Source organism: Dietzia sp. PP-33, assembly GCF_033790845.1.
GTDB lineage: Bacteria > Actinomycetota > Actinomycetes > Mycobacteriales > Mycobacteriaceae > Dietzia.
The window spans coordinates 283489-398831 of the sequence record NZ_JAMYEI010000004.1 but is presented as its reverse complement, the minus strand read 5'-3'; the positions used below and the strand labels follow the sequence as shown (position 1 = coordinate 398831).

At 69.3% G+C, this 115343-nt stretch carries 96 protein-coding genes, 2 tRNA genes, 1 other RNA gene and 2 pseudogenes (2 of these 101 only partly in view); 36 read left to right on the top strand and 65 right to left on the bottom strand.

The annotated features are described in order from the left end of the window. Nucleotides 1–473: the 5' portion of a tRNA glutamyl-Q(34) synthetase GluQRS gene (gene gluQRS / locus NJE57_RS09975; RefSeq protein ID WP_319028236.1), read on the bottom strand. Its footprint begins 451 nt before the window's first position; only the first 473 of its 924 coding nucleotides appear in the window; its start codon is at nucleotides 471–473; its stop codon lies off the left edge, out of view. A gap of 83 nt (nucleotides 474–556) precedes the next feature. Between gluQRS and NJE57_RS09970 the strand changes: the two genes are divergently transcribed. Continuing rightward, nucleotides 557–919: a 4a-hydroxytetrahydrobiopterin dehydratase gene (locus tag NJE57_RS09970; RefSeq protein WP_319028235.1), complete on the top strand. Its 363-nt coding sequence runs from the start codon at nucleotides 557–559 to the stop codon at nucleotides 917–919. Between the two features lie 211 nt (nucleotides 920–1130). Here the strand turns inward: NJE57_RS09970 and nuoN are convergent, their stop codons facing one another. The 16 genes from nuoN to NJE57_RS09890 form a co-directional block, all read right to left on the bottom strand. After that, on the bottom strand, nucleotides 1131–2777 hold the full coding sequence (nuoN, locus tag NJE57_RS09965) for an NADH-quinone oxidoreductase subunit NuoN (RefSeq protein ID WP_319028234.1): 1647 nt from the start codon (nucleotides 2775–2777) through the stop codon (nucleotides 1131–1133). Beyond that, on the bottom strand, nucleotides 2774–4384 hold the full coding sequence (locus NJE57_RS09960; RefSeq protein ID WP_319028233.1) for an NADH-quinone oxidoreductase subunit M: 1611 nt from the start codon (nucleotides 4382–4384) through the stop codon (nucleotides 2774–2776). Before NJE57_RS09960 ends, nuoN begins: the two co-directional genes overlap by 4 nt. Beyond that, nucleotides 4381–6339 (bottom strand): NADH-quinone oxidoreductase subunit L, encoded by a 1959-nt coding sequence (gene nuoL / locus NJE57_RS09955; protein WP_319028232.1) that lies wholly within the window; start codon nucleotides 6337–6339, stop codon nucleotides 4381–4383. The genes NJE57_RS09960 and nuoL overlap by 4 nt, the downstream gene beginning before the upstream one ends. 13 nt (nucleotides 6340–6352) lie before the next feature. Continuing rightward, nucleotides 6353–6652, bottom strand: a complete 300-nt coding sequence (gene nuoK / locus NJE57_RS09950; RefSeq protein WP_096906211.1) for an NADH-quinone oxidoreductase subunit NuoK — start codon at nucleotides 6650–6652, stop codon at nucleotides 6353–6355. After that, complete coding sequence (locus tag NJE57_RS09945; protein WP_319028231.1) at nucleotides 6649–7431, bottom strand: NADH-quinone oxidoreductase subunit J; 783 nt, start codon at nucleotides 7429–7431, stop codon at nucleotides 6649–6651. Before NJE57_RS09945 ends, nuoK begins: the two co-directional genes overlap by 4 nt. Further along, nucleotides 7428–7973, bottom strand: coding sequence for an NADH-quinone oxidoreductase subunit NuoI (gene nuoI, locus NJE57_RS09940; RefSeq protein ID WP_319028256.1), 546 nt, complete (start codon nucleotides 7971–7973; stop codon nucleotides 7428–7430). The genes NJE57_RS09945 and nuoI overlap by 4 nt, the downstream gene beginning before the upstream one ends. 1 nt (nucleotide 7974) lies before the next feature. Next, nucleotides 7975–9372 carry an NADH-quinone oxidoreductase subunit NuoH gene (gene nuoH / locus NJE57_RS09935; RefSeq protein ID WP_319028230.1) on the bottom strand — a complete coding sequence of 466 codons (1398 nt, stop codon included), beginning with the start codon at nucleotides 9370–9372 and terminating at the stop codon, nucleotides 7975–7977. After that, complete coding sequence (locus tag NJE57_RS09930) at nucleotides 9369–11897, bottom strand: NADH-quinone oxidoreductase subunit G (RefSeq protein ID WP_319028229.1); 2529 nt, start codon at nucleotides 11895–11897, stop codon at nucleotides 9369–9371. Before NJE57_RS09930 ends, nuoH begins: the two co-directional genes overlap by 4 nt. Continuing rightward, nucleotides 11894–13231, bottom strand: coding sequence for an NADH-quinone oxidoreductase subunit NuoF (gene nuoF / locus NJE57_RS09925; protein WP_319028228.1), 1338 nt, complete (start codon nucleotides 13229–13231; stop codon nucleotides 11894–11896). The genes NJE57_RS09930 and nuoF overlap by 4 nt, the downstream gene beginning before the upstream one ends. A gap of 1 nt (nucleotide 13232) precedes the next feature. Further along, nucleotides 13233–14021: an NADH-quinone oxidoreductase subunit NuoE gene (nuoE, locus tag NJE57_RS09920; protein ID WP_319028227.1), complete on the bottom strand. Its 789-nt coding sequence runs from the start codon at nucleotides 14019–14021 to the stop codon at nucleotides 13233–13235. Next, complete coding sequence (nuoD, locus tag NJE57_RS09915; RefSeq protein ID WP_319028226.1) at nucleotides 14018–15340, bottom strand: NADH dehydrogenase (quinone) subunit D; 1323 nt, start codon at nucleotides 15338–15340, stop codon at nucleotides 14018–14020. Before nuoD ends, nuoE begins: the two co-directional genes overlap by 4 nt. After that, nucleotides 15340–16140, bottom strand: coding sequence for an NADH-quinone oxidoreductase subunit C (locus NJE57_RS09910; RefSeq protein WP_319028225.1), 801 nt, complete (start codon nucleotides 16138–16140; stop codon nucleotides 15340–15342). The genes nuoD and NJE57_RS09910 overlap by 1 nt, the downstream gene beginning before the upstream one ends. Continuing rightward, nucleotides 16137–16691, bottom strand: coding sequence for an NADH-quinone oxidoreductase subunit B family protein (locus tag NJE57_RS09905; protein WP_319028224.1), 555 nt, complete (start codon nucleotides 16689–16691; stop codon nucleotides 16137–16139). The genes NJE57_RS09910 and NJE57_RS09905 overlap by 4 nt, the downstream gene beginning before the upstream one ends. 25 nt (nucleotides 16692–16716) lie before the next feature. Further along, nucleotides 16717–17076: an NADH-quinone oxidoreductase subunit A gene (locus tag NJE57_RS09900; protein ID WP_319028223.1), complete on the bottom strand. Its 360-nt coding sequence runs from the start codon at nucleotides 17074–17076 to the stop codon at nucleotides 16717–16719. Between the two features lie 205 nt (nucleotides 17077–17281). Continuing rightward, complete coding sequence (locus NJE57_RS09895; protein ID WP_319028255.1) at nucleotides 17282–17608, bottom strand: hypothetical protein; 327 nt, start codon at nucleotides 17606–17608, stop codon at nucleotides 17282–17284. 431 nt (nucleotides 17609–18039) lie between these two features. Further along, nucleotides 18040–18127 (bottom strand) — tRNA-Ser (locus NJE57_RS09890). A 106-nt stretch (nucleotides 18128–18233) separates the two neighbouring features. Here NJE57_RS09890 and ffs point away from each other — a divergent pair. The 5 genes and pseudogenes from ffs to recR all read left to right on the top strand — a co-directional run. After that, an RNA gene (ffs, locus tag NJE57_RS09885) (signal recognition particle sRNA small type) lies at nucleotides 18234–18330 on the top strand. A gap of 46 nt (nucleotides 18331–18376) precedes the next feature. Then, nucleotides 18377–19654: an aminotransferase class I/II-fold pyridoxal phosphate-dependent enzyme gene (locus tag NJE57_RS09880; protein WP_319028222.1), complete on the top strand. Its 1278-nt coding sequence runs from the start codon at nucleotides 18377–18379 to the stop codon at nucleotides 19652–19654. A 477-nt stretch (nucleotides 19655–20131) separates the two neighbouring features. Then, nucleotides 20132–22642 carry a DNA polymerase III subunit gamma and tau gene (locus NJE57_RS09875; RefSeq protein WP_319028221.1) on the top strand — a complete coding sequence of 837 codons (2511 nt, stop codon included), beginning with the start codon at nucleotides 20132–20134 and terminating at the stop codon, nucleotides 22640–22642. A 112-nt stretch (nucleotides 22643–22754) separates the two neighbouring features. Then, nucleotides 22755–23090, top strand: a complete 336-nt coding sequence (locus tag NJE57_RS09870) for a YbaB/EbfC family nucleoid-associated protein (RefSeq protein WP_319028220.1) — start codon at nucleotides 22755–22757, stop codon at nucleotides 23088–23090. Between the two features lie 118 nt (nucleotides 23091–23208). Then, a pseudogene (gene recR / locus NJE57_RS09865) lies at nucleotides 23209–23814 on the top strand (recombination mediator RecR); the annotation flags it as partial. 150 nt (nucleotides 23815–23964) lie between these two features. On the opposite strand, the gene NJE57_RS09860 reads toward recR, so the two are convergent. The 4 genes from NJE57_RS09860 to NJE57_RS09845 all read right to left on the bottom strand — a co-directional run bounded on the left by NJE57_RS09860 (nucleotide 23965) and on the right by NJE57_RS09845 (nucleotide 28440). Next, nucleotides 23965–24894: an amidohydrolase family protein gene (locus NJE57_RS09860; protein ID WP_319028219.1), complete on the bottom strand. Its 930-nt coding sequence runs from the start codon at nucleotides 24892–24894 to the stop codon at nucleotides 23965–23967. A 248-nt stretch (nucleotides 24895–25142) separates the two neighbouring features. Beyond that, the gene (locus NJE57_RS09855) at nucleotides 25143–25997 is read right to left on the bottom strand and encodes a glutamine amidotransferase (protein WP_319028218.1); all 855 of its coding nucleotides are present in this window, start codon (nucleotides 25995–25997) and stop codon (nucleotides 25143–25145) included. Continuing rightward, complete coding sequence (locus NJE57_RS09850) at nucleotides 25994–27358, bottom strand: MurT ligase domain-containing protein (RefSeq protein ID WP_319028216.1); 1365 nt, start codon at nucleotides 27356–27358, stop codon at nucleotides 25994–25996. The genes NJE57_RS09855 and NJE57_RS09850 overlap by 4 nt, the downstream gene beginning before the upstream one ends. Before the next feature lie 26 nt (nucleotides 27359–27384). Further along, nucleotides 27385–28440, bottom strand: a complete 1056-nt coding sequence (locus tag NJE57_RS09845) for a serine hydrolase (protein WP_319028215.1) — start codon at nucleotides 28438–28440, stop codon at nucleotides 27385–27387. Nucleotides 28441–28609: 169 nt separating this feature from the next. Here NJE57_RS09845 and NJE57_RS09840 point away from each other — a divergent pair, with 169 nt between their 5' ends. From NJE57_RS09840 to NJE57_RS09830, 3 genes are read left to right on the top strand one after another with little or no spacing between them, the layout of a single operon-like run. Beyond that, nucleotides 28610–29569, top strand: a complete 960-nt coding sequence (locus tag NJE57_RS09840) for an exonuclease domain-containing protein (RefSeq protein WP_319028214.1) — start codon at nucleotides 28610–28612, stop codon at nucleotides 29567–29569. Nucleotides 29570–29626: 57 nt separating this feature from the next. After that, nucleotides 29627–31030, top strand: coding sequence for an aspartate aminotransferase family protein (locus NJE57_RS09835; protein WP_413464394.1), 1404 nt, complete (start codon nucleotides 29627–29629; stop codon nucleotides 31028–31030). Nucleotides 31031–31036: 6 nt separating this feature from the next. After that, nucleotides 31037–31468, top strand: a complete 432-nt coding sequence (locus tag NJE57_RS09830) for a phage holin family protein (protein ID WP_319028212.1) — start codon at nucleotides 31037–31039, stop codon at nucleotides 31466–31468. A 67-nt stretch (nucleotides 31469–31535) separates the two neighbouring features. On the opposite strand, the gene NJE57_RS09825 is transcribed toward NJE57_RS09830, so the two are convergent. The 6 genes from NJE57_RS09825 to NJE57_RS09800 form a co-directional block, all read right to left on the bottom strand. Continuing rightward, nucleotides 31536–32663: a glycerophosphodiester phosphodiesterase family protein gene (locus tag NJE57_RS09825; RefSeq protein WP_319028211.1), complete on the bottom strand. Its 1128-nt coding sequence runs from the start codon at nucleotides 32661–32663 to the stop codon at nucleotides 31536–31538. A gap of 272 nt (nucleotides 32664–32935) precedes the next feature. Further along, nucleotides 32936–34036 carry a peptidoglycan recognition family protein gene (locus tag NJE57_RS09820; protein WP_319028210.1) on the bottom strand — a complete coding sequence of 367 codons (1101 nt, stop codon included), beginning with the start codon at nucleotides 34034–34036 and terminating at the stop codon, nucleotides 32936–32938. Nucleotides 34037–34319: 283 nt separating this feature from the next. After that, nucleotides 34320–36182: a 2-isopropylmalate synthase gene (leuA, locus tag NJE57_RS09815; protein ID WP_319028209.1), complete on the bottom strand. Its 1863-nt coding sequence runs from the start codon at nucleotides 36180–36182 to the stop codon at nucleotides 34320–34322. Nucleotides 36183–36339: 157 nt separating this feature from the next. After that, nucleotides 36340–36777 carry a GNAT family N-acetyltransferase gene (locus tag NJE57_RS09810; RefSeq protein ID WP_319028207.1) on the bottom strand — a complete coding sequence of 146 codons (438 nt, stop codon included), beginning with the start codon at nucleotides 36775–36777 and terminating at the stop codon, nucleotides 36340–36342. 60 nt (nucleotides 36778–36837) lie between these two features. Beyond that, nucleotides 36838–37686, bottom strand: coding sequence for a S1 family peptidase (locus tag NJE57_RS09805; protein ID WP_319028206.1), 849 nt, complete (start codon nucleotides 37684–37686; stop codon nucleotides 36838–36840). Nucleotides 37687–37737: 51 nt separating this feature from the next. Further along, nucleotides 37738–38685, bottom strand: a complete 948-nt coding sequence (locus NJE57_RS09800; RefSeq protein ID WP_319028205.1) for a DMT family transporter — start codon at nucleotides 38683–38685, stop codon at nucleotides 37738–37740. A 71-nt stretch (nucleotides 38686–38756) separates the two neighbouring features. Between NJE57_RS09800 and NJE57_RS09795 the strand changes: the two genes are divergently transcribed. The 4 genes from NJE57_RS09795 to NJE57_RS09780 all read left to right on the top strand — a co-directional run bounded on the left by NJE57_RS09795 (nucleotide 38757) and on the right by NJE57_RS09780 (nucleotide 43230). Next, complete coding sequence (locus NJE57_RS09795) at nucleotides 38757–40019, top strand: aspartate kinase (RefSeq protein WP_319028204.1); 1263 nt, start codon at nucleotides 38757–38759, stop codon at nucleotides 40017–40019. A gap of 268 nt (nucleotides 40020–40287) precedes the next feature. Continuing rightward, nucleotides 40288–41322, top strand: coding sequence for an aspartate-semialdehyde dehydrogenase (locus tag NJE57_RS09790; RefSeq protein ID WP_319028254.1), 1035 nt, complete (start codon nucleotides 40288–40290; stop codon nucleotides 41320–41322). Between the two features lie 88 nt (nucleotides 41323–41410). Continuing rightward, the gene (locus NJE57_RS09785; RefSeq protein ID WP_319028203.1) at nucleotides 41411–42400 is read left to right on the top strand and encodes an ABC transporter ATP-binding protein; all 990 of its coding nucleotides are present in this window, start codon (nucleotides 41411–41413) and stop codon (nucleotides 42398–42400) included. A gap of 8 nt (nucleotides 42401–42408) precedes the next feature. Further along, nucleotides 42409–43230, top strand: coding sequence for an ABC transporter permease (locus NJE57_RS09780; protein ID WP_319028202.1), 822 nt, complete (start codon nucleotides 42409–42411; stop codon nucleotides 43228–43230). A gap of 28 nt (nucleotides 43231–43258) precedes the next feature. Here NJE57_RS09780 and NJE57_RS09775 read toward each other — a convergent pair whose 3' ends face one another. Continuing rightward, the gene (locus tag NJE57_RS09775; protein ID WP_319028201.1) at nucleotides 43259–44191 is read right to left on the bottom strand and encodes a D-isomer specific 2-hydroxyacid dehydrogenase family protein; all 933 of its coding nucleotides are present in this window, start codon (nucleotides 44189–44191) and stop codon (nucleotides 43259–43261) included. A gap of 319 nt (nucleotides 44192–44510) precedes the next feature. On the opposite strand from NJE57_RS09775, the gene NJE57_RS09770 reads away from it, so the two are divergent. The 7 genes from NJE57_RS09770 (at nucleotide 44511) to NJE57_RS09740 (ending at nucleotide 53188) form a co-directional block, all read left to right on the top strand. Continuing rightward, a complete protein-coding gene (locus NJE57_RS09770; RefSeq protein ID WP_319028200.1) occupies nucleotides 44511–45980 on the top strand; it encodes a class I adenylate-forming enzyme family protein in 1470 nt (489 codons plus the stop codon). 47 nt (nucleotides 45981–46027) lie between these two features. Next, complete coding sequence (locus NJE57_RS09765) at nucleotides 46028–47821, top strand: DUF3556 domain-containing protein (protein WP_319028199.1); 1794 nt, start codon at nucleotides 46028–46030, stop codon at nucleotides 47819–47821. Nucleotides 47822–47890: 69 nt separating this feature from the next. Next, nucleotides 47891–49306 carry an NAD(P)/FAD-dependent oxidoreductase gene (locus NJE57_RS09760; RefSeq protein ID WP_319028198.1) on the top strand — a complete coding sequence of 472 codons (1416 nt, stop codon included), beginning with the start codon at nucleotides 47891–47893 and terminating at the stop codon, nucleotides 49304–49306. A 66-nt stretch (nucleotides 49307–49372) separates the two neighbouring features. Further along, nucleotides 49373–50650, top strand: coding sequence for a PucR family transcriptional regulator (locus NJE57_RS09755; protein ID WP_319028197.1), 1278 nt, complete (start codon nucleotides 49373–49375; stop codon nucleotides 50648–50650). A gap of 148 nt (nucleotides 50651–50798) precedes the next feature. Next, nucleotides 50799–51065: a BatC protein gene (locus NJE57_RS09750; protein WP_319028196.1), complete on the top strand. Its 267-nt coding sequence runs from the start codon at nucleotides 50799–50801 to the stop codon at nucleotides 51063–51065. Next, entirely contained in the window at nucleotides 51066–52295 is a 1230-nt protein-coding gene (locus tag NJE57_RS09745; protein ID WP_319028195.1) for a cupin domain-containing protein, read from the top strand. Between the two features lie 80 nt (nucleotides 52296–52375). Then, entirely contained in the window at nucleotides 52376–53188 is an 813-nt protein-coding gene (locus tag NJE57_RS09740) for a sucrase ferredoxin (protein WP_319028194.1), read from the top strand. A 310-nt stretch (nucleotides 53189–53498) separates the two neighbouring features. Here the strand turns inward: NJE57_RS09740 and NJE57_RS09735 are convergent, their stop codons facing one another. After that, nucleotides 53499–53969 carry a DUF2326 domain-containing protein gene (locus NJE57_RS09735; protein WP_319028193.1) on the bottom strand — a complete coding sequence of 157 codons (471 nt, stop codon included), beginning with the start codon at nucleotides 53967–53969 and terminating at the stop codon, nucleotides 53499–53501. Nucleotides 53970–54048: 79 nt separating this feature from the next. On the opposite strand from NJE57_RS09735, the gene NJE57_RS09730 reads away from it, so the two are divergent. After that, nucleotides 54049–54588 (top strand): recombinase family protein, encoded by a 540-nt coding sequence (locus NJE57_RS09730; RefSeq protein WP_319028192.1) that lies wholly within the window; start codon nucleotides 54049–54051, stop codon nucleotides 54586–54588. On the opposite strand, the gene NJE57_RS09725 is transcribed toward NJE57_RS09730, so the two are convergent. From NJE57_RS09725 to NJE57_RS09710, 3 genes are all read right to left on the bottom strand, one after another. Next, the gene (locus tag NJE57_RS09725) at nucleotides 54541–55854 is read right to left on the bottom strand and encodes an ISL3 family transposase (protein ID WP_319026983.1); all 1314 of its coding nucleotides are present in this window, start codon (nucleotides 55852–55854) and stop codon (nucleotides 54541–54543) included. The two genes, NJE57_RS09730 and NJE57_RS09725, sit on opposite strands and share 48 nt — an antisense overlap. A gap of 241 nt (nucleotides 55855–56095) precedes the next feature. Then, complete coding sequence (locus tag NJE57_RS09715) at nucleotides 56096–58882, bottom strand: DUF4365 domain-containing protein (RefSeq protein WP_319028190.1); 2787 nt, start codon at nucleotides 58880–58882, stop codon at nucleotides 56096–56098. Between the two features lie 1249 nt (nucleotides 58883–60131). After that, a complete protein-coding gene (locus NJE57_RS09710; RefSeq protein WP_319028189.1) occupies nucleotides 60132–60668 on the bottom strand; it encodes a hypothetical protein in 537 nt (178 codons plus the stop codon). A gap of 1203 nt (nucleotides 60669–61871) precedes the next feature. On the opposite strand from NJE57_RS09710, the pseudogene NJE57_RS09705 reads away from it, so the two are divergent. After that, nucleotides 61872–62093 (top strand): annotated as a pseudogene (locus NJE57_RS09705) (FAD-binding dehydrogenase); the annotation flags it as partial. A gap of 329 nt (nucleotides 62094–62422) precedes the next feature. Here the strand turns inward: NJE57_RS09705 and NJE57_RS09700 are convergent. The 7 genes from NJE57_RS09700 to NJE57_RS09670 form a co-directional block, all read right to left on the bottom strand. After that, the gene (locus NJE57_RS09700) at nucleotides 62423–63646 is read right to left on the bottom strand and encodes a calcium/sodium antiporter (protein WP_182641545.1); all 1224 of its coding nucleotides are present in this window, start codon (nucleotides 63644–63646) and stop codon (nucleotides 62423–62425) included. A gap of 119 nt (nucleotides 63647–63765) precedes the next feature. After that, a complete protein-coding gene (locus NJE57_RS09695; protein ID WP_304812863.1) occupies nucleotides 63766–64422 on the bottom strand; it encodes a hypothetical protein in 657 nt (218 codons plus the stop codon). Between the two features lie 135 nt (nucleotides 64423–64557). Next, nucleotides 64558–66027, bottom strand: a complete 1470-nt coding sequence (locus tag NJE57_RS09690; RefSeq protein ID WP_319028188.1) for a hypothetical protein — start codon at nucleotides 66025–66027, stop codon at nucleotides 64558–64560. A gap of 25 nt (nucleotides 66028–66052) precedes the next feature. Continuing rightward, complete coding sequence (locus tag NJE57_RS09685) at nucleotides 66053–66388, bottom strand: helix-turn-helix domain-containing protein (RefSeq protein ID WP_182641547.1); 336 nt, start codon at nucleotides 66386–66388, stop codon at nucleotides 66053–66055. Continuing rightward, nucleotides 66385–67632, bottom strand: coding sequence for a tyrosine-type recombinase/integrase (locus tag NJE57_RS09680; RefSeq protein ID WP_319028187.1), 1248 nt, complete (start codon nucleotides 67630–67632; stop codon nucleotides 66385–66387). Before NJE57_RS09680 ends, NJE57_RS09685 begins: the two co-directional genes overlap by 4 nt. A gap of 277 nt (nucleotides 67633–67909) precedes the next feature. Next, nucleotides 67910–69010 (bottom strand): hypothetical protein, encoded by a 1101-nt coding sequence (locus NJE57_RS09675; RefSeq protein WP_319028186.1) that lies wholly within the window; start codon nucleotides 69008–69010, stop codon nucleotides 67910–67912. Between the two features lie 59 nt (nucleotides 69011–69069). After that, entirely contained in the window at nucleotides 69070–70296 is a 1227-nt protein-coding gene (locus NJE57_RS09670; protein WP_319028185.1) for a phosphotransferase family protein, read from the bottom strand. A gap of 308 nt (nucleotides 70297–70604) precedes the next feature. Between NJE57_RS09670 and NJE57_RS09665 the strand changes: the two genes are divergently transcribed. Further along, a complete protein-coding gene (locus NJE57_RS09665; protein ID WP_319028184.1) occupies nucleotides 70605–71585 on the top strand; it encodes an LLM class flavin-dependent oxidoreductase in 981 nt (326 codons plus the stop codon). Nucleotides 71586–71840: 255 nt separating this feature from the next. On the opposite strand, the gene NJE57_RS09660 is transcribed toward NJE57_RS09665, so the two are convergent. The 3 genes from NJE57_RS09660 to NJE57_RS09650 all read right to left on the bottom strand — a co-directional run bounded on the left by NJE57_RS09660 (nucleotide 71841) and on the right by NJE57_RS09650 (nucleotide 74528). Further along, the gene (locus NJE57_RS09660) at nucleotides 71841–72779 is read right to left on the bottom strand and encodes a hypothetical protein (protein ID WP_319028183.1); all 939 of its coding nucleotides are present in this window, start codon (nucleotides 72777–72779) and stop codon (nucleotides 71841–71843) included. Between the two features lie 504 nt (nucleotides 72780–73283). Beyond that, the gene (locus NJE57_RS09655) at nucleotides 73284–73994 is read right to left on the bottom strand and encodes an ABC transporter ATP-binding protein (protein ID WP_319028182.1); all 711 of its coding nucleotides are present in this window, start codon (nucleotides 73992–73994) and stop codon (nucleotides 73284–73286) included. 42 nt (nucleotides 73995–74036) lie between these two features. Next, nucleotides 74037–74528 carry a hypothetical protein gene (locus tag NJE57_RS09650; protein ID WP_319028181.1) on the bottom strand — a complete coding sequence of 164 codons (492 nt, stop codon included), beginning with the start codon at nucleotides 74526–74528 and terminating at the stop codon, nucleotides 74037–74039. Nucleotides 74529–75090: 562 nt separating this feature from the next. On the opposite strand from NJE57_RS09650, the gene NJE57_RS09645 reads away from it, so the two are divergent. Both NJE57_RS09645 and NJE57_RS09640 read left to right on the top strand, forming a co-directional pair. After that, entirely contained in the window at nucleotides 75091–76563 is a 1473-nt protein-coding gene (locus NJE57_RS09645; RefSeq protein ID WP_319028180.1) for a glutamine synthetase family protein, read from the top strand. A 424-nt stretch (nucleotides 76564–76987) separates the two neighbouring features. After that, nucleotides 76988–77272 carry a ribbon-helix-helix protein, CopG family gene (locus NJE57_RS09640; RefSeq protein WP_319028179.1) on the top strand — a complete coding sequence of 95 codons (285 nt, stop codon included), beginning with the start codon at nucleotides 76988–76990 and terminating at the stop codon, nucleotides 77270–77272. 118 nt (nucleotides 77273–77390) lie between these two features. Here the strand turns inward: NJE57_RS09640 and NJE57_RS09635 are convergent, their stop codons facing one another. Together NJE57_RS09635 and NJE57_RS09630 are read right to left on the bottom strand one after the other, a co-directional pair. Then, nucleotides 77391–78119 carry a Fic/DOC family protein gene (locus tag NJE57_RS09635; protein WP_319028178.1) on the bottom strand — a complete coding sequence of 243 codons (729 nt, stop codon included), beginning with the start codon at nucleotides 78117–78119 and terminating at the stop codon, nucleotides 77391–77393. Nucleotides 78120–78144: 25 nt separating this feature from the next. After that, complete coding sequence (locus NJE57_RS09630) at nucleotides 78145–78333, bottom strand: antitoxin VbhA family protein (RefSeq protein WP_319028177.1); 189 nt, start codon at nucleotides 78331–78333, stop codon at nucleotides 78145–78147. A 172-nt stretch (nucleotides 78334–78505) separates the two neighbouring features. On the opposite strand from NJE57_RS09630, the gene NJE57_RS09625 reads away from it, so the two are divergent. Next, nucleotides 78506–79351, top strand: coding sequence for an SDR family oxidoreductase (locus NJE57_RS09625; protein WP_319028176.1), 846 nt, complete (start codon nucleotides 78506–78508; stop codon nucleotides 79349–79351). A gap of 36 nt (nucleotides 79352–79387) precedes the next feature. Here NJE57_RS09625 and bioD read toward each other — a convergent pair whose 3' ends face one another. The 4 genes from bioD to bioB are packed head-to-tail and all read right to left on the bottom strand — an operon-like array spanning nucleotide 79388 to nucleotide 83792. Beyond that, nucleotides 79388–80107 carry a dethiobiotin synthase gene (gene bioD, locus NJE57_RS09620; RefSeq protein WP_319028175.1) on the bottom strand — a complete coding sequence of 240 codons (720 nt, stop codon included), beginning with the start codon at nucleotides 80105–80107 and terminating at the stop codon, nucleotides 79388–79390. Further along, nucleotides 80104–81297: an 8-amino-7-oxononanoate synthase gene (locus NJE57_RS09615; protein WP_319028173.1), complete on the bottom strand. Its 1194-nt coding sequence runs from the start codon at nucleotides 81295–81297 to the stop codon at nucleotides 80104–80106. Before NJE57_RS09615 ends, bioD begins: the two co-directional genes overlap by 4 nt. Further along, nucleotides 81290–82651 (bottom strand): adenosylmethionine--8-amino-7-oxononanoate transaminase, encoded by a 1362-nt coding sequence (locus NJE57_RS09610; protein WP_319028172.1) that lies wholly within the window; start codon nucleotides 82649–82651, stop codon nucleotides 81290–81292. The genes NJE57_RS09615 and NJE57_RS09610 overlap by 8 nt, the downstream gene beginning before the upstream one ends. Nucleotide 82652: 1 nt before the next feature. After that, on the bottom strand, nucleotides 82653–83792 hold the full coding sequence (bioB, locus tag NJE57_RS09605; protein WP_319028171.1) for a biotin synthase BioB: 1140 nt from the start codon (nucleotides 83790–83792) through the stop codon (nucleotides 82653–82655). Nucleotides 83793–83911: 119 nt separating this feature from the next. Here bioB and NJE57_RS09600 point away from each other — a divergent pair, with 119 nt between their 5' ends. After that, nucleotides 83912–84448: a TetR family transcriptional regulator gene (locus NJE57_RS09600; protein WP_319028170.1), complete on the top strand. Its 537-nt coding sequence runs from the start codon at nucleotides 83912–83914 to the stop codon at nucleotides 84446–84448. A gap of 42 nt (nucleotides 84449–84490) precedes the next feature. Here the strand turns inward: NJE57_RS09600 and NJE57_RS09595 are convergent, their stop codons facing one another. After that, on the bottom strand, nucleotides 84491–85036 hold the full coding sequence (locus NJE57_RS09595) for a CAP domain-containing protein (protein WP_319028169.1): 546 nt from the start codon (nucleotides 85034–85036) through the stop codon (nucleotides 84491–84493). 126 nt (nucleotides 85037–85162) lie between these two features. After that, the gene (locus tag NJE57_RS09590) at nucleotides 85163–85753 is read right to left on the bottom strand and encodes a CAP domain-containing protein (protein WP_319028168.1); all 591 of its coding nucleotides are present in this window, start codon (nucleotides 85751–85753) and stop codon (nucleotides 85163–85165) included. A gap of 203 nt (nucleotides 85754–85956) precedes the next feature. On the opposite strand from NJE57_RS09590, the gene NJE57_RS09585 reads away from it, so the two are divergent. Both NJE57_RS09585 and NJE57_RS09580 read left to right on the top strand, forming a co-directional pair. Further along, nucleotides 85957–88032 carry an NADPH-dependent 2,4-dienoyl-CoA reductase gene (locus NJE57_RS09585; protein ID WP_319028167.1) on the top strand — a complete coding sequence of 692 codons (2076 nt, stop codon included), beginning with the start codon at nucleotides 85957–85959 and terminating at the stop codon, nucleotides 88030–88032. Nucleotides 88033–88224: 192 nt separating this feature from the next. Next, nucleotides 88225–89274, top strand: a complete 1050-nt coding sequence (locus NJE57_RS09580; protein ID WP_319028166.1) for a leucine-rich repeat protein — start codon at nucleotides 88225–88227, stop codon at nucleotides 89272–89274. Between the two features lie 171 nt (nucleotides 89275–89445). Here NJE57_RS09580 and NJE57_RS09575 read toward each other — a convergent pair whose 3' ends face one another. After that, nucleotides 89446–91044: an MFS transporter gene (locus NJE57_RS09575; RefSeq protein WP_319028165.1), complete on the bottom strand. Its 1599-nt coding sequence runs from the start codon at nucleotides 91042–91044 to the stop codon at nucleotides 89446–89448. 136 nt (nucleotides 91045–91180) lie between these two features. On the opposite strand from NJE57_RS09575, the gene NJE57_RS09570 reads away from it, so the two are divergent. The 5 genes from NJE57_RS09570 (at nucleotide 91181) to NJE57_RS09550 (ending at nucleotide 97269) form a co-directional block, all read left to right on the top strand. After that, the gene (locus NJE57_RS09570) at nucleotides 91181–92320 is read left to right on the top strand and encodes a hypothetical protein (protein WP_319028164.1); all 1140 of its coding nucleotides are present in this window, start codon (nucleotides 91181–91183) and stop codon (nucleotides 92318–92320) included. 180 nt (nucleotides 92321–92500) lie between these two features. Then, nucleotides 92501–93283, top strand: a complete 783-nt coding sequence (locus NJE57_RS09565) for a SurA N-terminal domain-containing protein (RefSeq protein ID WP_319028163.1) — start codon at nucleotides 92501–92503, stop codon at nucleotides 93281–93283. Nucleotides 93284–93368: 85 nt separating this feature from the next. Next, complete coding sequence (locus tag NJE57_RS09560; RefSeq protein ID WP_319028162.1) at nucleotides 93369–94922, top strand: hypothetical protein; 1554 nt, start codon at nucleotides 93369–93371, stop codon at nucleotides 94920–94922. A 325-nt stretch (nucleotides 94923–95247) separates the two neighbouring features. After that, on the top strand, nucleotides 95248–95688 hold the full coding sequence (locus NJE57_RS09555) for a Fur family transcriptional regulator (protein ID WP_319028161.1): 441 nt from the start codon (nucleotides 95248–95250) through the stop codon (nucleotides 95686–95688). A 54-nt stretch (nucleotides 95689–95742) separates the two neighbouring features. Beyond that, on the top strand, nucleotides 95743–97269 hold the full coding sequence (locus NJE57_RS09550; RefSeq protein ID WP_319028159.1) for a catalase: 1527 nt from the start codon (nucleotides 95743–95745) through the stop codon (nucleotides 97267–97269). A gap of 190 nt (nucleotides 97270–97459) precedes the next feature. Here the strand turns inward: NJE57_RS09550 and NJE57_RS09545 are convergent, their stop codons facing one another. From NJE57_RS09545 to mbhE, 9 genes are all read right to left on the bottom strand, one after another. Continuing rightward, nucleotides 97460–98521 carry an aminoglycoside phosphotransferase family protein gene (locus NJE57_RS09545; RefSeq protein WP_319028158.1) on the bottom strand — a complete coding sequence of 354 codons (1062 nt, stop codon included), beginning with the start codon at nucleotides 98519–98521 and terminating at the stop codon, nucleotides 97460–97462. Further along, nucleotides 98518–99642, bottom strand: a complete 1125-nt coding sequence (locus NJE57_RS09540) for a TIGR03857 family LLM class F420-dependent oxidoreductase (RefSeq protein WP_319028157.1) — start codon at nucleotides 99640–99642, stop codon at nucleotides 98518–98520. Before NJE57_RS09540 ends, NJE57_RS09545 begins: the two co-directional genes overlap by 4 nt. A 116-nt stretch (nucleotides 99643–99758) precedes the next feature. Beyond that, nucleotides 99759–101156: a magnesium transporter gene (gene mgtE / locus NJE57_RS09535; RefSeq protein WP_319028156.1), complete on the bottom strand. Its 1398-nt coding sequence runs from the start codon at nucleotides 101154–101156 to the stop codon at nucleotides 99759–99761. 1 nt (nucleotide 101157) lies between these two features. Further along, a complete protein-coding gene (locus NJE57_RS09530) occupies nucleotides 101158–101508 on the bottom strand; it encodes a monovalent cation/H(+) antiporter subunit G (RefSeq protein ID WP_319028155.1) in 351 nt (116 codons plus the stop codon). A gap of 4 nt (nucleotides 101509–101512) precedes the next feature. Beyond that, nucleotides 101513–101785: a monovalent cation/H+ antiporter complex subunit F gene (locus NJE57_RS09525; RefSeq protein ID WP_319028154.1), complete on the bottom strand. Its 273-nt coding sequence runs from the start codon at nucleotides 101783–101785 to the stop codon at nucleotides 101513–101515. Continuing rightward, complete coding sequence (locus NJE57_RS09520; RefSeq protein ID WP_319028153.1) at nucleotides 101782–102114, bottom strand: Na+/H+ antiporter subunit E; 333 nt, start codon at nucleotides 102112–102114, stop codon at nucleotides 101782–101784. Before NJE57_RS09520 ends, NJE57_RS09525 begins: the two co-directional genes overlap by 4 nt. Further along, nucleotides 102111–103688, bottom strand: a complete 1578-nt coding sequence (locus NJE57_RS09515; protein ID WP_319028152.1) for a proton-conducting transporter membrane subunit — start codon at nucleotides 103686–103688, stop codon at nucleotides 102111–102113. Before NJE57_RS09515 ends, NJE57_RS09520 begins: the two co-directional genes overlap by 4 nt. Further along, nucleotides 103685–104017: a cation:proton antiporter subunit C gene (locus NJE57_RS09510; RefSeq protein ID WP_319028151.1), complete on the bottom strand. Its 333-nt coding sequence runs from the start codon at nucleotides 104015–104017 to the stop codon at nucleotides 103685–103687. Before NJE57_RS09510 ends, NJE57_RS09515 begins: the two co-directional genes overlap by 4 nt. Further along, nucleotides 104014–107040, bottom strand: coding sequence for a hydrogen gas-evolving membrane-bound hydrogenase subunit E (gene mbhE / locus NJE57_RS09505; protein WP_319028150.1), 3027 nt, complete (start codon nucleotides 107038–107040; stop codon nucleotides 104014–104016). Before mbhE ends, NJE57_RS09510 begins: the two co-directional genes overlap by 4 nt. 136 nt (nucleotides 107041–107176) lie before the next feature. Between mbhE and NJE57_RS09500 the strand changes: the two genes are divergently transcribed. Beyond that, nucleotides 107177–108616, top strand: a complete 1440-nt coding sequence (locus NJE57_RS09500) for a hypothetical protein (RefSeq protein ID WP_319028149.1) — start codon at nucleotides 107177–107179, stop codon at nucleotides 108614–108616. Here the strand turns inward: NJE57_RS09500 and NJE57_RS09495 are convergent, their stop codons facing one another. The 4 genes from NJE57_RS09495 to NJE57_RS09480 all read right to left on the bottom strand — a co-directional run bounded on the left by NJE57_RS09495 (nucleotide 108617) and on the right by NJE57_RS09480 (nucleotide 114367). After that, entirely contained in the window at nucleotides 108617–110695 is a 2079-nt protein-coding gene (locus NJE57_RS09495; RefSeq protein WP_319028148.1) for an acyl-CoA dehydrogenase, read from the bottom strand. 110 nt (nucleotides 110696–110805) lie between these two features. Next, nucleotides 110806–110879 (bottom strand) — tRNA-Pro (locus NJE57_RS09490). Nucleotides 110880–110948: 69 nt separating this feature from the next. Beyond that, the gene (locus tag NJE57_RS09485) at nucleotides 110949–111935 is read right to left on the bottom strand and encodes a metallophosphoesterase (protein WP_319028147.1); all 987 of its coding nucleotides are present in this window, start codon (nucleotides 111933–111935) and stop codon (nucleotides 110949–110951) included. Between the two features lie 47 nt (nucleotides 111936–111982). Continuing rightward, a complete protein-coding gene (locus tag NJE57_RS09480; protein ID WP_319028253.1) occupies nucleotides 111983–114367 on the bottom strand; it encodes a transglycosylase domain-containing protein in 2385 nt (794 codons plus the stop codon). 271 nt (nucleotides 114368–114638) lie between these two features. Between NJE57_RS09480 and NJE57_RS09475 the strand changes: the two genes are divergently transcribed. After that, nucleotides 114639–115016 carry a WhiB family transcriptional regulator gene (locus NJE57_RS09475; RefSeq protein ID WP_319028146.1) on the top strand — a complete coding sequence of 126 codons (378 nt, stop codon included), beginning with the start codon at nucleotides 114639–114641 and terminating at the stop codon, nucleotides 115014–115016. A gap of 74 nt (nucleotides 115017–115090) precedes the next feature. Here the strand turns inward: NJE57_RS09475 and NJE57_RS09470 are convergent, their stop codons facing one another. Continuing rightward, a protein-coding gene (locus tag NJE57_RS09470) for an ArsA family ATPase (RefSeq protein ID WP_319028145.1) crosses the window boundary here: on the bottom strand, nucleotides 115091–115343 show its 3' portion. Its footprint extends 854 nt past the window's final position; only the last 253 of its 1107 coding nucleotides appear in the window; the start codon falls outside the window, past its right edge; its stop codon occupies nucleotides 115091–115093.

The following is a 115343-nucleotide window of genomic DNA, read 5'->3' as shown; positions in this document are numbered from 1 at the left end:
GCACGCAGACGCAGGGCCGGCACCCGACCGGGCCCGAGAGCCTCGCGGCGCAGTGCCCGCTCGGCGTCGGGGAGGTCGCGGCAGGTGCCGGGGTAGGCGCCGGGCGGGGAGTGCGGGGCGCGCGCGGCCTCGGCGATCTCGCGGCGGGAGCAGTAGCACTCGTAGACCAACCCACCGTCGGCCAGGCGATCGGCAGCCGCTGCGTAGGCGTCCGAGCGCGCGGACTCCCACATGATCTCGCCGTCCCAGTCGATCCCGATCGCGGCCAAATCGGCGAGTTGGCGATCGGCCACGCCGGGGCGGGCGCGGGCGGTGTCGAGGTCGTCGACCCGCATACGGAACGCACGGCCGGAGGCGCGGGCCAACACCCACGCCACCACCGCTGTGCGCAGGTTGCCCAGGTGCAGGTCGCCCGAGGGGCTGGGCGCGTACCGGCCGGCGCCGCGGGGTGAGGTGCTGGCGGGGGATTCCACGCCCTCAGGGTAGGCCGCGCGTGCGGGGAGACGGTCGTGGCGGGGAAGTGCCGGGCGCGGCGGGAGGTGCCAGACTGGGCGGCATGAACGCAGACGCCGACAACACCCGCCCCGACGCCGATGACAAGACCCGACTGACCGAGGACCAGATCGCCGAGGGTCTGGCCGACCTGCCCGGCTGGGCGTTCTCCGAGGGCTCGCTGACCTACACCGCGGTGTGCGAGACGCCGCAGGCCGCGATCAACCTGGTCTCGGCGATCGGCCAGGCCGCCAACTCGCAGGACCACCACCCGGACCTGCTGTGGAGCTACGACGAGGTGACCCTGGACCTGCGCAGCCACGACGTCGACGGGGTGACCAGGCGGGACCTGCGACTGGCCCGGTCGGTCTCGGCGCTGTCCGGGGAGTTCGACGCCACCCCGCTGGGCATGGACGCCGACGGCTGACCTACGGCGCAACCCGCCTCGCCGCCTCGCCGCCTCGCCTCCCCGCCGCCCTGCCGCACCTCCCGCCTCGCCGCCCCGCCGCCCTGCCGCCCCGCCGAGTGGGCGCGAATGCGGGAATCGGCGCCGGGTCTCCTGGGGAAACGTGATCGCAAGTGACCGCTCGGCGGCGCTCGGCGCTCGTTCGGCGGCGGTCGGGGGACCTCCCGACCAGCTACCGGGCGAACCCGGCGGCGGCCTCCGAGAGGTCGAGCAGCGGCTGCGGCGCGATCCCCAGCGCCAGCGTGACCACCACAGTCACCGCGACCACCGCCAGCGTGACCGGGCGGCGGGCGAACGCCACTTCGGAAGTACCGGGACCGCCGAGACCGGAGCCGTCCGCGCCAGAGACGCCGGCACCGTCGTCGCGGAAGAACATGATCACGATCACGCGCACGTAGAACGAGGCAGCGATCGCGCTGGTGAGCACACCGATCACCACCAGGGTCACCGCGCCCCCGGCCACGGCGGCGGAGAACACCGCGAACTTGGCGATGAACCCGCTGGTCAGCGGGATGCCCGCCAGCGCGAGCAACAGCAGGGCGAACGCGCCTGCCACGAGCGGCTGGCGGCGGCCGAGCCCGGCCCAGGCCTGCAGGTCGGTGATCTCGGCGCCGTCCGGGTCGCGGACCAGCCCGGCCACGGCGAACACTCCCACGGTGCTCACCGCGTACGCCGCGAGGTAGAACAACACGGCGGAGGTCCCGGCAGCCGGCGGACCGAGCACCCCGGTGAGCAGGAACCCGGCGTGTGCGACGGAGGAGTAGGCCAGTAGGCGCTTGACGTCGTTCTGGGTGACGGCGACCACCGTGCCGACGATCATCGTCAGCGCCGCGATCACCCAGAGCACGGGTGCCCAGTCGGCCTCGAGGCGGGGAACGGCGGTGTGGAAGAAGCGCAGGATCGCGCCGAACGCGGCGAGCTTGGTCCCGGCGGCCATGAACGCGGTGATCGAGGTGGGCGCGCCCTGGTACACGTCCGGGGTCCAGGTGTGGAACGGCACGGCCCCGACCTTGAACAGCAGGCCCACCGACATCATCGCCATACCGATCAGGATCAGCGAGCTGCTGCCCTCGGCCGCGACCACGGCCGCGATGCCGCCGAACTCGACGGTCCCGGCATAGCCGTAGATCAGCGCGGCGCCGTAGGCGAAGATCGCCGAGGAGAACGACCCCAGCAGGAAGTACTTGACCGCGGCCTCCTGAGAGAGCAGCCGCCGCCGACGGGCTATGCCGCACATCACGTACAGCGGCAGGGACAGCACCTCGAGCGCGATGAACAGGGTGATGAGGTCGTTCGCGGCGGGGAACAGCATGAGCCCGCCCGTGGCGAACAGTGCCAGGGGGAACACCTCGGTCTGGGACACGTCCGCGCGCTCGGCCTCGCGTTCGGCGTCGCCGCCCGGGGCAAGGGCGGCCTGGGGCGCGAAGCCCGCGAGCACCGGACGACGTGCCTGCGCCGCTGCGCCCGCCGACGCCCCGGCCACGCCTGTTGACGCCCCCACCGCGGCACCTGCGGACACGCCGGCCCGCGACCGCTCGCCGATGAGCAGACCGGCCCCGATCGCCACGATGACCGTGGCCCCCTGAAGAAACAGCGACGGCCCGTCCACGGCCACCGCGCCACCGGCCGTCACCAGCCGCGTTCCGGCGAGCATCACCACCGTCACCAGCGCCGCGACGAGCCCGCCGAGGTACAGGACCATCTGCACGGCGTAGCGGTGCCGGGCGGGGGCGAACGCCTCGACCAGTACGGACACGATCGCCGCGCCCAGCACGACGAGCAGCGGCAGGAGCGAGGAGTAGGCGATGTCCGGGGTCATCGGGTGGCACCTTCCACGTGGGCGACGGTCGTGGCGACCGCCGGATCGATCACGTCCAGCGCCGGTTGCGGGTAGAAGCCCAGCACGATCAGTGCCACGACCAGCGGCGCCAGCACCACGCGCTCGCGCGTCGACAGGTCGGGCGTGGACCGCAGCCCCGACGCGACGGGCCCGCCCATGACGCGCTGGTAGGTCCAGAGGATGTAGACGGCCGCCAGGACGAACGTGGCCGTCGCCAGCACCGCCGCCACCGGGTACACCTCGAACGTGCCGACGAACACCAGGAACTCGCTGATGAACGGGGCCAGCCCGGGTAGCGAGAGGGTTGCGAGCCCGGCGATGAGGAACACCCCGGCGAGCACGGGCGCCACCTGCTGCACGCCGCCGTAGTAGCCGATCTCGCGGATCCGGTGCCGCCGGACGAGGAACCCGGCCACGAGGAACAGCGCGGCCGTGGCGAGGCCGTGGTTGACCATGTACAGCGTCGACCCGGCCGCCGACTGCTCGGTCGCGGCGAACACGCCCAGCACGATGAACCCGAAGTGGGAGATGGAGGCGTACGCGATGAGCCGCAACAGGTCGGTCTGGGCGATGGCCATGAGTCCGCCGTAGACGATGCTGATCACCGCCAGCGTCACCATCACCGGCGTCGCGGTGGCCGCGGCCTCCGGGAACAGCGGCAGGCTGTAGCGCAACATCGCGAAGGTGCCGACCTTGTCGACCACGGCCATCATGAGCACGGCGGAGGCGGGGGTCGCGGCGACGGCGGCGCCGGGCAGCCACGTGTGGAACGGCCACAGCGGCGCCTTGATCGCGAACGCCAACGTGAACCCGGCGAACAGCAGCAGCATCGCGCCGGGTGGGATCTGCAGGCGCCCGTCGGCGACGGCGTCGGTGATGAGGCGGTAGTCGAACGTGCCGCGGCCGTCGGGCCCGATCCCGGCCCGGTCGGTGTACATGTAGAGCCCGAGGACCGCGGCGAGCATCACGAGCCCACCGAGCAGGTTGTAGATGAGGAACCGGACGGCCGCCTTCGCCCGGTCGGCTCCGTCCGGACCACTGCCGGACTCGCCGGCGCCCAATCCGCCTGTGCCGAAACCCCCTGTGCCGAAACCACCGATGAGGAAGTACAGCGGGATGAGCATCGCCTCGAACGCCACATAGAACAGCAGCACGTCCAGGCTCGTGAAGGCCACCAGCGCGAGCCCCTGCGTGGCGAGCATCAACGCGGGGTACGCCTGCGAGCGCCGACCGTTCGGAACGGGGCCGTCGGCACCGGGCGCGTCGGTGTCGTGCCACCCGGCCAACAGCAGCAACGGCATGAGCGCCGCGGTGAGCAGCACCAGCACCAGAGCGACCCCGTCGAGCCCGAGCGAGTACGTGGCACCGAACGCGGGGATCCACGGCCGCGACTCGACGAACTGGTGGGTCTCGCCCCCCGGATCGAATCCGACCGCCAGCGCGACGGCCAACACCAGGACGATCAGGGATGTGGCCAGGGCGAGGGGCCTGGCCGCGCGGCGCGCGCTCACGGGGAGGACGACGACGACGAGGGCGCCGATCAGGGGCGTGAGCCACAGCGCGGTGAGCAGTCCGGGGCCGGTCACAGCGCACCTCCGCCCAGCATCGCCGCGATCACCAGAGCCGCGCCGATCAGCATGTACAGCGCGTAGGAGCGGGTGAGTCCGGACTGCAGGAGTCTCGTCCGGGCGGACAGCTCCCCGATGGCGGTGCCGACGCCCGTCGCCGCACCGGCGACGACCCGGCGGTCGACCACCTCGGTGCCGGCGACCAACGCTCGGCCGGGCCGCATGAACACCGCCTCGTTGAGGTCGTCGGCGTACAGGTCGCGCCGCGCGGCCCGGGTGAGCGTCGAGCCGGCGGGAGCGATGGTCGGAATGGCGCTACGGGCGTAGCGGCTAACGGCGAGGGCGATCCCGGCGGCCACCACAATGAGCGAGGCGGCGGTGACCAGCCACACCGGCAGCACGTGCTCGGGATGGTGATCGCCGACGACCGGCGCCAGCCAGTCCTGCAGGCGCCCGCCGATCGCCAGCAGGGCGCCGGAGAGCACGGACCCCACCGCGATCGCGATCATCGGTGCCGTCATGGTCGCCGGCGACTCGTGGGGGTGCGCGCCGTCCGCCCAGCGCTCGGGCCCGAAGAAGGTCAGGATCATCACGCGGGTCATGTAGAAGGCGGTCAGGCCGGCGCCGAGCAGGGCCACCGCCCCCAGCAGATAGCCGATCGGCGAGCCCCCGCCCTGATCGAACGCCGCGGAGATGATGCCCTCCTTGGAGTAGAAGCCGGCGAACGGCGGGACGCCGATGATCGCGAGGTACCCGATGCCGAAGGTGAGATAGGTGATGGGCATGACCGCGCGCAGGGCACCGTAGCGCCGCATGTCGACCTCGTCGTTCATCCCGTGCATCACCGATCCCGCGCCGAGGAAGAGGCCGGCCTTGAAGAAACCGTGGGTGAGCAGGTGCATGATCGCCAGCGCGTATCCGGCGGGTCCGAAGCCGGCGGCCATGACCATGTATCCGACCTGGCTCATGGTGGAGGCGGCGAGGACCTTCTTGATGTCGTCCTTGGCGCAGCCGATCACCGCCCCGAACAGCAGCGTCACCGCGCCGACCGCGATCACGGCGGCCCGTGCCGTCGGGGTGGCGTCGAAGATCGGGTTGGAGCGGGTGATGAGGTAGACGCCCGCGGTGACCATGGTCGCGGCGTGGATGAGGGCCGACACCGGGGTGGGGCCCTCCATGGCGTCTCCGAGCCAGGACTGCAGCGGGACCTGCGCGGACTTGGCGCACGCACCCAGCAGCAACAGCAGCCCGAGCGCGGTGACCAGGCCGGAGCTCACCGCCGCGCCGCCGGCTCCTGCGCCACCGCCCCCGCCGCCGATCGCCGAGAACACACCCTCGTAGGACAGCGTGCCCAGCTGGGTGGCCATGACCATCAACGCCACGCCCAGGCCGATGTCACCCACCCGGTTGACGAGGAACGCCTTCTTGGCCGCGGTCGCGGCGGACGGCTTGTGCTGCCAGAACCCGATGAGCAGGTACGAGACCAGGCCGACGCCCTCCCATCCCAGGTAGAGGCCGAGGAAGTTGTCGGCCAGTACCAACAGCAGCATCGCGGCGAGGAACAGGTTGAGGTACGCGAAGAACTTCCGCCGTGCCGGGTCGGCGGCCATGTACCCGATCGAATAGACGTGGATGAGCAGGCCGACGCCCGTGACGAGGAGGACGAACACCATGGACAGCTCGTCCAGGCGTAGGCCGAAGTCCACGGTGAGGTCGCCGACCGAGACCCAGGTGAACAGGGTCTGCCCCGCGGCGCGGTCACCCGCCTCACGGCCGGCCATGGCGACGAACTGCCACGCCGCCACGGCGAACGCGGCCAGGGCCGTGCCGCAGCCCAGCAGGTGGCCCCACGCGTTCGCGCGGCGACCGAGTAGCAGCAGGATCGCCGCGCCGAGCAGCGGTAGTGCGGGGATCAGCCAGAGCGCGGGCGCGGTGACGGCCGGGGCGAGGGCGGCTGCGGTCGTCGTCGTCATCGTCGTCGTCCCCCTAGTACCTGAGCAGGCTGGCGTCGTCGACGGACGCCGATCGGCGGGAGCGGTAGATGGCCATGATGATCGCGAGGCCGATCACGACCTCGGCGGCGGCCACGACCATGATGAAGAACGCGAACAGCTGGCCGGTGACGTCACCGTGCATCCGCGCGAACGCCACCAGCGCGAGGTTGGTGGCGTTGAGCATGAGCTCGATGCACATGAACAGCACGATCGCGTTGCGCCGCAGCAGGAACCCGGCCGCGCCGATGGTGAACAGTACGGCCGAGAGGTACAGGTAGTACTCGGGGTTCACGGCCGCGCACCTCCGTCCGGTCGGCGGGTGTCGCCGGCCCCGAGCTCGTCCCGGGCCGCGGAGTCACGGGCTGCGGTGTCGCGGGCATGGCGCCGCAGCACCTCGCTCACCGAGTCGGGGGCGTCGGAGCCGTCGGGCAGCCGGGCGGGCATGTCGGCGGAGTTGCGGCGCGCGTACACGCCGGAGCTGGGCAGCGGGGTCACGCGGGCGGTGTCGTCGGCCTGCCAGTCGAGGAAGCGCTGCTCGGACATCTCCCGCTGGGTCAGGCGTCCGGTGAAGCGCTCGCGGTGCGCCAGGACCATCGCGCCGAGGGTGGCGATGATGAGCAACACCCCGGTGAGTTCGAACGCCCACACGTGCCGGGAGAACAGCAGCTCGGCCAGCGCGGGGACGTCGGAGTAACCGGGGGCGAAGCCGGCGAACGGTGGCAGCTGCGCCCGCGCCAGGCCGGTGGCCAGGAGGATGCCGAAGCCAAGGCCCGCGACGATCGCCGCCACCCGGTGCCCGCGGATGCGCTCGACCAGCGAGTCCGAGGACTCGACCCCGATGAGCATCACCACGAACAGGAACAGCATCATCACGGCGCCGGTGTAGACCACGATCTGGCCCACGCCCAGGAACACCGCGCCCTGTGCGATGTACAGCACGGCGAGCGAGATCATCGTCGCGGCCAGGCACAGTGCCGAATAGACGGCCTTGGTCGCCGAGACCACGCCGAGTGCCCCGACCACGGCGACGGTGGCCAGCACCCAGAACAGGACGGACTCCCCGGTGGTCACGAGGACCCCTCGTACGGCTGGCCCTGCTCGGGCGCGGATCCGGTGATCTCCCCGCGGTAGTAGTCGAAGTGGTCGGCGCCCGGGTACATCTCGTGCGGTGCGGGGACCATCCCGGCGAGCATCGGCCCGAGCAGGTCGTGCTTCTCGTAGATGAGGTCGGCGCGGTTGTCGTCGACCATCTCGTAGTCGTTGGTCATGGTCAGCGCGCGGGTGGGGCAGGCCTCGATACACAGGCCGCAGCCGATGCAGCGCAGGTAGTTGATCTGGTAGATCCGCCCGTAGCGTTCGCCGGGCGAGAACCGCTCCTCGTCGGTGTTGTCGGCGCCCTCGACGTAGATCGCGTCCGCGGGGCACGCCCACGCGCACAACTCGCAGCCGATGCACTTCTCCAGCCCGTCGGCGTAGCGGTTGAGCTGGTGCTTCCCGTGGTAGCGGGGCGCGGTGGGCACCTTCTCCTCCGGGTACTGCTCGGTGTGGGCCTTGCGGAACATGGTTCCGAACGTCACGCCGAACCCGGCGAGTGGTTCGAGGAACCTGGGCACCCTAGACATGGCGGGCCTCCTGACTCTGGGCGGTGTCGGCAGGCGGGGAGGAGTCGAGCGCCGCGCGCTGGTGGGGGAGGGGTGGGACGGGGAACCCGCCGGCCGTGGGATCGAAGGACGAGGGGTCGACGTGCGTGCCGTGGGTGGGGGACGCAGGCGGGGAGTCGCCGCGGACGGGCGTGGCGCGGGCGCTGTGTGAGCGGGCGCTGTGGGAACGGGATCTGTGGGATCGGGCGCTGTGTGAGCGGGAGCTGTGGGAACGGGATCTGTGGACGACGACGATGAGAGCCACCGCGACCAGGCCCGCGATCACCATGGCGGGCGTGAGCAGCGCGGACTCGGCACCCACGACCACCCGGATGGTGGCCACCGCCATGACCCAGGCCAGCGAGACGGGGATGAGTACCTTCCAGCCGAAGGCCATGAACTGGTCGTAGCGCAGTCGCGGGAGAGTGGCCCGCAGCCACATGAACAGGAACATGAAGGCCCACACCTTGACGACGAACCACAGCAGCGCCCACCAGCCGGAGTCGGCACCGTCGATCAGCGAGAACGGCAGGGGCGCCTGCCAGCCACCGAGGAACAGTGTGGCCGCCAGGGCCGAGACGGTGGTCATGTTGACGTACTCGGCGAGCATGAACATCGCGAACCGCAGCGAGGAGTACTCGGTGTGGAACCCGCCCACGAGCTCGCCCTCGGCCTCGGGCAGGTCGAAGGGGGCGCGGTTGGTCTCGCCCACCATGGAGATCACGTAGATGACGAACGACGGTGCCAGCAGGAAGACGAACCACACCTGGGACTGGGCCGCGACGATCCCCGAGGTCGACATGGTGCCGGCGAAGAGGAACACGCCCACGAAGGACAGCGCCATCGCGATCTCGTAGCTGATCACCTGCGCCGTCGAGCGCAGTCCGCCCAGCAGCGGGTACGTCGACCCGGAGGACCAACCGGCCAGCACGATCCCGTACACGCCGACGGAGGTGACGGCGAGGATGTAGAGCACGCCCACGTGAAGGTCGGTGAGCTGCAGCGGTGTGGAGTGCCCGAAGACCGAGACCACGGGACCGAACGGGATCACCGCGAACGCCATGAACGCCGGGATCACCGCGATGACCGGGGCCAGCAGGAACACGGGCTTGTCGACCCCCGCCGGCATCAGTCCCTCCTTGAGCGCGATCTTGACGCCGTCCGCGAGGCTCTGCAGGATGCCGGCGGGACCGACCCGGTTGGGTCCGATGCGCATCTGCATCCACGCCAGGATCTTGCGCTCCAGGTAGATGGCGGCGAGCACCGTCACCACGAGGAACACGAAGACCGCGAGCACCTTGGCCAGCATCAGCCACCACGGGTCGACGCCGAAGGCGGACAGGTCGGCGTGGGTGCCGGACGGGGTGGTCATGACGCCACCTCCCCGGCGCCGATCCGGACGACATCCCCCGCCGCGGCTGCGAGCGTGGCGTTGACGGTCGTCCCGGGCGAGTTCTGCGGCAGCCACACCACGCGGTCGGGCATCTCGGTGACGGCGCAGGGCAGGGTGATGGCGCCGCGCTCGGTGGAGACGGTCACCGGGTCGCCAGCGGCCACCCCGATCTCGCGGGCGGTGGTCGGTGACAGGCGGACCACGGGGGAGCGGGCCGTCCCGGCCAGGTGCGGCTCCCCGTCCTGCATCCGCCCCGAATCCAGCAACATCCGCCAGGTGGCCAGGATCGCCCGCCCATCCGCTCCCGTCGATGGACGCGCGCCTGCGCTTCGGCGGGGGCGGGAGTGCATCTGCGGGAGCGGATGCGTGCCGGCGGGTGGGCGCAACCCGAGGGCCTCGTCCACGGCCGACATCTCGCGGCGCACGGACTCCACGTCGTTCAGTCCGAACCAGGCGCCGGTCTCCTCGGCGACCGCGTTCAGGACGCGGTGATCAGGCATCGCATCGGTGCCGGTCAGCGCGGCGGCGAAGGGGCGCTCGCGGCCCTCCCAGGTGAGGAAGGTGCCGGCCTTCTCGGCCACGGGGGCGATCGGCAGGACCACATCGGCGCGGTCGGTGATCTCGCTGCGGCGCAGTTCGATGCTCACCACGAACCCGGCGGCCTCGATCGCATCCAGGGCGGCCCGGGGGTCGGGGAGGTCGGCGGCCTCGACCCCGCCCACCAGCAGCGCGGTCAGCTCCCCGGACGCGGCGGCCCGGAGTTGCTCGTCGGTGGAGCGGCCCGGCGCGGTGGGCAGGTCCTCGCACCGCCAGAGTTCAGCGAGCGCGCTGCGGGCGGCGTCGTCGGTGACGGGCGCGCCCCCGGGCAGTAGGCCGGGCAGGCAGCCCGCCTCGAGGGACCCGCGTTCACCCGCGCGGCGCGGGATCCACGCCAGGCGCGCGCCGGTGGCGTCGGCGAGGGCGGCCGCGGCGGTGAGCCCGCCCGGGACCGCGCCGAGTCGCTCGCCGACAAGGATCACCGCCCCGGGCTCGCGGAGCAGCGTGGGCAGGGCGCCGTGGGTGGGGTCGGCGTCGCCCCGGTCCGAGAGGGCGCGGTCTGAGGGGTCACGATCTGAGGGGGCACGGTCTGAGGAGTCTGGGTCGGAGGGGGCGGGGTCGGCAGGGTCGACGGCGAGGGCGTTCAGCACCTCGGGTTCCGCCCCGGGGACGGTGGGCAGCAGGGCGGCGCGCGTCTTGCGGACCGCCGGTGTGGCGAAGGGGGCGATCGAGAAGACCCTCAGCCCGTGGTCGCGCGCGGCCCGGCGCAGACGGAGGAAGACGATGGGCGACTCCTCCTCGGGATCGACACCCACGATTAGCACCGTCGGGGCGGTCTCGAGGTCGGCGTAGGTGACGTCCCGCCGGCCGACGACCCGCTCGGCGAGGAACTCAGCCTCCTCCGACGAGTGGTGGCGGGCCCGGAAGTCGACGTCGTTCGTGCCGAGTACCGCGCGGGCGAACTTGGCGTAGGCGTAGGCGTCCTCGGAGGTGAGGCGGCCTCCGGCCAGGACACCGGCGCGACCGCGTGCGGCGGACAACCCTCGCGCGGCGGTGGCGAGCGCAGTGCTCCACGGGACCGGTACCAGGCCGCCGTCCAGGCCGCGGACCATCGGGGTGGTGATGCGGTCGCGTTGCGTGGCGTAGGTGAACGCCCAGCGGCCCTTGTCGCAGTTCCACTCCTCGTTGACCTGCGGATCGTTCCCGGCCAACCGGCGCAGGACCTTCCCGCGCCGGTGGTCCGTGCGCTGCCCGCAGCCGCTGGCGCAGTGTTCGCAGACCGCGGGACTGGAGACCAGGTCGAACGGGCGCGCGCGGAAGCGGTACGCCGCCCCGGTGAGCGCGCCGACCGGGCAGATCTGCACGGTGTTGCCGGAGAAGTACGACTCGAACGGCTCGCCGCCGTAGACGCCCACCTGTTGCTGGGAACCGCGCTCCATCAGGTCGAGGAACGGGTCGCCCGCGATCTGGTCCGAGAAGCGGGTGCACCGCGCGCACATCACGCAGCGTTCGCGATCGAGCAGGACCTGCGACGAGATCGCGATGGGCTTGGGGAACGTCCGCTTGACCTCGGTGAACCGGGAGTGGCCGTGGCTGCTGGAGAGCGCCTGGTTCTGTAGCGGGCACTCGCCGCCCTTGTCGCAGACCGGGCAGTCCAGCGGGTGGTTGATGAGCAGCAGCTCCATCACCCCGCGCTGGGCCTTGTCCGCGATCTCGGAGGTGAACTGGGTGCGCACCACCATGTCCTCGGTGACCGGGGTGGTGCAGGAGGTCACGGGTTTGGGCGCGCCCTCGACCTCGACGATGCACTGGCGGCAGGCGCCGGCCGGTTCGAGCAGCGGATGGTCGCAGAAGCGCGGGATCTGGACCCCGATGCGCTCGGCGGCACGGATCACCAGGGTCCCCGGGGGCACGGAGATCCGGTGACCGTCGACGGTGAGGGTGACCAGGTCGTCTCTATCGGTCATCGGGCCACCTCCTCGGTCCGGGCGAAGACGGTGGATCTGCCGTGGTCGAAGGGGCAGCCGTCCGGGACGTGGGCCAGGTACTCGTCGCGGAACAGCGCGATGGAGGAGATGATCGGGGCGCCCGCCGCGTCCCCGAGCGCGCAGAACGACTTCCCGACGATGTTGTCCGAGATGTCGAGCAAGCGGTCCAGGTCGTCAGCCGTGGCGCTGCCGTCCTCGAGCCGCCGCATGATCTGCACCAACCAGAAGGTGCCCTCCCGGCACGGGGTGCACTTGCCGCACGACTCGTGGGCGTAGAACTCCGACCAGCGCAGCACGGCCCGCACCACGCAGGTGGTGTCGTCGAAGATCTGCAGCGCCTTGGTGCCGAGCATGCTGCCCTCGGCCGCGCAGCCCTCGTAGTCCAGCGGCATGTCCAGCTGGGCGTCGGTGAGGATCGGGGTGGAGGAGCCGCCGGGGGTCCAGAACTTGAGGGTGTGGCCCGCACGGACGCCGCCCGCGAGGTCCAGGAGCTCGCGCAGCGTGATCCCGAGCGGCGCCTCGTACTGGCCGGGGCGGGCCACGTGGCCGGACAGCGAGTACAGCGTGAACCCGGGGGACTTCTCCGACCCCATCGACCGGAACCACTCGGGGCCGTGCTGCAGGATCGCCGGGACGCTGGCGATGGACTCGACGTTGTTGACCACCGTTGGACAGGCGTAGAGGCCGGCGACCGCCGGGAACGGCGGACGGAGGCGGGGCTGTCCGCGCCGCCCCTCCAGGGAGTCCAGGAGAGCGGTCTCCTCGCCGCAGATGTACGCGCCCGCACCGGCGTGGACGACGAGCTCGAGGTCGACTCCGCTCCCGAGGATGTCGCGGCCGAGGTAGCCGGCCTCGTAGGCCTCGGCGACCGCCACCTGCAGGCGGCGCAGGACAGGCACCACCTCGCCGCGGAGGTAGATGAACGCATGGGAGGCGCGGATGGCGTACGCGGCGATGATGATGCCCTCGATGAGCACGTGCGGCGTGGCGAGCATGAGCGGCATGTCCTTGCAGGTGCCGGGTTCGGACTCGTCGGCGTTGACCACCAGGTAGTGCGGCTTGGCGGCGGGGCCGGATCCGGCCCCGCCCTCCTCGCCGGTCTCCTGCGGGATGAAACCCCACTTGCGGCCGGTGGGAAAACCCGCGCCGCCGCGGCCGCGCAGTCCCGCGTCGAGCACGGTGGAGATGACCTCGTCCGGCCCGGTGGCCAGGGCTTTGCGCAGGCCCACGTACCCGTCGTTCGCCAGGTAGGTCTCGAGGGTCCAGCTCCGCGGGGCGTCCCAGTAGCGGCTGAGGTAGGGGCTGAGAGGCATGTCAGGCCTCCTCGGAGGGGCGTGCGGGGATCGGGGTGTCGTGAGAGTCGGTCTGCGGTCCAGCGGGCGCCCGCATCCCGCGGTCGCGGGCGGTGCGTAGACCGGCCAGCGTGGGCCCTCCCGGCGCGCCGTCGTTCGCGCCGGGACGGGTGTCGGGGAAGCCGGCGAGGATCCGCGCGGTCTCGCGGAAGGTACACATCGGGGCGCCACGGGTGGGGGTCACCGGTCGCCCGGCGCGCAGGTCGTCCACCACCTGCCGGGCCGAGGACGGGGTCTGGTCGTCGAAGAACTCCCAGTTGACCATCACCACCGGGGCGTAGTCACAGGCCGCGTTGCATTCGATGTGCTCCAGGGTCACCCGGCCGTCATCGGTGGTGCCGGTGCCGTCCAGGCCCAGGTGCTCGGCGAGGGATGCCAGGATCTCGTCGCCGCCCATCACCGCGCACAGGGTGTTGGTGCACACCCCCACCAGGTAGTCGCCGGTCGGCGTGCGGCGGTACATCGAGTAGAACGTGGCGACCGCCATCACCTCCGCCCCGGACAGGCCGAGCACCCGGGCGCAGAACTCGATCCCGGCAGGGGTGATGCAGCCGTCCTCGGCCTGGACCAGGTGCAGCAGCGGCAGTAGCGCCGACCGGGCCTGCGGGTAGCGGGCGACGATCTCCCGGGCGTCGTCGGACAGGCGCTGCGCGGTGTCGTCCGGGTACCGCTGCCGGGCGCCGGGGCGGAGGATCGCGCCCGGCTCGTCGGGCTTCTGACCGAATTCCAGGAAGACCGGTTCGCCGCTCATCGGTCCACACCCCCCATCACGGGATCGATACTGGCGACCGAGGCGATGACGTCCGCGAGCATCCCGCCCTCGCACATCGCCGCCACTGCCTGCAGATTGGTGAACGACGGGTCGCGGTAGTGGACCCGGTACGGGCGCGTGCCGCCGTCCGAGACCATGTGCACCCCCAGCTCGCCGCGGGGCGACTCGACCGGCACGTACACCTGTCCCGGGGGCACTCCGAACCCCTCGGTGACCAGCTTGAAGTGATGGATGAGGGCCTCCATGGAGCCGTCCATGATGTGCCGGACGTGCTCGGCGGAGTTGCCCAGTCCGTCGGGTCCCACCTTGAGCTGGGCGGGCCACGCGATCTTGGGATCGTCCACCATGACGGGCCCGGGTTCGAGCCGGTCCAGACACTGCTCGACGATCTTCAGCGACTCCTTCATCTCGTCCACGCGGACGGCGAACCGGTCGTAGCAGTCGCTGCCCGTCCCGGTCACCACGTCGAACTCGTAGGTCTCGTAGCCGCAGTAGGGGTCGGTCCGGCGCACGTCGTGGGGCAGGCCGGTGGCGCGCAGCACCGGGCCGGTCACCCCGAGGGCCATGCACCCGGTCAGGTCGAGGTAGCCCACGTTCTCGAGCCGCATCTTCCAGATCGGGTTCTGTCGCAGCAGCAGTTCCATCTCGCGGATGCGCCCTGGCATCACCTCGAGCAACTCGCGGACCTTGGGCACCGCCTCGTCCGGCAAGTCCTGGACCACCCCGCCGGGCCGGACGTAGGCGTGGTTCATCCGCAGACCGGTGATGACCTCGAAGACGTCCAGGACCAGCTCCCGCTCGCGGAACCCGAACAACATCGGGGTACTGGCGCCGAGCTCCAGGGCGCCGGTAGCCAGGGCGACCATGTGCGAGGAGATCCGGTTGAGCTCCATTAGCATCACCCGGATGACCGACGCCCGCTCCGGTATCCGGTCGGTGATCCCGAGCAGCTTCTCCACCCCGAGGCAGAAGGCGACCTCGTTGAACATCGGCGCGAGGTAGTCCATCCGCGTGACGAACGTGACGCCCTGGGTCCAGTAGCGGTACTCGAGGTTCTTCTCGATGCCGGTGTGCAGGTAACCGATGCCGCAGCTCGCCCGGGTGACGGTCTCCCCCTCGATCTCCAGGATCAGCCGCAGCACCCCGTGGGTGGACGGGTGCTGGGGGCCCATGTTGACCACGATGCGGTCGTCGTCGGCCCTGCGCGCGGCGTCGCTGATGGCATCCCAGTCCTGTCCGGACGCGGTGAGGACGGTGTCGGAGTCTGCGGCGCGGCGGGCGCGGGCGTGATCGGCCATCAGCTGTAGGCCCTCCGCTGGTCCGGGGGCGCGATGGTGGCGCCCTTATACTGCACCGGGATGCCGCCGAGCGGGTAGTCCTTGCGCTGCGGGTGACCCTCCCAGTCGTCCGGCATCTGGATCCGGGTGAGCGAGGGGTGGCCGTCGAAGAGGACGCCGAAGAAGTCGTACGTCTCGCGCTCGTGCCAGTCGGTCGTCGGGTACACCCTGGTCAGGGACGGGATATGCGGGTCGGCGTCCGGGGCGGACGTCTCCAGCAACACCCGGCGGTTGTGGGTGATCGACTGGAGTGGATAGACCACGTGCAGTTCGTGGCCGGTGGAGTCGGGGTAGTGGACCCCGCTCGCGCCCAGCGACATCTCGAAGCGCAACGCGGGGTCGTCCCGCAACGTCAGCGCGACCGTCGGCAGGTGCTCACGCCTGATGTGCAGGATCAGCTGGCCGAGGTGGTGCACGATCGACTCGACCGCGTCGTCGAAGCCCGGCCCGTCCTGCGAGTCCAGTGCGGACCGGAGCGCGGCGACCACCTCGTCGTCGTCCTCCTCTCCCTGGGGTGACCGGGCGTCGCCCGGCATCTCGACGGGGCGCACGAGCCCGCCGAAGCCGGAGGTGTCACCGGAGCCGCGCACCCCGAACATGCCGTGGCGCACGCCGACGGTGGTCGTATCTGTACCGTCCGGGCCCGCGGCGTCGTGGGCATCGGTTGCGGCCGGCCGTCCGGCGTCCGAGCGGTCGGGAGCAGCAGGGGCCCCGTCGCGGTCGGAGGAGGGACCGTCGGAGGACGAGGAGCGGCCGGTCACCGGAACATCCCCTCGACCGGGATGAGCGGGCGTTGGTCCAGGGCCGCCTGCTCCGCGGCGCGGATGGCCTCGGCGCGGTTGGCGCCGAGCGGCATGTGCTGGATCTTGTCGTGCAGGGTGATGATCGCGTGCATGAGCATCTCCGGCCGGGGAGGGCACCCGGGCAGATAGATGTCCACGGGCACCACGTGGTCCACGCCCTGGACCACCGCGTAGTTGTTGAACATCCCGCCCGAGGAGGCGCACACGCCCATCGCCAGCACCCACTTGGGCTCGGCCATCTGGTCGTACACCTGGCGCAGGACCGGGGCCATCTTCTGGCTGACCCGGCCGGCGACGATCATCAGGTCGGCCTGGCGCGGGGAGGCCCGGAAGACCTCGGTGCCGAACCGGGCCAGGTCGTAGCGGCCGCCGCTGGTGGCCATCATCTCGATGGCGCAGCACGCCAGCCCGAAGGTGGCGGGCCAGAGCGAGCCCTTGCGCATGTACCCCGCGAGTTGCTCGACCGTGGTCAGCAGGAACCCGCTCGGTACCTTCTCTTCCAGTCCCATGGCGTGTGCTCCGTCCTGTCCCGGGTCAGTCCCAGCTCAGTCCGCCCCGACGCCACTCGTAGGCGTAGGCGACGGAGACGTTGAATACGAACAGGGCCATCGCGGCGAGCCCGAACAGGCCGAGGTTGTCGAAGTGGACGGCCCACGGGTAGAGGAAGAGGATCTCGATGCCGAAGATGATGAACAGCATCGCGGTGAGGTAGTACTTCACCGGGAACCGTCCGCCCCCGACCGGCTGCGGGGTGGGCTGGATGCCGCACTCGTAGGCCTCGAGCTTGGCCCTGTTGAACCGGCTCGGGCCGGCCAGCGAGGAGACGAAGGAGGAGAAGACGGCAAAGGCGACGGCGACGGCCCCGAGGGCCAGGATCGGCACGTACTCGTTCATCACGTCACTCCTCGCGCGTTCCTCGAGAAGGCACCTGTGGGCGCACCTCTCCTGCAACCGCACGGGAACCGGACGACCGGGTGTGGTGGGTTCTCAGCCGGCCCGGATCCCAGGCGGGCCGGACGGTGTCCGTCCCGCGACTGTGACTTTACTCACAACTCTTTGACGGATGTCTGGAGTTTCGCAGAGTCGGCTTTCCGGCCCGTCAGCCCGCTCCGAGGAGTACGGTCACGGCCTCGCGGAGCCGCAGAGGGTCGATCGGGTGGGGGACCGCCGCGTCCGCGCGGGACCAGTCGGCCAGCCATCTGTCGTCGGGCCGGCCGGTGAGCACGAGGATCGGCGGGCAGGTGTCCAACTCGTCCCGGAGTTGCTTGGCCAGTCCGAGCCCGCCGGTGGGGGCGGCCTCGCCGTCGAGGATCGCCAGACCGACGCTCCCGGCGTCCATGTGTTCGATCACCACCGGGGCCGTGGCGACCTCGGTGAAGTGCAGGCGGGGCAGGTCGGGGTGCGGGCGCGTACCCAGTGCGGACATGACGCGGCTGCGGGTCCCGGCATCGTGGCTGTAGACGAGCACGCGCAGCTCCACGGCCGGACTGGTGATCTCGGTCACCTGCGCGATGCTACCGAGCGGGACGGGGTGCCCGTGGCGTGTGCGGTGGATGGAAGCACTGTTGCCCGATCGAGGGTGCGCAGTGTGGGACGCGGAGCGTGGTCCGGCAGACACGTACGTGTCGGCATGAACCGCACCGGGCGACCCCGCTGGTTGCTGGACGAGGTCGGCAGCGCCGGCCGGGAGGATCTCCCGCTGACGCCGAGGAGCGGTTGGACGCGTGGTGCTCCTCCGCGCCGGAGGTGATCTTCGCGCAGTATGTGCTGCGTCGACCCACCGGCTGACGGCCCGCCCCGAAATGACGAATCCCGCCCGGGGAAGAGTCTGCACTCCCACGGACGGGATCGTCGCGGCGGAGGATAGGGGATTTGAACCCCTGAGGGGCTATAAACCCCAACCCGCGTTCCAGGCGAGCGCCATAGGCCACTAGGCGAATCCTCCGTGGACGACAGTACCCAGCGCGGGCAACCACTGGCAAACCGACCACGGATCTCCGGCCGCATCGCGGGCGGGCGTGCGGCTGCGGACACTGCACGGTTAGACTCGTACCCGGACCCCGCGCGGCGTCCATCCTGTGAACTCCCCCAGGGCCGGAAGGCAGCAAGGGTCAGCGGGCTCTGGCGGGTGCGCGGGGTCCCTTTACGTCTGGGCACCAATGCCACCCACGTTGTCGATCCCCCGGAGGCCATGATGGCGCTGTCCGATCTCTCCGCCGACGAACTCGCCCGACTCGAGTCGGAGCTCGGCTCCGAGTACGACTCCCTCGCCGATCGCGGCCTGTCCCTGGATCTGACCCGTGGAAAGCCCTCGCCCGAGCAGCTGGACCTCTCCGAGCGGCTCCTGTCGTTGCCGGGGGAGGGCGATCACCTGGCCGGCGGGACGGATGTCCGCAACTACGGCGGCGGGGCGGGTCTGCCCGAATTGCGGTCGATCATGGCGGACCTGCTCGGCGTGGACGCCGGCCGGGTGATCGCACAGGACAACGCGAGCCTGTCGATCATGTACGACCTGGTGACGTTCTCCATGATGTTCGGCACCCCCGACTCGGAACGAGCGTGGAAGGACGAGCCGAAATTGCGGTGGCTGTGCCCGGTCCCCGGATACGACAGGCACTTCAACATCACCGAGGCCCTCGGGATCGAGATGATCCCGGTCGCCCTGGACGAGGGCGGACCGGACATGGACCAGGTGGAGTATCTCGTCTCCACCGACCCGTCGATCAAGGGCATGTGGTGCGTGCCGATCTACTCCAACCCGACCGGCACCGTCTACAGCGATCACACGGTGTCCCGGCTGGCGCGGATGGCCACCGCCGCCCCGGATTTCCGGGTGGTCTGGGACAACGCCTACGTGGTGCACACGTTGACCGAGGACTTCCCCAAGGTCCCCGACGTGGACTCGCTCGCCGCCGAGGCCGGACACCCGAACCGCTTCCTGCAGGTGTGCTCGACCTCCAAGATCACCTTCGCCGGGGCGGGCGTGTCGTTCCTGTCCTCCTCGAGGGAGAACCTCGACTGGTACCTGGGGCACACCGGAAACCGGTCGATCGGGCCCAACAAGGTCAACCAGTTGGCCCACGCGCGCTTCTTCGGCGACGCCGACGGGGTGCTCGGCCACATGCAGAAGCACCGCGAGATCGTGGCACCCAAGTTCGAGGCGGCCGCCGCCGCGTTGGAGCGGCGGCTCGACCGGTACGACGTGGCCCACTGGACGCGCCCCGAGGGCGGGTACTTCATCGATCTCGAGGTGCCGGACGGCACCGCCACGGAGACCGTCCGGCTGGCCAAGGAGGTCGGGGTCTCGCTGACGCCGGCGGGGTCGGCCTATCCGTACGGTCAGGATCCCGACGACCGGCACATCCGTCTGGCGCCCACCCTCCCGCCGCTGCGGGAGGTCGAGACGGCCATGGACGTGGTGGGGCTGTGCGCGCTGCTGGCCGCGTGCCGTGCAGCCCTGCTCACGGTGTAACACCCTCGCCCCGGTCGTTATAGCGGCTAACCATCCGGATTCCCCTCGGCGGACCGTCGTGGTGGCACCCGGAACGCCGTGCTCACCTGCGGGGGTGTCCGAAACGTGATCTGTACCACGTTCCCAAATCGTGGACGTGGCGGTCCGCGGTGTGACGAGGCCCCTGACGTGCACGAATGTGGACACGTGTTCTGTTGAGCAATAGTCAACAAATGGTGGACCTTGATAGCCGCAGGTCAGTCTGGTTGTATCTGAGCCGTCCGGGCTGCGAAAGCGTCGGGCGCCGGAGGCAGCTGAGGGGCTGCGAGGGGTCGGTGCCCGGTGTCGGCCCGGAACCGCGCCGCGAGGGTCTGAGGGGGCCCGCACCGCCGCGCGAGGGACGTCAGGAGGGGCTGCGCCAGGCGCGGCCCCTCCGGTCATTTCGGGACGGGACCGCTCGCCTCGTCGTCGTCGTACCCCCTGGGTACCCTCTTGCATGTGGCCCTCTATCGGAAGTACCGCCCCGCCTCCTTCGCCGAGGTCGTGGGCCAGGAGCACGTCACCGACCCGCTCTCGGTGGCGCTGTCCTCCGGTCGTATCAACCACGCCTATCTGTTCTCCGGTCCGCGCGGCTGCGGCAAGACCTCGTCCGCCCGCATCCTCGCCCGGTCCCTCAACTGCGTGCAGGGGCCCACCGCCACACCGTGCGGCGAGTGCGACTCCTGCGTGGCGTTGGCGCCCGGCGGGACGGGGACGCTGGACGTCACCGAACTCGACGCCGCCAGCCACGGCGGTGTGGACGACACCCGCGACCTGCGGGAGCGGGCGTTCTTCGCGCCGGCGTCGTCGCGTTACCGGGTGCTCATCATCGACGAGGCCCACATGGTCACCAACGCGGGTTTCAACGCGTTGCTCAAGATCGTGGAGGAGCCGCCGGAGCACCTGATCTTCATCTTCGCCACCACCGAGCCCGAGAAGGTGCTGCCGACCATCCGGTCGCGCACGCACCACTACCCGTTCCGTCTGCTCACTCCGTCCTCGATGCGAGGGCTGCTCGAGCGGGTCTGCGAACAGGAGGGCGTGAAGGTCGAGCCCACGGTGTTCCCGCTGGTCATCCGTGCCGGTGGGGGATCGCCGCGCGACACGCTCAGCGTGCTGGACCAGCTCATGGCCGGCGCCGGCGAGGAGGGGATCACCTACCCGCGCTCGGTGAGTCTGCTCGGGGCCACCGAGGCCGCGTTGCTCGACGACACGGTGGACGCGCTCGCGGCCTCTGACGGCGCCACGCTCTTCAGGACCGTCGACAAGGTGATCGAGGCCGGTCTCGACCCCCGCCGGTTCGCCGCTGACCTGCTGCAGCGGCTGCGTGATCTGATCATGGTGCAGTCGGTGCCCCAGGCGATCGAGCGCGGCCTGGTCGACGCCCCGGTCGAGCAGGCCGACACCATGCGTCGGCAGGCCGGCTACATCGGGCCCGCCACCCTCGCCCGCTGCGCGGACATGGTGCACGAGGGCATGGGGTCGATGCGCGGGGCCACCTCGCCGCGTCTGCTGCTGGAGATCCTGTGCGCCAAGCTGCTGCTTCCCTCGGCCGACGATTCGATGGTGGCCCTGTTGCAACGTGTCGAATCCCTCGAGTCGGGGACCGCACGGCCGTCCGTCGCTCCGCAGGACGGTGCCGGAACCGCGCCCGCCCAGGGTGTGAGTCCGGGTGGTGTGAGTCCGGCCGGTGTGGGTGCGGCGGGCGCGGCTGCACCGGGTGGCGACGACGACGAGGTGCGCCCGGGCCCGGGCGGCGCCCCCACCACGCAGCCGCCGGCCCAGCAGGAGGGGCGGCCGAAGTTCGTGCGCCGCTCCCAGGTGCCCCCCTCGGAGGCGGTTGACCGACAGGGGCAGCAGAGCGGGCAACCACAGGCGCAGGGGCCCGGGCCGGCACAGGACCCGGCGGCATCCACCCGGCCGCCGGCGCCCAGCGCTCCCACCGCGCAGCCGCAACCTCCCGCGCAGCAACCACAGCCTCCCGCCCCTGAGCCTCCCGCCCCTGAGCCTCCCGCTACAGAACCTCCCACCCCTGAGCCTGCTGCCCCCGAGCCCGAGGCGCCTGCCGCCGCATCCGCTCCGGAACCGGTCGCGCCTCCGGCGCCCGAGCCCGAGGTCCCCGCCGCCACATCCGCTCCGGAATCGGTCGCGCCTCCGGCGCCCGAGCCACAGGCGCCGCCCGCCGGGCCCGCCCCGGAACCGGTCACGCCTCCGGCTCCCTCCTCCGCACCTCCGCCGGCTCCTGCCCCGGACGAGGACCCGTGGCGCGAGGCGGCCACCGCGCCGCCCGCCGCCGAGGCCGTGCCGGAGCCCGAGCCCGAGTCCGCGGCGGCCCCCGGTATGGAGGCCGAGGACATCCGCCGCGCGTGGCCCGCCATCCGTGATGCCGTCCGAAAGCGCACCCGCACCGTCGAGGTCATGCTCGCCGGCGCGACCGTCGCCGGGGTGGACGGCCGGGTCATCCATCTGGTGCACGATTACGCCCCACTGGCCAAACGTCTGTCCCAGCCGCACAACGCCACCGCGATCACCGACTCGGTCACCGAGGTCGTGGGCGGGGACTGGACGATCCGCTGCACCTCGGGCGGTGCGCCGACCGGCACCCCGGCCCCGGCTCCCGCCCGAGGCGCCGGCCCGGGATCGACGGAGGGCACCGCGAACGCCCAGCAGACCGAACCGCAGGGGTGGCAGCGCCGGCTCCGCGGCGGGGACTCCGCCCAGGGCCCGGGCTACGGCCGATCCGGTGAGGGCGGGTCACCCGGAGGCGGATACGACGACATCCCGCCACCCCCCGAGGAGCCCGAGCCGGAACCGGGGGAGCGCGGCGGCCCGCCCGGGCCACCGGTGAGCGAGGAGGAGATGGTCGACGAGGCCCGCAGCGGCCCACAGAACCTGGACCACCGGACCGGCGAGGACATCGCGCTCCAGCTGCTCAAGGAGCATCTCGGGGCCCGTCCGCTCGAGCGCTGACCGGCTCCGCCCGCCGCGCGGCGGGGCACGGTGTCCGATGGTGCGGTTACCCTGGGTTCCGACCGACCGGGGCCGCCCCGGCCCAGAACGGCACCAGCCGAAAGGACCCGCCATGCAGCCCGGACCCGATATGAACGCCCTCCTCGAGCAGGCACAGCAGATGCAGGCCCAGCTCGCCCAGGCGCAGCAGGAGATCGCCGCGACCACGGTCGACGGACAGGCAGGCGGAGGCCTCGTGACCGTCTCGATGCGCGGCACCGGTGAGGTCACCGGGGTCACTGTCGACCCGAAGGTCGTGGACCCCGAGGACATCGAGACGCTGCAGGATCTGCTCGTCGGTGCGTTCGGTGACGCGCACACCAAGGTCCAGGAGCTCGCGGAGTCCCGGCTCGGCCCGCTGGCCTCGGGCGGCGGCCTCGGCGACATGATGGGCGGCCTGGGCATGTGAGACCGGCGGGATCCGGCCCGGACCGGAACCCGCCACCCGGTGACGCAGTCGTCACCGGGAACGACAGATCAGCCGGGAACGGCGGAGCAGCCGGGAACGGCAGAGCACAGGAACGGCGATGTACGAGGGACCAGTCCAGAACCTGATCGACGAGTTCGGCAAGCTGCCGGGCGTCGGTCCGAAGTCCGCGCAGCGGCTGGCCTTCCATCTCCTGCAGACCGAGCCCGAGGCGGTGGAGCGGCTCCGGTCCGCGCTGCAGGCGGTGGTCGACGGCGTCACCTACTGCGAGGTGTGCGGAACGGTCGCGGCGGGCGAGCGCTGCAGGATCTGTTCCGATCCGCGGCGCGATCCCACGCTCATCTGTGTGGTCGAGGAGCCCAAGGACATCGAGGCCATCGAGCGCACCCGCGAGTTCCGCGGGCTCTACCACGTGCTCGGCGGTGCGCTCGACCCGATCAACGGCATCGGACCCAACGAGCTGCGCATCGCCGGCCTGATGCGTCGGGTCGGGGAGGAGATCGACGGCGAGGAGATCGCGGAGATCATCATCGCGACCGATCCCAACACCACCGGCGAGGCCACCTCCACGTACCTGGCCCGGTTGCTGCGACCGTTCCCCGAACTCGTGGTGAGCCGGCTCGCCTCGGGCCTGCCCATGGGTGCGGACCTGGAGTTCGCCGACGAGCTGACCCTGGGAAGCGCACTCTCCGGCCGCCGCGTCCTCTCCGGTGGCACCCCGCAGCCCGCGCGGTCGGGCGGCGTACTGCGGCCGGAGCAGATCGAGACCCCGCCGCCTCCGGAAGCACCAGGGACCCCCGAGTCGACTGAGACGCCTGAGACGACTTCGGCGGCGGGACCGTCGTCCCGCGAGTGGTCAGAGGCCGAAGAGCCTCGCGGCGTTTCCGTGCCACACCGCCCGTAGCCAGTCATCGCCCATCCCCAGCTCCGCCAGGGCGTCGAGTTGATGGGCGAATGGGTACGGGATGTTCGGGAAGTCGGTCCCCAACAGGATCTTCGCACCCAGGTCCGCCAGCCGACCGCGTTCGGAGACCGGGAACGGGCTGATCTCCTCGACGAAATCGGTGAACGCCATGGTCGTGTCCAGATAGACGCCGTCGTATCGTTCGGCCAGGTCCAGAAACTCGGAGTATTCGCTCATTCCCATGTGGGCGATGATCAGCGGCAGGTCCGGGAACCTCTCGAGCACGGCCGCGACCGGCTCCGGCCCGGTGAACCCGCCGGCGACGGGACCACTGCCGCAGTGGATCACGGTGGGCACCCGCGCCTCCGACAGCAGACCCCACACCGGGTCGAGCAGCGGGTCCCCCGGGTCGTACTCGCCCACCTGGATATGTGACTTGAACACCTGCGCACCCGCCTCGAGCGCGTCCCGCACGTAGTCGCCCGCGGTCGGCTCGGGGAAGAACGTCGCGGTGTGCAGGCAATCGGGGTGCCGAGACGCGAAATCGGCCGACCAGGCGTTGAGCCACGCGCCCATCTCCGGCTTGTGCGGGTACAGCATCGAAGAGAACGCCAGCACACCGTAGGAGCGCAGTCGCTCGACGCGCTCGTCCTCGGCCTCCCGATAGGTGATGGGCCAGGTGCGGCCGATCTTGGGGCCGGCGGCGTCGAAGTAGTCCCACACCTTCGCCATCACCCTTGCGGGCATGAAGTGCGTGTGCACGTCGATGATCCCGGGCAGTCCCAGCGGCTCCCACAGCGCGCGGACCCGGGCCGCCTCGACGGCGGGGTCGGGAGGGGTCACGGACCCGGTGAGAGTGGCGGTGCCGTGGTGTTCACACATGCGACCGAGGGTATGTCAGAGGCAGGGCCCCGATGCGCTATCGCGTCCCCTATAAACGCGACCACCCCCGGGCAGGACAGATCCACCCATCGGAATGCGATCCACCTACGGAGGCCCATGGGTGGATCGCATTCCGATAGGTGGATCGCGGACGGCTGGGCCGCATGACGCCGCGGCGGTGGCCGGCCGGGCCGCATGACCCGGCGGCGGTGGCCGGGGCCGGGCGGCGGGTCGGTCGCGGTGGTGGTTCAGCGGCGGGCGGCGGCGATCCGCTCGCGACGCAGCTGCTCGACCGCGGGCACCTCGACCGACGGCAGCGAGTTCACACCCAGCGCCCGTCTCAGCAGCAGGTCCGCCAACTCGGGGTTCCGCGCGAGCACAGGGCCGTGCGCGTAGGTCGCGATCATCGACCCCTGGACCACTCCCTCGACGGGCCCGCCTGAGCGCGCGGGCTCCCCGGCCGGGACCCCGTTGCCGACGCCCGACGTGACGCGCCCCAGCGGCACGGCATCGGTGCCGAGGACGGTGGCGCCCATGTGGTTCTCGAAGCCGGTGAGGGGCTTGGCGAGTCCCGCGAGTTGCGGGGTGAACACCAGCTCGCCGATCGAGCGCGTTGCCTGCGGCGAGGTGGTCACGTCGAGCAGGCCGAGTCCGGGTGCGCGGGTTCCGTCGGAGACCATGAACCACTCGCCGAACACCTGCATGCCGGCGCAGATCGCCAGCACCGGCACTCCGCGTGCGACGGCCCGCTGCAGCCCGGGTGAGCCGGACAGGTGACGGGACGCCAGCTTCTGCGCGGCGTCCTCACCACCACCGACCGTGTAGATGTCGCACGAGTCGGGGACCGCGTCGTCCAGGGTGATCCGGACGATCTCGGCGTCGTACCCGAGCCAGCGCAACCGCTGCCGCAGGACCAGCGAGTTGCCGTCGTCGCCGTAGGTTCCCATGACGTCCGGGAGCACCAGGCCGATGCGCACGGTCGACTCCGAGGTCCGCGGTGACTCGGGGGAGACGGTGTCCAGTGGGGAGGTGGAGGCCCCGGCGTCACCGGCGTCACCGGCGGAGTCCGGGGTCCCGGCGTCGGCGCTGTGCTGTTCGGTCATCGCTGTTGCTCCTTCCGGGCGGCGATCGCACGCCCGAGGTCACGGAACGCCGTGTAGTTGGCCAGCACCTCGACCCTGCCGGGCGGGCACCGCCGGATCGCGGCCAGCGGCTCGGTCTCGAGTTGGTGCTCGACCCCGGCGTAGGTCAGGCGCACCGACAGATCGGCGGCCCGCTCGCCGGCGGCGTACACGGACACGCCCTCGAAGCTCTCGAAGCGCACGTCCCACAGCCACGACAGGTCCACACCGTCGGCGACCTGGCCGTTCACGGCGATCACCAGGCCCTCGGCGGAGGTGTCGATCATCCCGAGCGCCTCCTGCCAGCCGGCGGGGTTCTTGGCCAGCAGCAGATGCGCGGCGCGGCCGTCGATGTCGACGGTCGAGTACCGGCCCGCCACGTCCTCGACGCCCTCGACCGCCCGGACCGCGGCCGCGGGGTCGGCGCCCATCGCCACGGCGGCGGCCACGGCCTGGGCGGCGTTGCCACGATTGGCCCGCCCCGGGATGGCCAACGTCATGGGTGCGGTGAAACCGTCGGGGCCGAAGATCGCCTCCTCGGTGACCCACCAGTCGGGCTCGGGCCGGGCGAACTGCCGACCGTCGGGCAGGGTGCCCTGGGTCCGCCAGTGCACGGCTCCCGTGGAGTCGACCGTGCGGCTGATCGGCTCACCCGTGCGGGGGCAACTCACCGAGTCGCCCGCCCACGCGCTCCCGGCGGCGACCCACACCACCGACGGGTTGTCGTAGGCCACCGAGGTGATCATCACGTCGTCGCAGTTGGCCACCACCGTGGCCTGTGGCTGCGCCGCCACCCCGGCCCGCAGCCTTCGCTCGATGGAGTTGATCTCCCCGACCCGGTCCAGCTGGTCGCGGCTCAGGTTGAGCAACACGATCGCCTCGGGGGAGGTGTTCTCCGCAACCGCCGGGGTGTGCAGCTCGTCCACCTCGATCGCGGCCAGCGGGGCCGTCCGATCAGCGCTGAGTGCGGAGACGATCCCGGCGTCCATGTTGTCGCCGCCGCTGTTCGACGCCACCGGAGCGACCGTCGACAGGGCGGAGGCGACCATCCTCGTCGTCGTCGACTTGCCGTTTGTCCCGGTGACCAGCACGGACCGCCGCCCCGCGGCGAGCTGGGGCATCAGGCCGGGGTCCAGCTTGAGCGCGACCAGGCCGCCGATCATCCCGCCCGACCCGCGGCCGGACACCCGCGAGGCCCAGGTGGCCAGTCGGGAGACCGCCACGGCTGCGCGGCCCCGGGGGGTGAGGGCCGTGGGCCGGGATCCGGACCGGGACCCCGACCGGGACCCGGACGGGGGGCCGGATGCGGGGGAGGCCGGGCCGGTGTGCGCGCGGGAACTCATACGACGAGTCTAGGCAGGCGCCGGCATCAGAACCGCGCCGCACCGCCGAGGGCGGTTGCGACGTCGCGACCCAGTCCGGCGGTCACCTCGTCCGGGGTGTCCTCCGGGCCCGCCGCGGTGGCGATGACCGCGATCGCGTACCGGCCGGAGGTGGTGTTGACCACGGCGATGTCGTGGGACACGGTGTCGGTCTCGCCGGTCTTGTTGGCGACCGAGCCCTCGGGCAGGTGGGCCGGCAGCTTCCACGTCCGCTCCTGATCGGCCATGGCAGCGAGCACGATCCGCGCCACCGCCGGTGAGGTCAGCGCGCGACCATGGGGCGGGCGGCCGTCGGCGGTGCGGACCAGCTCCGCGAGGTAGTTCACGCTGCCGCGGGCGCTCACCCGGCTCCAGTCGCCGGTCCACTGCTGGCGGAAGGCGCCTCCGGTGTGGAACTCCTCGGCCAGCCCCACCCGGTCCGTCACAATATTGATCGCCTCGACCGGGTCATCGGTTCCCGGCGCCGCGGGGCCCTCGACGGACAGGTCGTAGAGCAGGTTGGCGGCCTCGTTGTCCGAGACCGTGACGGCCGCCTCCAGCAGGTCGCCGAGCGGCCCGTAGGGGGTCACGGCGTCGGTGTCGACCTCCCACGCCTCGAGCGCGGCCACCGCGTAGGCCACCTTGATCACCGAGGCGGCGTAGCGGGGCTCGTCGTCGCCCGCACACACCACGCGCTCGTCGGGGGCGTCGATCGCCAGGACGCACGCCGCCAGCTGGTGCCCGGTCGACCCGGCGTCGGTGACCGCGCCGGCCAGCAGCGGGCCCACCTCGCCCCAGCCCGACGGGATCGGCCGCGCGAGGTGGGAGATGTCCTCGACCCGCCCGTCGGGCAGCGGGGTCGCGGGCTCGGCCGACCCCAGGTGGGAGCTGGCCGAGGCGGTGTCCGGTTCCGCCAGCTTCGTTCCGGGAGCGGTGATCGCCAGGCCCACCAGTGCGACCAGGCACAGCGCGGCCGGCCGTGGTGATCGACGGCCGCGACGCCTGTCGTGGGCTGCGGCGTCCCGTAGGCGTGCCGCGGGGGTGTCCGACCGGTACCGCGCCACTGACTCTCCTGGACTGGACTGGACGGGCCGGGAGCGGCCGGTGCGCTGAGCTGACGGCGACGACAGTAGCTCTGCGGCGTGTCCGGGTGGGATCGGGTGGGTGGCCGGCGGGCGTCCGGAAATCGGCGAGTCATCGGGGATGTCGGGGCGGTCTGCCACGATGGACGGCATGGGAGACGCCGGTGACATGAGCGGCTGGGTGGTGGTGGACGTCGAGACGTCCGGGATGAGGCCGTCGGTCGACCGGGTGCTGTCGGTGGCGGCGGTGGTGATCGACGACGACGGCGAGGTGGTCGAGGAGTTCGCGACCCTGCTGAACCCGGGGGTCGACCCGGGGCCCGTCCACGTGCACGGGCTCACCCCGGCCCTGCTCGCGGGCAAACCACGCTTCGCCGATGTGGCCGCGGAGCTGGCCCGGGTGCTCGACGGCCGGACGGTGGTGGCGCACAACGCCACGTTCGACGCCTCCTTCCTGGCCTCCGAGGCCCGGCGGGCAGGGCTGGCCGCGCCGCTGGAGCGGTTCCTGTGCACGCTGGACTTCGCGGGCCGGCTGCACCTGTCCACTGCCGATCTCAAGCTGGTCACCCTCGCCGCGCACTTCGGGGTGGAGCAGCGGGCCGCGCACGACGCCCACGACGACGCCCTGGTGCTGGCCGGGGTGTTCGCGGGGATGCTGCGGGTGGCCGCGGCCAAGGACGTCCGGCCCACCGTGCGCGAGCTCGACGGGATGCTGCCCGACCCCGAGACCGGATTCCTGGTCTCCCGCGTCTGGGCGGACGCCCTGGCCGCGCCCAGGCTCTGGCGGCCGGCCGGGAGGCTGAAACGCGGTGGACCGCTGGTGCAGGGCATGGAGGTGGTCTTCACGCAGGACGTCGACCGCGACCCGGAGGAGATCGCCGGCGTCGTCGTCGACTCCGGTCTCTACCTGGCCGACCGCATCTCCTCCCGCACCTCACTGGCGGTGTGCGACGCCCCGGGCTCGGTCCGGGGGCGCGCCGCGTTCGCCCGCAGGAAGGGACTCGAACTGGTGCCGTTCGCCCGGTTCGAGGAGATGCTCGCCGACGTCACGCCGGGACGGCCCGTCGCGGGCGCACAGGCGGTGGACAGCGCGCAGGAGGCACTGTTCTGACCCGCGCGTTCCGCATCGTGGGGCGCTGGTCCTGGGGGCCGCCGCGGAACTGACATGATGGGCTGCGGCCCACATCGTCGACCACAGGAGTACCGCCCCGTGCCCGCACCCCAGAACGCCGCCGCCCGCGAGGTCTACGAGAAGGAGCGGGCCCACGTCCTGACCCCGTGGTCCGCCTGGGGCGCCAGCGACCCGATGGTCGTCACCGCCGCCGAGGGCTGCCACCTGACCGACGGCGACGGCAACCGCCTTCTCGATTTCACCTCGCAGCTGGTCAACACCAACATCGGCCACCAGCACCCCGTGGTCGTCAAGGCCATCCAGGACCAGGCCGCCGAACTGTGCACCATCAACCCCGCGCACGCCAACGCCGCCCGCGCCGAGGCCGCCCGGCTCGTCGCCGAGGTCGCTCCCGCCGGGATGAACCGCGTGTTCTTCACCAACGCCGGCACCGAGGCCGTCGAGCACGCCGTCCGCATGGCGCGCCGCCACACCGGTCGGCACAAGACCCTCTCGGCGTTCCGCAGTTACCACGGCGCCACCACCACCTCGATGAACCTCACCGGCGACGCCCGCCGCTGGGCCAACGACCTGGGCAACACCGGCTCCGTGCACTTCCACGCGCCCTACCTGTACCGCTCGCAGTTCTACGCCGAGAACTCCAAGCAGGAGTGCGACCGCGCGCTCGAGCACCTGGACACGCTCATCGGGCTCGAGGGGCCGGACCACTTCGCCGCCCTGATCATCGAGTCCGTCCCGGGCACCGTGGGCATCATGGTGCCGCCGGCGGACTACCTGCGCGGCGTGCGGGAGATCTGCGACAAGTACGGGATCGTCATGATCTGCGACGAGGTCATGTCCGGCTTCGGCCGCACCGGCGCCTGGCTGGCCCTGGACAACTTCCGGTCCGGTGACGACGACTGGGCGCCCGACCTCATCACCTTTGCCAAGGGCTCCAACTCGGGGTACGTCCCGCTGGGCGGGGTGATCCTGCACGACCGGATCGCCGCCTCCTTCGAGACGACGCCCTACACCGGCGGGCTCACCTACGCCGGGCACCCGCTCGCCTGCGCGTCCGTGGTGGCCACGATCAACCTGATGCGCGACGAGAAGATCGTCGAGAACGCGCGCACCATCGGCGAGGACGTGATCGGCCCGCGCCTGCGCGAACTCGCCGAGAAGCACCCGTCGATCGGCGAGGTCCGCGGGTTGGGCGTGTTCTGGGCCGTGGAGATGGTGGCCGACCGCGAGACACGCGAGCCCCTGGCCCCCTACGGTGGGTCCTCAGAGGCCATGGCCAGGACCTTCGGCGCCGCCAAGTCCGGCGGCGTGCTGCTGTTCATGAACTACAACCGTTTCCACATCGTGCCGCCCTGCATCATCACGGCGGACGAGGCCAATGCGGGGCTCGACATCTTCGACCGCGCACTCGATGTGGCCGATTCCTACGTGGGGAGCTGACCGGACATGGCACTGGTACTGGGGCTGATCGTCAACGCCGTCGCCCTGTGGGTGGCGACACTGATCGTGCCGGGGATCTCCCTGTACGAACCCGCCGCGGACGCCGGGATGGCCTCCGGCACGGCGGACAACGACGTGAGTGTGCCGACCATCGCGGCGCTGCTCATCGTGGCCGTGGTGTTCACGCTGGTCAACGCGGTGGTCAAGCCGATCGTGCAGCTGCTCTCACTGCCGCTGACCATCCTCACGCTGGGGCTGTTCCTGCTGGTGGTCAACGCACTGATGCTCATGCTCACCGGCTGGATCACCACCACGTTCCAGCCCTTCGGGGCGCAGTACGTGGTGGGCGGCTTCTGGGCGGCCTTCTTCGGCGCGATCGTCGTGGGTCTGGTCAACTGGCTCCTCGGCATGCTGATCCCCTCGCGCGCCCGCGACTGAGACCCGGCCACCCCATGGGCCCGGCCCCCGGGCCCGGCCCGGTGGGGCGGCGGGCCCGGGGGTCAGCTCACCCCTCGGCGGTGTACTGCCGCGGAAGCGCCCGGCCCCGCTCCGACATGAGGTCCCGCAGCAGGTTCGGGTAGTCGGTGATGATCCCGTCGACGCCGATGTCCATGAGGTACTCCATGGTCGGGACGTTGTTCACCGTCCACGGGATGATCTTCAGGCCGTGCGAGTGGGCGCTGTCGACCATCTCCCGCGTGACGTACGCCCGGCAGTCGCTCTCACCGACCGTGCAGCTCTGGTCGGGGTGGGTGGCGACCGGCGAGTAGGCCACCACACCGTCGATGGACGCCGCGGCGGCGACGCCGTCACCGTCGAAGTCCGCGATGTCGATTCCGCCGAGCCACGGTGAGGGCTCGTGGGAGTCGATGCCGAGGAAATCGTGATTGGTCAGCGCCACGAGTGGCAGCGCCGGGGCGAGCTCGTGCATCGCCATGAGAGCGCCCCAGTCGAACGACTGGATGGTGATCTGCTGCTCGAGACCCGAGTCGGCGATCTCCTCGTGGACCGCCGAGACGAACTCCTCGCGCGGTGCGGTCTGCTCCGGAGCGCCGGCCTCGACCTTCGTCTCGATGTTCATCCGTACTCCGCCCGGCCCGTCTGCTCCGTGAGCCCTGACCAGGTCGAAGAGCTCGGACAGGAGCATCATCTGCTCGCCCGGGTGCGTCTGCTGATCGGGGTATCCGGGGCGCCGGAGCGAACCGCAGTCGAGCGTCCGGACCTGCTCGAGGGTGAGCTCGTGGATGTAGTCGTCCATGTAGGGGAACAAGGGGTCGCCGGCCACCACGGGTGCGGTGTCCTGGCATACGTCCGTCCGGGGCCGTCGGTCGTGCGTGACCATGACCGCGCCGTCGGCGGTGACCTGGGTATCCAGTTCCAGGGTGGTCACGCCCAGCTCGAGCGCATGGGAGAACGCCTGCGGGGTGCTCTCGACATGCAGTCCCACGCCGCCGCGGTGCGCCTGGAGATCGAACTCGCCGGCGCCGAGCGAACCGAGGGCATCGAGTGAGCCCAGCGGTCCGCCGGCACCGAGCGATCCGGTCGCGGCGGTGGCGACGGTGAGGGAGGAGGCGGTCAGGAGGCAGCCGAGTGCGGTGGCTCCTACCGTGGAGAGGGCACGTGTGCTGCGCATGTGGGGAACCTCGTCGGAAGTCGGGTCGGCACTGCCGGGTAGGGCCCCGGGTGCCACTGGACGACGTGACGATATGCGGTGTCGCCTACGGGCGGTTCGACCCGGAATGAACACGGGGTGACGACTGAGACAGCCTTGGGTGCAAGGGGATTGACATGCGTTCTGGTGGGGTCACGGGAGCACGGAATCCGCTACTCCCGTGCCGGGCTCGCCAATCGGATTCGTCCGGATAGCGGAGCCTGCACGGAAGCAGCGGATTCGTCAGACGGAAGTCAGGAGCCGAAGGCGGCCGAGGAGACCGCGTTCGGGGCCCAGCCGCGCGCGGCGGTGTCGCGGATGAACTGCATCTGCGGGTAGAAGGAGTTGCCTGGGCAGGCGGTCCCGCCCCAGTCGCGGTGGCCCGAGACGGCCGGCATGTTGCGCGTGGCCCCGCCCTGCGGATTGCGGTAGGTGATGCCGCCACGCGGGTTGATGCCGGTGGCTGAGCACAGGGCACGCACGCAGTCGATGGTCGCGCCCACGGCGGCGGCGGTCGGCGGCGCTCCGGTGAAGTCGCCCAGCAGACTGATGCCGATATTGCCGTTGTTGACGCCGCCCGTGTGACCTGCGGTGACCACCGGGGGAGCGATACCGGCGACCGGCGGCACCTGGAAGACCGGGGTCCCGCCGACGGTTCCGCCGCGGCCCTGGTAGATCCGGCCCTCGGGGTCGATGAGCAGGTGGTACCCGACGTCGCCCCAGCCCAGCGTGTTGGCGTGGTAGTTGTAGATCGCGCGCACGCTGGCAGCGCGGTCCGGACCGACGGGCGAGGCCGTGTGGTGGATCGTGATCGCCTGCGCCGGGTGGAACTGCGACGCCCAGCGATTGCCCGACACGTCGCCAGCACCCCACGCCGCGCGCGGGATGATCGGCAGGCCGAGCGTTCCGACGCTGCCCAGGCTGTAGTTGCGCGGTGCGCCCCGGCCGTCGTCGAACGCGGTGGCACGGGCGCCCGCGGGTGCGTCGACCTCGTAGCCCACGGATCCGTCCGGAGCGGAGACGAGTTCAGAGGCGGGGGTGCTTCCGGAGTCCGGGGCGGAGTCCATCGCCTCGAGCGGCAGCCAGTCGCCCACCGAGCCGTCTGGGAACGCGAACCGGATGCGGCCGGCGATCTCCTCGGCGCTGGGGAAGGTCACTCCGACGTAGCCGAGCGGACCGTTCGGCTGGATCATGCCGCTGCCGGCCGGGACCGACTTGAGCAGATCCTGGGCCATGCCGAGGGAACCGGTGTCGAACGGGTTGGCCCCGGCGAGGGGGCCACGGACGGAGGAGGCGACAGCGACGCCCACCCCGACTGACGCGGCGGTGAGAAACCCACGGCGTGAAACGGGCATAAGGGTGCACTCCAGACTTGTACTACAGAAAACTGACGCCTGGCATATCGGCGCGATCGACCGCCACATTACGCCCTCGACGTAACCAAATCGAGACCTTCGTTACCAGAGTGATATATGTGGCAAGTGAGGCTCAGGGTGCGCGTCTGAAGCTCCCCTCGCCCGGAGATGGTGGGCCCGAGGCCCAGTCACGCGCGCGCCCGGTCGCCCACCCGTACGAAAAAAGCGTTCCGCACACTCGCCTCGGGCGATGTGTGCGGAACGCTCTTCCAGTCGGGTCGGCTCAGGGAGCCCAGGTGCGGGCGCCCACGGTGCTGCCCACGGTCTCGTCGGAGCCCACGGCCTCGTCGGCGTACGCGCGGTTCACGGCCGAGACCACGGCGCGCAGCGTCGCGGTGGTGATGGAACCGGCCCGGCCGACTCCCCAGAAGACCCTGTTGCCGAACTGCACCTCGACGAACGCGGCCGCGGTGGCGTCGTCTCCGGCGGTCATCGCGTGCTCCGAGTAGTCGAGGATGCGCACCTCGTCGTCGAACATCTCGTTGAGCGCGGCGACGAACGCCGCCAGGGGGCCGTTACCGGACCCGGTCAGCTCCTTGGTCTCGCCCTTCCACTTGACCACGGCGTCGATCGAGTCCACGCCGTCGTCGGTCTCGGCCGGGTCGAGGTGCTGGGAGATGCGCTCCATGGGGGAGACGCGGTCCAGGTACTCGAGGGTGAAGATGTCCCACATCTGCTTGGGCGTGACCTCGCCGCCCTCGGAGTCGGTGACGTTCTGCACCAGCGCGGAGAACTCCATCTGCAGACGCCGCGGCAGCTGCAGGCCGTAGTCGCTCTTCATGATGTAGGCGACGCCGCCCTTGCCGGACTGCGAGTTCACGCGGATCACGGCCTCGTAGGTGCGGCCCTCGTCCTTGGGGTCCACGGGCAGGTAGGGGACCTCCCACGTGATGTCGGTGATGTCCTCGCCGCGCGCGTCGGCCTCGGCCTGCAGGGCGTCGAAGCCCTTGTTGATCGCGTCCTGGTGCGAGCCCGAGAAGGCGGTGAACACCAGGTCGCCGCCGTACGGGTGCCGCTCGGGGACGCGCAGCTGGTTGGCGTACTCGACCGTCCGCCGGATCTCGTCCATGTCCGAGAAGTTGATCTGCGGGTCGACGCCGCGGGTGAGCAGGTTCATGCCCAGCGTCACCAGGCAGACGTTGCCGGTGCGCTCGCCGTTGCCGAACAGGCAGCCCTCGATGCGGTCGGCACCGGCCTGGAACGCCAGCTCGGCCGCGGCCACGCCGGTGCCGCGGTCGTTGTGCGGGTGCAGCGACAGGATGGTCGCCTCGCGGCGCGCCAGGTTGCGGTGCATCCACTCGATCTGGTCGGCGTACACGTTGGGCGTGGCCATCTCGACCGTCGCGGGCAGGTTGAGGATGATCGGGTTCTCGGGGGTGGCGCCCACGACCTCGGTGACGGCGTCGCAGACCTCCTTGGAGAACGCCAGCTCGGTCCCGGTGAACGACTCGGGCGAGTACTCCCAGCGCCAGTTGGTGTCCGGGTAGTCCTTCGCGACGGCGGTGACGAGCGCGGCGGCGTCGGTGGCGATCTTCTTGATGGCGTCGCGGTCCTTACGGAACACCACCTTGCGCTGCAGGATCGAGGTGGAGTTGTAGAAGTGCACGATCACGTTGGACGCGCCCTCGCACGCCTCGAAGGTGCGGCGGATCAGGTCCTCGCGGCACTGGACCAGGACCTGGATGGTGACGTCGGAGGGGATCGCCTCGTCCTCGATGATCTCGCGGACGAAGTCGTAGTCCGTCTGCGAGGCGGAGGGGAAGCCGACCTCGATCTCCTTGTATCCCATGCGGACGAGCAGCTCGAACATGCGGCGCTTGCGGGCCGGGCTCATGGGGTCGATCAGCGCCTGGTTGCCGTCGCGCAGGTCGACCGCGCACCACTGCGGCGCGTGGGTGATGACCTTGTCCGGCCAGGTGCGCCTCTGCAGCGAGACGTCCTCGACCTCCTCGGCGAAGGGCCGGTAGCGGTGCGCCGGCATCGACGACCCCTTTTGTCGGTTCCACGACGGCTGATCGGGGCGTCCGGGCTTGGAGGGGGGAGTGATGGTCGACGACGACGAGACGAATGCGTCAGCGGGATTCATTGAAGGGGCTCTACTTCCATGGAGTCGATCTGTGGGGATCGGACCGGCACGACGAGATCCCGCGACGGGGAGCCGGTCCGCCTCAGCGGGCCCCGCCGCGGCACCCAAGAAGGAGCACGCGCTGCATGGGCGCCACGATACACCGTTTCCGGGGGCGTCACGGAATCGGGATCACGAAGGTCGTGGACCCGGTGGTCGTCTCCGGAGGGGAGATGGGGGAGTCGGGGCCCAGGTCCTGGTCGTGGTGCATCGACCCCCACACCCTGCGGCAACCGGCCTCCTCGGCGATCGCCACGGCCTTGTCGACCAGCTGGTGGGCGATCCCCTGACGCCGCAGGTCCTCCCGTACGCGGATCCCGTAGACGAACAGGTCCGGACTGGCCCCCAGGTAGCCGGTCTCCACCGCCACGAGCATCCCCACGGGGACCTCGTCCCGTAGGGCCAGCAACAGCAGGTTGGATCCGTTGTCGAGGAAGTCCCGGGTCCACTCCGAGGTCGGAGGGAAGCTGAACAGCTCGCCCGCGGACAGCACGAGATCGTGGTCCGCGCGTGAGGCGCGACGGATCACGAGGTCCGGCTGCTCCGGCGGTGTCATCTGTTCAGTGTGACAAAACCTGGCAGGTCCGGCACTGAAGAGTGGCCGCGGAGTGCGACCTCACCTGTTGGCGATCATCCAGTCGATCCAGCCGTTCTGTGCCGGGATCGACTCGTACCAGGCCGGATTGGTCCCGTTCGGCTGGCGTCGGCTGTGGTCGGAGCCGGAATGGACGCCCACCAGCAGGTCGCCGTGGAAGACGGGCCCGCCGGAGTCCCCGAGGCCGTAGCCGGCCTCGATGGTGTGGGACCGGCCGATCCGGTGTCCGGGGCGCGCGTCCATCCGGTCGAGGCGGGTGAGGCCGGTGCGCAGCTCCGCGGACCGTTGACCGCGGGGGGAGGTCTCGCCGAAGCCGTGGAAGCGCAGGACGTCCCCGGCCACCGGGTCCCTGCCGGCGCGCCTGACCGACGGTGACGGCGCCGGATGCGCCAGCTTCAACAACATGACGTCCCCGGCGGGGGCGTGGTAGGCGGCGACGGGGGTGTGGCGTCCGATGCTGCCGGTCTCGAGGGAACCGAACGCGCCGACGATCGACGGGCTGGCCAGCGAGGCGGTGGTCGCGAACCCGCCCGGGACGGTGGCCAGGTTGCCGAAGCCCAGGGTGTACGCGTTCGGGTCGGCGGGCCCGCAGTGTGCGGCGGTGGCCACCCAGCGCGGCGCCACCACCACTCCGGAGCACGGGGTGCCGGGGACGCCGCTGAACGTGGTGATCTGCACCGCCCAGGGCGCCGGGCCCGAGGGGGCGCCGCCCACGACGGCGCCGGCCGTGGGGGTGGCCACGACGAGCGGGGCCGTCAGCGCGGCGACGGCGGCGATCACCGTGGTCGCGAGTCGGGGGAGGCGGCCGCGACGCGTGAGGCGGCTGGTGGCGGTGATACCAGTGGTGCCTCTGGTGTCGGAGGGGCGCATGTCCTTCAGTCTAGGGGAAGGCTCAGGTGACTGTTACCGCTCGGCTGACTGTTACCGCTCGGCGAGGTCGCCTGCTCCGGGGCTCGCCCCCGCCGCCCCCGCCGCCCCCGCCGCGCCCACCGGCCCTGCGGCGCCCGCCGGCTCCGACGAACCCTCCGCGTCGACCTCCTTGTGCGCCAGTCGCACGGTGGCCACCACCATGAGGATCAGGGTGGCGGCCAGGATCGCGAGCTCGGGGCCGTCGACGGTGAACCACTCGCCCAGCACCACCACGCCCAGTCCCAGCGCCACGACCGGCGTGGTGACGGTGGAGGCGGGCACCGCCTGGTGCACGGCCCCGGCCGAGAACGACATCTGCTGCAGTGTCAGCGCGGTCACCGCCGCCACCCCCAGCCCGTAGACCTCGCCCGAGGTGAACACGTCGACCAATCCGCCCTCGTACCACCGGCCGGCGACGCCCTTGGTGAGCAGCGCGACGTAGGCGAACGCGGTGCCGCCGGCCACGCCCAACAGCAGCGCCCGGTTGCCGTTGCTGCGGCGGTTGCGTGAGAGACGGAGGAGGACGACGACGACCCCGACGCCACCCGCACACGCCAGTGCCCACTCGTACCAGGGCGGATGAGCCTCACCCCCCGTCGGCCGGCCGTAGATCACCAGGACGATCACGCAGCCCGCCAGGACGTGGCCCCAGAAGAGTTCGGTTTTGGTCACCCGCCGGTTGGTCACCCACGCGCCGAGCGGGAGCGCGAAGGTGAGCGACAGGACCGTGATGGTCTGCACCAGGATCAGCGAACCGAAGGCCAGCGCCACTCCCTGGAAGGCGAACCCGGCGAGGCTGATGGCCATACCGACCCACCAATACCTGCTGGCGAGCACACCGAACCGGCCCTCGATCCGACCCCCCGCGCGGCCCTTGGTCCGGTGCCGCATCACGGTGCCGAAGGCCTGGCTGAGAGCTGAGGCGAGGGCCAGTAATACGGCCGCCCAAGTTTCCGTCATCGATGATGAGTAAACACCTCCCGTAAAGTAGGTCTGCGTTAAGCCGATCAACACCGGAAGGGTGTGACCGCGTGGCACTCGTAGTGCAGAAGTACGGCGGCTCCTCCGTGGAGTCCGCAGAACGTATCCGTCGGGTGGCGGAACGGATCGTGGAGACCAGCAAGGCGGGTAACGACGTCGTGGTGGTCGCCTCCGCGATGGGGGACACCACCGATGACCTGCTGGACCTGGCCGACCAGGTCTGTCCCGCTCCACCGCAGCGTGAGATGGACATGCTGCTGACCTCGGGCGAGAGGATCTCCAACGCGTTGCTGGCCATGGCCATCAGTTCGTTCGGGATGGAGGCCTACTCGTTCACCGGCTCCCAGGCCGGGATCATCACCACCACCAGACACGGCGACAGCCGGATCATCGACATCACCCCGGGGCGCGTGCGCGACGCCCTCGACCAGGGAAAGATCGCGCTGGTCGCCGGGTTCCAGGGCGTGTCCCGGGAGACCCTCGACGTCACGACCCTCGGCCGTGGCGGCTCGGACACCACCGCGGTGGCCATGGCGGCCGCGCTGGGCGCCGACGTCTGCGAGATCTACTCGGACGTCGACGGCATCTACACCGCCGACCCCCGGATCGTCCCCGACGCCCGCAAGCTCGACACCATCTCGTACGAGGAGATGCTCGAGATGGCGGCCGTCGGCTCGAAGATCCTCAACCTGCGGAGCGTCGAGTTCGCCCGCCGGTACCACGTGCCCCTGCGCGTGCGCTCGTCGTATTCGACCAACCCGGGCACGCTCGTGTCCGGAAAAGTGGAGGACATCCCCGTGGAAGACGCAGTCCTGACCGGAGTCGCTCACGACGCCTCGGAGGCCAAGATCACGGTTGTCGGGATCCCCGACCAGCCGGGGTACGCCGCCAAGATCTTCCGCGTGGTGGCCGATGCCGAGATCAACATCGACATGGTCCTGCAGAACGTCTCCAAGGCGGAGGGCAAGACCGACATCACCTTCACCTGCCCGCGTGAGGTGGGCGCCAAGGCCGTCGAGGTGCTCTCGCAGGCCAAGGACGATCTCGGGATCGACCGGGTGCTCTATGACGACAACGTGGGCAAGGTCTCCCTGGTGGGCGCCGGCATGAAGTCGCACCCGGGCGTCACCGCGACGTTCTGCGAGTCGCTGTCCGAGGCCGGGGTCAACATCGAGCTCATCTCGACCTCCGAGATCCGCATCTCGGCGCTGGTGCGGGAGGAGGAGCTCCCCGAGAGCGTCCGCGCCCTGCACGCGGCGTTCGAGCTGGGCGGCGAGGAGGAGGCCCAGGTCTACGCCGGAACCGGCCGCTGACCTGAGCCCCGGGCCCCGGGCCCCGGCCCGGCCCGGCCCCGGCCCCGGCGAGTGGGCGATGCCGTTCGCGTTCCCCCTGGTGCGAACCGGGGGGAACGCGCACTTGCGACCACTCGCCGCTTCAGAGGGCGCAGGGGCGGTGTGACGACAGTCGCTGGAGCGCCTTCGCACGGCCGGTAGACTGGACGCTCATCGGCCGGCCCGAGCACAGGGTGGAGCTCCCACCCGCGGGCGGTCGACGCGAGCACACCAGGAGATGACCTCACAGATGACCACTGTCGCCGTAGTCGGAGCCACGGGCCAGGTGGGGCGCGTGATGCGTGCCCTGCTGGAGGAGCGGGATTTCCCGGCCGACAAGGTCAGGTTCTTCGCCTCCGCCCGGTCGGCGGGCACCACACTGGAATTCCGCGGCGAGGACATCGTCGTGGAGGACACCGCCGCCACCACCGAGGACGAGCTCAAGGGCATCGACATCGCCCTGTTCTCGGCCGGCGGCACGATGTCCAAGGAGCAGGCGCCCAGGTTCGCGGCGGCCGGCGCCGTCGTCGTCGATAACTCCAGCGCCTGGCGCAAGGACCCCGACGTCCCGCTGATCGTCTCCGAGGTCAACCCGGAGGCGGCGCAGAACCCGCCCAAGGGGATCATCGCCAACCCCAACTGCACCACCATGGCCGCGATGCCGGTGCTAAAGGTGCTGCACGAGGCGGCCGGGCTCAAGCGCCTCGTCGTGTCCACGTACCAGGCGGTGTCCGGTTCCGGGCTGGCCGGCGTGGACGCCCTGAACGATCAGGTGACCGGCAACGTCGGGGCGGGCCACGAGTTGGTTCACGACGGTTCCGCGCTGAACGTGGACGACAACGGCCCGTACGTGGCGCCGATCGCGTTCAACGTGCTGCCGATGGCGGGCGCGCTGGTCGACGACGGCTCGGAGGAGACCGACGAGGAGCAGAAGCTGCGCAACGAGTCGCGCAAGATCCTCGGGCTGCCCGAGCTGCGCGTGGCCGGAACCTGCGTGCGCGTGCCGGTGTTCACCGGTCACACGTTGAGCATCAACGCCGAGTTCGAGCGGGACATCACCCCGGAGCAGGCGCGCGAGCTGCTGTCCTCCGCGGCCGGCGTCAAGGTCGTCGACGTGCCGACCCCGCTGGATGCGGCGGGCATCGACGAGTCGCTGGTGGGCCGTATCCGCCAGGACCAGTCGATCGAGGGCAACAAGGGCCTCAACCTCATGGTCGCGGGCGACAACCTGCGTAAGGGCGCTGCGCTCAACACCATCCAGATCGCAGAACTGCTGGTCAAGTAGCGCGCCCGCCGCGGGGAGCCGCCGCCCGGTCGAGCAGGCCGGGCGGCGGCTCCCGGCGCTAGAGTGTGTCCAGCGATCGGAGGACTGTGTGGGCGGGAACATCGAAGCCGTGCGCCGCGACGCCACGACGGAGGCGGGCGACGACGATCCGATGATCGAGGTCCGCGATCTGCGCAAACAGTACGGTCGACGTGGTCCGGTCGCGCTCAAGGGCATCGACTTCACGGTCGGTCGAGGCGAACTGTTCGGACTGCTCGGGCCCAACGGCGCCGGTAAGACGACGACGCTAGGCATTCTGACCACGCGCGTGAGACCGACCTCCGGCACTGCGCGGATCGACGGTATCGACGTGGTGGCCGGGCCCCAGGCGGTCAAGCGGCGGATCGCGGTGATGCCGCAGCAGAGCAATCTGGACCGATCGTTGACGGCCCTGGAGAACCTGACGTTCCACGGCGCCTACTACGGCATGCGATTGAAGGACAGACGACGGCGCTCCCGCGAGCTGCTGGACCAGTTCGGGTTGGCCGACCGCGCCGATGAACAGGTGGAGAACTTCTCCGGCGGTATGGCGCAGCGCCTGCTCATCGCGCGGGCACTCATGCACCGTCCGCCGCTACTCTTCCTCGACGAACCGACCACGGGGCTGGATCCGCAGTCACGGTTGTTCCTCTGGGACAGGGTGACCGAACTCCACCGCTCCGGCACCACGATCATGCTGACCACGCACGACATGGCGGAGGCGGATCGCCTGTGTGAGCGGATCGCGATCGTCGACCACGGTGAGCGCATCGCGTTGGACACGCCGGCAGGTCTGCGGGATCTGTTGCCGGGCGGTCGCGGCATCGAGCTCGTGGTGGACTCCCCGGACGATCCCGCTCCGCTGCTGGGAGAACTCGGGGAGACGGAGTCCGCCGAGATCGACAGGGGGCAGTGGCGTGTGCGGTGTTATGGCGACAGTGGCCTGGGTCAGGCGATCGCGGTCGCCGAACAACGAGGAGCGGTGGTCCGGGATGTGCACCGGCTCGAGGGCAGCCTGGAAGACGTGTTCGTGCACCTGACCGGACGGGAGCTGCGATGAGTAGTGGCGTGACGAGGGGCCCGAGCCGGACGACGCTGGACCCGACTCTGGCGCGCGCGACCGGTTTCCGCGCATTCCTGGGCCTGCTGCAGCGTGATGTCTGGAACACCCTCCGTCACGAACTCGGGGGCTTCCTCGCGCAGTCGCTCATGCAACCGTTGGCGTTTCTCTTCGTCTTTGGCCTCGTCCTGCCGGAGATCGGCGCGGTGGACGAGGGTTACGCGACGCAGCTGTTGCCGGGAATCATCGCGCTGACACTCGTGCTGACGGCGCTGCAGAACGTGGCGCTGCCGTTGGTGATCGAGTTCTCCTATACCAAGGAGATCGAGGATCGCCTGTTGGCGCCGATCTCACCGTTGATGGTGGGAGTGGAGAAGTTGGTGTTCGCGACAGGGCGGTCCCTGATCGCGGCGCTGCTCATCCTGCCGCTCGGAGCACTGATCCTGCCGGACGGACTGCAGACCGGCGGGGCGAACTGGGGGATGTTCGTCGTACTCCTGATCGTCGGCGGTTTCGCCGGGGCCTCCATCGGCCTGGTGCTGGGCACGTCGGTGCCGGCGAAACGCATCAACATGGTCTTCGCGTTGGCCCTGACGCCGCTGATCTTCACCGGTGCGACGTTCTACCCGTGGCAGCTGCTCGAGTCGCTCCGGTGGTTCCAGGTGCTGACGCTGTTCAACCCGCTCACCTACGTTTCCGAGGGCATGCGCGGCGCCCTCACCTCGTCGCCTCATCTGGGGGCGGAGTGGATCGCGCTCGGGCTCGCGGTCTCGACGCTGGCCTTCGCGATCTTCGGTCTGCGCGGGTTCATCCGCCGCGCCGTGGATTGACGACTCCTGCGTGGTTCGACCGTGAGCGTCAGTAGCCGCGGCCGTACTCGACCACGGACAGAAGGTCTTCACCCGCGGCGAACCTGCGGAGGTTCTCCGCGAGCGGCCCCGCCATCTCCTCGGTGAGCCGTCCCGAAGGGTTGGCGACATGCGGGGTGATCACTACGTTGTCCAGGCCGAACAGCGGGTCGTCCGGGGCGGGCGGCTCCGGATCCGTCACGTCGAGTGCGGCTCCTCCGATCAGTCCCGCGGTGAGTGCGCGGTACAGGGCCGCCTGGTCGATCAGGGGCCCGCGGGCGACGTTGACGATCCAGGAGTGGGGGCGGAGCAGGGCCAGGGTGCGGTCGTTGATCAGGTGCCGGGTCTCCGGGGTGTCGGGCGCGGCGAGCACCACGTGGTCGGTCTGCGCGAGCACCTCGTCGGTCCGCTCGGCGGGAGCGGTGAGTTCGGCCCCCTCGACGGGGCGGCCTGACCTGGTGACGGCGAGCGTTCGCGCGCCGCATGCGGTCAGCAGGGGAAGGAGCTCCCGTCCGATGCCGCCTGCGCCGATGATCGCGACCGATGCGCCCCGGAGGGTTCTGACGGCCGGATCGACGGAGTCCTTGGCCCAGCGCGTGTGAGCCGACCGGACCACCTGCCGGGTGCCCGCGAGCAGCAGGGCGAGCGCATGCTCTGCGACCCCTCGGGCGTAGAAGCCGGAGGCGTTGGTCCAGGTCCGGCGGTCGTCGAGTACGCCCGCGGCGACGAAGTGCTCGATCCCCGCCGTGCTCAACGCCACCCACTCGACGTGGTCCGGCAGGGCCGGGAAACCGTCCGGGCCCCCGATCCACACCAGGACCCGGGCCTCGTCGAGCGACACCACCGAACCGCCCGCGCCCTCCACCGCGGCCACGAGGTGAGGGTCGCGGGTCGGCTCGACGGCCACGCGGAGCGCCGCGGCGTCACCCGGAATGGGGATCATGTCGGCAGGGCCTTCTTTCCAGTCTCGGCGATGAACAGCGCGAATGCCGGCACCGCGCCACCCCGTTCAGCACCATGTGGACGAGGTGCACCAATCCCACCACCGGCACCGCGATCAGGATATAGGTGAGATATCCGGTGATCAGGACGGGCTTGCGGCCGACGCGCTGCAGGCCGCGCGAGGCTGACCGTCCACGCTGTGTCCCCGGCACAACAGCCGGCGCATTCATTGGCGTCCGGGGCCGTTCTCACACACTGGGCAACTCCATAGTGTTGCGGATCACACCGATCCCCATCACTACGAAGGTTGCCGGATACCAATGCGCACTGACCTGCTCGGATACTCTGTCTGGAATCGCACCGAGGGCCTCGACGCCCCCTTCGCGCAGGACGAGAGCACTGCGCTGACCTACCGCGAGTTCTCGCAGCTCGTGGCCGCCTACGCCCGGATCCTCGCGGGCCACGGTGTCGGCGAGCGAGACGTCGTGGCGGTGCACCTGTCCAACCGGGTCGAGTTCCTCGTCGCCGTGATGGCGGCCTGGAGCCTGCGGGCCGTCGCGACGCCGGTCAACCCGGTCCTGGCGCCGGCGGAGCTCGAGCACCAGCTCGGGGACTCCAACACCCTCGTTGTGGTGACCGAGTCGCCGGACGCCATCCGCGCGCTCACCGTCTCGCCGACAGTGCTCGATGTCGCGGAGTGCCCCACCACCGGCGATACGCTGCCCACCTCCACGTTCACGCCGGAGGACACGGCGCTGCTGGTCTACACCTCCGGGTCCACGGGACGCCCCAAGGGTGTCGAGCTGACCCACGCGAATCTGGAGCACATGACCCGCGCGCTGGCCGAGCATGTCGACGCCCGTCCGGACGAGCACTGCCTGCTGGTCCTGCCGCTGTTCCACGTCAACGCCATCTGCGTGAGCTTTCTCCTGCCCGCCTCGGTGGGAGGTCGCCTGACCCTCCTCCGGCGCTTCAGGCCGGAGACCTTCCTCGACGCGATCGAGGAGCACCGGCCGACCTACTTCTCCGCTGTCCCGGCCATCTTCGCGACCCTGGCCGACACACCGGGCGCCGAGAACCGGGATTTCACCTGCCTGCGGCGCGCGATCTGCGGTGCGGCTCCGGTCTCCAGGGAGCTCCTCGACCGGGTGACGGGCGTCCTGGGCATCCCGGTGGTCGAGGGGTACGGCCTCACCGAGGGGACCTGCGCCTCCACGTGCAACCCGCCGGGAGGCCCGATCAAGGCCGGCACCGTCGGGATCGCCCTGCCGGGGATCAGCGTCAAGGTCGTTGATCAGGACGGCGGTGAGCTGCCCGTCGGCCACGCCGGAGAGGTGATGATCTCGGGCCCCACGGTGATGAAGGGCTACCTGGGGATGCCGGAGGCCACCGCCGACACCATCGACGACGGATGGTTGCACACCGGTGACGTCGGGAAGTTCGACGCCGACGGCTACCTCACGCTGGTCGACCGCATCAAGGACATGATCATCCGGGGCGGGGAGAACCTGTACCCCAAGGAGATCGAGAACGCCCTGGCCACGCATCCCGCGGTGCTCGAGTGCGCGGTCGTCGGAGCACCACACCAGACCTACGGGGAGATCCCCGTCGCCTACGTCGTGACCTACGCGAACACCGAGGTCACCGAGGACGAACTCCTCGAGGCCGCCCGCGAACGCATCACCAAGATCAAGCTGCCCGCGGCGATCCACTTCGTCGACGAACTGCCCCGCAACCCGGTCGGCAAGATCGACAAACCCTCACTGCGTCGCGTCGCCGCGCTCACATAGCGCCGCGTCGCCCGCCCCCACCACAGCCGAGATCAAAGGAGCACATCATGGGATTCACGCAGGGCGTTCCGCCCGACATCGAGCCGGCGAAGTTCAACGGGCTCCCGCTCATGGAGCGGGTGCGGATCGCGCACACGCACTGGGCGGACCACGGGTTCGGGACCCCCAAGATGATCAACGTCATCTATCTGTTCAAGGTGTTGATCCTGCATATCGGTATCGGGATCACGCTGGCCACTCTGACCTCCGGTTTCAACCCGCTGGATGTGGGCAGCTGGTGGAACGAGCTGATCGTCTACCAGAAGGCCGTCCTGTGGACCATGCTGCTGGAGATCATGGGCCTGGGCGGCACCTGGGGTCCACTGTGCGGCCGCTTCAAGCCCATGACCGGCGGCGTCCTCTACTGGACCAGGGTGGGCGGGATCCGGCTCCCACCCTGGCCGGACAAGGTGCCGGGCACCCGAGGGGACACTCGCTCGCGGTTCGACGTCCTGCTCTACTGCGTGATCCTGGCCAACCTCCTGCTCGCGGTGGTCCTGCCCGGGGTCGCCGCGCGGGGGATGGCGGACCAGTCGGTGGTCAACCCCGTCGTGGTGATGCCGCTGGTCGTGCTGATGGTGGTCATGGGGCTGCGGGACAAGGTCATCTTTATCGCCTCCCGCGGTGAGCAGTACTACCCCGCGATCGTGTTCTTCTCGTTCCTGCCGTTCGTGGACATCGTGGTGGCACTCAAGCTGCTCATCGTGACGGTGTGGATCGGTGCGGGCATCTCCAAGCTGGGCAAGCACTTCTCACATGTGATCCCGCCGATGATCAGCAACACCCCGTGGATCGTCTTCAAGTCGGTCAAGCGGGCGCACTACCGCAAGTACCCGGAGGACCTGCGCCCGTCCAGGATGGCTTCGGGCATCGCGCACGTGCTGGGCACGCTGGTGGAGGTGGTGGCGCCCCTGGTGCTGCTGTTCTCGACCAACATCTACGTCTCGATCGGCGCCGCCGTCCTCATGGTGTGCTTCCACCTGTTCATCTTCTCCACGTTCCCGCTGGCGGTGCCGCTGGAGTGGAACATCCTGTTCGCCTTCGCCGCGATCGTGCTGTTCCTCGGATTCCCCAACCAGGACGGCTTCGGCGTCACGGACTTCTCCAACCCGTTCCTGCTGGCCCTCATCGTGGCCGGCCTGGTGTTCTTCCCGATCCTGGGCAACCTGCGGCCCGACCTGGTGTCGTTCCTGCCGTCCATGCGCCAGTACGCGGGCAACTGGGCCACCGCACTGTGGGCGTTCGCGCCGGGCGCCGAGGCCAAGCTGGACGAGTTCATCGACCGCCCGGCCAAGACGACGCCCGTCCAGCTCGAGTCGATGTACGAGCCCGACGTGGCGCGGATGACCCTCGACCTGACCCTGGGGTGGCGGTCGCTGCACAGCAACGGGCGCGGCCTGTTCTCCCTGCTCATGCACCATCTGGGGGAGGACCTGGAGAAGTACGACGTCCGTGAGGCCGAGTTCGCCTCCAACACGATCATCGGGTTCAACTTCGGCGACGGCCATCTGCACGACCACCGTCTGATAGCGGCCATCCAGAAGCGGGTCGGGTATGCCCCCGGTGAGTTCGTGGTGGTGTGGATGGAGTCGCAGCCCATCCACAAGAGCACTCAGAAATACAAGATCATCGACGCCGCACTCGGGATCATCGAGGAGGGGTACGTCGAGGTGGCCGACGAGGTCGAGGCGCTCCCGCACCTGCCCAACGGACCCATCCCGCGCTACACCACGTGGCGGGCCGAGACGGGTGGGCAGCCCACGGCAAGCCCGCGCACGGCCGACGAGGCGGTCAGCTCATGAGGTAGTCGCGCGGCGACCACCGAGGGGAGCCGGAGTGCTCTCCACCCACCATCACGCCGGAGGAGAACAATGAGTACCGCCACCATCGTGGGCAGTGGCCCCAACGGGCTGGCCGCCGCAGTCCACCTCGCACGCCAGGGGGTCGACGTGACGGTCCTGGAGGCTGCGGACACGATCGGTGGCGGTACCCGTTCCGGCGAGCTGACCGTCCCGGGACTGATCCACGACCACTGCTCGGCCATCCATCCGATGGGGGCGGCGTCCCCCTTTCTGCAGACTCTCGGCCTGGAGCGTCACGGTCTGCGGTGGCTCCATCCCGAGATCGACTGCGCCCACCCGCTCGACGACGGCGACGCCGGGCTCCTCCACACCTCGGTCGCCCGGACGGTCGAGGGGTTGGGGGAGGACGGCCGGGTCTGGCATGGGCTGTTCAACGATCTGGCCCGGGACTTCGACATCCTGGCCGGCGAGCTGATGGGCCCGTTCCTCCATGTGCCCAGGCGGCCCGACAAGCTGGCGCTCTTCGGCCCCCGCGCCCTAGCACCCGCGACGGTCCTGGCCAGGCTGTTCCGCACCGAGCGGGGGCGGGCCCTGTTCGGCGGGCTCGCCGCCCACGTGTACTCCCGTCTCGACCGGCCCGCGAGTTCGGCGGTCGGATTGATGATCGGGGCGTCGGGGCACAAGTACGGGTGGGTGGTCGCCGAAGGCGGTTCGCAGGCGATCGCCGACTCGCTGGCTGCCGTCCTCGCCGAGCACGGCGGGCGCATCCACACGGGAGTGCGCGTCTCGTCGTCGTCGGATATTCCCCCGTCGGACCTGGTCCTCCTCGACACCTCCCCGGACACCGCACTGCGGGTCTTCGGCTCGCGCCTCCCCAACCGCATCGCGTCGTCGTTCCGACGCTTCTCCGCCGGCCCGGCCGCCTACAAGGTGGACTACGCCGTCACCGGCGGGGTTCCGTGGCTCAATGCCGACTGCGGGAAGGCGGGGACCGTGCACCTCGGCGGGGGCTTCGACGAGATCCACGAGGCGGAGAAGGTGTGTGCGCTGGGCCGGATGCCGGAGCGGCCGTTCGTGCTGGTGGGCCAGCAATACGTGGCCGACCCCGGTCGGGCCGCCGGGGACACCGTCCCGCTGTACGCCTACGCGCACGTGCCCGCCGACTACCCGGGCCGCGCGGAGGAGGCGATCACCGCACAGATCGAGCGATTCGCTCCGGGGTTCCGTGACCGCGTCGTCGCGACTCACGTGACGCCTCCGTGGCGGCTGGAGGCGCAGAACGAGAACCAGCGGGGCGGCGACATCGTCGGTGGATCCAACGCCGGACTGCAGGTGGTCTTCCGCCCCAGGATCTCCGCCGACCCCTATAGCCTCGGGATTCCGGGCGTCTACCTGTGCTCGGCCTCGACGCCGCCGGGCGCCGGAGCGCACGGGATGCCCGGGTACAACGCCGCGCAGGCGGCGCTGAAGTACCTCAGGAAGTAGACGGGAGCATCGAGCGTGATGAGTGCCGAGCGTGATGAGAACCGAGCGTGATGAGAACCGAGCGCGATGAGTGACGCCCCCCGGGTCGAGACCTCCGACGACAACGACGACGACGAGGGGGTGGCCTCGCTCGTGTTGGCCGAACTCGCGCGTGAGCTCTCGGAGGACATCGACGCGGTGGTCGCGACGGTGACCAAGTACATCGCGGACACCATCGACGACCTGTCCGCCGAGACCGGTCTGATGGATCTGCTCACCGCGAGCGTGCACGGAAACGTGAGCACGATCCTGCACGTCATGGGCAACAAGATCCCGCTCGACCATCTGCAGCCAACCACCGCTGCGGTCGAGTACGCCTACCGCCTGGCCCAGCGGAACGTCTCCGCCAACGCCCTGGTCCGCGCCTACCACCTGGGGGCCCACGAGATGCAGCGCGTGGTCCTGCAGCAGATGGAGACCAAAGATCTCGCGCCGCAGCGCACCATCGACGTGATCTCCGAGTTCGCCACGATGGAACACCAGTACATCGACTGGATCATCCGCTACGTTCTCAACGCGTACGAGTCAGAGCGGCAGCGCTGGAGCGACATGCCGGGCAGCGTGCTGGTCTCGGCGATCGAGGACCTCATGAACGATCCGGGAAGCGGTGCGACGCGGTTCGAGACCAAGACCGGATACGCGCTCAAGCGGACGCACCTGGCCGTGATCGCGTGGGATCCCGATCCGGAGAGTTCTGCTCGCCGGTTGCACAGCAGGATCCTCGCCGCGGCCGGGGTGATCGACACACCCGCGCCCCCGCTGCAGGTCACGATCGACGAGACCACCGTGTGGAACTGGATCCCGGTCGACGCCGCCGCGGTGCGGACCCTCGACCTGACCAGGCTGCGGGAGTCCATGGGCGGCGCTCACCTGGCGATGGGTGAGCCGTTGTGGGGGCCGGAGGGGTTCAAACGCAGCCACGAGCAGGCCCGCATCGCGTTCGGCTGCGCCACCGCCCCGGGAGGCCGGTCGCGGCCCGTGGCCAGCTACGCCGAACCGGGTCTGGCCGCGACGTCACTGATCGCCAAGGACACCCCGGAGGCGCGGATCTGGGTCCGGGAGACGCTGGGCCCGCTGGCCGCGGACACCACGCAGGCGGCGGAGTCCCGGGAGACCCTGGCCACCTATCTGGCCGAGAACCGCAGCCTGATCCGCACGGCGGAGTTGCTCCACGTGCACAAGAACACCGTGCGCTACCGCATCTCCAGGATCTTCGCCGACCTCGACGCGGAGCGACGGGTGGGGGACACCCTCGACCTCGCCCTGGCGTTGCGGGTTCACGAGCATCTCGGCCACGGGCCCTGATCGCCGGTCTGGCGACCGGTCGTGCCGCGTGTCGATCCGGTGGCATAGTGGGAACGGCAAGCCCCATCGTGTCCGGGCCAGTCCGGGTACGTGGCGACACCGCACGAATCCGTGCAGGTCAACGCCTGCACCGACGAGAGGATCGCACATGGCTATCAGTGACGACGACATGACGACCACCGGTAACTCAGGCGAGGGAGTCGCCGACGGCGGCTCGAACCCGGAGGGCCACGACGGCGGGGCCGACGGTTCGGCCCACCACATGAAGGGCGAGGGCGAAGGCCTCGCTGACGGCGGCTCGAACCCGGACGGTCACGACGGTGGCGCTGATGGATCCGCCGACTCCGGCGAGGGGCTGGCCGACGGCGGTTCGAACCCGGACGGTGCCGACGGCGGCGCTGACGGCACCCAGTAGTTGCGGGCGCTTCATCGGTGCGTCGCCTGCGGGCGGGATGAGTTCGCGGCGGGGGTGTGGGGGCAGCGGCCCCTGCTGACCCCTGCCGCAGAACTGCCGCGCGACTTCTCCGATCTGCTGACGCCGGAGATGGTTGACGAGATCATCGCCGAACGAGGGGTACGCACACCCTTCGTCCGGATGGCGCGGGACGGCACGCTGATCGACCGGGCGTGCTTCACCGGTGCTGCCGGCTTCGGGGCGCAGGTCCCCGATCAGCTCGACCCCGACGGCGTGCTGACCCAGTACGCCGCCGGGGCGACGATCGTCCTGCAGGGACTGCACCGGTTCTGGCCGCCGATCATCGACTTTGTCCGGGGAATGACTTCGGATGTCGGCCACCCGGTGCAGACCAACGCGTACATCACCCCGCCCGCGAACCGCGGGTTCGATCCGCACTACGACGTCCACGACGTCTTTGTGCTCCAGGTGTCCGGCTCCAAGCGGTGGCGGGTTCACGAGCCCGTCCACCACCATCCGCTGCCCGATCAGCCGTGGACCGATCACCGCAAGGCAATCGCCGAGCGAGCGAAGGACGAGCCGGTGATCGATGCTGTGCTCGAGCCGGGGGACTGCCTCTACCTGCCGCGCGGCTGGATCCACTCCGCCGAGGCGCAGGGCGACACCTCCATCCACCTCACTGTGGGCGTCGCTCCGTTCACCGGCCACGATGTCGCCACGGCGATGATCGAGGCGCTGGCCTCGGAGGAAGAGCTGCGCGCGTCGTTGCCGCTCGGGCTCGCCCCGGTCGACGCCGCTTCTACCGCGGAACACACCCGCGAGGTCCTGGACGTGCTGGCCCGCCTGATCGCCGAGAAGCAGGATCAGCTCAGCGATCTCGCCGGTGATGCGCTGGCCAACAAGTACCTCGACCTCACCCGACCCGCCGCCATCCGCCCGCTGGCCACGCTCGACGCCGTGGCGGCCCTCGACCCCGAGACCCGGGTGCAGTTGCGCGACGGGCTCCATGGGCGGGTGGATGACAACGGCTCCGACGACGGTAACCCCGACACTGTGGTCCTGAGGTTGCCCACCAAGTCGATCTCGTTCCCGGCCGAGTGTGCTCCCGCCCTGAACGCTGCCCTCGAGGGCACTCCCGTGACCGCGGGCTCGCTCCCCGGTCTCGATGCCGCTGATGGCCTGGTCGTGGTCCGTCGGCTGCTTCGAGAGGCCGTGTTGGTGGCACTGTGACCGGGCCCGCGGGGTGGGAGCCGTGCAGCGTGTCCTCGCTCCGGCGCGGCGATTCCCTCGAGGGTTCGGGTTCCCGTGGGATGCGGTGGCTCATGCTCGAGCTCGCCGGCCCGTGGGGGCATTCGGCGTTGCTCGACTCGCCCTCCCTCCTCTCGACCGAGCTGGGCCGCGAGATCGCCCAGCGCGCCCAGGCTGCTGACATTCGTGTCGCGGCGATCCGGCGGCCTGGTAAGCGCCTTGAGCAGCCCCGATGGCGGTGGGCCCTGGCCGACGCCCGCCCCGGTCAGGAGTCGCTGCGGTGGGGAGAGGTCGACGGCCCCGACGGCTACGCCGAAATCCCCCTAAACGGCTCCGCCGGCACGCTGAGCGATGAGCCTCTGGTGGCGATCTGCGCGCACGGCAAGCACGACCAATGCTGCGCAGTTCGGGGACGCAAGGCCACCACTCTTATCGCCGAGCGGTACCCGGAGGCGACGTGGGAGTGCTCGCACCTGGGCGGTGATCGCTTTGCCGCGACGATGATCGTCCTGCCGCACGGGCTGTTTTACGGTCGCGTCGACCTGGCCGAAGACCCGGCCGGCATCATCACCCGCTACACCGAGGGCCGGGTTGAACCGCGCCACCTCCGCGGCCGCAGCAGCTACCCGGCAGAGGTGCAGGTCGCGCAGCACCATGCCCGCGCGACGCTCGGCGACGACCGCATCGACGCCTTCGCGCCGCTGGACGTTGTCGAAGCAGATGGGCTCGTCGAGGTGACTCTCGAAGGCCCGCGCGAGCCGATCCGCGTGTTGTTGCGCGAGAGCTACTCCGAGCCGATCTTCACGATGTGTCAGGCTCGTACCCCTGGCCCGGTTAAGCAGTGGGAGCTGGTGGAGTTCTCCGGGGGCGGGTAGCGGGCGAGTGTGGTTATCCATGAGTCAAAAGGCCGCCTGTGAAGTTCTCGATTCTCGAATCACGACGAGCACAATGCATCGCCGGGACCGACCCGTCTAAAGTGCGATGGATCGTCATTGTCCAACGTGTGAAGGGCGTAACTCGCCTCGACCGCCTGCTTCTTCAACCGCCGATGTTGCGGACTGAAGAGCCCGCCTGAAGCGCAGACTTTGCAGAATCACGTTAATCGGCGCTGCTGGATCCGAAGGGAATAATCGGAAGCAACGACTCCCCTTCGAGCCGCAGCCGCAAACGTAACTTGCCCCAGTGTCAGCTAGTCGGGCCCCGCCTCCTCCGGGAGGAGGCGCTAGAACTCTCGTCCGAGAAGGCCTCCAGTCTCTGTATCCAAAACAGTGCGAACACGCCGGCTCTGAACCACTCCTGGTCAAGAACTTCGTCGGGCACATCGTTGCTGTTGATGGTGCAGATGTACTGCCCGCCTGTGGACTCGACCATTGATTGCGCGAACTGCAATGCACCGGCCCGTTGACGAGGATCGACGCCGTCGAAGACGGAGGAGTCATGCACGAGGAAGTCGGGGTGGTGCGCGGTCGTGATGCCTTCCTCGAGCATCGTGAGGTCGAAGCAAAACAGCGTCATTCTGTCGACGCCACTGCTACCTGAACCGGACGCGCGAATCGCGAACTTGTAGCGAGAGTCATCGACGGAAACAGTGAGGGCTGCGTCCTTGCCGTAAAGTTGGCGCATTTTCTGGCTGAAACGGTCGCTGATCCGGTCCAATTTCCCTCGCGAGGCCGCCAGGTAGCGAGTGGCCTCGTTTCGCTTAGTAGATTGCTTGAGCTTGAGTTCTTCGCGACGGGTGACCAGCTCGCGCGCTTGCTCGATTTGGAGATCCAGCGCGGCGCGTCAGCTCGAGGCGGTGGGGGAGTGCGACCGGGTCTATATCGAGAAACAGTCCGCTCGCTCTCGTGCTGATCATGTGAAGCTCGCCGGGTGCATCAGGTACCTGCGAGATGGTGACGAGCTGGCTGTCGCGTCGATGGACCGACTCGCTCGATCCCTGGTCGACCTCAAGCAGATCGTTGGCGAGATCACGGCCAAGGGGGCCAGTGTGGAGTTCATCCACGAACGGGCCACCTACGCCGCCGGCGCCCAGGATCCCCGGGCGGATCTCATGCTCTCTCTACTTGGGGCGTTTGCCGAGTTCGAGCGGGCCATCATCCGTGAACGCCAAGCCGAGGGCATTGCCATCGCCAAGACGAAGGGCAAGTACAAGGGGCGCAAGCGTGTCCTGACCGCCGAGCAGATCGACAAGGCCCGCGGCCGGTTCGACAAAGGGGCTCTTCCGGAATCAGAGTGCATTGATCCGATCCTGGAGCTGACCGGAGTGGATCAGTGACCGCAAGATGTAGTGCTTGAGGTTGCGGAAGCCCAGTGCGATCCCGCGGAGGTGCTCGAGCCTGCCGTTGATGGCCTCGACGGGGCCGTTGGAGGCGCCGACGTCGAAGTAGGCGAGGATCTCGCGGTGCCGCTTCCACAGCGACCGGCCCAGTTGCGCGAGCTCGGGGAGTTCGGTGGGCACCCCGGTGCGGATCGATTTCAGGAGCTTGTACATCGCGATCTTGCCCTCCCGCTTGCCGGAGGCTTCGTAGGCGGTGATGAGTCGCTGGTAGACGCCGTAGGTGACCTCCACTGCGGCGTGCGCATCGTGGGCGGTGAGCGCTTTGAACAGGCGGACCTTCTGCTTGTCGGTGAGCAGCTCAGCGCGTGTACGCAGGGTGCGGCGGATGCCGTACAGCGGATCGCCACTGCGACCGCGGTGCCCGGTGGTGGCCTGCTGGATGCGTTGGCGGCACACGGTGAGCTTGTCGGCGGCCAGGTGCACGACGTGGAACGGATCCATCACCGTCCGGGCAGCGGGAACGGCTTTGGCGGCGGCCGAGTGGTAGCCGGCGAACCCGTCCATCGTGACAACCTTGACCCGGTCTCGAAACAACTGGTCACGGGCGTCGAGCCACTCGGTCAGGACCTTCGCCGAACGGCCCGGGACCATGTCTAGCAGCCGGGATGGCCCGGTGCCGTCCACGACCGGGGTGAGGTCGACGAGCACGGTGACAAACGAAGAGGAACCGTCGCCGCGGACGTGCTTCCACTTGTGCTCATCGACCCCGAGCACGCGGACGCCATCGAAGTGTCCCGGCTGTTCGTAGACCATCGCGCGAACCTCCGAGACCGCCAGGTCATTGACCAGATCCCACCCCAGCCCGAGGGCCTTGGCCACCGCGGACACGCTGGTGCGGTCGATCGCCAGACGCTGCAGAATCCAGCGGCTGCAACGGCGGGTGGTCTTGGCCCGCGGCTCGGCCAACGCCGGCATCCGCTGTTGGAAGACCCTCGTGGCGCACTCGGTGTTGTCGCAGGTGAAGCGCGGTACCCGCACATCCAGCCTCGTGGGGTGACCCACGATCGGTAGATCCGTCACCTTCCGCTCCACATGATCCCGTAGGCGCCCAGCAGTTCCGCACTCGGCGCAGACCGGGTCCAGTGTGACCGGGGCGCAAAACAGGTGCGTGAACTCGTCGGCCACGGCGGCGTCGGTGATCGTCACCCCGAGCTCGACGGTGCGGCAGATGGTGTCGGCAAGCAGGCTAGCGGTAGCGTTCAAAGCGGGTCCTGGGGTGTTCGATGCGGCGTGTGAGAACCTGCATCTTCACACGCCCCAGGACCCCTACATCTTGTGCCTCACCGCATCACCGGCGAACCCCAACCACGCACTCCAGATCCGGAAGAGCCGACAAAGGGGAGGGGCCGTCGGCGATCGCCCGCGATCTCGGAGTGGGTCGATCGACGCTTTACCGAGCACTTCAAAGGCAAACGTAGGCAATTTTCGAGCTAAGTCGACTGCTTCAGCGAGCCGTCGATTCGTGTGATTGAACCGCACGCCGCACCGCTGATGACCGATGGTCCCGTAGTGCCTCTATTAGTGGGGCAGTCACGTCGCTTGGCGCCATCTGGGCAAGTTGCGCCGCGACCGACCGCGCAACATAAGTGCCTGGATCTTGTAGAACCTGAGTCAGCAGTTGGAGTGCTGGCTGGTCGGCTATACCCTCGACCGCCCACCGAGCGAGACTGACGGCGACCGTCGCCCTTACTGGCGCCTCTGGGTCCTGAGCGAATACAGCCAAAGTCATCAGATCTCCGGGATTGTCGCGTCCTGCGACCACCCGCACGGCCGCAGCTCGGCTCTCTTGGTCCCCTTTGAGGAGCTTCCAGAGCTCGGCATTGGTGACTGCGCCCGGCCTGATGGCAGCGAGGGCTGCGGCGGCATGCCCGCTCATGTCAGGGGAGCCGAAAAACGGGTCTGACTGCGGAGGGTTTTCCAAAATGCGCTTAAGTATCGGTTCAAGAGCGTCAATGACGGACGCTGGGATCCCCGACCCTATCCACTTTAACTGTTTAAGAGGCTCACTCAAGTGCTCGGAAAATAGAGTTCTCGCCGTCAATAGAGATATGAACGAATCCCAGTTCGCCACCGAAGGATGCCACCTGTTAATTAGGGCGAGGGTACTGGCAAAATCAATACTACGTATATGGTGCTCTCCGTTCTCTAGGCCCCTGACTTCAGAGTAAATACTTTCAGTAAGGTGCTCAATGAGGGACTTTGCTGTGTTCGAGTCCAGCTCTCTGATGTCACCGAATGCCCTTAATGCAGCGAGGTCCCCACTGGCGATTTTCTTGCGCTGAGCTTCTCGCACGCTGGGATCAGTTCGTGCAAGGAGAATGGTGATCGCTTCGCCCAGTTCGAAGTTGTCGCCTTCAGGTCTAGCGGACAGCGATTCACGGTCGGAATCTGTCCAAGCAACGTCTGGGATCCTGGACATCAGTGCGGCGTAGTGATGGGCATCGCCCTGATCGTTTTGGGGCGGCAGCGCGACAAGATGCTTGATGACCTCACTGATCACGGTTTCTGAAGCGCCTGGCGCCAGGTCCGTCAGGGTGTCTAGGAGAGTTGGCTTGACAGCGAACGTGGGGCGCGCGCGTTCGAAAATTGGAGTCAGATCCTGAAGACCTCTCAAGATCCAACGAATGTGCCGGTCAACTTCTAATGCCGGGAGCACGTCGGCTGCCTGTCGCAGCATCTCGAGGTCTGCTTGGAACGAAGTTCGAGTGGACAGTTCGAGGTCAATACTGGCCGCGTCGTCCATTGCGGCTTGGGCCGGACCAGTGCGAAGGAATTGTCGAACCGCCAGTTTCAACGAGTCGGTGAGGCCAGCTCTCCTTAGCATCCCCAGCGCCTCCGCACCTTCGGTGTGACCTGCCTCTGCGGTGACCGCGGTGAGAATCCGCTCCCCCAACATTCCTGTGGCGTATCGCCATGCGCTGTGGTCAGCGCTCATCCCTGCGATGAGTGAAGCGGTCCGGATCCGCAGCCATGTTTCGTCGATTGCACCGAATGTCCTTCTAGGGTCATGGGCCCATTGTTTGAACGCCAATTGCCAGTTGTGCTGTAAGCCCCAGGCGACTTCTTGGGTGCGCCACCAGGCAGCTAGAGTGTCCCGCCCGGTAATAGCGGCGGGAATGTTGCTTGAGTGCCATCCGCTGATTGTGAAAATTAGATCGGAGCTTGATCCAACGATGGCCATCACAGTTGGGTCATCGGTCGAGTTGCCACGAATATTCTGAACCTCGACCGAAAAATCGTACGCCTGTTCAAGGCAACCTAATTCGGTCAAGCATCTCGCCTTGTGGGTTAAGAGCCAGGCATGGTCAACCGGCCCGCAGTCATCTCGTTCAAGGACCTCTGACACTGCCTCCAGTCCACGTTGCGGCTTGCCCTCTTCGACGACCATTGCGCAGAAGATAGCGGCCGCAGATGCCCTCTGAAAAGGCTCGACCGCTGTATCTATTAGCGACTGGATGACCTCGATTGTTTCTCCGTTGACAAGGGCGTCATACATCGCGGCGTATAGTTGCCATGTCCAGTCTTCAGACTGGCGAGCCTCGTCAACGCTCGGAGCCTTTGTCTCTCGGCGATTTTTGGGATCAAGATCTCGAAGGCGCATTTTGATCAGCAGAGCGATTGAGGACTCAGCTGTGAGCTCGGTGACCGTAAGATTTGGGTGCGGTGCGATCAGGCGGGGTGTCAATAGGGCAAAGCGAAGCCGATCGGACCGGAGAATGGAGCTTCCGCCATTCCATGTGCTTCCTTCCCACTGATGCCCGGCTCGATCACCCAGTGCGACCTGAACTAGGCGACCGAAGTGGTTTGAATCGACCGTATTCGCCTTTGGGACGAAGAGTTTCGCCCCCTTGCCCGTCGATAGGATTAATTCTCTCGTTATTTGCACCCAGTACGAGACCCCAGACTGGATTGAATGCAGAATCAGTAGGTGTGGCACACGATGATCGGTCCAGTACTTGACATGACGTCCGTCGGAATCCGAAAACCACCAGCCAACTAGTTGGCCATCTTCGTGGTGCGGGTTGCTGAACCATGACTCGCCCGCCTTGACTTGCGCCCCCACTAATGCGCCGAGGTCGAATCGGCGCTCGTCGCGTGCTTGGAGCCACAGGTCCGTTCCTAGGTCGTGCTGCGTCGGGTTCTCCGCCACGCCCCAGCCCAGCTTCTCAAACTGCATTGCCACAGCACGTTCGCCGATAGCTCCGGTCTGGCTGCGTGTACTCGCCCTCATCAAGTGCGTCTACCCCTCATTCGTGAAGTCGGCGCGCAATCGCGAGCCACTAGAGACATGGTGCATCTGCGGTCGGACATTCGTTTTGTGGTGCAGTGCGTTGCGTGACCGGCTTTACATTAGACCTGGCTATCGGCGGGGGCTGGTGCCCTCGGTGTCGAGCGTGCGCTTGGCGCGTTGTGAGTTGCTGAGCGACCTGGGGGCGGCCGGCTCGCGCCGCGGTACCGATCGAGCAACTGTCGGCAACTGGCCGCACAAGAGGTCCAACTCAGGTCAGCTGGATGTCAGGTTCATGACCGCTGGCGATTCAACCTACGGTCGTCGCGGCACGCCTTGGGGTGCCGCTTCCACACAGGATGCACCCTCTACTGCATCATCTCGCGGCGCCATAAAACAAGTATCGCCTATTCGTTCAGTGGTCCCCGCTTAAGCTGCGACGATACCGTCACGCATCCACCAGCCCGTCGCTACGCACCTGATAGGAACCCACCTGTGTCATCGAACAAGGCCGGAGCTTCATCTGCGGGAATAGACCGCCTCGCCGTTTCCTCACCTAGGGCTAGATTGCTACTTGCAGGAGTCTGCGTTCTGCTATCGCCCACCGTGGCTGCATCCTGCGCTTATGCCAGCCAGCAGGCGAATGACTTGTTCGATTACCGTGGTTACTATGAAGAGTTCCAACACAATCGAGGAACTCCCTGCAAAGAAGGCGCTGTTGCCACAATATATTCACCGAGTAGAACCAAGATCGGGACAGCGCCATTAGTGATTTCTAAGAATGAAAGCGTAAAAGGGCCGGATGGGCGTCCGTTGAACACTGATGATCTTCCATCCGGAATGACAAGGGTCCCAAGAAATTGCGGCTACCTTTTTGAGTTTACGTCGATACCCGCCGAAGAGGGTAACTACACGATAAACATCACTCGCGACAGTGTGTTCCTCGAGAAGATCGAAGGAAGCCAATCATACCTTGAGGGTAGTTCAGTGGATACTCCCATGCCGTAATTGCGTCGGTTACGTGGCTTTGATCGTTTTCGGTGCTGGGTAGTGGTCTAGTTCGCATGAACGACAACTCGACACCGTTGAGTTTACATAAGGTCTGGTTATCGGTGTTGCCCCGCAGCCTATGAGGTCTGGCACCAGCGGATAAAATGTCTGCGCGATGTCGGTAAGTGTCTTGCGTCCTGCCGGCACGAAGCGATCGCAGAACACCGCTACCAAGCGATCAAAAGCGGCAAGTCGTGGGTCGCTAGTTGGGTGCTGGCTCCGCCTGCGCTGTCAGCTGCTCGCCACCGAACTTGGCCGCGTACTTCTCGGCCGACGACGGCTTCAATTCCCCACTAATCCGGAGTAAAACCGAGCCTTTGAGATAGTCCCACTCGTCGCCGAGGAAAGGCATCTCTGCCAATTGGGACTGGAGGGTTTCCCCACGGTTCCTGGCAGTGGCTTCGTCGGCGTACACCTCGATAGTCATCCCGCAGTCCACGCCGAGCGAATCGCAGGTGATCTCGGAGTCGTAGAGGACCGCCGCGCTCACGTACCCGTTCGGTCGGCCGATCTTATCGTTGGGGTCGTTGTCCTCGGTGATGGTCACTACCTGGCCCGCGGCGTTGGAGGCGCCCCTCAACTCCTCGGCGACCTGCGTGGCGTCTGCACTGTCCGCGGCTTCGCTGGCACTCTCGGTGGGGCTCTCCGCCGGTGCGGGGGATCCGCCGCCCCCTTCGCTCGAGCACGCGGTGAGAGCCAGCAGGGTCAGGCCAGCGAAAGCGGCACGGGTGAGGTTCATGACGAGAACTTAACAGCACAGGATCTGGCCGCAAATTCTCAGAGCGCATCGTCGGTTTGGTCGGATCCGGCGAGGAGTGCTCACCGAGCGCGAAGCCAGCGGCGTCGAGCACTTTCGCCCGAGTATAGGGCCGGGACGGTGCGGCGTGTTCTGAGAAGGCCACGGTGTGGTGCGTGGCGGCGAGGTGGTCAATCGGTTCTCGGCTTGCCCGGTAGATCCGGCTGAGCAGCTCCAGGGAACGGTCGTTGACGGTATTGAATGTCGCACGCTCGGCTGGGTCGACGATGCTGCGCAGACCTGCTCGCAGGTAGGTGTCAAAGGCGGGGACCGTGTGTTCTAGCAGCACCGGACAGTATGTGGGAGCGGTGATCTGGCCAGCCTCAGCTGCCCCGTGGGCGGTCAGTGAAGCCCATAAAGCACTGTTCGCACTGGAACACGAACTCCCCGAACCCTTCCCAAGGCATATGTGGGCCGGGCTTGTCACACGTTGGGCAGTCCATCATCGAGTACGCGCTTCCGCCGCCCTGGAGGTAGGTCATGGGTTGACTATCTCAGTCGTTAGCGACTGAGGATCGGTAAAGACTGTAGGTCGCCGATCGTTCATCGCAATCGGGGCACCACCTGCCGCGATCTCAGTCGGCACATGCCCCCGAGCGCCGTCCGGACTTGCCGAATCCGGTCCAAAAGAGGACTCCGGGGCGAGGAGCAGGCGACCGCACCTCAGGCCGCCTGATTCAGCAAGACCCTCCGACGGAGCCAGTGCGATTCACGTTGGCAGGGGCGCAAAGTGGGCCTGGACGTTCTGACCTTGTCGTAGGCCTATGCAAGTCTTCGCGGCATGACTGATATCGATGTACTGAGGATCGGCAGCCGTTTGATTTCGCGACGCTGGAGACAGTTGGTCATCACGCCGGCGGTTATCGCGGTGGTCTTGCTTCATCCTGAGCTGGGGCAACGAGCGGCCATGTGGGCCGGGGAGCAGTACGCTCAACGACTTTCGCGAATGGTGGAAGATGCAGGATTGCTGGACTTGGGCACGAAGCTGCCCCAGATTTCGCTGTCGGATGGCGCCTTACTGATCAGGTGCCGGGTTCTGAGGTGTCGAGTTTTCGGTGGGGTTGGACGCAGCACGTGGCGGAGCGGACCCAGGCGGGCGGCGCTGGCGCCCAACCTGGGCGTGGTCTCTGTCGGCGACGACACCGCCTCTTCCTGGTGGACACCCCGGAGCAGCGGCGGATCGGGATCTCCGACTCCCTCGAGCTGGCGTGGCGGGACTGGCTCGGCTCCGCCGGGTTCGACCGCCCCGAGGGCCACTGGCCGCGGCAGTGGGCGCGGGCGTACGTCGAGTTCGCCGCCGGGGAGAAGCGAAAATACCTGCACGACCTGGGCCTGCGGATCATCCCCACCGTCGGCTGGGAACGTGGACCTGCTGCAGACGCTCACGCACGCCAGGCTCGCCGCCCCGTGAGGTCGAGGGCGGCTGCCAGGCTCGAGCAGCAGCGCGACCAGCCTGAGTTGGGCGTCGAAGGACAGCCCCGCCTCGGGCTCGTCGCCGAGTACGTGTACGGGACGGACCGCTGGGAAGGCTTCCGTGTGCACCCGCTGCCGGCTTCGGTGGCGGCGGCGTGCACGGCTACAACTCGTTGGAGGGCACGTTCCTCGGAGGCTGCATCTTCTCGGGGATGAAGGCCGGCCGGGCGATGGCGCGGGAGGTCTGATCGAGGCAGGCACCGCCGGCGCGGCGGTCGTCGCTGTCATGCGCGCGGCGGGGAGGCCCCTGAGCCGCCGGCCGCCGCGTCCTGAGCAGCACTGTCACCTGTGACCGGCCGCCCGCGGGTCTGCGCCCGCCCACGCAGCACACCGAGTTCGTAGGTGGCCAGCACTATCAACCACAGAGCGGTGATGGGGATGACAAACCACAGCATCGCGGCACTGAACGGCCCCAGCGCGTCGTGGTCGGCCGCCTGGAGCACGACGTAGGCGATGTACGCGGCGTAGAAACCGGTGAAGAGAACGCCCTCCCACCGTGCGATCGCCAGGCCGGTGAAGGCGATCGGGAGCAGTGCCAGGGACACCGCGAGCATGATCGGCAGGTCGAAGCGGATGGCCCCGGCCGCGATCTCGATCGGCGCGATGAGTGAGGTCATCCCCAGAACGGCACCTATGTTGAACATGTTGCTGCCCACGATGTTTCCGATCGCCAGGTCGCGCTCGCCTCGGATCGCCGCGACCATGCTCGTCGCGAGTTCGGGAAGGGATGTCCCGACGGCCACCACCGTGAGGCCGATGACCAGGTCACTCATTCCCCATGCCGCCGCGAGGTCGCTCGCCGCGGTGACGAGGAGGCGCGCCCCGACCACGAGCATGACGACCCCGACGATCACGAGAGCGCTGCTGACGAGAACCGGGTGCGACGCGGCGACGCCGGACGACCGCGTCTCGTCCGCGCTGTCGCTCCCCGAGCTGTCGTCGGCGGCACCGTCACCGACCGGCTCCTCCGATGCCGCGGCGGCCCGGCCTCCACTCTGCTTGCGCGAGATGACGATCGTCGCCACCACATACGCCACGAGGCCGGCAAACAACAGCAGACCGTCGAGGAAGCTGATCGTGCCGTCGAGTGCCACAAGCAGCAAGACCAGCGAGAACAGAACCATGATGGGGATATCGACCCGCACGATCCGGGACGTCGCCACCAGAGGGGCGACGATCGCTGTCAACCCCAGGATGAGCAGGATGTTCGCGATGTTGCTGCCCACCACGTTGCCGACGGCCAACCCCGGGTATCCGCTCAGCGCGGCATCGACGCTTACCGCGAACTCCGGCGCCGAGGTGGCGAAGGCGACGACGGTGAGTCCCACCACCAGCGGGGAGATCCCGAGGGTCGCGGCCAGACCGCCGGCGCCCCGCACCAGCACTTCGCCGCCGCCGATGAGCAGGACGAACCCCACCGCGAGCGCGGCCACCGTCAGGGCGCTCATGTCAGCTCCGATCGGGTGGTGATGAACCCCGGTCCGGCTGGCGGTGACGGCCTCGTTGCATTACCCATGGGTCGATGATCCCGTGCCGGACTCCGGTCTGTCGATGCGCCGGCAGCGATTCAGCCGGCGGAGGCGACCGCCAGCGGCAGGACAGCCGGGACCCCGGACGAGCGGAGATGCCGGGCTGCCTCGGTGATCGTCCACCCCGTCCCGAGCAGGTCGGCGACCAGGAGGACGGGGCCGTCGGACGCTGTCGACGGGCCGGAGAACGTGCCCCACAGCTGGGCCACGCGGTAGGCCGAGTTCTGGGCGGTCACCGTCGGGAGCGCCTCGTCGCGGCTGAGTTCGCCGAGGTAGTCCATACGGCCCATCTGTGACAGCGCGCGCGCCAGGCTCTGCACGAGGATCGGGTGCTCGCCGGTGAGTAGCGCCGCGACACCGGTCGGGCGGTCGTCCCAGCCCCACTCGCGCAGGACCGGTACGCAGGCGCGGGCCAGCCACTCGGGTGCGTCCTGGTCGGGCTCGGCGAGCAGGGCGCGCAGCTTCTGGCCCAGGCCCAGATCGGTGAGGCGTGCCAGAGCGCGGCCCTCCGCGGGACCGTCGGCGATCTTGCCCTTGAGCGGGACGTCGAGCTTGGCCAGGCCGGTGGGCCACTGGCGGCGCGGAGGCAGCACCACGCCGGGCCGCTCGAGCGCTTCGCGGGCCGGGTCAGCGCGCCCGAGTCGACGGAGGTGGTGCGTCGCTGGGGTCCGGGGGCGCAGATACGGCCAGTTCACGGGCGCCAGCCCGGGGAGAAGATCGGCTCGGTTCTGTACTCGCCACGCGCAGGTCCGCACCTGTCCGGACGCCAGTGGGTAACAGCGGAAACGCGTAACGATACTGGTTTCCGGGTGCTGTTGAGTCGCGGTTGATCAGGGGCCGGGTTCTTGGTGGAGTTCGGGGTAGGCGCTCCAGGTGGCGCCGCTGATGAATGCGTGGCGTTCGGTTGTTTGAGCTCTGTATCCGAACTGGGTTGCCGCGATCGCCGGGGGAATGCTGCGGACCAGCTCGCGCATCGCGCTGTTGCGTGCGCCTCGAAGATCGATCCCGTTGTCGCGGAGCTTGCCCATCAGGGTCTGCGGGTTGATGTGATGACCTGCAGTGACCCCGGGAAATAGCCACTGGGATGTTCGGTTGGCAGCGGTGGTCATGTTGGGGCGATGGGCGATGAGTGCGGTCACCGGGTCGGCGAGCGGATGCGGGAGTGCTACCTCGGCGTCGGCGAAGCGGATCCACAGGCCGTCGCTGTCGTCGGTTCTCAGTGCGTCCAGTCGGATGGCGGCGATGCGCGAAACTGGTTGCGCGCAGATCAGCAGCAGGACCGTGGCGGCTTTGACCCACACCGGGGTCTCTCGCCGTTCCAGAATCGTGGCCAGCTGAGCGTAGCGCTCATCGTCGCTGGTCATGGGACTGGTTCGAGCCCGTCGGTGGGGGAACGCGAGGTGGGCGGCCATGTGTTGGTGCTTGATGCACCGCTTGACGAACATCCTGGCGGTGCTGCGGGTGGTCGGCCCGGTAACGAGCCAGGTGTCGATATCGGACTGTGTCGCTTCCGCCAGCGCAGTGTTACGGGTGTAGAGCCAGTTGACGAAGTCGATCGCCACGGTGATCTCCTGTTTGGCGTTGGCGATCGGCCCGTTCTCCAGGGGTTGGCGCTGCGCGCGGGCGCGGAGGTTGCGCAGGTGATGCCAGGTGGCGAATCCGGTGATGACCTGCTGCGATTGGTGGATTGGTGTGGAGGCGAGCTTTTTCTCGAGCCAGCTGGTGAAGCGGTCGAGGTTGCGGTCATAGGGCGCGAGGATTCCGCAGCTGATGAACAGGTCCCGTAGGTGACGTGCGGTGCGCTCGGCGGGGTAGTGGGCGAAGGTGTCGTGACTGATGGTCAAGCGGTGTTGCGCGAACCCGTCCAGGAGCTGGCGCACGTCGGGATTGCGTAGCCAGATGAGCGCACTTCGCGGGTGGTCCTGGCTGGTCAGCGCATCGAGTAGCGGTTTCAGCTCGGCCGAGACGAATCCGGTGTCGGCGGTGGTGAGCAGGGCGGTCAGGTCGTCGGTGAGGCAGCATCGGGCGCAGAGTCCGCGCCGGTGGGGTTCGTCCTGATCGCCGCAGCGGGTGCAGATCAGGCGGGGATCGTCGATCCCTGCACAGTCGGTGCAGATGGCCTGGTTGCCTGAGAGTCCGGGGAGGAGCCGGTCCGGGGTCAGGCAGCGAGGACACGTTCCGCGGCGACGGGTGGCCTGTTGGTAGCAACGGCGGCAGACGAAGCCCTCTGGCCAGCGCACGCCGCGAGGCTGGCGCTCGTCGTCGCACCGTGTGCAGTGGTACTTCGATGTGTCAGCCATGTGTGTCGCCTGCGCGGGGGTCCGTCTACGCCGGTGGGCCGGGTCGGTGGATGTGGGCCCGCTTCGGTCGCAGCGGACCATCAGCTGCGGGGGAGACGTCGGTGGCGGTGCGCCGCGAGGGTGCGGCGTCGACACGGAAGTCGCAGAGGTCCTCGACGCTGCAGTCCAGAACGTGGCACAGGGCGCCGAGCAGCGCCAGGGGCAGCCGGTCCGGGGTGCGTCCGAGGAGGCGGTAGAGCTGCGAGGCGGAGAGCTCGATGCCGACCTCATGCAGCGGGGTGATCAGGTCAGACAGGTTGTGCATGTCTCGGTCGGTCATGACTTGGCGTAGTCGCCACTGGTAGGCGATCCGGTGCTTCATGTCTCGTTCGTCCTTTCGGGCAGGCGGCCGGCTGCGGCACGTAGGGCGGCGGCTACGACGCGGCTGCGGTAGTCGGGGGAGACGAAGGTGTAGAGCGAGGTGGTCGAGGCGTACTCGTGTCCGACTTGCTCTTGGATGAAGCGGGTGTCGTAGCCGGACTCGACAAGCAGCGTGACGTAGCTGCGGCGCAGGGAGTGAAAGTCCAGTCCGGGGTCGGTCAGGCCGGCTGTGTCACAGAGTTCGGCGAAGCTGTGGGACAGTGCCCCGTTCGAGATTCGTTCGGATCGTTCGGTTGGAAACAATGCGGTCCCGGTGGTGCGGTCGAAGCTGGTGCGCCCCTGGTCGATCCACTGCTCGAGGCAGTCGATCACCCACGCGGTCTCTGGGACGGTCAGTACGCCGCGCCGTTTGGCGGGGGATCCTTTGCCGGGCTTGCCGTACCGGACGTAGCAGACCCCGAATCGGCCGAACTGCCGTGCACGCGGATTCGGCCCAAAATCCGTCAGGTCCAGCATGCGAACTTCGTTGCGGCGCAGGCCCCATGCGTAGGCGACCTTGGTGATCGTCGCGGTTCGCAGCGCGACCATCGCCCCCTTCGTGCCGACCTCGTAGCGGCGGGTGACCTGCTCGTCCGCGGTATCGCACAGGTCCTGCAGCTCGTCGGTGGTGTACGCCCGTTTGCGTGGGTCGCCGGGACCCTCGTGGACGTGGCGGGCCGAGTTGGCCTCGGTAATGACCTGTACGGGATGCGTGGCGAACCGGTCCTGGCATTGCTCGGCCCACTCGTAGGCCGGGTCGAGCAGGTAGTCCATGAAGTGCCGCAGCGCACCTTGATAGTTCAGGACGGTGCTGTGCGCTATGCCGTGGACTCCGCGTAGTTCGGTGATCCAGTCATTGGCCATCGCCGGCGTCCAGGTCCAGGGGCCGTCGGCATCGCAGAAGTCCCGGAACCGCCGTATCGTGGCCACCCGCGCCGAGATCGTGCCGGCAGACAGGTTTCGTGCCAGCTGCTGGTGAGACCAGCCGGTGACCATCGCCTCGAACACCGAGGCTTCCGGACGTAGAACAGCGATACCGTCGGCCAGCTGCAACCGCGCCGACCCTGGAGGAAGATCCTGCTGCGACATCTCGCACCGCCCAAAAATGGCTCGCGTCTTGTGCGAAAGTGTCGCATGAAATGCGAATCGCGACAAGAGGCCGCAGGTAGCAGCGCCGCCACCATCCCGCCATCGGCTGGCGGTCACGGTCCAACAAGGGCGGAAGCGCTGGCCCGGCACCTGCTCACGCGCAGGTCACGAGGCCAGTCGGGCACTACGGGCGAGGGGCAGTTCGGGGAAGGGTCGAGTTCGCACAATCTACAACTCGGCATCGTTGACTTGTCATAACGACAACTATCGGCTAACAAATATTACCAGGCAGGGGTCCATTTCTAAGGCTGCCACTACTTCAATGCGCGGCAATTAGGCTCTCTTGTCAGCGCGCTTCACATTCGGGAAATGACCTTATCCGCAGCGCCGACTTTTACTTGGCCATATCGCCCCAGTCGCTGAACCTCGTCGGGTCGTGCCGGCCCATGTTGGCGTGCTCGAACAGCCCCCACCCCACGTCCCCGTTGCAGGTCGCGCGTGCGACGTGGTCCACGACGTTGAACGGCAGCATGCCCACCACATCCGGCGAAGTCATGTCGTAGGTGACGGACTCGCTCCAGTCGCGTCCCATCCAGTGACCGTGCGACCACGCCGGGTCGCCCACGTAGCCCGCGCCCATGCTCAGCGGCACCCCGCCCAGGGTCTCGACCTCCAACCACAACGGCTCGCCCCGCGGGGTCGTCAGGTGCAACCGCGCGCACTCCGGATGGCGGGTGCCGCTGCGGTAGTCGACCTCCATCCGCGGCCAGCCCAACTGCTCGATCCGGCCGTCCGCGAAGACCCGGCTCGCGTGGTTCAAGGTCCGGTGCCCGTCGGGGCTCTCCTGCAGAATCACGACCATCGCGTAGTCGTCGAAGCGCAGCGGGATGTAGGTCCACCAGAAGCCCTCGCGCGGTTCGGCGGCCCACCGGCCCGGGGGATCGGACTCGCCACTCGGGCGGATCCCCCACGAGCGGTCGCGGGTGCCGAGCCACACGTCGGGGTCGACGCGGAAGTCACGGCCATCCACCGAGAGCGTCCCCGACCAGCTGCCCACCTGAGCGAACCGGCTCGCGTCCAACATTGGGCGCGTGCCCTCCAGAAGGACGTGCCGGTCCTCGAGCACCGCGTCGAACGTGCCCTCCCAGGTCATATCCATCGAGAGATCCGGGTGCTCGCAGACCAGACGCAACGACCGCAGCGGGTCGATCACCTCGATCCGGTACCCGCCCACCGCCGGCTCCAGCGACCGCGACTCGAGCGCGTCGGAGAACCGCACTGACCGCTGGTTATCGCCGTGGCGCACCGTCGCGAACGCGTCCACCACGCCGAGGTTGGGATACACCCCGAACCCGGTCACCAGGAACACCTTGCCGGTGCGGTCGTGCGCGTTGAAGTAGTAGCGGTCGTAGAAGTTCCGATCGCTCGTGCCCGCCTGCGCCATCGGCAGCGGCGTCTGGTGAACGGGGAACTCGTCGAGCGGAGTGGGTTTCACGTGGATCCTCGGGCAGTAGTCGGCCGCTGGCGCGGTGGGGGAGAGGCAGGCGGTCGCGATCAGTCGGCGATCAGCCGGGCCAGCATTGCGTGGTGGAGGACGTACTCGTCCGGGTGGGCGGGCGGTTCCTGTTCGCCGAAGTGAATACGACGACGAGTGATCCGCGACAGGATCACGGCCTGCCGCAGCCCGGCGTAGACGTAGTAGAACGGCAGATCCCGGACCGTGGATCCGGTGAGTTGCTCGTACTGCTCGACGACCTCGCTGTGTTCGAACAGCTCCGGGGTGCCGGGGAAGTCAAAGGCCACGGCGAGCTCCTGGAACAGGTCATGGAAGTACAGGAACCAGCCCAGGTCGACCTCGGCAGGCGCGATGGTCGCCATCTCCCAGTCCAGCACGGCCGACGGGCGCGTTCCCTCGTAGAGGATGTTGCCGATCCGGGCGTCGCCCCAGCTCAGGACTTCCGGTCCGGTCTCGGCGGGCCAGTGGGTGTCGATCCAGTCGAAGGCGCGCTCGATCACCGGGATCTGCAGTCCGTCCTCGCGGGTCGTCCACTCGTAGTAGGCGCGCTGCTCGTCCACGTGGGCGCGCAGCGCGCTCATGCCGGGGGCCGGAGCGAGCGACGAGACCAGGTCGGCGGGCGCCGGGATCTGGTGGATCGCCGCCAGTATCGCGACGGACTCGCGCTGCAGCTCCCTCCGCTGCTGGGGGTCCATCTCCAGCAGCCAGCCGTCGAAGACGTACGGGGGGTTGTCGACCGGCGCCCGCCCGGTGGCCCGGTCCATCACCAGGAAGGGCGTGCCGAGGACGGCGGGATCCTGCTCCAACCAGCGGACGCGGGGGACCGGCAGCTCGGTGTTCTCGCGGACCACCCTCATCACGTCGAACTGCTTCTGCAGGTCGTAGACGGGGAACACAGGGAACGCGTCGTCCTCGGGGCACATCCGCGCTACCAGTTGAACTGTCTGCGGCTCGACTGTCTTCGGCTCGACCAAGCCCGCTGGAGAGGCCGCGCCGACGCGGGTCGCATCTGCGGAAGACGAACCGGCGGGGGTCCACGTGGCGTCGAACAGCACCGAGATGTTGGACATCCCCGAGCTCTCCGGCCTGCTCACCGCCGAGATCTCGACCCCGGCGTCGGAGTCGACCTCGTCGCGGCCGGCCAACCAGAGGGTCAGGCGCTCACGGAACTCATCGAGGTCGGCCTCGCCGGAGGTGATTCGTTGGTTGAGTGGTTCATCTGAACGCGTCGGTGTGGACGTCGCCTGCGTCGCGTGGTCATTCATGTGGTCGGGACCCTTCGTGCGGACCTGCCGCGCGGGCGATACCCGCACTCGGCCCAGTGTGACCCACGGCACATAAGAAGGTGTTCGAAATGCGCAACCCCGGGGCCGCTCTCGTCGGAGGCCGGGCGCGCCTCGTCGTCGTCATATCCAGGTGTAGAGACGGACCGCCCTGCGTCGCCACCACGGGGGTGATGCGGGGCGGACAGGGCGGTCGGTGATCCGTCACCGAACGGCCCGCGTCGGTAGCCTCGGGGCGCGGGTCGTGACGGCTCGAACTCTCAGAAGTGAACGCAGAAAAAGGTGTGCAGTTGTCGATCCCCTTGAGCATCCTCGACCTGGTCTCCATCCCGGAGGGCTCCACCGCCCGGGAGGGCATCACCGCCTCGATGGAGTCCGCCCGCCTGGCCGACCGGCTGGGCTACAAGCGTCTCTGGTTTGCCGAGCACCACAACACCCCCAACCTCGCGTCCAGCGCCACGGCGCTGCTCATCTCGCAGGCGGCCTCGGTAACCGAGAAGATCCGCGTGGGCTCCGGCGGCGTCATGCTGCCCAATCACGCGCCGCTGATGGTGGCCGAGCAGTACGGCACGCTGGCGAACATCCACGGCGACCGGATCGACCTGGGCCTGGGCCGCGCGCCCGGAACCGACGGCATGACCGCCCAGGCGCTGAGCCGGTCCTCCGCCGAGCCACAGGCCTTCGCCCGACACATCTACGATCTGCAGGGCTGGTTCGGCGAGACCGGCACTGCCAACAGCATCCAGATCCTGTCCTCGGCGTCGCAGGGGATGGAGGTGCCGATCTGGGTTCTGGGCTCCACCGTCAACGGCGCCTCGATCGCCGGGCAGCTGGGGCTGCCGTTCTCGCTGGCCTCGCATTTCGCGCCCGATCAGATCGACGACGCCATCCGCGTGTACCGGGAGTCGTTCAGCACCGAGGCGCCCACCGCGCGCATCGACAAGCCCCAGGTGATGGCCGGCATCAACGTTATGGTCGCCGAGACCGACGCAGAAGCCCGCCATCAGTTCACCACCCTCCAGCAGATGTTCCTGGACCTGCGGGCCGGGCGCAGTCGCGAGATCCAGCCACCCGTGGACCCGGAGCAGTTCGCCGGAAGCTCGCCCGGGATGCTCGAGATCAGCGCGGTGGGCTCGCCGGAGACGGTCAAGGCGCAGCTGGACGAGTTCGTAGAGCGCACCGATGCCGACGAGCTGATCACCGTGACCTACGCGTTCGACCCCGCGGTGCGGAACCGGTCGCTGGAGCTGCTGGCCGAGCTCTGGTACTAATCGCGAGCGATGCCCGGGAAGGAGCGATTGCGTGCGGCGGGCCGCCCGAGGTCGAGCGTGCCGCGACGAGTGCTCACCGACATCGGTCGAGGTGTGGCGGAGCGGATAGTCACACTTGGCTTACGTACACGGTGAGTAGGAGCCCGTACGCTACTTCTTCGTCGTAGAGGATCTTCAGCTGGTGGCCATTCGGTGCGGTCGACATACACACCTGCTCGCTGATCCGTGCAGCAGTCCCATGAGGTCCAACTCAGGTTAGATCTCGTCCTGTGTGAGTTCGCATGCGGCCAGTTCGTCGGCGTGGTCGCGGATGATCGACGAAAAATAGTCGTCGGGGTAGCGGTCGAGAAATTCTCGATCGGTCTCACCGTCGAGCGTGGTCCCGTGTTGTATCTCGGCGATGCGCGGATCGTTCGCGGTGTTGAGTGATAACCAGTAGAGGACGCTCCAGGACACGCTGTGAGCGTCACTGCCGAGGTCGCACTCGCCATATCCCGAGATCGCTTCAGCCAGGACCGCGCCAACGACATCGCCGGTGTCCGGCCAGAGGCGGACTCCAACTTCGTTCGGTTCGACACCAGGTCCGAGCTGGCCAAGAAGAACATTGGAGTCGATGATTCTCATGTCGAGTGTCTCCAGCGCCGGATCGACGTCTTGGATCGCGCGGATCGAGTCGATCGCCCTCGGCAATTCGGGTTCATTGGCCGGATGGACACATACTTCGATTCCCTCGCTGTACTGGCATTTGACGAACTCGGGCACGTCAAGGGAGTAGAGATTCCAGACGTGTAGCCCCGGGGGAAGCGAGTGCGGGGAGGCGGGTCGACCGATCCCGGATATTGGTATCACGAAGGCCACAATGAGGACCACGATAAACGACGTGTTGAGTGCGGCGAGGCGGCGGCGAGAGCGTAGGCGCAGGCTCGCTTCCTTCAACAGAGGGACCAGCACGGCGATGAACAAGAGGATGATCGCCATGCGGTACCAGTAGGTCAGCGGATCCCCCACTTGCCCGGGCAGAGGACGCACACCATTTCCGGGCGATACGGCCCACCACCCGCTGTGCAACATGGGGGACAGGTCGAAAATGGAGACCACCGTTCGAGACAGGGAGACGGCAGCCGAGAAACCGAACAGAACCAGTGTCGAGACGAGGATTGACCAGTAGGAGCGCATGAGTAGTGCGATCGTCACTGCGAATACGACAGCGAATACGACAGCGAATACGACAGCGAAGCAGAGCGCGGCAGTCGCGGTCAGCACGGATGCGAGTGACACATGACCCCAGGTGGCTGAGGTGCTCGTCACTACTAGTAGGGGGAGGTGGCCTGCGAAGTAGGACAGAACGGCGACGGTACTGAGTACCGTGATCGCCAGGAGTTCCTGTCGGAACTCTGACCATCGGGGTGTTCTGTCGACGGTGAATGAAGACTTGACGAACAGTTTCACTGCCAGTGCCGAGGATGCAGCCGCGGTCAGAGGCAGCGTGAATGTGAGGGACTCGAGGATTCGGTAGCTAGTTGTGGACCACAGTTGGTAGGACGCGGAATACAGAGTGGCCGATCCGAGCAGTGGGAAAGCAGCACACGCCAGTGCGAGCACGATCAAGATCGATGCGCATTCGTTCGATCGGTACGGCGTGAGCAGTCCCCGGTTGGACGTCCGGGATGTGGCCGTTCCTGAGGAGGTCGTTGTCATCTAGACGGACTCCACTCTGCGGATCAGGTCGTCGTCGAGTGCCTCGGCCGGCCCGGAGTAGTGCACTGTGCCCTTGTCGAATACGACGGCGTAGTCGCAGTACGGCTTGATACCTCGGACGTTGTGGGTGGCCACGGCGACAGTTGCTTCCGGTGGGCGATTGCTCGCCAGTAGCCGAAAGAAGGTGTCCTCGCTCTCGGTGTCTAGGCCGGATGTCGGTTCGTCCCACAGTCTGTCGTGTGCCTCCTCAAGGAAGGTGCACAGTATGGCTGTTTTTCGCCTCTGCCCGCCGGACAGGGAGTCGACCTTGGCGTCGAGCAAGGTGTGAACTCTCAGCTCTGAGGCGTAGGACTCGATCATTTCCCATGACGCACCTGGGTTGGTGGCGCCCAAGGCTATCCGGTAGCGGAGCAGCTCCCGGATGGTCAGTCCACCGAGCATTCTGGGGAACTGCGGATGATATGCCACCTGGAACGCGTTTTTGTGCTCGGTCCGGCGGTCGACGGCCACCTCACCGTCGAGCGTGATGTGGCCGCTACTGGGGGAGACACGGCCTGAGGCAATTGACAAGAACGTGCTCTTGCCACTGCCGTTCTCCCCCAGTACGGCTGTGATACCGCTCTGGAGAGTAAGTTGATCTATATCGAGTGCGCAGAACCTTCCGAGCTTCCGCCGATAGAAATGTCGAACGTTACTGACTGCAATCGACAAGATAACCCCTCGTTAAAGCGAATACCGTTCCACGGAGGCTTGTCAGCAGAGCCGGACCCGATTGCTTGCCATAAACGCGCCCGTGTCGCTGACGGTCGTGCCCCAGTAGTCTTGCGCTACCCAGGCGCAATCGGCGAATGCGCGGATCGCCCCGGTGCCGAATCCGTGCGATTCGTCAACCTTCGTTGATCCTCCGATGACGTCGTCTCTCCAGAGTTCGACTCGATAGCCGACGGGATTGGTGCAGTCATAGCGCCCACCCTGAACGCCGACCGTATTACCGCCCTGGCCGGGCTCCCATACTGCAAGTCGACAGTTTGCTTGCGCGGTTGTCGCTTCGCCAGGGGTGACCTCATCCAGTGCGCGAGTGAGGGTTTCGCCATCCGGTGTGGTGGCCGGCGCCTGTTCGGTGACGATCCGATCGAGCACCTCGTTGACGTCCTCAGTGCCCGGGTCTGCGTGCGCTGTCATGGGGAAGGCTACTGCCAGCACTGCAGCAGCAGTGATTGCTTTGAGTGGTCGAGTCAATCGCATAGCGCGATCTCCTTGGGTCGAGGGTACGGCGTGTTGCGGTTGTTAACACCGCATAAGCAACGTATCAGAAACTCGTATAATTTTAGGCAATTGAAAAATCATTAATCCGTACAAATGAATAGACCTCGACTCTCGACGAGTCTGTGTTGCATCAATCAATAATGGAAATCGCCAGCCCCCGGCCCGGGCGAGCCCCCGGCCTCCTCGTGCGTTTTTGCAGCTCTAGGTTGAAAGTTGGGTCAAATCACTCAGGTAGCTCGCCTGGAGTCCAACTATTTAGCCTATCTATTCACGCTATTTTTATGCGCTTTGTCGAATCGACTTGGGCACCGGCATATCGATGTAGACAGAACCGGGCCGACTACTTCGTCCCCGAGGGCGGACTGAGCGGTCCCAGCGGGTCGGAGCGCAACCGAGAGGTCCAACCGCCCCCGATCCCGGCGGTACGGAACCGGTCGATCAAGCTGCTGGCCGAGCTGTGGTTCTGAGACTGGGCTGGTTCTCTGACTGAGCCGGTTCTGAGTCCGGTGGGGCCTGCGCCGCGGCGCTGATAGAACGGGGTATGGCCATCGACGCATTCGAACCCCACCCCCTCGTCCGCCTGCTCGGCACGCCCTCGGCCGAGTTCACCGCCGCAGCCCTCGTGCGGGCGGTAGAGCAACTCGAGCTACGCCAGGTGAACCTGCGCTACGTCGGCGGCGACGGGCGTCTGAAGACCCTGGCCTTCCCCATCAACTCGCGCGACCACCTGATCGAGGTGCTGACGCGAGGCGAGCGCGTGGACGGCTCGAGTGTCTTTCCCGGTACCGACACCGACGCCAGTGACGTCTACATCGTTCCGCGTCACCGCACCGCCTTCCTCAACCCCTTCGGCGAGCGGCCCTCGCTCGACGTGCTGTGCTCCTTCTACAACGAGGACGGGACGCCGCTGCCGTACGCGCGCGAGCAGGTCGTGCGCCGCGCCGCCGAGGTGCTGACGCAGGAGACCGGCATGACGCTCGAGGCCTTCGGCGAGCTGGAGTACTACCTCGTCGACGAGCCCGATCCGCTCTTTCCCGTCGAGGAGGAACGCGGTTACCAGGAGTCGGGGCCCTTCTCCAAGCACGAGCGGGTCCGGGAGCAGGTGCTGGGGCACCTGTGCGCCATGGGGGTGCCGCTGAAGTACGCCCACGGCGAAGTCGGCAACATTCTCGAGGACGACCGGCAGCTGGTCCAGCACGAGATCGAGCTCCAACCCGTGCCCCTGGAGCAGGCGGCCGACAACCTCGTCCTGGCCAAGTGGGTGGTGCGCGAGGTCGCCTACTCCCACGGTCTCGAAGCGACCTTCGCGCCACTGGTGAGCGGGCAGGGTGCAGGCAGCGGCCTGCACATCCACAGCCGACTGGTGCGAAACGGCGCCAGCACCATCGTCAACAAGCAGGGGATCAACGACACCGGGCGCCGGCTCATCGCCGGCTACCTCGCGGCGGCCAGGGCGCTGGCCGCGTTCGGCAACACGGTCCCCACGTCCTACCTGCGGTTCGCAGACGGTGACGAGTCCCCCGAGGACATCTGCTGGGGCGAGAAGGACCGCACCGGTCTGGTCCGGGTCCCACTGGCCTGGGGCGGAGACGTGCTGGCCGACATGGTCGCCCACGCCAATCCCGGCAGCACCGAGCCCGTCCCCGAACCCGCCACGCACCCCCAGACCGTCGAACTGCGACTCGGCGACGGCTCGGCCGACGTGCACCTGCTCCTGGCCGGCATGGCCGTCGCGGCGACGCGCGGGCTGGGTGATCCCGGGAGTCTGGACAAGGCCGAGCGGCTCAGCACCGCCGAGCACGACAACTTCGAGCAACTGCCCGCCTCGTGCGCGGAGGCGGCCGACGTGCTGGAGGCCGAGCGCGAGATGTTCGAAGCCGACGGCGTCTTCCCCGGCCAGCTCATCGACGCCCTGCTCGCGGGTTTACGCGATACCGACGACGCGGCCGGGGAGCCTGCACAGAATGAGTCGGCTCGTGAGGAGCTCATCCGCCGTCACTGGCACGTCGGCTGAACGACCAGCAAAAGCCGATTTGCTCAACACGTCCCGCTACCGATTGAACCTGCAGCTAAACGGGCATTCTGCCGGGCCTGAAACCGTGATACGGTTTCAGGGTTAAGGTGGTGATCTACGAGGCTGCGCACCGGCACGGAATCGCGGACACGGAGATTCGGGCGACCGTAGAGCACCCGATCGTCCGATATCGGCTAGCGCCTCGTCTCGACCCCGATGCGCAGTTGGTTCGGATGGTTGGAGATCCGGACGGTGGACCTCTGGTGGAGGTGGTCGCTGACCTGGTCAATGCCGACGAGCTACACGTGTTCCACGCGATGCTGTTGACTTCAGCAGTGGCTCGCGAAGTGCTCGAGGCGACAGGAGGGCACCTTGATCTGTCCGACGGTGTCAGTCTCCGTCAGAGAACGCAGCGGGAGGGAACATGAGCAACACCGGGGATCGTGAAGCGCACTATGCGCGTCTCGCTGATGCCGTCGAATCCGGCGACTACGAGGTGCTCGATCGCACAGTGGAGGTTCGTCCGGATTATCGCCCCGGCCGGCCACCCAGGGGAGAAGCGGCCGAGGAAACCCGCCCCTTGGCAGTTCGTCTTACTGCCGCCGATCGGCACCGCTTGGCGGAGTACGCCGAGCGGACGGGGCAGCCGATGAGCGCTGTCATCCGAGCAGCTATCGACGAGTATCTCGGCAAGCATCCTGCGGCTTGATCACTCGCGCGCATCGTCGTCGCGGACGCTCGTCCGGCCAGCGGTCTTGGCTATGTGTGTCGATCCTCTGGCGTCGATGACTGCCTCAGGGTGGACAGAGAGCGGACGTGGGCAAGAGCTAAGTGATAGATCGGTCGCGCTTCTGTGTGGGACGCCCGTAGGGGGTGGTGGTGCCGGCCTTGTGGTGCTCGCGCATGGCACGGAAGTGCTCGGATGCGAGGAAGAGCGAGCGATTGCCCAGAGTGGTGGCAAGTCGGCCATCGGCGAGCTCAGCGGCCGGGTGGAGAGCGTGCCTGAGCTGGTCGGCGAGGTAGTCGGGCCGTCCGTACACGGACATGTGACGAGCGGCGTGGGCTGCCGAGGCGTCGATGCCGGCCCAGTCGATCGCCCACCCGGCGTGACGGAACATCTGGTCGAAGAAGACGCGCTGCGTGCGACTGTTCCCGTCGCGGAAGGGGTGCACCAGGGTGAGCTCGGACCAGTGCGAGGCGATGGTGTCCGTGGCGGCGTCGGGGTCGGTTGTGCTGGGTGACCGGGTGGCGATCTGACGAAAGACGCGGTCGAGCTCGTCGGTCAGGAACTGCGGCCTGGCGTGAGGGATGCCGAGGGCGTGGGTGTCGACGGACCGGAGCTCTCCGGCCCAGTCGAAGATGTCCTGCAGGATGTAGCGGTGGATCGCGCGGAGGTGGTCGAAGTCGAATCGCCCCTCCAACGGGCTGAGCTCCAGTTCCACGACCCGGAAGAAGGCGAGGTCGCGCTCGAACTCCGCGAGGTGGTCGGGGTCGGTGATGCCGAGCCGGTTGCGCAGAACCCCCGAGGACTCCCTGTAGGGATCTCGGGGGTTCATCAGTGAGAAAGGGTCGGGAGCAGCGTCAGGGGGCGGTGCGCTCACGCACCGCGGCGCGGATCTCGGAGAGGGCCTGGTCGCGGGTGAGAAGTCCGTCGGCGAACCGGCGGGTGATCTCCACGGCCTCGGACGACGGCTCCATGCCCGCCATGCGGTGGCCGGCGACGGCTCCTGCGAGTGCCTGCTCGGTGGTCGGGCGGATACGGGTGGACAACCAGTTCTCCTTGCGTCGACGTGGAGCCGATTCTACCTGCTCAGTCCCGCGATTCCCCGCACCGTCGAACTCGGATAGCGCGTCCGGCGTGGGTGCGGGGCCGCCGCGCCGGCCTGGCGGGCCGTTCCGCACCCGGCGGAATAGCGCACGGTCGGGCTGGGTTGGACGGGGCATGACTGCACAACCGGCCATCGCCGTCACGGGAGCCACCGGAGCTCTGGGGGGCTCCGTCGCCCGCCAGCTGGCCGAGCGGGGAATCGCCCAGCGCCTGATCGTCCGGAATGCGGAGCGGGCGCCGTCGCTGCCGGGCGCGGACGTCGCCGAGGCGTCGTATGAAGACGGCGACGCCCTGACCGCCGCTCTGCGCGGCATCGAGACCGTGTTCTTCGTGTCCGGCAATGAGGCCGCTGACCGAGAGTCGGTGCACCGGTCCGCCGTCAAGGCGTTCGAGGCGGCCAGTGTGCGCCGGGTCGTGTACACGTCGTTCCTGGGCGCCTTACCGGACGCGAGCTTCACCTTCGCGCGGACGCACCACGCGACCGAGGAGATGATCAGGGCCGCCGGGTTGGACTACACCTTCCTGCGTCCGAGTTTCTACCTGGACTACGTGGCCGACTGGGCCGATGCCGAGGGCGTCATCCGCGGGCCCGCCGGGGACGGGCGCATCGCGTGGGTCGCCCGTGACGACCTGGCGGAGGCGGCGGCGGCCGTCCTGTCGACCGAGGGGCACGACGGCCGGACCTACGACCTGACCGGCGACGAGCTGCTGACACTGGAGGAGACCGCGACCCGGCTGACCGAGGCCACGGGGACGACCTACCGGTTCGAGAACGAGTCGATCGATCAGGCCTACGCCTCCCGCCGTGAGGGCTACCCCGGCACGCCGGACTGGGAGCTCGACGGGTGGGTGGGGACCTACCTGGCGATCGCTCGCGGGGAGATGGCGGTGGCCAGCCGGTCCGTTGCCGAGCTCACCGGCCACCGGCCCCGGGGCATCGCGGACTTCTACACCGGGTAGGCGCCTGCAGCCGCCCGTCCACACGGGGCCGCCGGGTCAGCGCAGTGCGTCGAAAAGGTCGTCGTGGAACCACTGCGCCGCGTCGCGCGTGAACTCGGTCGGGGAGAGAGCCCCGGCGCCCTGGGGCACCCGGCCCAGAACCGGCACGCCGGTCAGGCGGGGGAGGTCCTCGAGGTTGCTGCGCTCGGCGAGGTCCGGGTCGTTCGGCCACGAGCCGATCACGATCCCGGCGCAGCGCAGCCCCGCGGCCTCGATCGCGCGGACCGTGAGCTCGGTGTCGGACAGTGTGCCCAGGCCCGCGCGGGTGACCACTATGACCGGTGCGTCGAGGGCGAGCGCCAGGTCCAGGATGGTGAGGTCGGTGCCGAGCCGCACGAGCACTCCGCCGGCGCCTTCGACAAGGTCGAGGCGGGAGGTGGCGGATACCGGACCACTGGGCTCGCCGAGCCACCGGCGGATCGGCCCGAGGAGCTCCTCGAGCGTCGACTGCGGCAACCCCGCCACTCTCGCGGCTGTCTCCGGGGCCAATGGATCGGGCAGGCGCCGCACCTCGAGTACCCGCCGGACCCCCGACAGCCGCGCGGCCTCGTCGGCGTCGCCGGGTTCGCCCGGATGCAGCCCGGTCTGGATCGGCTTGCAGATTCCTGTGTCCAGGCCCGCCGATCGGGCGAGCGCGGCCAGCGCGGCGGTGGCGATGGTCTTGCCGACGTCGGTGCCGGTGCCGGTGACGACGACCGGAGCGGGTGCGGCGGTCATGCGCGGGTCCCGGCGGACGCGGGGGAGCGCGAGGGTGCGGGGAGGCGGCACCCGTGTTCGTCCAGCACCTGTGCCAGCACCTCACTCGCCCGCGCCAGATCGGCCTCGGAGATGTCGGCCCGGGCGGTCAGCCGCAGCCGGGCCGTGCCCTCGGGGACCGACGGCGGGCGGAAGCAGCCCACGCGCAGCCCCAGCGAAGCGCAACGTTGAGCAGCGGAGAAGGCGCGGGACGGATCTCCGAGGATCACCGACACCACCGCCGAGTGCGGGCGGTCCGCGCCGGTCACCGCGGCCAGGTGCTCGGCGACCTCCAGCACCCGGCGGGCCCGCTCGGGCTCGCGCCGCAACACATCCAACGCGGAGCGCGCCGCCCCGACGCTGCCGGGGGCCAGGCCGGTGTCAAAGACGAACGTCCGCGCGGTGTCGATGAGGTGATCGCGCACCCGCTCCGACGCCAACACCACCCCGCCCTGCGACCCGAGCGCCTTGGACAGTGTCGCCGTGACCACCACGTCCTCGAACCGCGTCAGGCCCAGCTCGTGCACCAAGCCGCGGCCGCCGTCACCGCGCACGCCGAGGCCGTGGGCCTCGTCGACCAGGAGGACCGCGCCGTGCGCGCGACTCGCCCCGTGGAGGGCGAGCAGGGGAGCGAGGTCACCGTCGGCGCTGTACACCGAGTCGGTGACGACCAGTGCCCGAGCCTCGCTTCGCCCGGCCAGCGCCCGGGCCACCGCCGCGACGTCACCCCGGTCGACGACGACGACGCGCGCCCGCGACAACCGGCACGCGTCCACGAGGGAGGCATGCGAGCCGCCGTCGGAGACGATGAGCGATCCCCGCCCGGACAGCGCCACCACCGCTCCGAGGTTGGCCGTGTAGCCGGAGGAGAACACCAGCGCGGCGGGCTTGCCCGTGAAGTCGGCGAGCTCGGACTCCAGGGCGGCGTGGTCGCTGGTGGTGCCCGTGACCAGTCGCGATCCGGTCGACCCTGCGCCCCAGCGGCGGGTCGCCTCGATCGCGCCCGCGATCACCCCGGGGTGCCGTCCCAGGCCCAGGTAGTCGTTGGAGGCCAGGTCGATCACGTGGTCGTCGGCGGGACGCGGCCGCAGCACGCGGTGCACGTGCCGGGCCGCCCGGTCCTCGGCGGCGGCGTCGAGCCAGTCCAGGGCGGGGGAGTGCTGCTCAGTCATCGGCCCGCCCTGCCGCTTCGACCCCTGCCGCTCTGACCCCTGCCGCTGCAGCCCCGGCCACCGCGGCGGCACAGATCAGGTCGATCTCCTCATCCGTAGAGACCAACGGCGGCATCGTGTAGATGAGATCCCGGAAGGGGCGCAGCCACACGCCGTGGGAGGTGATCGCCGTTGTCGTCGTCATCTCCACCGGCTCCTCCAGTTGGACCACCCCGATCGCCCCCACCACCCGCACGTCCACCACACCGGGCACCTCGAGCGCCGGGGCCAGCCCGCGGCGCAGTCGCGCCTCGATCTGCGGCACGCGCTCGCGCCACTCTCCTGAATCGACCAGGTCCAGCGACGCGCACGCCACCGCGCACGCCAGCGGGTTACCCATGAACGTCGGCCCGTGCGCCAGGCCCCCCGCCTCGCCGGCGCTGATGACCTCGGCGACGCGGTCGGTGGTGAGAGTCGCGGCCAGCGTGAGGTATCCGCCGGTCAGGGCCTTGCCCAGGCACATGATGTCCGGTGCGACGCCGGCGTGGTCGGCGGCGAACAGCTCGCCGGTGCGGCCGAAGCCGGTGGCGATCTCGTCAAAGACGAGCAGCGCGCCGATCTCGTCGGCCAGACGCCGCAGGTCCGCCAGGTACGCGGGGTGGTGAAAGCGCATCCCGCCGGCGCCCTGGACGACAGGCTCCACGATGATCGCGGCCAGCTCGCCCGAGTGCGCGCGGAACGTCCGCTCCAGCTCGGCGACGTAGGCCGGGTCGTAGTCGGCCGGCGGCGCGGGCGCGAACACCTGCTCGGCCACCACGCCGCGCCACAGGGAGTGCATGCCGCCGTCCGGGTCGCACACACTCATGGGGGACAGGGTGTCGCCGTGGTAGCCGCCGCGCCACGTCGCCAACCGCGTGCGCTCGGGGTGGCCGAGCGAGCGCTGGTACTGGATGGCCATCTTGGCCGCGACCTCCACCGACACCGAGCCCGAGTCCGCCAGGAACACCTTGTTCAGCTCCCCCGGCGCCATGCGCGCGAGCCGCGTGGACAGCTCCACCGCCGGCGCGTGCGTGAGCCCACCGAACATCACGTGGCTCATCGTGTCGACCTGCCGGTGCGCGGCGGCGTCCAGGTGCGGGTGGCGGTAGCCGTGGATCGCCGCCCACCACGAGCTCATGCCGTCGATCAGCTCGCGCCCGTCGGCCAGCCGCAGCCGCACTCCTGACGCCGACACGACCGGCAGCGGCTGCGTGGACGCCGGGAACCCGCCGTAGGGGTGCCATACGTGCTCGGCGTCCGCGGCGAGCATGGCGGCGGGGTCGGTGAGGGTGGCGGGATCGACGACGAGGTCGGCGGCGGAGTGAGCGGTGGCCATGTCAGGCGTTCGCGGGCTCGCTCGTGCCGGCACCGCGGGTGCGGATCGCCACCTTCTTCTCCTGCCGCCCGGACTCAGGAGTGGGAGCGGCCGGCGCTGCCGCGGGAGCGTCGGCGTGGGCTGTCTCGCCGGCACCGGCCTCGCCGTCGTGCTCCATCTGCAGGATCTCCAGTCCGGCGTCGGCGATCATCTGCAGGTCCTCGCCGCCGGGCTGGCCCTCGCTGGTGAGGTAGTCGCCCAGGAACAGCGAGTTCGCGATGTACAGGCCCATGCCCTGGAGGTATCCGAGGTGGCGCTCGCGGCCGGCTGCCATCCGGATCTCGGTGTCCGGGTTGACCAGGCGGACCATGGCGAGGATGCGCAGGCAGTCGCGCGGGTTGAGGGTGTCCACGCCCTCGAGCGGGGTGCCGTCAAAGGGGAGCAGGAAGTTGACCGGGATCGAGTCGACGTCCTTGGAGCGCAGGTCAAAAGCGAGTTCCACCAGCTGCTCGCGGCTCTCGCCCATGCCGGCGATGAAGCCCGAGCAGGCGGAGAGGCCGGCACCGTGGGCCTGGCTGACCGTGTGCTCGCGGTCGGCGTAGGTGTGCGTGGTGCAGATCTCCTCGTAGTGGCTCTCGGCCGTGTTGAGGTTGTGGTTGTACGCGTCGGCGCCGCTCGCACAGAGCTTCTCGGCCTGGCCGTCCTTCAGGGCACCCAGGCAGGCGCAGACCTCGACGCCCGGGGTGTCGGACTTGATGGCCTCGATGATGTCGGAGACCTTGCCCACCTCGCGGTTGCTGGGGCCGGTGCCGCTGGCCACCAGGCACACGCGCGAGGCGCCGGCCGCGATGCCCGCCTTGGCCGCGGTGACCGCCTCCTCGGTGTTCAGCCACGTGTAGCGCAGGATGCCGGCGGTGGAGTTGAGCCGCTGCGAACAGTAGAAGCAGTCCTCCGGGCACAGGCCGCTCTTGAGGTTGACCAGGTAGTTGACCTTGACTTTGTTGCCGAAGTGCTGGAAGCGCAGGCGCGACGCGGCGGCCACTACGTCCATGAGTTCGGAGTCGGACGAGTCGAGGACGGCGAGGGCATCCGATGCGTCGATCGCACCGCCGTCGAGAATGCGTGCCGCGAGCTCGTGCCAGCGGGTGGTCGTGGTGGCCATGGTTCCTCCTGAACGGCGTTCACTGAACGCCGTTCAAGCTAGCGGCAATCCGGCGACTTGTACAGCGTTCAGGTCACGGGCGTGTCCGCGGATGCCCCGGGGCGATAGGGTTACCGGTCGTGACCCTCACCCAGTCGGCCGTCGTCGACACCGCGCTCGAGTTGCTGCACGAGGCGGGCCTGCCGGGCATGTCGATGCGCACGCTGGCGGCCCGGCTGCACGTGCAACCGAGCGCGTTGTACTGGCACTTCCCGTCCAAGCAGGCACTGCTCACCGCGGTTGCCGAACGGGTGCTGGCGAGCGTGGCGCCGGGGGAGGCGGGCGACTCCGCGGCCGAGGAACTCCGCAGGGTGACCCGGGCGCTCCGGTCGGCGGTGGCGGGTGTGCCCGACGGGGCCGAGATCGTGGCACTGGGGCTGGCGGCCGGAGCGGTGAACCCGGTGACCGACGCGGTCGACCGGGCGTGTGCCCGCCACGGCGGGGGTGGGCGAGCAGCGGGGCTGACCACGGCGCTCACCGCCTACGTGCTGGGCCTGACCATCGAGGAGCAGACGCACCACAATCTCGCCTCGGTGGATCCGGAGATGCCGCGCATCGAGTTCGACTCGCGCTTCGACGCCGGGCTCGAGGCGATGCTGGCGGGCGTCGCCGACTGACCGCGCCGCCCGCCACACATGCCGCCCGATCTACGCGCGACTTCAGCTCCGGGTGAACACCTGGGTGGCGTAGAGCTTGTTGCTGTCGGCCACGGCGACGCCCATGCCCATGGCGGTGTGGTCCGTGCGCAGCAGGTTGATCCGGTGGCCGTAGGACGCCATCCACTGGTCCACCAGCTCCTGCGGGGTGGCGGTGCGCCAGTTCTGCAGCACGTTCTCCGACCAGCGCGTGGTGCCAGTGGGGACCTGATCGCGCAGGACGGGGTTGTGGTACATGTCGTCCACCGACGCCTGCACCTGGCTCCAGGCGGTGGCGATGTCGTTCAGGTCATCGCTGACCGCCAGCGGCTCGCGGCCATTGGCCACGCGTGCCGCGTTGGTGGCGTCGAGGAGCTGCTCGCGGTACTCGTCGCTGGTGGGATCGAGATCCGGGACGGTGCCGCCGCCGCCCACGTTGAACCCGAAGGACGAGCCCGGGACGAGGACCTGCTGCGCGGAGGCCGCGGGGGCGCCGAGGCCGGCGACCGCCATGGCGGTGGCAGCGCAGACGGCGAGGGACTTGACGACACGAGGGGAAGTGCGACGCACGGGAGGGTCTCCAATTCTGCACTCACCGAGGGGGAGTGAGTGCAGATGACACTGTAAAGATCAAATCCGCGCCGGGCTACGTGGACCCCCAATCTGGTCGGATTTTAATCTTTCGGGGGTGGGGCGCTACGCGTCCTGGCCGCGCTCGAAATCCAGGACGACGTGGATCCGGCCGTCCTCGCCGGTGGCCGTTCCCACGCCCACCTTGGTGAACCCGCCGTCGAGCATCCGCTCGCGCATGCCGGTGTCGGTGATCATCGCGGTGAGTGCGTTCTGCGGCGTGGCCTCCGGGGGCAGGGTCAGCACCGTGCGGTCCCGGGACTCGCCGCTCTCGGGGACCGGGAGGTCGCCGGTCGTGGGATCGCCCAGTGCCAGCTGGTCGGCGCGGACCCCGGCCTCGACCGACAGGACCGCGTCGGTGACCAGGCGCTCGGCGCCCACCGCGGTGCGCGCCTCGTTGACCCCTGCGACCACGCTGCCCTCGAAGGCCTTCCGGGCCACCTCGGCGGGGACGACGACGAGGGGTGCCTCCTGCGCCGCGACCGCGGTCCCCCCGGGTGCTGTCGCGCCCGGCATGAGCGAGGCCAGGCCGGGGATGTCCAGCGGGAACGGCAGTGCGAGCTCGAGAGACCCCTGGGCGGAGGCCGTGCCGGCGCCCGTGGTGAGCAGGAGGGCGGAGGCCCCGGCGACGACAGCGGAGCGGATGGGATGACGCACGTGGGTGTCCTTTCCTGGGGCGGCGGTTGGTGCCGGACCCGGCGGGGGATCGTTGACTCACAACAGTAGTGCCGCGAGTTCACTCACGCATCTTTCGTCACACGAGTCACATCTGTTACATCGCACCGGGCCGTTCCCCCGGCCGGCCACAGAGTTTGCTACTCGCCGGTAAGTTGCCGGCCCGGCGGTGCACAATGGGCGCCATGAGCTCCAGCCACCCGCACCTGACCAGTCCCCTCGTCGTCGGGCCTCTCACCCTGCGCAACCGCCTGGTCATGGGGTCCATGCACACCGGGCTCGAGGACCGCAGCAAGCATCTGCCCGAGCTCACGGCCTATTTCGTCGAGCGGGCGCGCGGGGGCACGGCCATGATGGTCACCGGCGGGTTCTCGCCCGACGTCGAGGGTTGGCTGCTGCCCGCCGGGTCGATGATGGCCACCCGGCGGATGGCGGACAAGCACCGCGGACTCACCGACGCCGTCCACGCGGAGGGGTCGCACATCCTGCTCCAGCTGCTGCACGCCGGCCGGTACGGCTACCAACCGTTCGTGCGCTCGGCCTCGTCCACCAAGTCGCCCATCAGCATGTTCAAGGCCCGCGCCCTGAGTTCGCGGGGCGTCGAGCGCACCATCGACCACTGGGTGCGGGCCGCCCGACTGGCGCGGCGGGCGGGCTACGACGGCGTCGAGATCATGGGCTCCGAGGGCTACCTGATCAACCAGTTCCTGGCGGCCCGCACCAACGAGCGCACCGACTCCTGGGGCGGCAGCGCGAGCAAGCGCATGCGGTTCCCCGAGGAGATCGTCCGCCGCGTCCGCGCCGAGGTGGGCCCGGATTTCCTGATCCAGTACCGCATCAGCGTGCTCGACCTGGTCGATGGTGGCCAGACCTGGGACGAGACCGCCGAACTCGCGCAGCGCCTCGAGGCCGCGGGCGTCGACGTGTTCAACACCGGCATCGGCTGGCACGAGGCGCGCATCCCCACCATCGTCACCTCGGTGCCGCGCGCAGCGTTCGTGGACCTGGCGGCCCGGCTCAAGAAGACCGTGGCGGTGCCGGTGATCGCGTCCAACCGCATCAACACCCCGGACGCCGCGGAGCAGATCCTCGCCAGCGGGCAGGCCGACCTGGTCTCGATGGCCCGGCCACTGCTCGCCGACCCGGCGTTCGCCGCCAAGGTCGCCGAGGGGCGGGCCGACGAGATCAACATCTGCATCGCCTGCAACCAGGCGTGCCTCGACCACACCTTCGCCAACAAGCGGGCCTCCTGCCTGGTCAATCCCCGGGCCGGTCGCGAGGCGGAGCTGCTGCTCACCGTGGCCCCCACCCGCCGGCGTGTGGCCGTGGTCGGTGCGGGGCCCGCCGGGCTGGCCTGCGCGGAGGCGGCCGCCACGCGTGGGTTGGCGGTGGAGGTGTTCGAGGCGGAGGACGAGATCGGCGGCCAGTTCCGCTACGCCATGCGCGTGCCGGGCAAGGAGGAGTTCGCGGCCTCGCTGGCCTACTTCGACCGCCGTCTGGACGTGTTGGGGGTGCCCGTGCACCTGGGCAGGCACGCCTCGGTCGCCGACCTGGCCGGATTCGACCACGTGGTGGTGGCCACCGGCGTGCGCCCGCGCGAGATCACGATCCCGGGCGCCGATCACCCCATGGTGATGACCTACCCCGAGCTGCTGACCGGGGCCCGCAGGCCCGGCCGTCGCGTGGCGGTGATCGGGGCCGGCGGGATCGGCGTGGATGTCTCCGAGTTCCTGCTGGCCGGCGGGCCGGGACTGGATCTCGACGGCCGCCGCGCACACGGACACTCCACGGAGGTAGAGGAATGGAAGCGGCACTGGGGTGTGGTCGACCCGGCCGTGGAGCGCGCGGGGCTCGGCACCGCCGTGATCGACGATCCCGCGCACGAGGTGCATCTGCTCCAGCGCAAGACGACCTCGATCGGTAGGGGATTGGGCAAGACCACCGGCTGGGTGCACCGCGCCGAGCTCAAGATGGGCGGCGTCCAGCAGTACACGGGCGTGAGCTACGAGAAGATCGACGACGACGGGCTGCACATCCTCGACTCCGAGGGCGAGCGCCGGGTCGTTCCGGTGGACTCGGTCGTGGTGTGCGCGGGCCAGGAGTCGGTACGCGACCTCGCCGATCAGCTGGCCGATCAGCTGGCCGACGCGCCAGGGGGCACCAGGACGAGCGTCCACGTGATCGGGGGAGCGGATGTGGCCGCCGAGCTGGACGCCAAGCGTGCGATCAAACAGGGCGTGGAGCTGGCGGCCATTCTCTGATGGGGGGTCGATTGCCGCGGTAACGGCTATTCAGTGGCGACGCTGTAGGTTATGGTTTTCTTACATCGCGGATTTCTCGGTCCCTGTGCTCCCTGCCGGGTCGGTGTGATGGTTGTTCCAACCAAGCACAGCGCACCCGAATACTGCTTTGTCCCGGTGGTGCGAGGTGTTCGATAAGTCAGGAAGAACACCATGTCCAACCCGTTCAACCCAGCTCCCGTCACGATCCGCCGTTGCCTGGCGGTCGTCTTGGCCATGCTGCTGGCGGCCAGCATGCTCACCATCGCTGCTGTCGCGCCAGCACGTGCAGCGCCAGCGAGCACCACCATCAACGGCGTCACTTATGCCGTCAACACCGACGCGTCCGGTGCCGGCGCTTCCGCCATCGGCTATGACGCCAGCTTCGGACCCGTCGTGGTCATTCCCAACACCGTCGCGATAGATGGCGCCGACTACACCGTCACCTCCATTGGCTACGGCGCGTTCAACCAGAAAGGGCTGACGTCGGTGACGCTGCCGGACGGCCTGGTCACGATCGAGAACTCCGCGTTCTTCGACAATGCACTGACGTCTATAGCCATTCCTGACGGCGTGGTCGACATCGAAGTCTTTGCCTTCTACCAAAGTCAGTTGACGTCGGTCTCTCTGCCCAACAGCGTGGTCACGATCGGCGAGGGCGCGTTCGCCATCAATCAGTTGACGTCATTGGAGGTACCCCCCAACGTCACCACTGTTGGACTGGGCGCGTTCCATAGCAACCATGCGTTGACACAGGTGTTGTTCACCGGCCCGGCACCGACCACGATCACCGGGGCCGGTGTCACCTACCCCTCCCTAGGCAACGCAGCGGGGTTGACCGTGTCGTTCCCCGCCCAGTACCTGGCCCAGACCTCGCAGCAGGGTTACACGACACCGGAGTGGATCGGCTACGAAGCGCATCCCTTCTATACGGTGTCGTTCGACACCCGTGGTGGGCCGGGCATTGAGCCGGTCATCGTCTCGCACAACCAGACCGTGGAGTTGCCTGCCGTCCCGGTGCGCGATGGACATACCTTCACCGGTTGGTACACCACGCCCGAGTTGGAGACCGCCTTCGACTCCGAGTTGCCCGTCACCGAAAGCCTGACCCTGTACGCGGGGTGGCAGCAGAACAGCGTCCCGGTTGTGCCCGTGACGCCGGGGTGGGGTTCCTTGATCATCGGCAGTCTCGGATCCCTGGCTCTCGCGAGCGCGATGGCCTGACCCCGCTGATTTCGCCTCCTCACCAGAGACGGCAGTGTGCAGTGGCCCCCGCGACACCTTGAGTTTCAGGGAGTGCGGGGGCCTTGCCACAGGGTTTGGGCGACATCTGGCCTGAGAATCGTCGGGTTCACCTGAGAGATGTCGTCCGAACGGGATGAAGAGCCGCGCCGCTCACCCGCAGCGCTTCTCGCGGCGGCGGTCGACGATGCTGAATGCCAGCGCGCCCGCCGCCAGCAGAGCGATCAGTCCTAGAGCGGCCCGGAACGCCAGCAGCCAGTCGTCCTGGGTCTCGACCACCCAGAACAGCACGCCGGGGACCATCGCCGTGCCGATCGCGGTGCCCATGCGCTGGCCCAGGGAGATGATGCTGCCTGCTACTCCGCCGTACGCGGGGTCGACCGCCCGCAGGGTCAACGTCTGGTTGGGAGAGATGGTCATGCCCTGGGCGGTCCCCATCAGCGCGGCGGGGGCCATGAAGATCAGGTAGCCCACCGCGCCGGACTCGACCAGACCGGCGAGCAACATGAACGTCAGCAGCGCGGTGATGGTGAGACAGAATCCCACGATGACCAGGCGTCGCCCGAGCCGCAGCACGAACCTCCCGGCTACCTGCGCGGACACCGCGGCGCAGATCGAGGCGGGCAGGCTGACCAGCGCCGAGTCGATCGGCGCGTACCCCAGGTGGAACTGCAGGTACATGGGCATCACGATCCACAGGCTGGTCCCGCCCATGAAGTAGATCGAGACGATGATCATGCCGTTGCGGAACGCCGGATCGCGGAAGATCTCTGGGTTCACCAGCGGCGGACGACCGACACGCTCGTAGCGGCGCTCCCACCAGGCAAACGCCCCGAGCAGGGCCACCCCGAGCGGCAGCAGGGCCCAGACGGCGGGCGGCGCGTCGCGGTTCAGGAAGGGCAGCATCACCGAGAGGACCGCCGCGCCGAGCAGCACGATGCCGACCGGGTCCACGTCCAACCGTGGCCGCCGGCCCCCAATTGTGGGCTTCGGCAGAGGAGCGTTGGTGGCCGCTGCGACCTCGGAGGCGCGGGTGGCCTCGTCGTCGTCGCTTCCCTGGCTCCCATTCCCCCGCGCGGCCTCCAGGCGCGCCATGTCGGCCGCGCGCGACGTGGACCCGCCGATAACCGGTCCCGACTCGACGGACGCCGGCAGCGCACGGTCGTCGGGCAGCCACAACTGTCCCAACACCAGGGCGAGCACGCCCAGCGGTACGTTGACCAGGAACATCGCGCGCCAACCGAGATCGTTGCCGAGCGCCTCGATGAGTAGCCCGCCGACCAGCGGACCGGAGGCGGTGGCCACCGAGACCGTGGTGGCCATGGTGGCGAACGCGCGGGCTCGGGCTCCCCCGCGGAAGTACTTCTGGATCAGCCCGAAGGTCTGCGGGTTGAGCATGCCGGAGCCGATGCCCTGCACCACCCGCGCGGCGTTGAGCATCTCGATGTTCTGTGCGAATCCGGCGATCACGGCCCCGGCGGTGAAGACGGCGACACCGGCCAGGAAGAGCCTTTTACGGCCGGTCGCGTCTCCGAGTCGACCGGACGGCACGAGCAGCAGCCCGAAGGACAGTGCGTAGCCGGAGACCACCCACTGCAGGCCGCTGGAGTCGGCGTCGAGGGCCGGGCCGATCACCGGCAGCGCGACATTGATCACCGAGAGCGCCAGCAGCGCCATGAAGAGCGGCACCATCAGGGTGGTCAGGACCCGCGCCGTGCTCACCGGCGCGGCCGCCACTTGCTCGTCACTCACCACGGCGATGCTAGCCGCGAACCCGGATCGGCTCCTCCGGAGGCGTCGGGGGGTCGCGGGCAGCCGGAACATCACGTCCCTGCAACAACCCGATCACGCTCGTCCCGCCCGGCGCGCGTATCAGTAGCGTCAGGTCATGGCTGATGTCACCCGCACCGCAGAAGTCGATCCGATCACCACCGTTGACCTCGCCGAGTTGGGAACCGCCACCGGCCGGGCGGTGTCGATCTTCCTCCCCACCGCCCGCGGCGGAGCCGAGGTCCGCGAGAACCCGATCCGGGCCAAGGCGTTGATGAAGGACGCCGATGCGATGCTCAGGGCCAACGGCGCGACCGGAGAGGAAGCGGACCAGATCCTCGCCCCGCTGGTCGCCCTCCTCGAGGACGACGAGTACTGGCGCTATCTCGCCGACGGGCTCGCCCTCTACGCCTCGCAGGGATTCTGGCGCGCGTACCGTGTGGCCACCGAGTTCCCCGAGATCGTCCACGTGAGCGACCACTTCGCCGTCCGTCCGATCGTCCCGGCCGCGGTGGGGGACGGTGAGTTCCTGGTCCTGGCGGCCAGCCAGAACAAGGTGCGCCTACTGGAGGGAACCGCCGCCACGATCCGCGAGCTCGACCTGGGCTCGATCCCGTCCTCGGTCGATGACATGGCCGGCGACACCCAGCCGCCGCCGCACCAGCAGCAGCGGTTCAGCGCCGGCGCGGGCGCTGGTTCCGGGCCCCGCAGCAGCGGCGGGGGCGTGGTGCACAGTCACGGCTCGGGTGCCGAGGTGGGCGACGTCCAGCTCGAGAAGTTCCTGCGTCAGATCGCCCACGGTCTCGATGCCACGCTGCCGCCGAATGACCGTCGCCCGGTAGTCCTCGCAGCGGTCGGTGAGTACCACCCGATGCTGCGAGAGCACCTCTCAAACGGCCACCTGGTCGACGAGGTGGCCTCCGGCAACCCGGACGCGAGGTCGCCCGGCGATCTGCACGCGGCCGCCTGGGCGATGGTCGAACCGGTGCTCCGGTCCAGGGCGCAGGACGACGCGGAACGGTTCGGCGACGCCATCGGGGCCGGGCGATCGATCGCCGGCGGGGGGTCGGACATCCTGCATTCCGCCCGGGAGGGCCGGGTGGACACCCTCCTCGTCACGCGCCACCGGTGCTCCGCGGACCACGGTCCCGACGACCTCGACGCCGCGATCGGCCACGTGCTGGACACCTCGGGCGCGGTCGTCGTGGTGGACTCGCTGCCCCGGGACGTCGCGGAGGGCGCGATCCTGCGCTTCTGAACAGCCCCTGACGGTCGACGTGCATCGTGCGGGCCCGCGCGCGGCTCCCGCGCGCCCAGCTCCCGCTTGATCGCACAGCTCCCGCGTGAACGCCCAGCTCCCGCTTGATCGCACAGCTCCCGCCTAACTCGGCTGTGTAGCCTCGGCGGACTGATGCACCCATCAACGTCAGGAGATCGAGTGCTGAAGAACAAGTGGCGGCTGGCCGTGGTCGCGGCCGGGTCCGTGCTCATCATGGCGGGCTGCAGCGCCCCGGGTGACGACGAGGCCGCGCAGGGCGATCCCGCGGCTGCGACGGAGCAGGCCGATTCCGAGCAGACCGACCCGCAGGCGGACGCCGAGCAGGGTGCCCAGGGTCCGAACACCGACGACATCCCGGACCCGGTGGCCGAGGTCAACGGCACCGAGGTCTCGAAGGACGAGTTCGTCACCGTCTTCGAGGGCCAGTACCAGCAGATGAGCATGCAGGCGCAGATGTCCGGGCAGCCGGTGGACGAGGGCCAGCTCAGGCAGCAGACCCTCGAGGGTCTGGTCGGCAGCGAGCTGCTCCGGCAGGAGGCGACCGAGCGCGGCCTCGAGGTCTCGGACGCCGAGATCGACACCGCGCTCGCCGGGTTCGCCGAGTCCAACCAGGCCAGCGAGGACGAGTTCATCGCCGCGATGGGCGAGCAGGGGCTGGACCGCGACGACGTGCTGGAACAGATCGAGAAGCAGTTGCTGGTGGAAAAGCTGGTCGTGGACGAGTACGGCGAGTTCACCGTGACCGACGAGGAGATCGAGGCCTCCTACCAGCAGGTCGCCGAGCAGCAGGCGATGTCCGGACAGGCAGGCGGGCAGCTTCCCCCGCTCGAGCAGGTCCGCGGTGAGGTCGAGGAGCAGTTGATCGCCGAGCAGCAGGCACAGGCGATGCAGACCCTGTCGGAGGAGCTGCGCGAGGGCGCGGATGTGACCGAGTACCTCTAGGGCACCGGCGCCCCTGAAGCGGACTCCGGCCGGAATCTGCGCGAGACGCCGCACACGTGCGGGCTGGTCGTGGTGGGATCAGCTCATGGCTGGCGGCGAGTGGCGGATCCCGGGCAGGGTTGTGATCAGGTCGGGGGCCGGTGCGGCGGCCTTGACCGTGTGCGTGGCGGCCCTCCACGCCCCGGCGGTGTCAGCGCAGGTCGCCGCGCCACCCGGCCTCGGCCCTGCCGGGACGTCGGCGGTCCACGGGGATGTGGCCTCCACGGACACGGTGCCCGGTCGCGGGCCGGGTGCGACTCCCGCGGTGGCGGGCGCGCTGACCGGGGCGACCTGTTCGACCGTGTTCGTGGGCACGGACGGCATGCCTGTCGCCCTGTGCACCTCCTACGTCGGCCTGACCCCGCCCACCCCGCTCGCGCCGACGGTCAAGCTGTTCCACCCCGACACCGCCGCGGTCCTGGCGGAGGTGCAGCTGGCCAAGGGCGCGTTGCTCGGCGGGGTGTACGGCTACCTCGACGAGCGCGACCGGGTGGTGGTGGCCGACGGCAACCGCAGGCTCCTGGCCGTGGGGCACCACCGCGACCCGGATGGCACCTGGCGGATGTCGGTCGAGGTCCTGGCCGACCTCTCCGCGGGCGTGCCGGACGGTGACGCGGTCACGGGTCTGGTCCCGGCGTTCGACGGGCGGATCTGGTACGCCACGTCCGGTGGGGTGGTGGGAACCGTACGACCGGGCGACGACGACGAGCCGCGCTTCCTCGCCCTGCCGGCAGGGGAGAGGATCACCAACGGGCTGACCATCAGGCCCGGGGGCGCCTCGGTTATCACCACCCGCGCGCTCTACGAGGTCGATCTGGCAGGCGACGGGACGCCAGTGGTGCGTTGGCGGCACGCCTACGATGTGGGCCCGGCCCGCAAGCCCGGCCTGCTCTCGCACGGGTCCGGAACCACGCCCACCTACTTCGGACCAGGTGATGGGTTGGTGGCGATCACCGACGACGCCGAGCATCCCGACCTGATCGTGCTGCGCCGCTCCGACGGCGCGCAGGTCTGCCGGATGCCGGCGTTCGCGACCACGCTCGCCCCGGATTCCGCCGCGCCGGACGGTGTGCTGATCGAGGGGCCGGCCGCCACGGAGAATTCGATCATCGCGTTCGGCCAGGCATTGGTGCTGGTGAACACCTACGGGTACGAGTACCCGCCGTTCGCCGTCGACGGTCCGGCCGCTCCCGCCTCCGCCCCGTACACCGGCGGGATGACCCGGATCGACGTGAATTCCGAGGGCATCGCGGGCGCGGACGGCAGCTGCTCCCGCGCCTGGACCTCGCTCGCGCGCACGGCGTCGCTACCCAAGCTCACCACCGGGGACGGCCTCATCCACGCGATGGCGTACGGACCGGGCAGGGTGCACCCGTCGCTGGATCCGGTGCTCAACCAGGGGCTCGCGCAGAAGTTCGGACCGGTCGACGTCACCTCTACCGATGTGGAGACCGGTCGCGAGGTGGCCCGCACCTTCGTGGGCCACGCGCCACTGGACGAGCCCATGGAGCTCACCGGGACGATCACCTCCCGCGGCGACGCCCCGGGCGTGATGTGGCAGCCCACGCTCACCCGCATGCTCCGCATCGGCCCCGCCTGACCCGCCTGACCCGCCTGACCTGCCTAGCCCGGTTGGCGGACGCCTCGCCCACCTGGCCTGCCTAGCCCGGTTGGCGGACGCCTCGCCCACCTGAGCTGCCTAGCCCGGTTGGCGGACGTCTGGCTGCGGTTGGCGGGCAGAATTCGCGAGAAGTCGGGCCCGGAGCCTCGCAGATGTCCGCCAGGTCGATGGTGATGTCCGCCAACTGCTGGGGAGGGGCGCTGGCACTGGCGGGGAGGGGCGCTGGCGCGGCGGGGTTGCTGAGGCTAAATCGGAATTGATCTTTTTCTGGACCAGTTCCAGATTGTGCGCTAGGGTGATACTCATGACGACGGAGATGACTGACCCGGGAGCAGTGCTCCGGACAGCCGGGCTGAGGGTGACCTCTCCCCGGCTGGCGGTCCTCGCCGTCGTCGACGGTCGTCCCCACATCGCGGCGGAGGACGTCGCGGCCGAGGTTCGGGAGCGGCTGGGAGCGGTGTCCACGCAGACCGTCTATGACGCGCTGCGGGTGTGCACCGACGTCGGACTCATGCGCCGCATCGAACCCGCCGGTTCGCCGGCGCGGTACGAGCGCCGCACGGGTGACAACCACCACCACCTCGTCTGCCGGCAGTGTGGCCGGATCGAGGACGTCGAATGCGCGGTGGGGCACGCGCCCTGCCTGCAAGCGGATCATGATCACGGCTTCCGGATAGACGAGGCCGAGGTCAACTACTGGGGCACATGTCCCGAATGTCAGGCGGACGATGCCCGGCTCGGTTAAGACTGAGACGTAGACCACATCGCCCGGACCCAACCATGACGAGGAGCAGCAGACGTGACCACTCATCCCGCCGATCGAGGCGTACGCGATTTCCAGCCCAAGGCCGCGACCACCACCGACAGTGGCCAGCCGGTTCCGAACGACGAGTTCAGCGCCCGGGTGGGCGAACTGGGCCCGCAGCCGATCCACGACTTCTACCTGATCGAGAAGCTCGCCCACTTCAACCGCGAGAACGTGCCGGAGCGCCTGCCGCACGCCAAGGGGTCGGGTGCCTTCGGCGAGTTCGAGACCACCGAGGACGTCTCCGACATCACCTGCGCGGGCCTGTTCCAGCAGGGCGTCAAGACGCCGATGCTCGCCCGCTTCTCCACCGTCGCCGGTGAGAAGGGCAGCCCGGACACGTGGCGCGACCCGCGAGGGTTCGCTCTGAAGTTCTACACGGACGAGGGCAACTACGACATGGTCGGCAACAACACGCCGGTCTTCTTCGTCCGAGACGCCCTCAAGTTCCCGGACTTCATCCACTCGCAGCGCCGCAAGAACGCCTCCGGCCTGCGCAACCACGCCATGCAGTGGGACTTCTGGACCCTGAGCCCCGAGTCGACCCACCAGGTCACCTGGCTCATGGGCGACCGCGGTATCCCCGCCACCTGGCGCAACATGGACGGCTTCGGCTCGCACACCTACCAGTTCATCAACGCCGCGGGTGTGCGCCACTGGGTCAAGTTCCACTTCAAGACCAACCAGGGCATCGACTTCCTCACCCAGGACGAGGCCGACAGGCTCGCCGGTGAGAACGCCGACTACCACCGTCAGGACCTGTACGAGTCCATCAGCAAGGGCGAGTTCCCCTCCTGGGACCTGCACGTCCAGGTGATGCCGGTCGACGAGGCGGAGGGCTACCGCTTCAACCCGTTCGACCTCACCAAGGTCTGGTCGCAGAAGGACTACCCGCTGCGCAAGGTCGGCACCATGACGCTGAACCGGAACCCGCAGAACCACCACGCGCAGATCGAGCAGGCCGCGTTCGCGCCGACCAACATCGTCAAGGGCATCGGCTTCTCGCCGGACAAGATGCTCCTCGGCCGCGTCTTCGCGTACCCGGACATCCAGCGCTACCGGATCGGTGCCAACTACCAGCAGGTGCCGGTCAACCGGCCGCTCTCGCCGGTCAACTCCTACTCCAAGGAGGGCGCCATGCAGTACGAGTTCCCGCACCCGGCGCAGGCCGAGTACGCCCCCAACACGATCGACGGCCCGGCCGCCGATCCGGCCCAGGCCTTCGACTTCGGTGACTGGGACACCAAGGGTTCGGACATCTACCGGGGGGACGTGAGCCCGCACGCCGATGACACCGACCAGGCTCAGGCCACGACCCTGTACCGCGAGGTCCTCGACGACGCCGCCCGTGAGCGCCTGGCGGCCAACATCGCCGGCCACGTCAGCAAGATCGACCCGTCCGAGACCGAGTTGCTCGGTCGCGTGTACGCCTACTGGGCGGCCGTCGACCAGGGACTGTGCGAGGCCGTCAAGGCCGGCGTCGAGGCCGGCCCGCGTGGCAACCACCGTCGCCAGGAGTGACCACCCTGTAGATCAGCACGACTGAGACGAAGGGCCCGATCCCGCGACGAGCGGGGTCGGGCCCGACCCGTGTCCCGGGCCCCGCCCCCCGACTCGTGTCCCGGGTGCGCGGCCGGAATGGACCAGTGCGGCAGCGCGGGTCCGCGCGGGGAGGGCAAAGGCCACGCGCAACTCGAGTGAGTCGGGGACGTCAACCGCCGCGGACCACCGCGAGCGCGTCGAGGTCGGCGATGGCGCGGCACGCCCGCCGCATGAGCAGGGCGAACATCTCGTCTCCCCGTGGGGTCCGCGTGCCGTACATCCAGCCGAAGATCCCGAGCACCGGTGTCTGGAGCAGCCCGTACACGTAGTCGTCCCAGCAGGTCTCGAGGGAGTAGTCGGTCGCCCCGTGCCCGAGCAGAGCGCGGTGGTAGTCGGCCACGATCCCGCGTTCGGCGTCCCGGCGGTCGGCCACGGTCAGGCTCGAGCCCAGGAAGCCACCGAGGTCGCGCCCCGGGAGCCCCACGGTGAGGGTCTGCCAGTCGCACGCGAGCGAGGGCCGGCCGCCGGAGGGGTCGATCAACATGTTGTCCGCGCGGTAGTCGGCGTGCAGCAGGGCATAGCGCTCGGTCCGCCCGTTCGCCCACCCGGCGATGAGCGGCGCGATCTCGGACAGGATCCGCCGCTCGTCGTCGTCGAGCCGGTCCCCCAACTCGGAGAGGAAGGCCTCCAGCGCGGGCCCGCCGAGTTCCTGCAGGGTGACGTTGTCCTCGGCGGAAGGGCACGAGAGGCCGTCGATGCCGCGCAGCGCGGGATCGCACCACCGCGGTCCGTGCAGGCCCGCCAGGTTGACGGCGCAGTCACGGGCCTGTTCGACGGACAGCCCCGCGAGCTGATCGCCCTGGACCAGCGGCGAGACGTCGTCCAGGACGAGCGTGAACTCGCCCTCGTGCTCCCCGAGCGCGGCGAACCGCGCGCGCGGCACCCGGACCGCGACGGTCGGCGCCAGATCCCGGTAGAACAACACCTCGCTCCGGTAGACGCCGTGCAGGAGCGGCCGCATGCCCACGTCGGGGTTCGGGAGCTTGACGAACAACGTGGGCGGCACCCCGTCGCCGTCCACGTGCGCCACCACGCAGCACCCGATCTGGCCGGTGCCCACGGGCTCGGTCCGCACCGACCGGACCCGAGTGCCCAGCGCCCGGGAGAGCCAGTCCGCGGTCACCTCCTCGGGGGCACAGACGACCGCGGGGTCCGACTCGACACTGGTCATGGCAGGGGGTCCTCTCGCGGGTGGAGTCGTCCGGGGTTGGTCGACAGATGGGCGAACCGCTCGGGGTCCCGCCGCAGGCGCCAGGCGGCCAGCACCGGGGCCAGCTCGTCCGGGGTCGCGCAGTGCAGGACCACCGAGTCGGCGCCGAGCGCGAGTTGGCCCTCGATGCGGTCCGCGCAGTGCTCGGCGCTGCCGACCGCCGCGCAGGCCAGCCACTCCTCGGGAAGCACGTCGCGGGCGTGACGCAGCAGGTCGAGGTCGTCGGTGGCGTCGAGCGCACCGGAGTGGGCGGACAGGCGTTCGTCGGCGCGGAACCGCTCCAGGCCCGCCGGGTCCCAGCCGTTCACCCGGACCAGCACGTCGCCGTACCCGGTGAGGTAGGTGGCCAGGCGGCCGACGAGCTTGCGCAGCCGCGCGGTCTCGTCGAGAGAGTCCTCGATGGTGGCCATCACCGACCAGATCCGGACCTGCGCCGGATCGCGGCCGGCCCGTTCGGCGGCCTCGCGGACCAGCCGGACGGATCTGGCGACGGCGGTGTCGGACATGAAGGTGTGCAGGACCACGCCGTCGGCGATCCGTCCGGCGAGTCGGAGCGAGTTGTCGCCCATCGCCATGAGCAGCACCGGGATGTCCTCGTCGAACGAGGAGTCCTGGACGAGGTAGGGATAGCTCCCCGCCGGACCGTCGTGCCCCGCCACCGACCCGCCCCGCCACAGCGTGCGGTAGATGCCCACCGCGTCCTCGAGCTGCGCGGACGTGACGTGGGGCAGGCCCATGATGTCGAACAGCAGCGGGATCCCCCGGCCCAGCCCGAACGCGTACCGGCCGCCGGACATCCGGTGCAGCGTGGTGGCCATCGTGGCGGTGACCAGGGGGTGGCGGGTGTTGTGGTTGGTCGCGGCGGTGCCGACGCCGATCCGGGTGGTCGCCGCGACCGCGGCCCCGGCCATGACCGCCGCGTCCTTGAGTGCGAAACGCTCCGAGAGCAGGATCGAGCCGAGTCCCAACTCCTCGGCGCGGGCTGCCTCGACGATCAGATCGGCCGGCGACGCGCTGTGTCCCGCCAGGCCGTAGCAGGCGAGCTCGGGCATGAGGGGGGCGACGGCGTCGTCGTGGGCCATGGACACCTTCCGGCGGTCGGGACTCCGGCTGAGCGGATGTGACACCTGTCACATTACTGCCGGGCCCGCGGGCCGGGTCGCTTTCGCGACTCCCACCTCCGCGTGGGGCGGGGACGTCAGAGACCCAGCACCGCGCGGGCGATGAGGAAGTAGACGATCAGTCCCGTCGCGTCGACGAACGTGGTGATGAACGGGTTGGAGAACACCGCCGGGTCGGCGCGGACGGCCTGCGCCAGTAGCGGCATCAGCCCACCCACCGTCGCGGCGATGGTGCACAGCACCAGGAGCGTCAGGCCGATCACCATCCCCATGTCCGCTCCGTAGACCACCCCGGCGACGAGCCATCCCACCGCGCCCAGGATCAGTCCCAGGGTGAGTCCGGCCCGCACCTCCTGGGTCACCACGCGCAGTGTGTCCCGTGGTGTCACGTCGCCGAGTGCGAGCGCGCGGGTCACGGTGGTGGCGGCCTGGTTGCCGGTGTTTCCGCCGGTGCCGATGATCAGCGGAACGAACAGCGAGAGCACCACCACCTGCTCGATCGTCCCCTCGAACACCTCGAGCACCTGCACGGTGAGCGCGGCACCCAACGCCAGGACGAGGAGCCACACCACCCGCGAGCGGACCAGCGACCGCACGGGAGTCGCGAGATAGGGCGCGCGCAGGGGCTCGGCGCCGCCCGCGCGCGCGGTGTCCTCGGTCTCTGCGTCCTCGAGGATCCGCAGCGCGTCGTCGAAGGTCAGGATGCCGACCAGCCGGCGTTCATCGTCCACGACCGGCATCACGATGAGCCGCTCGTCCGCGGACCGGCGTGCGGCGGTCTCGGCCGATTCGCGGGCACGGGCGGTGATGGCCTCGTTCATCAGCTCGCGGATCGGGGTGTCGGGAGCGGCGCGCATCACCGAACGCAGGCCGATGATCCCCACCAGCCGGCGTTGATCATCGGTCACGGGTAGGGCGTAGATGGTCTCCGCCTGGTCGATCCGCTGTCGGACGCGCTCGAGTGTCTCGCCGGCGGTGGTGTCGGGATGGGTCGAGACGTACTCCGGGCTCATCCGGCGGCCCACCGAGCCGACCGGGTAGTCGAGGATGGCGGCGGTCAGCGCCTGCTCGTCCCGGGAGAGCTCGCGCAACAGACGGGTGGCGACGTGCGCGGGCAGCTCGTCGATGAGCCCGGCGCGGTCGTCGGGGTCCAGGTCGGTGAAGATCTGGTTGACCCGGTCCGCGTGGAGCGCGCTGATGAGTTCGGACTGCAGAGGGGGGTCGAGAGCCTCGAAGACCACGTGCGCCGTGCCCTTGGACAGCAACCGGAACAGCACGGCCCGGTCCTTGGCACCGCTGCGCTCGAGGATGTCCACCAGGAGCCAGGGCGGCAGACCCTCGGCGAGGTCGGCGGCGCCGTGCAGATCCTCGGAATCGAGCAGCGCATCGATCCTCCGGGCGGCGATCACCGGGTCGCGCAGCGACCGTTCGGAGTCGTCGGTCCACTCGTCGCGCTCGTCACCCGGGGCGGTCATGTCAGTCGTCTCCGGCGAGGTCGTCGTAGGCGGTCAGCGGATCCAACCTACCGTCCGAGCGGTATGCGGCCCGGGCGAGTGTCACCGAGGCCACCGTGGTCACCACGACGGTCGCGGCCAGCGCCACCAGCGCCGTCAGCAGTCCCACCCACCGGAACCCGTCGGTGAGGTCGTCGATGTACGCGGCGATGATGAACAGCATCATCCCCAGGCCGGTGGCCACGGACAGGATGTTGATCCGGGTCAGCGCGTCGCCCGCCCTGGACATCGAGACGGCGGCCACGAGGAAGCACAGCGAGCCGAGCAGCGCGGGGACGCCGATCAGCAGGTCGGAGATCATCGAGTCACCCACGCGGTCACCGCCGTCCCCGCGACAGCAGCCGCGCCAGTGCGATCGTCGAGAGCACCCCGACGAGTGATCCGATCATCACCACGTCCAACGAGACGGCGGAGTCCTCGCGGATCGCGAACATGACGAACAGGGCCACCGCGCAGAAGTAACTCAGGTCCGCCATGACGGCCCGGTTGGCGTCGCCGGGTCCACGAACCGCCCGGACCGCCGCGACCAGCATGCTCGCCGCGACGATCACGGTCGCCACCGCCAGCATCGTCGAGAGCAGGGTGCTCATGAGTCATCACCTCGCAGTACGGACAGGACGCGGCGCTCGGTCTGACCGAGCAGTTCGATCATCTCCTCGCGCGGTCCGCCGAGCACCACGTGGACCCACATCTCGTCGTCACCGATCACCGTCACCAGTGTCCCCGGTGTCACGGTGATGGCCCACGCCAGCGCGGTCACCTCGAGATCGGTGCGGCTCCGCATGGGATAGCGCACCAGCACCGGCGAGCCGATCGGCCCGGGGGTGAACGCGGCAAGGGCCAGCGCCCAGGATGACCCCACCACGTGCCCCAGCAGCCACCCCAGCACGAGCGGGGCCCTCAGCACCCGGCGGATCACGAGGTGCCCCCGATCGTCGTGGCGGTCAGCGCGTCGGGTCCGTCAAGGACGGCCTGGACGTAGGCGCTGGTGTCGACCAGCCCGGCCACCGCGCGGTCCACCTCGGGGGCCACCGCGCCGTAGCCCAGGAACATCGCCACCGAGAGGGCGACGAGGGCGCCACCGGGCACGAGCAACCGCGTGGGCACGCGGGGTGGGGTGCACTTGTCGTCGTCGTCGCCCTGGCCACCATCGCGTTGGTCGTCGTCGATGATCGCCGCCACCGGGGTGCCGCCACCGTCCACGCCCCCGCGCCACATCATGCCGCGCCACAGGCGCAGCATCGCGACCAGGCCGATGAGTGAACCGAGGAGGACGACGACGACGGTCGCCACCCCCCACGCGCCCGCGGTCCCGAGGGCGGCGGACACGACCTCGAGCTTGCCGATCAGCCCCGAGGTGGGGGGCAGGCCGACCAGGGCCGCGATGGCCACCACCATCAGCACGCCCAGCGGCCGCTCGCGGTGCCACAACCCGGACAGTGACCCCAGCCGGTCGGTCCGGTAGACGTGCTCCGCGGCGCCCACGAGCATCACCAACGCCCCGATGGTGATCATGTGGTGGATCATGTAGACGATCGACCCGCCCGGCGCCCCGGCCACCGCGAGCGCGGCGAGGATGACCCCGACGCCCGAGACCATCTGCCACGCCAGGATCTCGCGGGCGTCGACCGGTGCGGCCGAGGCGACGGCGCCCCAGAGGATGGTCACCAGGGCCACCACCAGGAGGACCCGGCCCCACGCGGGGTCGAGGTCGAACGCGGTGGACCAGATCCGGATCACCGCGTACAGCGCCACCTTGGTGTGCAGGGCGGAGAACAGCGCCATCACCCCGGCGGACGTACCGGGATAGGCCCGCGGCAGCCAGCCGTGCACGGGCACCGCGCCCGCCTTGATGCACAGCGCCATCACCACCACTCCCAGGGCGGCCGCGACCCGGCCGTCCTCGGTGGCGGCGCCCGCGAGGACGGCCAGGTTGACCGTCCCCGCCGTGGCGTACACGAAGGCCACGCCCCCGAGCAGCAGGGTGGACGTCAACAGGTTGATCACCACGAAGAGCCGGCCCACCCCGAGGCGTCGCCACGTTCCGGTCATGGCGATGAGCGCGTACGAGGGCAGCAGCATGACCTCGACGAAGACGAACAGGTTGAACAGGTCGCCGGTGAGCAGGGCGCCGTTCGCGCCGGCGAGCAGCAGCAGGGCCAACGGGGCGAAGTACCGGCTGCGGTCGAACTCCCCGGTCTGCGCGCAGAACGCGAGGGAGGCGAGGGCGACCACCCCGGTGGCGACGAGCATCAGCGCGGTGAAGGTGTCCGACACGAACGGGATGGCGACGCCGGGGACGAAACCACCGACGTGGGTGGCGATGACGGGCTCCGAGCGGTGCTGCACGAGCAGGGCGAGGCCGGCGAGCATCGTCACGGCGGGGACGGTCATTGTCACCACGCGCCCGAACGCCCGCCAGGGCGCCATCGCGGTGAGAGCGGCGGCCAGGACGGGGACCACCGCCAGTAGTGGCAGGAGCAGGGCGGTCACGTCTCGTGCTCCTCACCGGTCGCGGGGGTGTCATGGGTGTCGTCGTCGCGACTGACGACGGCCAGGGAGAGCATGAACACGGTCACCGCGAACGCGATCACGATCGCCGTGAGGACGAACGCCTGGGGCAGGGGATCCGCCGACACGTCCGCGCTGTTGGTACCCGCCAGGGGTTCCGTCCGCCACGCCGAGACCCCCGAGGTCAGCAGCATCAGATTGACCGCGTGGCTGATCAGGGACAGGCCGAAGACCACCCGGACCATGCCGCGTTGCAGCATCAGGTAGACGCCGCCGGCGGTGAGGACGCCGATCAACAGTGCGAGGGTCACCGGGGAGCCTCCTCTGTCTCGGTACGGGTGTCCGCGTCCGCGTCCGCGTCGGAGACGGGGTCGGGGTGGGCGAGACGGCTGTCGGAGCCCACCACCACCTCGGTGGGGGAGCGGCCCGCACCGAGCGTGTTGAACGCGGTCATGACCAGTCCCAGCACACCGGCGAACACGCCCAGGTCGAAGATCAGTGCGCTGGTGACGTGCTGGCCGGCGATATACCAGTGGGCGGGCTCGAGGAACTGTCCGAGCGCGTACCCGCCGACCCCTGTCAGCCCGGCCACGAGGAGCCCGCCGCCGATGAGTCTGACCGGTGTGGAGGGTCGGCTGACCGGGGAGTCCGACTCCCGTGCGAGGTAGACGAGGGCGAACGCGCAGGCAGCCACGAGCGCGGCGATGAATCCGCCCCCGGGTTCGTTGTGGCCGCGCCACAGCAACATCACCGACACCACGGCCAGGACGGGAGTCACGCCGCGGGCCAGGAAGCGGAGCGGGATGGTGTTGCGCGCGGCGTCCTCGAGGGCGTCCGCGGCAGTCCCCGAGCTCTTCGCGGTGCCGGGCATCACGTCGGGTTCGGGCGAGGCCTCGATCGCCCCCGCGGTGGCCCGGACCGAGCCGAGCACACCGAGGATCGCGATCCCCGCGACCCCCAGTACCGCGACCTCCCCGAAGGTGTCCAGCGCGCGGAACTCCACGAGGATCGTGTTGACCACGTTGTCGCCGCCCGTGATCTCGGGCCCGTTCTCGAGCAGGTACATGCCGAGCGGAGAACGCTCACGGCGGCCGATGAAGACCAGCGCGGCAGCGGTGGCCGTGACGCCGGAGATCACGGCCAGGACGACCGCCGCGGTGTGGCGGCGGCGCGAGGGCGCGATGAAGTCCCGCGGCAGTCGCCTGAGGATCAGCATGAACACGATGATCGTGAGCGCCTCGACCAGCAGCTGGGTGAGACCGACGTCCGGAGCGCCGAGGCCGAAGATCTGGATGGTCACCGCGATGCCGACCGCCGAGAGGAGAACCACGGCGGCGAGTCGGGAGCGCGTCGCACACAGCCCGAGCACGGCCACCACGACGACCGCCAGCAGGAAGATGTCGATCGTCCGGTCGAGTCCGGGGACGCGCGGCGGTAGCGTGGCGCCACTCACCACGGCCCAGCCGCCGATCCCGATCGCGTACACACAGACGGTGGCGAGCAGCGCCCCGACGTGGCGGGCGGGCGAGTCCGAATCGGTGGGGTGGACGAGGGCACGTCCCGCCCGCGTGACCGTCGCGGTGAGGGACTCGAGGACCGAGGCGCCGGTGAACGGCAGGAGGTCGCGGTCGAGTGCACGGTCCACGACGGCGCGGCGCCAGACCAGCAGGGCCCCCAGGACCAGGATCAGTGCGGTGAGCCCGACCTCGAGTGTGAACCCGTGCCACAGGACGAAGTGGGCCTCGTAGGTGAGGTCGTCGATGGTGCCGAAGGTCGGGGCTCCGTACACCGCGGCCGCGCCCGGATCGACCGGCGGCCATCCGAACGGACCGGCCGCGGCCTCCGCGACGGCCGACATCGGGACGTCGAAGATCCACACCACCAGTGCCAGCGGCAGACCGATCACGGCGGGCAGGGCGGCGGGGAGCCAGAGGCGGACCGGGGCCTCGTGGACGTCGGCCGTCGCGCGGGCGCCGGCGCCGTCACGGGCATAGGCGCCGAGGAAGCCGCCCAGGACGATGCGTGCGCAGTACAGGAACGTCAGGACGGCGCCGATGACGGCCGCGGTGAGGAGCGCGGTGGCGGCGAGCGGGGAACCGCCGGCGACGTCCCCGAACGCGATGAGCATGGACTCCTTGGAGACGAAGCCGAGCGTGGGCGGGACGGCCGCCATCGCCGCCGCACCGAGGACCGTGGCGCCGAAGGTCCACGGCATCACCCGCCACAGGGGGCCGAGGTCGCGGATGTCGCGGGAGCCCGCCTCGTGGTCCACCACGCCGACCAGCATGAACAGGCCCGACTTGAACAGGGCGTGCGCGACCGTGTGGAGCGCCGCGGCGGCCAGCGCCTCCTGGGTGCCCACGCCGATCGCGGCGGTGATCCACCCCAGCTGGCTGACGGTGGAGTACGCCATGAGCTGTTTGAGGTCGGTCTTCTGCAACGCGAACACCGCCGCCATGACCGCGGTGCCCATCCCCACGGAGACCAGCAGCGCGTTCCACACCGGCACGTCGTTGAACGCCGGCGAGAACCGCATGAGCAGGAAGATGCCCGCCTTGACCACGGCCGCCGCGTGGAGATACGCGCTCACCGGGGTGGTCGCCGCCATCGCGTCGGGCAACCAGAAGTGGAACGGGAACTGGGCCGACTTGGTGAACGCCGCGACGGCCACCGCGACCGCGATCGTGACGGTGAAGGCGGGGTCCGTCGCCCACACCTCGTGCGCGAGGGCCTGGGAGATGGACGTGGTGCCGGTACGCAACCAGATCGCCATCACGGCGGCCAGGAGCACGAGCCCCCCGACGAACGTCACGGTCAGGGTGCGCAGGGCGGCGGGGTAGGCGTTGCGGCCCGAGTTGGCGATGAGCGCGAACGACGCGAGCGACGTCAGTTCCCAGCAGACGAAGAGCAGCACCAGCGAGTCGGTGAGCACCAGCCCCAGCATCGAGACCGTGAACAGGGTCATGAGCTGGAAGAAGCCGTAGTGCTGGATCCGGCGGAGGTCGCCGGCGGCGTCCCCGACCGACCGGTCGAGATACGACGTCGAGTAGATCAGGACCACCGCGCCGATCACCAGCGCGAGCAGCGCGAACAGCAACCCCGTGGGGTCGGCGAACAGATCCAGGGTCCAGTCGCGGGCGGGGACCCAGGGCAGTCGCACGACCTGCGCCGGCCGACCGGATGCGAGGAGTGAGATCTGCGGGACCAACGCCGCCGCACCGAGGAGGTAGAGCGCGGCCAGCGGCCACCCCGCCGCCCTGCCGAGCCACCGCGTGAGCGGCCAGGCGAGAAGAGTGGCCAGACCTGCACACGCGATCGCGAGGACGGGGCTCATGGCTCCTTCCTGCGGCAGGGCACCAGTCGAGGGGCGGGTTAATCAGCTGGAAGTTTATCAATCGCCTCGGACAGCGATGCGAGGGCGTGCCGATTGACCTGCGGGAACGCCGCTGATCTGTGGCTACGATCCGGTCATGACCACTTCGGAGACCCCGGCCGGCGCCGACCCCTCCCCGGACACCGACGCACCCCCGGCGACCAACCCCGGACCCCGGGACCGCGTCGAGACCGGGCCCGCGGGGCCCGCCCGACGACTCCTGGGGCTACTGCTCGTCGTCCTGCCACTGGTGCTCGCCGCACTCTGGGCGGTCGTCGGCCCGACCCCCCAGGGCGACGAGGCCGCGACCGAGGTGGGCGGGCCCCTGCACTCGGCACTGTCCGAGGCCGCGGCCAACTCCTCGTTCACCGTCGCCGGGGCCGAGCAACTGCGCTCCGGTTCCGCGGAGCTCGCTGACGGGGCCGAACAGCTGCGAGCCGGTTCCGCCGAGCTCGCCACGGGGATGGAACAGCTCCAGGCGGGGATGGGACAGGCCGGATCCGGCGCCACGGAGCTGGCCGACGGCGTGGGCCGGGTGGTGGGGGCGGTCCGGGGCGTCGCCGTGATCCAGGGTCAGGTGTCCACCGCGATCGACGACGCGCTGTCCCGGCTCCAGGGCGACGCCCCCGAGACCGTCCGGGCCCGCGAGGCCCTCACCGGGCTCCAGCAGCAACTCGCCGCCCAGGGCATGGACCAGGACACCCTCGGTGGTCTCGACCAGCTGGAGGGCGGCGCGGACGAACTGGCCCGGCAGCTCTCCGCGCCCGGGGCCCCGCTCCGGGACGGCGTCTACGAGGCCACCCGCGGATCCCGCGAACTCGCGACCGGGGCCGAGCAGCTCACGGACGGCGCCGACACCCTGCGGGGCGGCGCCGCGAGTGTGGCCGACTCGGCGGGTCGCACCCAGGACTCGATCGGCCGGACCGGCCGGGCCCTGGCCGCCGAGCAGGGTGACGCCGGGCTGGCGGTCACGGCCGCCGAGGACGACTCGCAACGCCGGACCTCCGCCGGGATCCTCGCCCTGGCCGCCGCGGCCGTGCTCGGGGCACTGCTCGTCCAGCTGGTCCGCCGGCCCGGCTCCGGGCTCGCCGAACCCGTCCTCGCGCTCGCGGTACTGTCCGCCGGCCTGTCGGCGTGGGCCCTCGCCACGGCGGATGCGCCCACCGCCGCCACCGCAGCGGCCGTCGTGGGACTGCTCGTCCTCGTCGTCGTCGCCTCGTCCCTCCTCTGGCACTCGCTGACCGTCGTCCTGGGAACCTGGCCGGGCCGCGTGGTGGGACTGGCCGTGGCGGCCGCGTCGATCGGCGTCGCCTGGTGGGTGTGGGTCGCCGGCGGCGCCCCGACCGCGGCCCTGACGGCGGTCTCGGGGACCCCGACCGGCCAGGGCACCGCAGCCCTAGACGCGGTCCTGCTGGGCGGCTCGACCACGGTGGCGTGGACGGGCGCCGCGGTGCTGGCCGCGGTCGCCCTGTGCGCCGTTCTGGCGGCCCGGATCGCCGGGCCGCGTCCGATCAGCCCGGCAGGCCCCCGGGCGTGATCACCCCGGCATCCCCGCCGGCGTATCGGTACCGACCGGCGCGTCCACCCCACCGTCGGTGAGCATCGGGACGTCGAAGACGAACTCGGGGATCGCGAAGGCGTCCACGAGCGTCCGCGCCTTGCCCGCGAGCTTGGTGGCCAGCCGGTTGCGGGCGGCGGTCGCGGCCTTGGTGCGCTCGGTCGTCAGGCGGTTGTGCTCGAGGAACCACCCCTTGTCGCGGTCCACGATGTCCAGCACGTACAGGTCGCAGAGGGTGCCCAGGACCTTCTTGGCCTCCGGGTCCTCGCACGCGTCCACGGCCTCGGCGAAGCGGGCGAACACCCAGCTGTCCATGTGCGCGCGCCCGGCCTGCAGCATGTGGTCCTGGGCCGAGTTGAACACCTTGAACGCGGCCGAACCGTCCTCCCCCTGGGCCTTGCGCAGGCGGCGGGCGACCGTCTCCAGCAGGTGCTCCTCGCGGTCCACCAGCAGCTCCAGCTGGTTGCCGCGGTCGAGCAGGTCGGTGTTCTCACGGTCGGTCACCGTGTCGATGAGCTTCTGCCACAGCGTGGACGCGCGGGCCTTCTCCTGCACCACGTCGACAGCGGTGGTGAGGGCGAACGCCACGGTCTCGCGCTGGTCCATGTCGCCGAACTCCGCGGCGTAGGCACCGAGCAGCTCCTTGGCCACGAGCTGGGTCAACACCACGTTGTCGCCCTCGAACGTGGAGAAGACGTCACAGTCCTTGCGCATCTCGGTGATCAGGTTCTCGGCCATGTAGCCGGCACCGCCGCAGGCCAGGCGGGCCTCGATGATGGTGTCGTTGGCGAAACCCGTCACCGTGGCCTTGATGCCCGCCGCGTGGGACTCCATCTCGCGTCGCCGCTCGGCGTCGAACGCGTCGGGGTTCTCCTCGAACTCGTGGAGATCGGCGATGATCGCGTTCTGGGCGCACGCGTAGGCGTACGCGCGCGCCACCCGCGGCATCAGTCGACGCTGGTGCTCGCGGTACTCCAGCAGCGGGATCCCCTTGCCCGTCTCCGGGTGGTCGAACTGGCGACGGACCAGCGAGTACCGCACGGCCATCGCCAGGGCGGTCCGGGCCGTGGCGCCGGCGGCCGCACCCACCGAGACCCGACCGCGGATCAGGGTGCCGAGCATGGTGAAGAACCGGCCGCCGACCGAGTCGATCGGTGAGGAGTACTCACCGTTCTCGTCGACCGAACCGAACCGGTCGAGCAGTGCCTCGCGGGGCACGCGGACGTGGTCGAACCGGATCTTGCCGTTGTCCACGCCCTGCAGTCCGCCCTTGTAGCCGTGGTCGGTCGTGGTGACTCCCGGCAGGTCGTTCCCGGCCTCGTCCCGGATCGGCACCAGCAGGCAGTGGACCCCGTGGCGGAGCTCCTCGCCGTTGTCGGCGTGGGTCACCAGCTGCGCGAACACGGCGGCCATCGAACCGTCCCGGGCCGCGTTGCCGATGTAGGCCTTCTCGGAGCTCGGCGTGGGGGAGTGCACCACGAACTCGTCCGTGTCCGGGTCGTACGTGGCGGTGGTCTCGAGGTTCTGCACGTCCGAACCCCCGCCGACCTCGGTCATGGCGAAGCACCCGAGCAGGTCCAGCGACATGACGCCCGGCAGGTACTTCTTCCGGACCTCGTCGTTGCCGAGGTTGGCGATGGCCCCACCGAACAGACCCCACTGGACACCGGCCTTGACCATCAGGGACAGATCCAGGTGGCCCAGCATCTCGAAGGACGTCAGTGCCCCTCCGGTGTCGCCGGTTCCACCGTCCTCGACGCGGAAACCCAGCCCGGGCATACCCGAGTCGGCGAGCCGCCGGAGCTGGTCGAGGACATGAGCACGGTGCTCCTCCATGCTCGCCCCGATCGGGTTGAGCATGTCCGGGGTCATCGCCTCCCGTGTCATGCGACGGGCATCGGCCCAGCGGCCGTCGAGGACCTTCTGCAGCCCTGCGGCGAGGGCGGGGTCCCCCTCACCGGTCGTGGTGATCCGGCCGTAGTGGGGGTGGCCTGCGGGGGGCTCCTCGGTTGCGGTCTCGGCGGCGTCGGCGTTCTGGAGGTCGGTCTGGGGCGTCATGCCCTGACTCTACGGACCGTCGACCGCGAAGGGCACCGGAAAACCGACCCCGCACCGGGCGCGCAAATGACCGAGGTCCCGGACCGTACACGGTCCGGGACCTCGCATTGTCGGGGTGGCGGGATTCGAACCCACGACCTCTTCGTCCCGAACGAAGCGCGCTACCAAGCTGCGCCACACCCCGGTGACAACGAGGGATACTCTAGCGCCCCGCTGGGTGATTCGCGAAACCGGGGTGATTCGCGAAACCGGGTCAGGCGGGCTGCGGCACCCGCTCGCGCGACGGGGTCACCGGCGCCGGCGTGTCGTCCCCGCCGCCCCCGGGGCCGGCGACCAGCTCGAGCAGTGTGGCCTCGGGCCGGCAGAACGTCCGGACCGGCACGTACGGCGACGTGCCCAGGCCGGCGGAGACGTGCAGGACCAGGTTGCGGCCCCACGCGGACAGCCCCTGCGCCCGCGAGCGGTCGATGCCACAGTTGGTGACGATCGCCCCGGTAGGCAGGCACAACTGGCCGCCGTGGGTGTGGCCGGCCACCGCGAGGTCGTACCCGTCGGCATCGAAACGGTCCAGGACCCGGGGTTCCGGTGAGTGGACCAGACCGATTCGCAGGTCGAACGCCGGCCCGGCGGGACCCGCGATCTCGCTGTAGCGGTCGCGGCCGATGTGCGGGTCGTCGACGCCGGCCACGAGCACCCGGTGCTCGCCCACGACGATCTCGGCGCGCCGGTGTGTGGCGTCCACCCAACCCCGCTCGGAGAACGCGGCCTTGAGGTCGCGCCACGGCAGGGGGACGGCGGAGTGCTTCTTGCGGCCGATCCCGAGGTACGACAGGGGGTTCTTGGGCATCGGCGCGTAGTAGTCGTTGGAGCCGAACACGAACGCGCCGGGCAGCCCGAGGAGTGGCCCGAGAGCCTGGACGACGGAGGGGACCGCGCGGTCGTCGGACAGGTTGTCGCCGGTGTTGAGCACCAGGTCCGGCTCCATCCGTGCCAGGGACGCGAGGAACTCCTGCTTGCGCTTCTGACCGGGCATCATGTGCAGATCGGAGATGTGCAGGATCGTCAGCGGCTGCGACCCGGGGGCGAGCAGCGGGAGCGTGTGCCGACGGAGGGTGAACGCGTTGCGCTCCCACCCCGTCGCGTAGACGGTCCCCGCCACGACCGCCCCCGCGAGGACGGCCGCCGCACGGGCGGAGGGGGTCGACGGGGTGTTCTGGGGCCGGCGGGAGGGACGCTGCATCGGTCCAGCCTACCGCCGGACGCGCGGACTCCCGGTGGCCGCGGACACTACCTCGGTGGCGAGATGGTGATGGGGGCGAGCCCGGGGACGTCCAGAACGACGGGCTCGTCACCGATGGCCGCACCCGGACCCGAGGCGCCCCGGGTGCCGGTGCCGCCGCCCCCGCCACGGCCACCGCCGCCCGAACCGTCGGACACGCGGAGGGTGACCTGCGAACCGGGGATGCCGGTCCCACCGACGAGTCCCACGACCGTCCCGTAGGGGCGGCCGGTGCCGGACACGAACTGGGCGTTGACGGCGAATCCGGCGTTGGTGAGCAGGGAGGTGGCGGCGGACTGGCTCATCCCCTCGACATCCGGTGTCCCCGCGCCGCCGGTGCCCTCCTGGTACGCGGGGTCCGGGGCGGGGAGCTGGACCGGGCCGTAGATCTCCGCGATGGGAGCGAACGCCGAGAACCAGGTGTTGGCGGGCTCCAGGCCGCCGAAGAGGTTGCCGTACGAGCACTGCCGCAGCGGGCTGGTGCACAACTCGCTCGTGGTGGTGCCGTCGTTGAAGGCGTAGACGGCGGCGGCGTAGTTGTTGGTGAAGCCGAGGAACGCCGAGGATCGGTTGGCCTCGGTGGTCCCCGTCTTCCCCGACATCGGCAGGTTCCACCCGGCCGCGCCCGCGGCACCCGCGGCGGTGCCCGCCCCCACGTGGTCCTTGGACATGGCCACCGACAGGGTGTCCGCCAGACCCGGCTCGACCACCTGCTCGCAGCCCGGCTCGGTCAGCTCGACCCGCTTGCCGCTGCGGTCGGTGATCGACTCGACGGGACTCGGCGGACACCACATCCCGCCGGAGGCGAGGGTCGCGCCCACGTTGGACAGTTCGAGCGCGTTGACCGCGGTGGGGCCGAGGGTGAACGACCCCAGGTTGTTCTTCTTGATGAACCCGGCGAGCGAGTCCCCATCCGGGGCGGTGCCCTTGCGGTCGTAGGACCGCATACCGAGCCGCACGGCCATGTCCACGGCCGGGGCGACCCCGACGTCCTCGATCAGCTTGACGAAGGTGGTGTTGGGCGACTGTGCGAGCGCGTCCGTGACGGGCAGGGACGAGGGGTACGACCCGGCGTTCTCGACGCAGTAGTCGGTGGGTGGGCAGTCCCTCGCACCGCCGGCGCCGAGGCCGGAGACCTGGACGCGTCGCGGGACGGGGAGGTTGGTGCTGGTGCCCATGCCCATCTCCATGGCCGCGGCCACCGTGAAGACCTTGAACACCGAGCCCGCGCCGTCGCCGACCAGGGAGAACGGTTGCGGCTGGACGGTCTGGCTGTCGCCCAGTTCCAGGCCGTACTGGCGGCTCGAGGCGATCGCGACGACCTTGTGGGAGTCCCGACCGGGGCGCACGACGCTCATCACCTCGGCCACGCCCTGGCCCGTCGGGTTGCCGTAGGTGTCGAGCGAGCGCTGCACCGAGTCCTGGACCCTCCCGTCGAGGGTGGTGCGGATGGTGTAGCCACCCTGCCGGAGCATTTCGCGGCTCAGGCCGTTCTGGTCGAGGTAGTCGATGACGTAGTCGCAGAAGAACCCACGCTCACCGGCCGTGATGCACCCGCGGGGCAGGGTATTCGGGCGCTCCAACACTCCGAGGGGTTCAGCCGTGTAGGCCGCGCCGTCGGCCGGTGTGATCGCACCGGTCTGGACCATGGTGTCGATGACGGTGTCGCGCCGGTCCTTGGTGTCCTCGGGGTTGGTGTACGGGTTGAACCTGCTGGTGGACTGGATCATCCCGGCGAGCATGGCGGACTGCGGGACCGAGAGTTCCGCGGCGTCGACGCCGAAGTAGGTCTGCGCCGCGGTCTGTACGCCGAAGGCGCCGTTGCCGAACGAGATCAGGTTGAGGTACTTGCTGAGGATGTCGTCCTTGCTCATCTCGGAGTCGAGCGTGAGGGCCATCCGGATCTCTTTGATCTTGCGCGCCGGGGTGGTCTCCACGGCGGCCCGGCGTTCCGCGTCGTTCTCCGCGGAGACGAGGAACTGGTAGTTCTTGACCAGCTGCTGGTCGATGGTCGAGGCGCCCTGCTGCACGTCGCCGGCCGTGGCGTTGGTGAGCGCGGCGCGGATGGTGCCACGCCAGTCCACACCGTTGTGGTCGGCGAACCGGCGGTCCTCGATCGCGATGATCGCCAGCTTCATGTCCTGCGAGATCTCCTCGCCGGGGACCACCACGCGCTGTTGGTCGTACAGCCACGCGATGGGGGTCCCGCCACTGTCGGTCACCGTGGAGATGGACGGGAGATCACCTTTGATCAGGTCGGCGGAGGTCCCGGCCAGCGAATCGGCCATCTTGTTGGCGGCCAGTCCCGCAGCCCCGGAGATCGGGAACAACGACCCGGCCGCCACCACCCCGGCGGCGACGCAGGTCGCGACCAGCTTTCCCAGCGAACTCATAGCCGACACGGGGCAAGGGTACGTGAACACCCCCGTCACGCCACCCCGAGACGTCCGGTCGGCACACGACTCTTTACTTCTGTTGTGTGACTGCGGTAACAATATGAGGGAACGCGGGACGATTCGAGCCCGGATGGGGTCGGCATTCGACACCACGTCGGCGCCCGAGCTCCCGCGGTCACCGTGGGCCCGCCGCGCCGGGTGGGCTCAGAAGGCCGGAGGCGTGTTCGGGGAACCCGCGCACGACTCCACACAGACTAGGGGTACATCGATGACGGCCACCCTTCCCGGAACCTCCCGTTCCGCAGACGCCGGGGTCCGCCCCGGAACCAGCAACCCTCTCGGGCTCGAGGAGACGATCATCGGGGAGGGCCGCCAGGAATGGGTGGCCCAGGCCCGGTGCAAGGACATCGACCCGGACGAGCTCTTCGTCCGCGGGGCCGCCCAACGCAAGGCGGCGTCCATCTGCCGCCACTGCCCGGTCCTCCTGCAGTGCCGCGCCGACGCGCTGGACAACCGCGTCGAGTTCGGGGTCTGGGGCGGGATGACCGAACGTCAGCGGCGCGCCCTGCTCAAGCAGCATCCCGAGGTACGGTCCTGGGCCGACTTCTTCGCCCAGCAGATCGAGCGGCACACCGTCATCTACTGACGGCGACCCGCTCCCGACCCCGACGCTATCCGCGGCCTCCGCGGATAGCGTCGTGTGCCTGAGGGGACGTCAGCTCACCCGCAGAGCTGGTCGCCCACCGAGCGCAGCGCCTCGAGGTTCGAGATCTCGAACGGCAGCGAGGGCACACCGACGATCCGCACGTCCGGATGGGTGTCGGTGAACGACTCCAGCAGCCGGACCTCCTGCTTGGCCGTCCCGGCCCGGTCCGCATGGATCCGCAGGACCGCCTCGGCCTCGGGGTTGGCCGCCAACCGGTCCGCGGCAGCACAGGCCTGCTCGGCCGTCAGGTCCGTCAGTCGCGGGTGG

Coding starts and splice junctions, on each gene's coding strand:
- NJE57_RS09740 (WP_319028194.1), top strand. CDS start 52,376: ATGCGGTGGCTCATGCTCGAGCTCGCCGGCCCGTGGGGGCATTCGGCG.
- NJE57_RS09820 (WP_319028210.1), bottom strand. CDS start 34,036: ATGCCCGTTTCACGCCGTGGGTTTCTCACCGCCGCGTCAGTCGGGGTG.
- NJE57_RS09870 (WP_319028220.1), top strand. CDS start 22,755: ATGCAGCCCGGACCCGATATGAACGCCCTCCTCGAGCAGGCACAGCAG.
- NJE57_RS09800 (WP_319028205.1), bottom strand. CDS start 38,685: ATGACGGAAACTTGGGCGGCCGTATTACTGGCCCTCGCCTCAGCTCTC.
- NJE57_RS09500 (WP_319028149.1), top strand. CDS start 107,177: ATGACCACTTCGGAGACCCCGGCCGGCGCCGACCCCTCCCCGGACACC.
- NJE57_RS09930 (WP_319028229.1), bottom strand. CDS start 11,897: ATGACCGATAGAGACGACCTGGTCACCCTCACCGTCGACGGTCACCGG.
- NJE57_RS09970 (WP_319028235.1), top strand. CDS start 557: ATGAACGCAGACGCCGACAACACCCGCCCCGACGCCGATGACAAGACC.
- NJE57_RS09560 (WP_319028162.1), top strand. CDS start 93,369: ATGGCTGGCGGCGAGTGGCGGATCCCGGGCAGGGTTGTGATCAGGTCG.
- NJE57_RS09615 (WP_319028173.1), bottom strand. CDS start 81,297: ATGACTGAGCAGCACTCCCCCGCCCTGGACTGGCTCGACGCCGCCGCC.
- NJE57_RS09690 (WP_319028188.1), bottom strand. CDS start 66,027: ATGGCTGACACATCGAAGTACCACTGCACACGGTGCGACGACGAGCGC.
- nuoL (WP_319028232.1), bottom strand. CDS start 6,339: ATGACGACGACGACCGCAGCCGCCCTCGCCCCGGCCGTCACCGCGCCC.
- bioD (WP_319028175.1), bottom strand. CDS start 80,107: ATGACCGCCGCACCCGCTCCGGTCGTCGTCACCGGCACCGGCACCGAC.
- NJE57_RS09715 (WP_319028190.1), bottom strand. CDS start 58,882: ATGAGGGCGAGTACACGCAGCCAGACCGGAGCTATCGGCGAACGTGCT.
- NJE57_RS09760 (WP_319028198.1), top strand. CDS start 47,891: ATGAGTACCGCCACCATCGTGGGCAGTGGCCCCAACGGGCTGGCCGCC.
- NJE57_RS09570 (WP_319028164.1), top strand. CDS start 91,181: ATGGCTGATGTCACCCGCACCGCAGAAGTCGATCCGATCACCACCGTT.
- NJE57_RS09755 (WP_319028197.1), top strand. CDS start 49,373: ATGAGTGACGCCCCCCGGGTCGAGACCTCCGACGACAACGACGACGAC.
- NJE57_RS09635 (WP_319028178.1), bottom strand. CDS start 78,119: ATGAACCCCCGAGATCCCTACAGGGAGTCCTCGGGGGTTCTGCGCAAC.
- mbhE (WP_319028150.1), bottom strand. CDS start 107,040: ATGAGCCCCGTCCTCGCGATCGCGTGTGCAGGTCTGGCCACTCTTCTC.
- NJE57_RS09485 (WP_319028147.1), bottom strand. CDS start 111,935: ATGCAGCGTCCCTCCCGCCGGCCCCAGAACACCCCGTCGACCCCCTCC.
- NJE57_RS09540 (WP_319028157.1), bottom strand. CDS start 99,642: ATGGCCCACGACGACGCCGTCGCCCCCCTCATGCCCGAGCTCGCCTGC.
- NJE57_RS09765 (WP_319028199.1), top strand. CDS start 46,028: ATGGGATTCACGCAGGGCGTTCCGCCCGACATCGAGCCGGCGAAGTTC.
- leuA (WP_319028209.1), bottom strand. CDS start 36,182: ATGAATCCCGCTGACGCATTCGTCTCGTCGTCGTCGACCATCACTCCC.
- NJE57_RS09750 (WP_319028196.1), top strand. CDS start 50,799: ATGGCTATCAGTGACGACGACATGACGACCACCGGTAACTCAGGCGAG.
- NJE57_RS09580 (WP_319028166.1), top strand. CDS start 88,225: ATGTCCAACCCGTTCAACCCAGCTCCCGTCACGATCCGCCGTTGCCTG.
- NJE57_RS09685 (WP_182641547.1), bottom strand. CDS start 66,388: ATGAAGCACCGGATCGCCTACCAGTGGCGACTACGCCAAGTCATGACC.
- NJE57_RS09770 (WP_319028200.1), top strand. CDS start 44,511: ATGCGCACTGACCTGCTCGGATACTCTGTCTGGAATCGCACCGAGGGC.
- NJE57_RS09480 (WP_319028253.1), bottom strand. CDS start 114,367: ATGAGTTCGCTGGGAAAGCTGGTCGCGACCTGCGTCGCCGCCGGGGTG.
- NJE57_RS09650 (WP_319028181.1), bottom strand. CDS start 74,528: ATGCGATTGACTCGACCACTCAAAGCAATCACTGCTGCTGCAGTGCTG.
- NJE57_RS09900 (WP_319028223.1), bottom strand. CDS start 17,076: ATGAACGAGTACGTGCCGATCCTGGCCCTCGGGGCCGTCGCCGTCGCC.
- NJE57_RS09860 (WP_319028219.1), bottom strand. CDS start 24,894: ATGTGTGAACACCACGGCACCGCCACTCTCACCGGGTCCGTGACCCCT.
- NJE57_RS09585 (WP_319028167.1), top strand. CDS start 85,957: ATGAGCTCCAGCCACCCGCACCTGACCAGTCCCCTCGTCGTCGGGCCT.
- NJE57_RS09545 (WP_319028158.1), bottom strand. CDS start 98,521: ATGACCAGTGTCGAGTCGGACCCCGCGGTCGTCTGTGCCCCCGAGGAG.
- NJE57_RS09835 (WP_413464394.1), top strand. CDS start 29,627: ATGGGCTGCGGCCCACATCGTCGACCACAGGAGTACCGCCCCGTGCCC.
- NJE57_RS09895 (WP_319028255.1), bottom strand. CDS start 17,608: ATGTCCGCACTGGGTACGCGCCCGCACCCCGACCTGCCCCGCCTGCAC.
- bioB (WP_319028171.1), bottom strand. CDS start 83,792: ATGGCCACCACGACCACCCGCTGGCACGAGCTCGCGGCACGCATTCTC.
- NJE57_RS09525 (WP_319028154.1), bottom strand. CDS start 101,785: ATGAGCACCCTGCTCTCGACGATGCTGGCGGTGGCGACCGTGATCGTC.
- NJE57_RS09905 (WP_319028224.1), bottom strand. CDS start 16,691: ATGGGACTGGAAGAGAAGGTACCGAGCGGGTTCCTGCTGACCACGGTC.
- NJE57_RS09495 (WP_319028148.1), bottom strand. CDS start 110,695: ATGACGCCCCAGACCGACCTCCAGAACGCCGACGCCGCCGAGACCGCA.
- NJE57_RS09810 (WP_319028207.1), bottom strand. CDS start 36,777: ATGACACCGCCGGAGCAGCCGGACCTCGTGATCCGTCGCGCCTCACGC.
- NJE57_RS09700 (WP_182641545.1), bottom strand. CDS start 63,646: ATGAGCGCCCTGACGGTGGCCGCGCTCGCGGTGGGGTTCGTCCTGCTC.
- nuoH (WP_319028230.1), bottom strand. CDS start 9,372: ATGACCACCCCGTCCGGCACCCACGCCGACCTGTCCGCCTTCGGCGTC.
- NJE57_RS09670 (WP_319028185.1), bottom strand. CDS start 70,296: ATGAATGACCACGCGACGCAGGCGACGTCCACACCGACGCGTTCAGAT.
- NJE57_RS09840 (WP_319028214.1), top strand. CDS start 28,610: ATGGGAGACGCCGGTGACATGAGCGGCTGGGTGGTGGTGGACGTCGAG.
- NJE57_RS09555 (WP_319028161.1), top strand. CDS start 95,248: ATGACGACGGAGATGACTGACCCGGGAGCAGTGCTCCGGACAGCCGGG.
- NJE57_RS09775 (WP_319028201.1), bottom strand. CDS start 44,191: ATGATCCCCATTCCGGGTGACGCCGCGGCGCTCCGCGTGGCCGTCGAG.
- NJE57_RS09790 (WP_319028254.1), top strand. CDS start 40,288: ATGACCACTGTCGCCGTAGTCGGAGCCACGGGCCAGGTGGGGCGCGTG.
- NJE57_RS09710 (WP_319028189.1), bottom strand. CDS start 60,668: ATGAACCTCACCCGTGCCGCTTTCGCTGGCCTGACCCTGCTGGCTCTC.
- NJE57_RS09825 (WP_319028211.1), bottom strand. CDS start 32,663: ATGCGCAGCACACGTGCCCTCTCCACGGTAGGAGCCACCGCACTCGGC.
- nuoF (WP_319028228.1), bottom strand. CDS start 13,231: ATGCCTCTCAGCCCCTACCTCAGCCGCTACTGGGACGCCCCGCGGAGC.
- NJE57_RS09880 (WP_319028222.1), top strand. CDS start 18,377: ATGGCGCTGTCCGATCTCTCCGCCGACGAACTCGCCCGACTCGAGTCG.
- NJE57_RS09610 (WP_319028172.1), bottom strand. CDS start 82,651: ATGGCCACCGCTCACTCCGCCGCCGACCTCGTCGTCGATCCCGCCACC.
- NJE57_RS09805 (WP_319028206.1), bottom strand. CDS start 37,686: ATGCGCCCCTCCGACACCAGAGGCACCACTGGTATCACCGCCACCAGC.
- NJE57_RS09855 (WP_319028218.1), bottom strand. CDS start 25,997: ATGACCGAACAGCACAGCGCCGACGCCGGGACCCCGGACTCCGCCGGT.
- NJE57_RS09475 (WP_319028146.1), top strand. CDS start 114,639: ATGACGGCCACCCTTCCCGGAACCTCCCGTTCCGCAGACGCCGGGGTC.
- nuoE (WP_319028227.1), bottom strand. CDS start 14,021: ATGAGCGGCGAACCGGTCTTCCTGGAATTCGGTCAGAAGCCCGACGAG.
- mgtE (WP_319028156.1), bottom strand. CDS start 101,156: ATGACCGCCCCGGGTGACGAGCGCGACGAGTGGACCGACGACTCCGAA.
- nuoD (WP_319028226.1), bottom strand. CDS start 15,340: ATGGCCGATCACGCCCGCGCCCGCCGCGCCGCAGACTCCGACACCGTC.
- NJE57_RS09625 (WP_319028176.1), top strand. CDS start 78,506: ATGACTGCACAACCGGCCATCGCCGTCACGGGAGCCACCGGAGCTCTG.
- NJE57_RS09645 (WP_319028180.1), top strand. CDS start 75,091: ATGGCCATCGACGCATTCGAACCCCACCCCCTCGTCCGCCTGCTCGGC.
- nuoN (WP_319028234.1), bottom strand. CDS start 2,777: ATGACCCCGGACATCGCCTACTCCTCGCTCCTGCCGCTGCTCGTCGTG.
- NJE57_RS09640 (WP_319028179.1), top strand. CDS start 76,988: ATGAGCAACACCGGGGATCGTGAAGCGCACTATGCGCGTCTCGCTGAT.
- NJE57_RS09850 (WP_319028216.1), bottom strand. CDS start 27,358: ATGAGTTCCCGCGCGCACACCGGCCCGGCCTCCCCCGCATCCGGCCCC.
- NJE57_RS09830 (WP_319028212.1), top strand. CDS start 31,037: ATGGCACTGGTACTGGGGCTGATCGTCAACGCCGTCGCCCTGTGGGTG.